Annotated in this window: 73 protein-coding genes, 2 pseudogenes and 1 riboswitch (1 of these 76 cut by a window edge); of the genes and pseudogenes, 52 read left to right on the top strand and 23 right to left on the bottom strand. The window is 50.4% G+C overall.

The window, feature by feature from the left end:
• Window positions 1-463: 463 nt before the first annotated feature.
• The 3 genes from hepT to KI362_RS20080 all read right to left on the bottom strand — a co-directional run bounded on the left by hepT (window position 464) and on the right by KI362_RS20080 (window position 2,043).
• Window positions 464-895: a type VII toxin-antitoxin system HepT family RNase toxin gene (gene hepT, locus KI362_RS20090; RefSeq protein ID WP_301629861.1), complete on the bottom strand. Its 432-nt coding sequence runs from the start codon at window positions 893-895 to the stop codon at window positions 464-466.
• A gap of 4 nt (window positions 896-899) precedes the next feature.
• On the bottom strand, window positions 900-1,304 hold the full coding sequence (mntA, locus tag KI362_RS20085; protein WP_301629859.1) for a type VII toxin-antitoxin system MntA family adenylyltransferase antitoxin: 405 nt from the start codon (window positions 1,302-1,304) through the stop codon (window positions 900-902).
• A gap of 127 nt (window positions 1,305-1,431) precedes the next feature.
• Window positions 1,432-2,043 carry a GbsR/MarR family transcriptional regulator gene (locus KI362_RS20080; protein WP_301629857.1) on the bottom strand — a complete coding sequence of 204 codons (612 nt, stop codon included), beginning with the start codon at window positions 2,041-2,043 and terminating at the stop codon, window positions 1,432-1,434.
• A gap of 177 nt (window positions 2,044-2,220) precedes the next feature.
• Here KI362_RS20080 and KI362_RS20075 point away from each other — a divergent pair, with 177 nt between their 5' ends.
• The 8 genes from KI362_RS20075 to KI362_RS20040 all read left to right on the top strand — a co-directional run bounded on the left by KI362_RS20075 (window position 2,221) and on the right by KI362_RS20040 (window position 11,341).
• The gene (locus KI362_RS20075; protein WP_044481377.1) at window positions 2,221-3,102 is read left to right on the top strand and encodes a carbohydrate ABC transporter permease; all 882 of its coding nucleotides are present in this window, start codon (window positions 2,221-2,223) and stop codon (window positions 3,100-3,102) included.
• 24 nt (window positions 3,103-3,126) lie between these two features.
• Window positions 3,127-3,969 carry a carbohydrate ABC transporter permease gene (locus KI362_RS20070; RefSeq protein ID WP_044481375.1) on the top strand — a complete coding sequence of 281 codons (843 nt, stop codon included), beginning with the start codon at window positions 3,127-3,129 and terminating at the stop codon, window positions 3,967-3,969.
• A gap of 43 nt (window positions 3,970-4,012) precedes the next feature.
• Window positions 4,013-5,368 (top strand): ABC transporter substrate-binding protein, encoded by a 1,356-nt coding sequence (locus tag KI362_RS20065; protein ID WP_301629855.1) that lies wholly within the window; start codon window positions 4,013-4,015, stop codon window positions 5,366-5,368.
• Window positions 5,343-6,155 carry an HAD family hydrolase gene (locus tag KI362_RS20060; RefSeq protein ID WP_301629852.1) on the top strand — a complete coding sequence of 271 codons (813 nt, stop codon included), beginning with the start codon at window positions 5,343-5,345 and terminating at the stop codon, window positions 6,153-6,155. Before KI362_RS20065 ends, KI362_RS20060 begins: the two co-directional genes overlap by 26 nt.
• A 25-nt stretch (window positions 6,156-6,180) precedes the next feature.
• Window positions 6,181-6,504 (top strand): DMT family transporter, encoded by a 324-nt coding sequence (locus KI362_RS20055; RefSeq protein ID WP_044481373.1) that lies wholly within the window; start codon window positions 6,181-6,183, stop codon window positions 6,502-6,504.
• 5 nt (window positions 6,505-6,509) lie between these two features.
• On the top strand, window positions 6,510-7,403 hold the full coding sequence (locus KI362_RS20050; protein ID WP_301629849.1) for a metallophosphoesterase family protein: 894 nt from the start codon (window positions 6,510-6,512) through the stop codon (window positions 7,401-7,403).
• A gap of 264 nt (window positions 7,404-7,667) precedes the next feature.
• Window positions 7,668-10,028 carry a glycoside hydrolase family 16 protein gene (locus KI362_RS20045; protein WP_301629847.1) on the top strand — a complete coding sequence of 787 codons (2,361 nt, stop codon included), beginning with the start codon at window positions 7,668-7,670 and terminating at the stop codon, window positions 10,026-10,028.
• Between the two features lie 554 nt (window positions 10,029-10,582).
• Complete coding sequence (locus KI362_RS20040) at window positions 10,583-11,341, top strand: AAC(3) family N-acetyltransferase (RefSeq protein WP_301629845.1); 759 nt, start codon at window positions 10,583-10,585, stop codon at window positions 11,339-11,341.
• A gap of 13 nt (window positions 11,342-11,354) precedes the next feature.
• Here KI362_RS20040 and KI362_RS20035 read toward each other — a convergent pair whose 3' ends face one another.
• Genes KI362_RS20035 through KI362_RS20025 form a run of 3 tightly spaced genes read right to left on the bottom strand, consistent with a single transcriptional unit; the run spans window position 11,355 to window position 15,306 of the window.
• Complete coding sequence (locus KI362_RS20035; RefSeq protein ID WP_044481367.1) at window positions 11,355-12,548, bottom strand: Ger(x)C family spore germination protein; 1,194 nt, start codon at window positions 12,546-12,548, stop codon at window positions 11,355-11,357.
• Window positions 12,541-13,644 carry a GerAB/ArcD/ProY family transporter gene (locus KI362_RS20030; RefSeq protein WP_301629842.1) on the bottom strand — a complete coding sequence of 368 codons (1,104 nt, stop codon included), beginning with the start codon at window positions 13,642-13,644 and terminating at the stop codon, window positions 12,541-12,543. The genes KI362_RS20035 and KI362_RS20030 overlap by 8 nt, the downstream gene beginning before the upstream one ends.
• 21 nt (window positions 13,645-13,665) lie before the next feature.
• On the bottom strand, window positions 13,666-15,306 hold the full coding sequence (locus KI362_RS20025; RefSeq protein WP_301629840.1) for a spore germination protein: 1,641 nt from the start codon (window positions 15,304-15,306) through the stop codon (window positions 13,666-13,668).
• A 92-nt stretch (window positions 15,307-15,398) separates the two neighbouring features.
• Between KI362_RS20025 and KI362_RS25490 the strand changes: the two are divergent.
• Window positions 15,399-15,806: pseudogene (locus tag KI362_RS25490) on the top strand (helix-turn-helix transcriptional regulator); the annotation flags it as partial.
• An 81-nt stretch (window positions 15,807-15,887) separates the two neighbouring features.
• Window positions 15,888-16,697: a class I SAM-dependent methyltransferase gene (locus KI362_RS20015; protein ID WP_301629873.1), complete on the top strand. Its 810-nt coding sequence runs from the start codon at window positions 15,888-15,890 to the stop codon at window positions 16,695-16,697.
• 76 nt (window positions 16,698-16,773) lie between these two features.
• On the opposite strand, the gene KI362_RS20010 is transcribed toward KI362_RS20015, so the two are convergent.
• Window positions 16,774-18,543 (bottom strand): flavocytochrome c, encoded by a 1,770-nt coding sequence (locus KI362_RS20010; protein WP_301629838.1) that lies wholly within the window; start codon window positions 18,541-18,543, stop codon window positions 16,774-16,776.
• A gap of 326 nt (window positions 18,544-18,869) precedes the next feature.
• Here KI362_RS20010 and KI362_RS20005 point away from each other — a divergent pair, with 326 nt between their 5' ends.
• Window positions 18,870-19,310: an Hsp20/alpha crystallin family protein gene (locus KI362_RS20005; RefSeq protein ID WP_301629836.1), complete on the top strand. Its 441-nt coding sequence runs from the start codon at window positions 18,870-18,872 to the stop codon at window positions 19,308-19,310.
• Between the two features lie 121 nt (window positions 19,311-19,431).
• On the opposite strand, the gene KI362_RS20000 is transcribed toward KI362_RS20005, so the two are convergent.
• Entirely contained in the window at window positions 19,432-20,406 is a 975-nt protein-coding gene (locus KI362_RS20000) for an aldo/keto reductase (protein WP_301629834.1), read from the bottom strand.
• Between the two features lie 194 nt (window positions 20,407-20,600).
• On the opposite strand from KI362_RS20000, the gene KI362_RS19995 reads away from it, so the two are divergent.
• The 4 genes from KI362_RS19995 to KI362_RS19980 are packed head-to-tail and all read left to right on the top strand — an operon-like array spanning window position 20,601 to window position 24,131.
• A complete protein-coding gene (locus tag KI362_RS19995) occupies window positions 20,601-21,194 on the top strand; it encodes an RNA polymerase sigma factor (RefSeq protein WP_301629832.1) in 594 nt (197 codons plus the stop codon).
• Window positions 21,133-21,942 (top strand): hypothetical protein, encoded by an 810-nt coding sequence (locus KI362_RS19990; RefSeq protein WP_301629830.1) that lies wholly within the window; start codon window positions 21,133-21,135, stop codon window positions 21,940-21,942. The genes KI362_RS19995 and KI362_RS19990 overlap by 62 nt, the downstream gene beginning before the upstream one ends.
• Before the next feature lie 30 nt (window positions 21,943-21,972).
• Window positions 21,973-22,875: an ABC transporter ATP-binding protein gene (locus tag KI362_RS19985; RefSeq protein ID WP_301629828.1), complete on the top strand. Its 903-nt coding sequence runs from the start codon at window positions 21,973-21,975 to the stop codon at window positions 22,873-22,875.
• Window positions 22,872-24,131: an ABC transporter permease subunit gene (locus KI362_RS19980; RefSeq protein ID WP_301629802.1), complete on the top strand. Its 1,260-nt coding sequence runs from the start codon at window positions 22,872-22,874 to the stop codon at window positions 24,129-24,131. The genes KI362_RS19985 and KI362_RS19980 overlap by 4 nt, the downstream gene beginning before the upstream one ends.
• Before the next feature lie 192 nt (window positions 24,132-24,323).
• Here KI362_RS19980 and KI362_RS19975 read toward each other — a convergent pair whose 3' ends face one another.
• Window positions 24,324-25,160 (bottom strand): leucine-rich repeat domain-containing protein, encoded by an 837-nt coding sequence (locus KI362_RS19975; RefSeq protein WP_301629800.1) that lies wholly within the window; start codon window positions 25,158-25,160, stop codon window positions 24,324-24,326.
• Window positions 25,161-25,524: 364 nt separating this feature from the next.
• On the opposite strand from KI362_RS19975, the gene KI362_RS25585 reads away from it, so the two are divergent.
• Entirely contained in the window at window positions 25,525-25,656 is a 132-nt protein-coding gene (locus KI362_RS25585; protein ID WP_374705690.1) for a LuxR C-terminal-related transcriptional regulator, read from the top strand.
• Between the two features lie 62 nt (window positions 25,657-25,718).
• On the opposite strand, the gene KI362_RS19970 is transcribed toward KI362_RS25585, so the two are convergent.
• Complete coding sequence (locus tag KI362_RS19970) at window positions 25,719-26,009, bottom strand: hypothetical protein (protein ID WP_301629798.1); 291 nt, start codon at window positions 26,007-26,009, stop codon at window positions 25,719-25,721.
• A 229-nt stretch (window positions 26,010-26,238) separates the two neighbouring features.
• Between KI362_RS19970 and KI362_RS19965 the strand changes: the two genes are divergently transcribed.
• From KI362_RS19965 to KI362_RS19915, 11 genes are all read left to right on the top strand, one after another.
• Window positions 26,239-27,114 carry a MerR family transcriptional regulator gene (locus tag KI362_RS19965; RefSeq protein ID WP_301629796.1) on the top strand — a complete coding sequence of 292 codons (876 nt, stop codon included), beginning with the start codon at window positions 26,239-26,241 and terminating at the stop codon, window positions 27,112-27,114.
• Window positions 27,115-27,514: 400 nt separating this feature from the next.
• A complete protein-coding gene (locus KI362_RS19960) occupies window positions 27,515-28,699 on the top strand; it encodes a glycerate kinase (RefSeq protein ID WP_301629794.1) in 1,185 nt (394 codons plus the stop codon).
• Between the two features lie 42 nt (window positions 28,700-28,741).
• Window positions 28,742-30,109 (top strand): glucarate dehydratase, encoded by a 1,368-nt coding sequence (gene gudD, locus KI362_RS19955; protein WP_374705687.1) that lies wholly within the window; start codon window positions 28,742-28,744, stop codon window positions 30,107-30,109.
• A gap of 43 nt (window positions 30,110-30,152) precedes the next feature.
• Window positions 30,153-31,091: a 2-hydroxy-3-oxopropionate reductase gene (gene garR, locus KI362_RS19950; protein ID WP_212937910.1), complete on the top strand. Its 939-nt coding sequence runs from the start codon at window positions 30,153-30,155 to the stop codon at window positions 31,089-31,091.
• Between the two features lie 18 nt (window positions 31,092-31,109).
• Window positions 31,110-32,000 carry a dihydrodipicolinate synthase family protein gene (locus KI362_RS19945; RefSeq protein WP_301629790.1) on the top strand — a complete coding sequence of 297 codons (891 nt, stop codon included), beginning with the start codon at window positions 31,110-31,112 and terminating at the stop codon, window positions 31,998-32,000.
• 113 nt (window positions 32,001-32,113) lie between these two features.
• Complete coding sequence (locus tag KI362_RS19940) at window positions 32,114-33,262, top strand: CdaR family transcriptional regulator (protein ID WP_301629788.1); 1,149 nt, start codon at window positions 32,114-32,116, stop codon at window positions 33,260-33,262.
• A 310-nt stretch (window positions 33,263-33,572) separates the two neighbouring features.
• Window positions 33,573-35,000, top strand: coding sequence for an extracellular solute-binding protein (locus KI362_RS19935; protein WP_301629786.1), 1,428 nt, complete (start codon window positions 33,573-33,575; stop codon window positions 34,998-35,000).
• Window positions 35,001-35,019: 19 nt separating this feature from the next.
• On the top strand, window positions 35,020-35,937 hold the full coding sequence (locus tag KI362_RS19930; RefSeq protein ID WP_044481349.1) for a carbohydrate ABC transporter permease: 918 nt from the start codon (window positions 35,020-35,022) through the stop codon (window positions 35,935-35,937).
• Between the two features lie 70 nt (window positions 35,938-36,007).
• Complete coding sequence (locus KI362_RS19925) at window positions 36,008-36,850, top strand: carbohydrate ABC transporter permease (RefSeq protein ID WP_212937906.1); 843 nt, start codon at window positions 36,008-36,010, stop codon at window positions 36,848-36,850.
• 36 nt (window positions 36,851-36,886) lie between these two features.
• Complete coding sequence (locus KI362_RS19920) at window positions 36,887-37,138, top strand: NifU family protein (RefSeq protein ID WP_044481346.1); 252 nt, start codon at window positions 36,887-36,889, stop codon at window positions 37,136-37,138.
• Window positions 37,139-37,154: 16 nt separating this feature from the next.
• Window positions 37,155-40,268, top strand: coding sequence for an alpha-mannosidase (locus KI362_RS19915; protein ID WP_301629781.1), 3,114 nt, complete (start codon window positions 37,155-37,157; stop codon window positions 40,266-40,268).
• Window positions 40,269-40,427: 159 nt separating this feature from the next.
• On the opposite strand, the gene KI362_RS19910 is transcribed toward KI362_RS19915, so the two are convergent.
• On the bottom strand, window positions 40,428-44,417 hold the full coding sequence (locus KI362_RS19910; protein WP_374705689.1) for a carbohydrate-binding protein: 3,990 nt from the start codon (window positions 44,415-44,417) through the stop codon (window positions 40,428-40,430).
• A gap of 293 nt (window positions 44,418-44,710) precedes the next feature.
• Here KI362_RS19910 and hprK point away from each other — a divergent pair, with 293 nt between their 5' ends.
• The 4 genes from hprK (at window position 44,711) to sfsA (ending at window position 48,608) form a co-directional block, all read left to right on the top strand.
• On the top strand, window positions 44,711-45,625 hold the full coding sequence (gene hprK / locus KI362_RS19905; RefSeq protein WP_044481336.1) for an HPr(Ser) kinase/phosphatase: 915 nt from the start codon (window positions 44,711-44,713) through the stop codon (window positions 45,623-45,625).
• Window positions 45,626-45,764: 139 nt separating this feature from the next.
• The gene (locus KI362_RS19900; RefSeq protein ID WP_301629777.1) at window positions 45,765-46,376 is read left to right on the top strand and encodes a hypothetical protein; all 612 of its coding nucleotides are present in this window, start codon (window positions 45,765-45,767) and stop codon (window positions 46,374-46,376) included.
• A gap of 218 nt (window positions 46,377-46,594) precedes the next feature.
• Complete coding sequence (locus tag KI362_RS19895; RefSeq protein WP_301629775.1) at window positions 46,595-47,764, top strand: oxalate decarboxylase family bicupin; 1,170 nt, start codon at window positions 46,595-46,597, stop codon at window positions 47,762-47,764.
• 139 nt (window positions 47,765-47,903) lie between these two features.
• Complete coding sequence (sfsA, locus tag KI362_RS19890; RefSeq protein WP_301629773.1) at window positions 47,904-48,608, top strand: DNA/RNA nuclease SfsA; 705 nt, start codon at window positions 47,904-47,906, stop codon at window positions 48,606-48,608.
• Window positions 48,609-49,054: 446 nt separating this feature from the next.
• On the opposite strand, the gene KI362_RS19885 is transcribed toward sfsA, so the two are convergent.
• From KI362_RS19885 to KI362_RS19875, 3 genes and pseudogenes are all read right to left on the bottom strand, one after another.
• Window positions 49,055-49,438: a type II toxin-antitoxin system PemK/MazF family toxin gene (locus tag KI362_RS19885; RefSeq protein WP_301629771.1), complete on the bottom strand. Its 384-nt coding sequence runs from the start codon at window positions 49,436-49,438 to the stop codon at window positions 49,055-49,057.
• Complete coding sequence (locus KI362_RS19880) at window positions 49,438-49,764, bottom strand: AbrB/MazE/SpoVT family DNA-binding domain-containing protein (RefSeq protein WP_301629769.1); 327 nt, start codon at window positions 49,762-49,764, stop codon at window positions 49,438-49,440. The genes KI362_RS19885 and KI362_RS19880 overlap by 1 nt, the downstream gene beginning before the upstream one ends.
• Window positions 49,765-49,963: 199 nt before the next feature.
• Window positions 49,964-50,297 (bottom strand): annotated as a pseudogene (locus tag KI362_RS19875) (transposase); the annotation flags it as partial.
• Between the two features lie 369 nt (window positions 50,298-50,666).
• Between KI362_RS19875 and KI362_RS19870 the strand changes: the two are divergent.
• Window positions 50,667-50,825, top strand: coding sequence for a hypothetical protein (locus KI362_RS19870; RefSeq protein WP_301629765.1), 159 nt, complete (start codon window positions 50,667-50,669; stop codon window positions 50,823-50,825).
• A gap of 223 nt (window positions 50,826-51,048) precedes the next feature.
• Here KI362_RS19870 and KI362_RS19865 read toward each other — a convergent pair whose 3' ends face one another.
• Complete coding sequence (locus KI362_RS19865) at window positions 51,049-51,921, bottom strand: alpha/beta fold hydrolase (protein WP_301629763.1); 873 nt, start codon at window positions 51,919-51,921, stop codon at window positions 51,049-51,051.
• A 150-nt stretch (window positions 51,922-52,071) separates the two neighbouring features.
• On the opposite strand from KI362_RS19865, the gene KI362_RS19860 reads away from it, so the two are divergent.
• The 4 genes from KI362_RS19860 to KI362_RS19845 all read left to right on the top strand — a co-directional run bounded on the left by KI362_RS19860 (window position 52,072) and on the right by KI362_RS19845 (window position 56,251).
• The gene (locus KI362_RS19860) at window positions 52,072-52,797 is read left to right on the top strand and encodes a MerR family DNA-binding transcriptional regulator (RefSeq protein ID WP_301629761.1); all 726 of its coding nucleotides are present in this window, start codon (window positions 52,072-52,074) and stop codon (window positions 52,795-52,797) included.
• 496 nt (window positions 52,798-53,293) lie between these two features.
• On the top strand, window positions 53,294-54,181 hold the full coding sequence (locus tag KI362_RS19855; RefSeq protein ID WP_301629760.1) for a putative RNA methyltransferase: 888 nt from the start codon (window positions 53,294-53,296) through the stop codon (window positions 54,179-54,181).
• 172 nt (window positions 54,182-54,353) lie between these two features.
• A complete protein-coding gene (locus KI362_RS19850; RefSeq protein ID WP_301629757.1) occupies window positions 54,354-55,211 on the top strand; it encodes an EAL domain-containing protein in 858 nt (285 codons plus the stop codon).
• A 71-nt stretch (window positions 55,212-55,282) separates the two neighbouring features.
• Complete coding sequence (locus KI362_RS19845) at window positions 55,283-56,251, top strand: GGDEF domain-containing protein (RefSeq protein ID WP_301629755.1); 969 nt, start codon at window positions 55,283-55,285, stop codon at window positions 56,249-56,251.
• A gap of 72 nt (window positions 56,252-56,323) precedes the next feature.
• Here the strand turns inward: KI362_RS19845 and KI362_RS19840 are convergent, their stop codons facing one another.
• The 3 genes from KI362_RS19840 to KI362_RS19830 form a co-directional block, all read right to left on the bottom strand.
• The gene (locus KI362_RS19840) at window positions 56,324-58,321 is read right to left on the bottom strand and encodes a flavocytochrome c (RefSeq protein WP_301629753.1); all 1,998 of its coding nucleotides are present in this window, start codon (window positions 58,319-58,321) and stop codon (window positions 56,324-56,326) included.
• Window positions 58,322-58,471: 150 nt separating this feature from the next.
• Window positions 58,472-59,785, bottom strand: a complete 1,314-nt coding sequence (locus KI362_RS19835; RefSeq protein ID WP_301629751.1) for an alkaline phosphatase family protein — start codon at window positions 59,783-59,785, stop codon at window positions 58,472-58,474.
• Window positions 59,782-61,014, bottom strand: coding sequence for an MFS transporter (locus tag KI362_RS19830; RefSeq protein ID WP_044481325.1), 1,233 nt, complete (start codon window positions 61,012-61,014; stop codon window positions 59,782-59,784). Before KI362_RS19830 ends, KI362_RS19835 begins: the two co-directional genes overlap by 4 nt.
• Window positions 61,015-61,194: 180 nt before the next feature.
• On the opposite strand from KI362_RS19830, the gene KI362_RS19825 reads away from it, so the two are divergent.
• Entirely contained in the window at window positions 61,195-61,680 is a 486-nt protein-coding gene (locus tag KI362_RS19825; RefSeq protein ID WP_301629748.1) for a pyridoxamine 5'-phosphate oxidase family protein, read from the top strand.
• A gap of 36 nt (window positions 61,681-61,716) precedes the next feature.
• The gene (locus KI362_RS19820) at window positions 61,717-63,195 is read left to right on the top strand and encodes a protein adenylyltransferase SelO (protein WP_301629746.1); all 1,479 of its coding nucleotides are present in this window, start codon (window positions 61,717-61,719) and stop codon (window positions 63,193-63,195) included.
• Between the two features lie 133 nt (window positions 63,196-63,328).
• On the opposite strand, the gene KI362_RS19815 is transcribed toward KI362_RS19820, so the two are convergent.
• Window positions 63,329-65,233, bottom strand: a complete 1,905-nt coding sequence (locus tag KI362_RS19815; protein WP_301629744.1) for a hypothetical protein — start codon at window positions 65,231-65,233, stop codon at window positions 63,329-63,331.
• Between the two features lie 299 nt (window positions 65,234-65,532).
• Between KI362_RS19815 and KI362_RS19810 the strand changes: the two genes are divergently transcribed.
• The 6 genes from KI362_RS19810 to KI362_RS19785 all read left to right on the top strand — a co-directional run bounded on the left by KI362_RS19810 (window position 65,533) and on the right by KI362_RS19785 (window position 70,273).
• Window positions 65,533-65,904: a MerR family transcriptional regulator gene (locus tag KI362_RS19810; protein ID WP_044481311.1), complete on the top strand. Its 372-nt coding sequence runs from the start codon at window positions 65,533-65,535 to the stop codon at window positions 65,902-65,904.
• Window positions 65,905-65,906: 2 nt separating this feature from the next.
• The gene (gene trxA, locus KI362_RS19805) at window positions 65,907-66,233 is read left to right on the top strand and encodes a thioredoxin (protein ID WP_301629741.1); all 327 of its coding nucleotides are present in this window, start codon (window positions 65,907-65,909) and stop codon (window positions 66,231-66,233) included.
• Window positions 66,234-66,463: 230 nt separating this feature from the next.
• Window positions 66,464-67,003 carry an NADPH-dependent FMN reductase gene (locus tag KI362_RS19800; RefSeq protein WP_044481309.1) on the top strand — a complete coding sequence of 180 codons (540 nt, stop codon included), beginning with the start codon at window positions 66,464-66,466 and terminating at the stop codon, window positions 67,001-67,003.
• A gap of 162 nt (window positions 67,004-67,165) precedes the next feature.
• A riboswitch (Lysine riboswitch) is annotated at window positions 67,166-67,349 on the top strand.
• A 614-nt stretch (window positions 67,350-67,963) separates the two neighbouring features.
• The gene (locus KI362_RS19795) at window positions 67,964-68,788 is read left to right on the top strand and encodes a transporter substrate-binding domain-containing protein (protein WP_044481308.1); all 825 of its coding nucleotides are present in this window, start codon (window positions 67,964-67,966) and stop codon (window positions 68,786-68,788) included.
• 18 nt (window positions 68,789-68,806) lie between these two features.
• The gene (locus tag KI362_RS19790; protein WP_044481307.1) at window positions 68,807-69,520 is read left to right on the top strand and encodes an amino acid ABC transporter permease; all 714 of its coding nucleotides are present in this window, start codon (window positions 68,807-68,809) and stop codon (window positions 69,518-69,520) included.
• A gap of 18 nt (window positions 69,521-69,538) precedes the next feature.
• The gene (locus KI362_RS19785) at window positions 69,539-70,273 is read left to right on the top strand and encodes an amino acid ABC transporter ATP-binding protein (RefSeq protein ID WP_301629737.1); all 735 of its coding nucleotides are present in this window, start codon (window positions 69,539-69,541) and stop codon (window positions 70,271-70,273) included.
• A gap of 49 nt (window positions 70,274-70,322) precedes the next feature.
• On the opposite strand, the gene KI362_RS19780 is transcribed toward KI362_RS19785, so the two are convergent.
• Window positions 70,323-70,898, bottom strand: a complete 576-nt coding sequence (locus KI362_RS19780; protein ID WP_301629735.1) for a DUF421 domain-containing protein — start codon at window positions 70,896-70,898, stop codon at window positions 70,323-70,325.
• Between the two features lie 196 nt (window positions 70,899-71,094).
• On the opposite strand from KI362_RS19780, the gene KI362_RS19775 reads away from it, so the two are divergent.
• Window positions 71,095-72,237, top strand: a complete 1,143-nt coding sequence (locus KI362_RS19775) for a glycerate kinase (RefSeq protein WP_301629733.1) — start codon at window positions 71,095-71,097, stop codon at window positions 72,235-72,237.
• Between the two features lie 56 nt (window positions 72,238-72,293).
• On the opposite strand, the gene KI362_RS19770 is transcribed toward KI362_RS19775, so the two are convergent.
• Window positions 72,294-73,325, bottom strand: coding sequence for a CdaR family transcriptional regulator (locus KI362_RS19770; RefSeq protein WP_301629731.1), 1,032 nt, complete (start codon window positions 73,323-73,325; stop codon window positions 72,294-72,296).
• On the bottom strand, window positions 73,313-74,176 hold the full coding sequence (locus KI362_RS19765) for an AraC family transcriptional regulator (RefSeq protein WP_301629729.1): 864 nt from the start codon (window positions 74,174-74,176) through the stop codon (window positions 73,313-73,315). Before KI362_RS19765 ends, KI362_RS19770 begins: the two co-directional genes overlap by 13 nt.
• Window positions 74,177-74,605: 429 nt before the next feature.
• Between KI362_RS19765 and KI362_RS19760 the strand changes: the two genes are divergently transcribed.
• The 3 genes from KI362_RS19760 (at window position 74,606) to KI362_RS19750 (ending at window position 77,787) form a co-directional block, all read left to right on the top strand.
• Complete coding sequence (locus KI362_RS19760; RefSeq protein ID WP_301629726.1) at window positions 74,606-75,904, top strand: alpha-glucosidase/alpha-galactosidase; 1,299 nt, start codon at window positions 74,606-74,608, stop codon at window positions 75,902-75,904.
• A 160-nt stretch (window positions 75,905-76,064) separates the two neighbouring features.
• On the top strand, window positions 76,065-76,571 hold the full coding sequence (locus KI362_RS19755; RefSeq protein ID WP_301629724.1) for an SRPBCC domain-containing protein: 507 nt from the start codon (window positions 76,065-76,067) through the stop codon (window positions 76,569-76,571).
• Between the two features lie 154 nt (window positions 76,572-76,725).
• Window positions 76,726-77,787 (top strand): LLM class flavin-dependent oxidoreductase, encoded by a 1,062-nt coding sequence (locus tag KI362_RS19750; protein WP_301629722.1) that lies wholly within the window; start codon window positions 76,726-76,728, stop codon window positions 77,785-77,787.
• Window positions 77,788-77,844: 57 nt separating this feature from the next.
• Here the strand turns inward: KI362_RS19750 and serS are convergent, their stop codons facing one another.
• Window positions 77,845-79,131, bottom strand: coding sequence for a serine--tRNA ligase (gene serS / locus KI362_RS19745; protein WP_301629720.1), 1,287 nt, complete (start codon window positions 79,129-79,131; stop codon window positions 77,845-77,847).
• 294 nt (window positions 79,132-79,425) lie between these two features.
• Here serS and KI362_RS19740 point away from each other — a divergent pair, with 294 nt between their 5' ends.
• The 4 genes from KI362_RS19740 to KI362_RS19725 form a co-directional block, all read left to right on the top strand.
• Entirely contained in the window at window positions 79,426-80,304 is an 879-nt protein-coding gene (locus tag KI362_RS19740; RefSeq protein ID WP_301629718.1) for a TolB family protein, read from the top strand.
• Window positions 80,305-80,488: 184 nt separating this feature from the next.
• Entirely contained in the window at window positions 80,489-81,526 is a 1,038-nt protein-coding gene (locus tag KI362_RS19735) for an agmatine deiminase family protein (protein WP_301629869.1), read from the top strand.
• Window positions 81,527-81,544: 18 nt separating this feature from the next.
• Window positions 81,545-82,423 carry an N-carbamoylputrescine amidase gene (gene aguB, locus KI362_RS19730; RefSeq protein ID WP_301629716.1) on the top strand — a complete coding sequence of 293 codons (879 nt, stop codon included), beginning with the start codon at window positions 81,545-81,547 and terminating at the stop codon, window positions 82,421-82,423.
• A 153-nt stretch (window positions 82,424-82,576) separates the two neighbouring features.
• Window positions 82,577-83,376, top strand: partial view of an Rpn family recombination-promoting nuclease/putative transposase gene (locus KI362_RS19725; RefSeq protein WP_301629714.1) — the 5' portion only. It continues 205 nt past the right edge of the window; only the first 800 of its 1,005 coding nucleotides appear in the window; the start codon lies at window positions 82,577-82,579; its stop codon lies beyond the right edge, outside the window.

Genomic DNA, 83,376 nt, shown 5'->3' with positions numbered 1-83,376 from the left:
ACGACCATTATACCACGGAATACGTAGATAATGGACGAATTCGGGAGAAAACCAATCATTCTAGTACTAAAAAACGGAATATGAATTGCTGAAGTTAGTGAGTTGTAAACAGTTAATAGACAGTCTCATTTCGGACGCTTAGGGCGCTCAAACGACTCTGGTTCACTCGATTCTACTCTCTAAGCAGCCCAAATGTCCGTTACAATTCTGGCTCATCCAAAGGCGGACCGTAAGCAGCCAAAATGTCCGTTAGACCAAGGACTTCCTTCCCTTAGATCAAATGCACCGCATTGCCTATATTGGTAAACAGAGTTGATCCCTGCGATATCGAATGTACAAAGAAACCGTCTCCTTGGTTTATGGTTGGGTGGTGCCTCCATTTTCCAGAGAGGTTTCTTTTTGTTTGACGTAATGAAAAAAGGTGCCCCTCAGTCATCTTATGATGACTTTTGGAACACCCTTTTCAAATACTTGTTTCAGAGGAGCGATCGTCCGAATGTTTGATTCTTTCTGCAAAGGAAATGAAATCCACCAAATGCTTCTCAATGATTGTCCGGATAATCTCAACTTGTATACTTTGATAATCATTTACTGCAATATTGCGGAAACCGACCATAGCCTTCAGATTGTGGGAGAGGGCTTCGTCAATAACTCCATTCTTAAAGAGTAGATCGAAAGCATCACGACTGCTTTGCGGAATTCCCCATTTATTTTCCGATACAAGATGCATTGCCAAATCGATGCACGCCTCGCAGGCACGTTGCAGATTTAGAATAATGGAGTCCTGCTTGGTAAAGTTCAAGAGATTCTCCAAATTTCCCTCATATTCCTCTTCTATTCGTTTTATACAACGGTTAATGGTTTCTGACTTGTTTGCCAGGATATCTTGGTTCATGTTCTCACCCTCTCCGGTAGCTCTCCATAATCTCAAACCGTTCTTCATTAAGCAGAGCATACTCCTTCAAAGCGTACATAAATGCAGTTTGGCGGATCAAAGGTTCTGAATCAAGTAATACCTCTCCTGTGGCAATGATCTGAGCTTTGAATACGGGGCTGGCTTGAGGAAAATAAATCAGATCTACTTCTCGATGAACAAGATCAGCCAATTCGGATGAAGCCATAAAAAGCTCGTAAGCAGAAAGAGCAGAGACTTGTGATATGAATGCAATATCTACATCGCTATCTGGACGCATTTCTTCCTTCGCAGCCGATCCAAATAAGATCACTGTATGAGCCTGGAACCGCTCAATTAAATAATCACAGAGGGCTGATTTTTGCTGTGGTTTCAGTCTAGGATTAGGCATAGCACACCATCCACTCCCTTTCGATACGGCTCTTCTCAGTGACACCTTATCATGAGCGTATCCAAAAACCTTCAAAAATACAAGTTCTTATCCAACCATCAATCTCATTACCAGGCTAATTCAAGACTTACCGAGAGGCACCCTGCTTCGAATCACCCTCCCCCGAGGCCACCTCCTTCGAAGCTCCTCCCTCACTTACCTCAAAAAAATCATGCTCCTCCATCCGATGGACGAATTGCTGGAGCCATTCATAGTAGCTGGCCGCATGCTTCAGCTTATGCAGATCCTCCAGGCATAGTAGCCGCTCTTCCTCCGCCGTATCCTTATCCAGAATCATCTCCGACAGCATCGGGATAGCGACATCCAGCGCACTGCACATGACATCAATCTCCCGCTGCAGCTTGGTGGCGAAGAATGCCTGAAAGGCTTTGAAGAAATCAACCTCGGCGAGATACAGATCCTTGCGGGCATCCTTCTCCTCCAGCTTCGTGACCATCCGGGAGCCGATCAGGGAACGGACGGCGTAGCTCATGTTGCTCTTGCTCATATTCATCTTCTGCTGCATTTCCTCCAGCGTCATCGGCCGATCCTCAAAGAACATAATCCCGTACAGCTGCCCGTAGGAATAGTTCACACCGTACAAATCCATGGTCTGCGCAATCGCATCGATCACCCGCGCCCGCATTTCCTCCCGGAAATTAAGAGGAGCATTCATTTTACCCGAAGTTGGATGCTTCATCCTTTTACACCTGCCTTGAAAATTTTACACAGATTTAATCGTAGTTTCACGCAGAGATAACCCTTTATATCAAACTTGAACGTACAATAAAAATTGAACGAAGCACAGAAAGGCATTGATATTAAGTAGATTATACCAAACATTCAAATATTGTTGAATGGAATATAAGGAGGATTTATGAAGCGTCTGAAATGGGGGGAAGATCTGCGGGCTCTGCTATTTACGCTCCCTGCGATGCTCCCGTTGTCATTATTCTGGTTCTATCCGCTGGGCTACATTATTTACCTCAGCTTTGTGGAGTGGGACTTTATGAGCCCGGACAAGCTGTTTGTCGGACTGAGCAACTATCGCGCTCTTTTGGATAATCCGGCATTCTATCAATCTCTTCGGGTGTCGCTTCTGTTTTGTCTCGGGAGTGTCATCCCTGTGATCGTTATCGGCTTGGCCTTCGCCTTATTGCTGAACCGGAACATGAAGGGCGGAGCGATTTACCGCCTGCTCATGTTCTCGCCATGGGTCACGCCAACTGTAGCGGTGTCCATTGTCTGGTCCTGGATTTACGAGCCGGAGGTAGGTTTGGCTAACACGCTGCTGAGAACCTTCGGTCTGGAAGGAGTCCGATGGCTGGAGGATCCGGCATGGGCGCTTGTCGCTATCCTGATCGTGACGGTCTGGAAGTCGGCCGGCTGGGGGATGGTCTTCTATCTGGTGGCTTTGCGGAACGTGCCCTCCGAGCTGCTGGAGGCTGCCGAGCTGGATGGTGCCGGCTCCTGGCGTAAATTCACGAGTGTCACACTGCCGTTGATATCACCGACAACGTTCTTCCTGGTCATTGTTCAGGTGATTTCGGCACTGCAGGCTTACGATCAAATCAATGTGCTGACGCAAGGAGGCCCGGCTGGCTCTACGCGAACCTTGCTGTACCTGTATTATCAAGCGGCATTTGACTCGTTTCAGATCGGGGAGGCTTCAGCCGTAGCTATTACCCTTGTGATCTCTTGCATGGCGCTATCGCTGCTCTCCTTCGGGTTAGGACGCAAGACGGTCCATTATCATTGATGCTTTTAGACAGGAGGATAAATGATGCGCAGGATGAATGGTCTGGCTGCTGTATGCCGTCATGTACTGCTCGCGGCTGCGGCGCTGACGATGGCGTTTCCCTTCTACTGGATGGTGACTAACGCCCTGAAAAGCAATGACGAGATTTGGCAAACACCGCCCACCTTATGGGCTCAGAGCCCGAATTGGGGACAGTTTGCAGAGGCCTGGATGGCAGCTCCGTTCGGACGCTACATGTTCAATAGTATCTTCGTGGCTGCGTTCATTGTGCTGCTTCAATGTATTAATTCCGGCATGATGGCCTATGCCCTTACCCATATGAAGTTTCGTTTGAAGGGGGCATTCACAGGACTGATTCTGCTGGGATACATGGTGCCCAGTACAGCCGTCTATTTGCCGGGGTACATTGTGTTAAGCCGGTTAGGGCTGCTCGATTCCTATGCGGGACTAATCATATCCAACTGTGTTAGCGTGTTTTCGATTTTCCTCGTCAGGCAGGCCTTTCTGCAGGTGTCCCATGAGATGGTGGAGGCCGGACAGATCGACGGAGCATCCCACTTCCGGATTCTGTGGACGATTTTGCTGCCGCTGACGCGATCCTCATTCGCGGTATTAGGATTGATCACCTTTATTGATCACTACAATAACTACTTCTGGCCGATGCTGATCACGAAGAGCCAGCACTTGCAGCTGGTCTCTGCCGGGCTGCGCAGTTTCTTTGTGGAAGGAGGGGCTTATGGCTTGAAATGGCCGCTGATCATGGCTGCCAGTGCATTTACGATTGCGCCGCTGCTGATTTTATTCGGACTGACACAGAAGACCATCATGAGAAGCTTCAATATGTATGCAGGGGCAAGTAAAGGATAGGAAGCTGAAGTACACCAATATAAAGACGATGGAGGGAAATTCAATGCCTAAAGTTAAAAAGAGATTTGTTGCCATGCTGATGACTTGCATATTCCTGCTTCTGAGCGGCTGCGGCGGGGCGAATACCGCTGGAGTGAATACATCCGATTCGGCTGCGGCCGCAGGGGATGGAGGCTCAAAGAATAACACGCAGTCAACAGAGCCGGTGACGATTGAATTCTGGTATGGCCTGGGCGGGAAGCTTGGGGAGAATATGCAGGCGTTGATCGACAAGTTCAATAGCTCCCAGAGCGAGGTTATTGTGAAGCCGATTGTGCAAGCCGATTACAGTGAGACCGAGAAGAAGCTTCAGGCGGCTATCGCAGCCGGTACGGTGCCGGGTGCCGTTCTGTCCTCTAATGTGGACTGGGCCCGCAAGGGATATTACGCATCCCTGGATGAGCTGATTGCAGCCACCCCGGATTTTAATCCGGAGGATGTGGTACAAACCTTCCTGGAGCAAGGCCAGGTGGATGGCAAGCAATACTTCCTCCCGATGTATGGCACGACACAAGTCATGTATTACCGCAAGGATGCGCTTGAACAGCATGGTCTCAAGGCAGAGGATCTGAACACTTGGGAAGCATTAGCTGCTGCAGCGGAGAAAATGACGGTCAAGGAAGGCGATAAGACGGTATTCTATGGCTGGGAGCCGATGTGGGGCTCCGGCAACATGATAGATGCGGTCTATGGGAAGGGCGGCAAAATCCTGAGTGAGGACGGCAAGACGGTGCTGATCGATTCGCCGGAATGGGTGGAAACCTGGGATCTGTTCCGCAAATGGATTCATGAAGACAAGATCATGCGTATTCATTCCGGCGGGCAGGGCTGGGAGTATTGGTACAAGACGATTGATGATGTCATGAAGGGACAAGCGGCAGGGTACACGGGCTCCAGCGGAGATCAGGGAGATCTGGATTTCGGCATCGTCGGCGCGATGGAGCAACCGGGCTGGGAGGGCTATGGCGAAGGCAAGCCGGCCGCTGAAGCGATTATGGCGGGAATTCCGGCAGCAGCAAGTCCTGAGCAGCAGCAGGCTGCGATGAAATGGTATGCCTTCTTTATGAGCGCGGAAAACACAGCCTTCTGGTCGATGAATACCGGTTATATCGCCGTGCGTCAGTCCGCGTTGGAGAATCCGGAGTTTATCGCGTTCAGCGAGCAGAATCCGCAGGCTACAGTTCCGCTGAAGCAGGCCACACACGGCTCCAAGCCGTTCCAGGATCCTACGGGCGGGAAGATCAGTGATGCGTTGAAGATCGCTGCGGATAAGGTTCAGATCAGTAATGTATCTGCTGCGGAGGCATTGAAAGAAGCGAAGGAGACAGCTCAACGTGAACTCGATCGCATCCAGAAGTAATCTATCCTCATTGCCTGTCGCGAAACTATGTGTACAGGACCAAGCCTATGCTGTGCAGGCAATCTTGTTCGATAAGGACGGCACATTGCTGGACTTTACTTACACCTGGGGAAGCTGGGGCGAGCAGCTGCTCGCTTCCTTCTCCGACGAATTAGCAAAGAAGGGTCTCCCGGTGCTAAGGCCGGAGCTGCTGAGCACTTGGGGGATGATTTACAACGAGAACGGCGAGGTCTCCGGCTATGACCGGAACAGCCCGATATCGATGGGAACCATCAGCGATTTAATGAGTCTTCTTGCCCAAGAGGGTTATCAGGCCGGATTGTCTTGGGCCGAGGCCAAGGTGCTGGCGGAGCAGTGCCGTCGATCGGCGGACGAGCAATTGGAAGCCTCCCGCACGGCGCGTCTATTGCCTGGTGCTCGAGCCTTTCTGGAGCAATGCCGTCTCTGCGGAATCCGTCTGGGCATTGTTACTTCTGACGAGACCGATGCGGCTCTTAAACATCTGGAGTGGCTGGGGATTCAAGCCTATTTTGACGCATGTGTAGGGGCTGACCTTGTAAATCAGGGCAAGCCGTATCCGGATATGGTTGAGCTGGCCTGCTTGCAATTAGGGGTAATGGCTGAGAGAACCGCCGTGATCGGAGATACCAATGGAGATATGCAAATGGCCCGGGCGGCAGGGACAGCAGCGGCGATAGGAATAGATGAGGGCGGCATGACCGGCAGGAGGGGATATCCGGCGGCAGACGCGGTCATTGCGGGTTATCTTGAGCTGCGGATTAGCTAGCGAATTCGCATGGAAGGTGAAATAGATGGGATGGTTACTCCTGGTACTGGCGATCGTGCTGGAGCTGTCCGGCACGGTGTCGATGAAGCTGTCGGATAGCTTTTCCCGATTGGGTCCGTCAATTTTGATGTTTGTATTTTACGCGGCAAGCTTTACGTGTTTGAATTATACTTTAGGATATATGAAGGTAAGTACGGTATACGCAATCTGGTCGGGGGTCGGCATTGTTCTGATCTCATTGGCAGGCGGATTGATCTTTCAGGAGAAGTTGACCCTGACCTCCATTCTGTGGATCGGTATTATTGTGATTGGTGTGGTCGGTCTGAATATAAGCGGCAAGGAAGGGTGAGCGGAATGGTTCAAGAGGATTGGACAGATCAGGAGGAGCAGGGAAGGGTGCTGCGGAAGCCTTTACTTTCCTTTCAAGTGATTACAGATACGCATATCAGAGCGGATGCCTCGCATATCTATAACCTGAATCTGGTGCGAGCTTTGGAGGATATTGCTGCGAATGGCCGAGGAAGTGCCGGCATTATGCATATCGGCGACATTACGGATCATGGCCTTCCTGAGGAATATGCGGAGTGGAAGCGAATCTGGAACTCTGCTTCGGGTACGCTGCCGCCGCTGTATCTGACCATGGGGAACCATGATGTCGGCTTTGGTGAATGGGAAGCGAATCTGGGGCGCTATTTCGAGGAGACCGGGACAGCATCGCCCTATCATGACCATTGGATCGATGGCTATCATTTTATCTTCATGGGTACCGAGGAAGGCATGGAAATCTTCTGCTCGCTGTCGGATGAACAGCTGAATTGGCTGGATGTCAAGCTGGGGGAAGATGCTTCTCCTGACCGTCCTGTCTTTCTATTCCTGCATCAACCCTTAAAGGACACAGTTGCCGGTTCGTTGGAGGAGCAAAAATGGTATGGTGTAGTCCAGGATACGGAGCTGAAGGCAATATTAGCACGACATCCGCAGGCCGTCCTGTTCACCGGTCATACCCATTGGGAGATGGAAGCGCCGCGCAATTATTTTGACGGCGAGAAGCGGCTTCCAGCCATGTTCAATGCGGCTTCTATTGCCTATCTGTGGACTGATGAGGATGAGGCGAAGGCGGGGAGTCAGGGCTATTATGTAGAGGTCTATCCGGACTATGTGCAGGTGCGAGGAAGAGACTTCACAAGCGGAAAATGGATTGACGCAGCCCGGTACAAGGTTTCGTATTCAAAGGAATCACAGGTATAAATAGAACTTTGAGAGTAAAAGGCTGCCCCTCCGAGGCAGTCTTTTATCATATTTCAGCTTAATCTTCTGCAAAACCCAAAAAAATGGGCTGTTATAAAAAACATTGTCCCTTTATCTGCATCTGGGGGTTGGTTAGAATGAAGGTGACTACAATTTAGGAATAAATTGGAGTAATAGAGAAAAAGAGGAGGTGAAATTTGTAAGCGTTATCAAATGCAAGCGCGTTGCGATATTTCATTTGAGATTAACTAAGGGAGGGTAATTATGAGACGTTATCAACAAAGGATGCTGAGTTTGATTCTGGCAGTTGTCATGGTAGCCGGGATAGGCCTGCTACCGGGTGGAAAGGCACAAGCAGCAGACGCGGGGACCATCACGTCAATGGCTTACTTTTCGGCGGCAGACGGCCCTGTGATCTCCAAGTCAGGCGTTGGACAGGCCAGTTACGGATTTGTCATGCCGGTGTTCAACGGCGGAGCGGCAACCTGGAATCAGGTGTCCGGCGATCTGGGCGTGAAGGTGAAGGTTGCGGGCAACTGGGTGGATATTGATAGTGCTGCGGGCTACGTGTATAACCAAAACTGGGGACACTGGAGCGACGGCGGTTTCAACGGCTTCTGGTTTACCCTTTCCGCTACGACCGAGATTCAGTTGTATTCCAAAGCAAATGGAGTAACGCTTGATTATACACTGGTGTTCCAGAACATGAATACCACGACGATCACCTCCATGACACCGACCCAAGGGCCTGGAATTACCGCAGGCTTCACCGGCGGCGCAGGATTCACTTATCCGATTTTCAATAACGATCCCGCTATCACTTACGAGGCTGTGGCTGACGATTTAAAGGTGTATGTGAAGCCGGTCAACAGCAATACATGGATTGATATCGACAATAATGCCGCCAGCGGCTGGATTTATGACAGTAATTTTGGTCAATTCACCGAAGGCGGAGGAGGCTACTGGTTTACGGTAACCGAATCGATTCATGTCAAGCTGGAGTCCAAGACATCTTCTGCAGATCTCATCTATACAATTACATTTAACGAGCCGGTCAGAAATTCTTATACCCTTACCCCATATGAAGGAACCACCTTCACGGCCAACGAAAGCGGATCCATCGGGTTGCCGCTGCCCAAGATAGACGGCAGTGCGCCGATTGCCTCTGAGCTGGGGAAATTCGTCTATGAAATAAATATCAATGGTCAATGGGTGGAGCTGAGCAATTCTGCCCTAAGCGGATTCATCTACTCAGGCAACGGCTACAACAACATGTCGGATGCCAACCAGTGGGGATATTGGGCGGATTATGTATACGGGCTGTGGTTCCAGCCGATTCAAGTGGATATGCAAATTCGGATCGGCTACCCTCAAAATGGACAAGCCGGAGGAAGTGTTGGCAATAACTTTGTCTACTATACGTTCATTGGCAATCCGAATGCGCCTCGTCCGGATGTGACGGATCAGGAGGACATTGAAATTGGTACGCCAAGCAACCCGGCTATTGACGGCATGACGCTCGTCTGGCAGGATGAGTTCAATGGAACTCAGCTTGATACGAGCAAATGGAGCTATGAAACCGGCTATTATATCAGTGATGATCCGAATAGCTGGGGCTGGGGGAATGCGGAGCTGGAGCACTACACGAACAGCGAGCAGAACGTATTTGTCCAGAACGGGGTATTAAACATCCGTGCACTCAATGAGCCGAAGTCCTTCCCGCAGGACCCAAGCCGGTATGCACAATACTCTTCAGGTAAAATCAACACGAAGGATCACTTTACCTTCCAATACGGCCGGGTAGACTTCCGGGCCAAGCTGCCAACGGGCAATGGCATTTGGCCGGCACTGTGGATGCTGCCGGAGGATTCGGTCTATGGCGCATGGGCGGCTTCCGGTGAGATCGACGTCATGGAAGCGAAGGGCAGATTGCCGGGAACGACCAGCGGCGCCGTTCATTTTGGCGGCCAATGGCCGGTGAACCGTTATCTGGCGGGAGAATACTACTTCCCGGAAGGACAGACGTTTGCGAATGATTACCATGTATACACGCTGATTTGGGAAGAGGATAATTTCAAATGGTACGTGGACGGCAAGTTCTTCTTCAAGGTGACTCGGGATCAATGGTATTCGGTAGCGGCTCCGAACAATCCGAATGCGCCGTTTGATCAGCCTTTCTATATCATTATGAATCTGGCGATCGGAGGACACTTTGACGGCGGACTGGCGCCAAGCCCATCGGATATTCCAGCTACTATGCAGGTGGATTATGTTCGTGTATATAATGCGGGCAGCACGGGAGGCGGCGGAGAAAACCCCGGTCCGGGCCAAGGTACGGTGATTATCGGCGATGCGGTGCGCGGTCTGAAGAAGACGGATGACAACCTGTTGTTCTATGTAAATGGGGCGACCTTCGCTGATTTGCATTACAAGATCAATAACGGGGGCCAGATGAATGTGGCTATGATTTCAGATGGCAACGGGAATTATACGTATCCGGTCAACAACCTGCAAGCCGGGGATACGGTGGAGTATTTCTTCACCTACAATCCGGGTCAAGGGGCGTTGGACACGCCTTGGCAGACCTATATTCACGGGGTTACCCAGGGGGTTCCTGCGGAATAAAGGGCCGAGGGTGGCATTCCTTCCGGCAATAGACTAAGATCAATATAGGCGAGGGAGAAGGTGACGGACTTCTCTCCGCCTATTTACTATATGAATGCACTTAAAATGCGAGGTCAGAAAGTCAACTTTTCAGCAGCGAGAAGGTTGCGAGAAGCCCAAGAAGGAGGAACAGAATGCAGGCGATTTTACGGACATTACGTCTTCTTAGAACTAATATTTGAGGAGAATGGAAATGTAACGGACATTTTGTATACTTAGCTAGTAGATTTGAAGGGGAAAGAGTGGATTGAGCGTTCTAAGTGGCGAAAATGTCCGTTAGCGATCAAAATAGTCTGAAATGGCTTGCTAACAATCCAAAATGTCCGTTAGAGTACCGAAAGTCGAGGTAAGCCGCTGAGACCTGCCAGCAACCGTTTCAAACTCCTAATCCCCTAGCTTTGGACACTTTCGTCCGTTTCACGAGGGAGGTCCTTCGATGGGCGGAGGGTGTTAAGCAGGCGTTTCGTGATCAAAAGGTGACTTTTTGAACAACCTCTTAAAAAGGAGAGAAGGAATTGCACACCCAAGAAAGCTTGATGAAGCAATTAGAGCAGTCAGGTATCCAGTCCAATGGAACGTTGCTGGTTCATTCTTCTATGAAGAGTATCGGTGAGGTAGCCGGCGGCGCAGATACCGTACTAGATGCGCTTGCTTCCCATATGGCGGACGGCCTGCTTGTGCTGCCGACCCACACCTGGTCTACGATTAATGCAGACAATCCGCGGTTTTATGTGGATCGTTCGCCATGCTGTGTCGGGATCTTGCCAGAGCTGTTCCGACAGCGCCCGGGCGTAATTCGCTCATGGCATCCGACGCATTCTGTGGCAGCTTTAGGACGGGATGCCGAGGAATTTACCAGCGGAGACCACCGGTTCGATACCCCTTGTGCCCGGGGATCTGCATGGGGCAAGCTGTTGGACCGCAAGGCTGCCATTATGCTTGTCGGGGTTGATCTTAGGCGTAACACCTTTATTCATGGCGTGGAGGAATGGGTCGACATTCCCGGCAGAATGACGGATGATCATGAAATGCTGATCACGGTCTTGCCTGACGGAACAGAAATCTCGGTGCCTTCCCGCAGACATTCCGGACTGTCCTGGTCCGAGCATTTCTTGAAGGTGGAGGATGTTCTGTTGGAGCGCGGGGCCATGAAGATAGGACAGCTTGGTGATGCAGTCACGCGAATCTGCGATGCTGAAGCTGTGACCAAGGTAATTACTGAGATGCTTCTGGATAACCCGGATTTGTTCTCCGACAACGAGCCATTAGCTTAAAGAATAACACAGGTTACTTTTTCTCGGAAAAAGACCCAAAGTCTGTAATGCTCAGTTTGTAGGATATCGAAATTTTGGACTGGCTGAATCTTTCATCCCAGTCGTCCTTTACCTTTTTCCAGACCGAGGGGTACTTGATGGCTAGCTGATCTCCAAAGCCCGCAACATCCGCAGCGTAAGTATCCTGCAGCTTGTGGATCAGCTGTGTCATCATTCGAATAAGCTCTTCCTCAAAAATTTTGCTTGCCTCGTCTGCGTACTCCTGGGTGGTTGAGGTATCCCCTTTGCTCCACGTCTCAATGATTCTTCCTGTCGTTGTAATTTTTACATCAAAGGATATTTCTTCCCCTTCTACATGGGGTGTAATTTTGCTCTTTAATGATTTCATTTCAAAGACCAGCGGCTCGCCTTTTGAGTCGTTCACTTTAATGACTCCTCTATCCCCTTCGCCTCGGAGCCAAGTCAGGCACATGGTATCATCTTCTCCCAATGACCCAATGGATTGTCCTATGGAGCCTTTAATGATTTCCGCACCCGAGAAGAGTGTCTCCTTGCCGGCTGTGATCAGCCTTTGCAGAACAAAGCTCTTTCTCGAATGAATCATCGCATCCAGCCTGGCCAGCGTAACAGGGCGCATGACTTTACTCGTTCGGGAACGGTTGCGCGACATGCCGATAAGAGAGACTGCAGGAATCTCTTTGTTTGGAGTGCCGACCAATACATCCATGGCCTCTCCTTCACTGACAAGTACAATGCAGCTGGGACGAATATCGTTGTCCCGAAGAAGGAAATCGGTCAATTGCTCGGCACTTTGCTTCTTCAAAAGATCCGCCGATATAACGATTACTTTGAGGTGATGCCCAATAATAGGGCGGTCCAGACGAATTGAGAACTGGCGGAATATTTGCAGAATCGAATCCCCGCTCCCGGAGATGTTGAAGAAGGGGGAACTCTTCTCCAGAGACTTGTCCTCATTAGAAGCTACGCCCACAGCAGGAACAACTTGAATCGTTACCAAGAGTTTATCCTGCTTGGGGTACCTGGCTCCTTTACGTTCCAAATCTTTTTCCTTAGGCGCCGGCTTACCCGCATCCAGTGATAATCCAAGATAAAGAGCCAGGTCCTCAATCTCCGTGCTGCTCCAGCAGCCTGACAGCAACAAGAGCACACAGAGAATACCTGTAAGCTTGCGGAGACTTTTAAGCATGACCTTTCGTTCCTTTCTTGCGTATCATCCAGATTAAAGTGAGCAGCAGCGGCAACAGGAAGAACATTCCCAGTCCGATATAGCCGATGCTATCTCCAAGTGTAAATACATCCTGCAAGCTTCTCGGGAGCATAGTAGCAATAAAGATAGCAGGGGCCAGTAAGAAAATGACAGGCTTCAACCGAACATTAAAAATCTGGGATATTCCGAGCGAGGCTTGAAAGAAAAAACTGCTAAAATTACAGAACATCTGCATCAGCCAGATAACCATGAAAGGGAATTCCAGCCGCTCGATGAAAAAACCGGTGATCTCAAAGCTGCGGACAAGATCAATGGTGGGCCAAGTGCTGGTTACCACGCTATCCACGCTGAGGCAGCCGATGACAAACACCACAGTCAGCAGATACAGGAAGATGGGAATAGCGATGCCCCCCAGCATAGCCTTGACCGCCTGCTTAGGCTCCTGAAGAAAAGCTGTCAGTGTCAAAATGACTTCACATCCGGCATAGATGAGAATGGCCGTCTTCATTCCGCGCAGAATAGGCAGAAATCCCGAACCGAGAACCGGGCGAAGATGGTTAATGTCAAACAGACGAAGACTCACACCAAATGACACGAGCAAGACGAGAATCGAGATCGGAAGAACAATCTGGAACACTCTTGCAATGGAATTGATCCCTCCCAATACGAGGTAAACCCCAGCCCAAATAAAGGGAAGCACAATGGCCTCAGAGGGGGTTCCCTCAAGGAGGAAGAACGTCGTCACCTCTGCCAGCGTCCGGATCTCAAACCCGGCAACGACGATGAAATACAGAATCAGGAGCATCCCCACCAGCTTGCCGGGGAACTTGCCAATGATTTTGCCAGCATATTGAAAGACCGTCTGCCCGGGGAATTGCAGGCATAGCTTCACCATAAGAAGAACAATGCCCAGCATTGCAGCTCCCCCCAGCAGAATGGTTATCCAGGCATCCGGGGTTTGCATCGCCTGGGTGACATTTCGGGGAAGGGTGAGAATCCCTGCCCCCAGGAGCGTATTGGTCAGGAATACAGCAGCTTGGGAAGACGTTATTTTATCGTCTGTGCGATTGAACACGTTAATGGCCTCCTGACACAATTAGGTTTGGCGACGCTCCTGCCGCGTTTTCATCATAGCGGGTCGTTTCTTCATTAAAGAGATCGGAGCACGAATAAACAGATCCTTCCAATCCTGCAGCCGGTAAGGAGAGACTGGAGTCAGATAGGAGACACCGAAGCTCTTGAGCCGGGAGAGATGACTGCACAACAGCAGAAAGAACAAGATGGTTCCGAACATGCCCAGGATGGCGGCGAAGACCATCCCGAAAAAGCGTAATAGCCGCAAGGTAATCCCGGCGCTGTAAGACGGCATCGAGAAGGAGGAGATTGCGGTCACTGCCACCACGATGACAAGGATCGGACTGACAATGCCAGCTTGGACGGCTGCGTCTCCAACAATAATACCTCCTACGATCCCCATCGCCGGTCCGATCGGCTTCGGCAGTCGAATCCCTGCTTCGCGCAGGATTTCGATAGACAGTTCCAGGACCAGCACTTCAATTAATGACGGAAAAGGCACTCCCTGCCTTGTCTCGATAATGGATAGCACCAGTTCTGTCGGAATTAGTCCGGGGTGGAAGGAGATAAATGAAATATAGATGGAAGGTGCCAATAAGGATAAAAAAGCAGCGAAAAAGCGGAGTATCCGCAGAAACGAACTGGGAATCCAACGCTCATAATAGTCCTCCGGGGATTGAAGCAGCATGCTGAAGGTGGCCGGAGCAATCAGCGCAAAGGGGCTTCCGTCCTGCAGAATCGCTACCCTTCCCTCCAAAAGCCCATTGATAACACGGTCAGGCCGTTCGGTATTTTGGAGCTGTTGAAAAGGGCTTAAGTAGTTATCCTCAATAAGCTGCTCAATGTATCCTGAATCTGCGAGAAAATCGATATTGATATTGCTTATACGTGCTTCGACCTCCTTCAGAAGATCAGCGTTTACAATGTCTTTAAAGTAGGCGATAACCACCTCTTTGGGCAGCGTATTGCCGATGATGTAGCTCTTCATCTCCAGCTGATCGCTAAAGCCTTGGCGGCGAAGCATCGAAGTGTTTTCGCTGAGCACCTCCGTAAAACCAATACGCGGGCCGCGCAGCAGGGCCTCGGACAAAGGCTCGACGATAGCGCGATTACTCGTGTTGGGGCTCTGAATCAATAAGCCGCAGGGGACCCCTTCAATGATGAGTCCGGCATATCCGAACAGGACGAGCCGGCTGAACTCTCTTACATCCGCTGATTCTTTAAGGTTGTAGAAAGGGAGAAGTCCCTTGACATTGGGCGGACTGGCGAGCATTTCGCGCGTGGCTTCAAACATGAAGAACTCAAGGGTGCGCATATTGAGCTCCCTTTCCCGCTGCATCCCGTTTACATAGAACAGGGTGCCCTTGGCGTCAAACCTGGACAACGGAAATTCCCTGACAGTTAAGTCGCTATTCTTGCCTATGACATCCATAACGGAACGTACATCTGCGGCATAATCCCCGGCAAAAGGTGTTGTTGCGACGGAAGACGAGTCAGGAGATGGAACGGAAGCGCGGGCTGAAGCAGACTTGAAAGTACCGCCGCTTTTAACATAGGCATGTATGCGGGCGAGTATTTTACTAAGAAGAAATGGGACCAGGAAGGCCACAACCGCAAGAACCCAGATATGCCAGCTGGGTATAAACGACTTCAGTGATGACATCAAGGAATATTCACCCCATAATGGAATTAAAGTCTTGCAATTAAGCTTTCCTAAGCGGTCTGATTTTAGTCACCGTCAAAGTAGATGGGCGAATGAAGAAGGGGATATTGAGCTTCATTTTGCATTTAAATGCACCGAATGCAAAGCTTGTCCTCGAACGAGCAGATATAATTACAGCGAAGGTAACCGTAGGAGGTGACGTTATGGATTGGCAGAAGTGCATGAACCAGGCCGTTGAATATATAGAGAACAACCTGTCCTCCGAGATTGATTATTCTACTGCTGCACAAATTATGAACTGCTCTGACTGGGAGTTTCGGAGAGTTTTTTCTTTTATAGCCCAGATCCCTTTATCCGAATATATTCGTCGCAGGAGATTAACCATGGCAGCGGCTGATGTTCGAAACGGCGACAAAATCATGGATATTGCTCTGCGTTACGGTTATGAATCGCAAGCTGCTTTTTCCAGGGCCTTTAGACAATTTCACGGAATCTCGCCATCCTTGGCTCGTGACAAGAAGCTGATTCTTAAGTCGTTTCCGCGTCTAACCTTCAAGCTTATATTAATGGAGGGCTTAGGCATGGACAAAAAACTAGGGAATCGCACAAGCATTATCGGCGGCGGGGAGGTCGGCTTCGCCATTTCGGTGGATTTGGACCAGAAAGAAATTCATAAAGTCAACAGCTTCTTTTGGGACACTAAAGGAAATGAGGTTATAGGAACAACAGCGCTACCGCTATATGGAGCTTATATTTCGGAAGAAAAATGTCAGCTATTCGGTGATATATCAGGAAAGCGGGTGCTGGAGATCGGCTGCGGGACAGGCCATTCCTTGCAGTATCTCGGTGATCGGAAGGCGGCGGAGCTGTGGGGGATTGACATCTCGGAACAGCAGCTGCAAAAAGCTAGGCAGCATCTGGAGGCATCAGGTCACTCAGCGGCATTGTTCTGTGCGGCTATGGAAGAAGAATGCGGCATACCGACCGATTATTTCGATGTGGTGTATTCCGTATACGGCATAGGCTGGACCACCGACCTTGAGGGAACTTTTCGACGGATCGCTTCCTACCTTAAGGAGGGAGGAGCTTTCATCTTCAGCTGGTCTCATCCCATACACAAATGCGTTACGGCGGAGGATGACATCCTTGTCTTTAAAAAATGTTATTTCGATGAATCCTGGTATTCGGTATCGCTGGATGGAGGCTCACTGTCATTATCAGACCGAAAACTATCAACCTATGTAAATGCATTGGCGAAAGCAGGCTTTGCTATTGAGGAAATGATCGAGGAATCGGATGAGGAAATCATACAGGCGCAAGGCGAGAACGAGTTCTCAAAAAAGGCGAAGATGCTTCCCGTTACATTTGTGATTAAGGCTAGGAAACTATAAATGAGGGGCGGAGAGGCCCGCCCCACAAAATGGAAGCAACCATTTTGTGAAGCGGGCCTCTGTTATATCCTCTGTGCTATTTCAATTCTGCCGCTGCAGTTTGACCTGCGATACGTCCGAAGACGATGATGTCGGCTACGGCATTACCGCCGATGCGGTTGCCGCCATGTACGCCGCCAGTGATTTCACCGGCTGCATACAGACCGGCAATCGCGTGTCCATCCGGTTTCAGGACGTGAGTTTTCGTATCGATCTTCACGCCACCCATCGTATGGTGAATGCCTGGGGTGACAGGGATGGCGTAGTAAGGGCCTGCTTCAAGGGATTGAGTCAAGTGGACACGCTCGAATTCGGTATCCTTCCCGTCTTTAACATATTGGGTGTAGGTCTTCAATGTGGCTTCCAGGGAAGCTGCATCGATTCCCAACTCGCTTGCCAGCAGGGAAAGGTCATCTCCCTTGGTTGCGTAGCCTTCTTTGATATATTTGGCCAAGGAAGCATTTTCGTCAACCATCTCCTGGTTTGTGATCAGGTAGGCCATTTTATCTGTTTGCTTCAGAATATTTTGCGATACAACGTCACGCGTAAGCAGTTCATTTGTAAACCGCTTGCCTTCTTTATTCACGAGGATAGCGCCATCACCGCGAAGACCTTCTGTAAACATATAGCCTGATTCAGGATCGGTGGTCGGGTGAATTTGAATTTGCTCGATTTGCATCAAATCTGCGCCAACCTCTTGAGCCATGACGATCCCTGAGCCGGTTGCTCCGGCATGGTTCGTTGTAGAGAAGCCTTCCAACTCAGGACGATATTGCACTACCATTTCGCTGTTGGCTCCAAAGCCGCCCGTAGCAAGAATAACCGCTTTGGCATTTACCTTGAAGGGATTTTCATTTTTATCGATAGCCTCAACGCCTACGACAGCGCCGTCTTGTTCAATAAGCTTCACAGCTTTCGAGTTGAGCAGAATATCAACCTCAAGCTCTTTTAATTTCTGTGACAGAACATTAACCACGACCGGACCAATCGCAGATCCGTCAGCCGGAGTATGAATTCTTGGATTCGTTGCCCCGCCTGATAAGGAAACTCTGGAAATGCCTGCGCCCATATCATTCAGCCAATAAATTGCATCAGGCGCATGATCGACCAGGGTGCGAAGCAATTCCGGATCATTAATGTCATGCCCGCCTTTCAATGTGTCTTCATAGAATGTCTGTTTAGAATCCTTAATGCCGTTCTCTTCCTGGATCGTTGTTTCGGCTGCGTTAAGACCGCCGGTAGCACGGTTGGTATTGCCTCCGATGATCGGCATTTGTTCAAGGATAACGACCGATTTGCCTGCTTCCTTGGCTTCAATGGCAGCGGAGAGACCTGCTCCTCCCGAGCCAACAATGACGATATCGACATTAAGATCCTCTTGCTTCGTTTGCTCAACGATCAGCTTATTAGCCGGATCCTTCAGGTCGGCAATATTTGCGCCGGCTTTTTCCAAGGCAAGGGAGACTGCCTCAATAATACCGGCACTGGATTCGCTGGCGCCCGATACTGCATCGACGGCCAAGCTTTGGGTGTTGATAATGTCAGCCGTCAGCTGTGCAACGGCTCCGTCTCCAATGCTGCCGGTTTCGCCATCGGCTGTAATTTCAATGGATTCGATCTTGTCTGCGGATACGGTTACCATGGCTTTAATTTCCCCGCCGTGTCCCTTTGAGACGCCCTCGTAAGTACCAGGTGTAAATTTGCCTGCTGCGGCAGCCCCTTCTGTGGCCGGCTTCTCTTGGTTGCAACCAACGACGAGCAGCATGATAAGTCCAACCATTAGAATCGTGAATAAACTCTTCTTCACTATATAACGCCCCCATTTGTGTTTTATTTCACAATGTTGTGCTGACTTATGTTAGCATGATTTATTGGATAGGCATTATAAGAATTGTCACAATGTCTATTAGAAAGGTCATAATATGGGGTGCTCACCTATTGAATATTCTCGCGTTCTCGATAAAAGGTCAGAAAAGGTCAAACAAACAGAAAAACCGTTCCCGATGAAGGAAAACCACCAAAGACGGCAGATAATGGCTTTATGTGGTCCTAGATGCTTTTTGTCAAGATTAATGGCAGAGTCCTATAATAAAAGCGTAAGGTCAAATAAAGTCAAAGAAAGGGGAATGTGTGATGTTTGATTTGGTTCCATTCGGAAGACGCAGAGAGGATGCATGGGGTCCGTTGGCGAAGGCATTTAACGATGTCTTTAACGATGATTTCTTCACCTCGATGAGACCTCAGATGCTGTCCTTCAAGACGGATGTGCGCGAGACGGATCAGGCCTATCTGCTGGAGGCCGAGCTGCCCGGTTTTCGGAAAGAGGATATCGATATCGACTATGCAGCTCCTTACTTGACAATTCGAGCGGTTCACCAGGAAGATGGCAGCGTAGAGGATAACCATCAACAATTGGTCCATAAGGAACGGCGCTATGTCGAGTATGTTCGCAGATTCTACGTGCAGGACATCGATGAAGATAGCATTCGCGCATCCCTGAAGGATGGATTACTGAAGCTGGAGGTACCGAAGCGGCAGTCGACAAAGTCGAAGCGTATTAAGATTCAGGATTAAAAATAAATATTTCATCAAGGGACTGTCCAGAAAGTCAGCAAAAAACAGACTTCTGGCAGTCCCTTCTTGTTAAATGCGAAAAATGTACCATCAGGGGCGGGATGAACGTTTTCGATTGTCCTTAGCTCAAGCGAAAATAACCGAACGGCTCCCCATTTCGGAAGGCGCGGCTGGCTCCATCCAGCTGCGCCATTGTTGTACTATCCAGCGCAAGCTCCACGCTCTTGAGATTATCCTCCACCTGCTCCACGCGGGTAGCGCCCACGATCACACTGGACACAACGGGCTGCTCCATTAGCCAGGCCAAGGATAAGGAGCTGGCTGAGCAACCGGCTTCGGCGGCAATCCGCCCGACTTCTCTGCCTAAGGCCAAGCTGTCTTCGCTGATGCGCTGGGCGAAGGAGGGGTTCTTCTCCAGTCTGGAACCGGAGGGCCCCTCCTTTGCCGAGGTGTATTTTCCTGTCAAAATCCCGCCGGCCAGTGGGAAGTAAGGAATGATCCCGAGGCCCTGATCGATACACAACGGGATCACCTCGCGCTCCGGCGTCCGATCCGCCAAGGAGTAGCTGGTCTGCATCGAGACAAAGCGGTTCAGCCCCAGGTGATCACTGATCCCGAGCGCCTTCATCAGCTCCCAGGCTGCATAATTCGATGCCCCGATATATCTTACTTTTCCCGAACGAATCATATCATCCAGCACACGCAGCGTTTCTTCCAATGGTGTATTTGGATCAAAGGTGTGGATCTGGTACAGGTCCACATAGTCTGTTCTGAGACGCTTCAAGCTCTTCTCCAGCTCAAGCATCAAGTGGCGGCGGGACGAGCCCTGCTCGTTAGGCCCTTTTCCTGTGGGCAGGCCGGCTTTGGTAGCCAGAATAACTTGATCGCGCCGGTTCTGGATGGCTTGTCCGATAATGCTCTCGCTGGCCGTGTCGGAGTAAATGTTGGCCGTGTCCAAAAAATTAATACCTCGATCCAGTGCTGCATGGATAATTTGCTCCGAAGTTCTAGCATCCGCACGCGAGCCGAAGGAATTTGTCCCGAGCCCCAGTGCCGATACCTCGAGTCCGCTGCGTCCCAATCGTTTATAGTCCATGATGAATCCTCCTATCCTATTGAGAATGTTACTTTTAGTATAGCTAATCCGGATCAACAAAAGCCATAGTGGTCACATAACAGGTATGTTCTTCAAAGCAGCACTCACTTGCTTATTTTTTCACAAATTCGCCACATTAGGTCTGCAAAATATCAGCATTTACCCTGTTAATCCATATGAAAGGAGAGGGAGCCGTGGACGACGCAGAACTGTTTGAACGAATCGCTCGCGGGGATGCAGAAGCATTGAACCGATTGATAGAGCGCCATTATGACTTCATCAAGCGCTACTGTTATTGGAAGACCGGACAAGCCGAATTGGCCGAGGATCTCACTCAAGATACGTTTTACCGCTTCTGCCGTTCACTTTCCAGTTATAAGGACAAGGGGAAATGCAGGGCCTACTTATATACAATTGCCCGCAGATTGTGTGCGGATGCCTTCCGTGAAAGGCCTCCCGAACCGATTGAACAGGTTCCGGAGGCCAAGCTTGGCTCCGCTCTCTCGGCAGAGGATGAAGCCGGGGCGCATCTCCAATCGAAGGAACTGCTTGAGGTGCTCCAAGAGCTGCCGTCAGAGCTGCAGGAGGCCATCATTCTCCGCTACAGCTACGGGTTCCGGTATCGGGAGATTGCCGCGATCACTTCCGTTCCTCTGTACAAAGCCCGCATCCGGGTTGAACGGGGACTTGCCGCCATGAAGAAGAGAATGAGAGAGGAGGACCTAAATGAAAAGGAAACTGGACGAGCTCATAACCATGCTGGAGCTTCCCCCTGTTCCGATGTCTGACGGGCAGAAGCAGCAGCAGACCTTCGAACACGCACTTCTTATTCTCGAAAGAACACGGAAGGAGGAGATGGTCAAACGCTCCCCGATGCTTAATTTCTTCTTTCGGCAGATGATGTACATCGGCTGGAAGGTATGGCTCTGCCATGCAGGACTTCTTCTTACGGCACTAATGTTTGCCCTGCAAATTCCGACGGATTCGTTCTTGGGGAATGGGCAGGTGCTTGCGGTCATTTCCACGGTCTCCCCGCTGCTTGTGCTAATCGGTATGCGGCTGCTTGCCCGTTCTTATGCTTATCGAATGGTTGAGCTGGAAATGAGTACTTATTATTCCCTGGAGCATCTTTTGCTTTCCCGGCTGTGCCTTTTCGCGATCACGGATTTTATGGGCCTTGCAGGCTTGGCAGGATGTCTGAGTCTGGCATGGGGAGAACAACTGGGCTACGTGCTGCTTTATCTCTTCACCCCGTTTACCGTCTCGGCAGCAGGCTGCTTATGGCTGTTTAACCAGCCCCGTGTTCGTGACAAATCGTCTGCCTGCTCCATCTTTACCCTGCTTCTGCTTGCAGTTCAAATGGCAGGTGTGTTCCGTACTCCGACAGGAGGGAGCCACCTTTATGAAATTCAGGATGAAGGGACGGCGTTTGCGGTACTGATGCTCATACTTGCATTGTCCCTGATCGCTGCCGCAGTCCAATTGCGACGCCTGCTCCGTACTTTCCGCCATCTGGGGAGTAGTGAGACTTTGTAACATGAAATACAGGAAGGAAGTGTCATTACGATGGAACTGACTATCGAATCGATTAGCAAGCGTTATGGGAGATCGGTTGCCGTGGACAATGTAAACGTACGTCTTCAGCCGGGCGTTTATGGTCTGCTTGGCGCAAATGGAGCTGGCAAAACGACGTTGATGCGCATGATCTGCGGCATTCTTTCGCCCAGCTCCGGACATATTGCATTGGATGCGCAACCCATAGTGTCCATGGGGGAAGCATACCGGAATCTGCTCGGCTATTTGCCGCAGGATTTTGGCTATTATCCGGATTTCACAGCCCGTCAATTTATGCACTATACCGCTGCGTTAAAAGGCCTGAGTACAAGCGCCGCAAATCAACGTTCAGAAGAATTGCTGGAACTAGTCTCGCTTAAAGAAGCTGCGCGAAAAAAAATACGCACTTTTTCCGGCGGCATGAAGCAGCGGCTTGGTATTGCCCAGGCACTGCTGAATGATCCCGCTATTCTTGTCCTCGACGAGCCTACTGCCGGACTGGACCCGAAGGAACGAGTCCGGTTCCGCAATATGATTGCGGCGCTTGCCAAGAATAAAATCGTCTTGCTGTCCACTCATATTGTGCCTGATGTGGAGCATATCGCCCATCAAATCCTCATCATGAAGAAAGGTCAAATCATTATGAGCGGAACCGCTCAGGACCTTACCCGGAGTATGGAGGGGCGGGTCTGGATGTGCCGAATTGCTGAACGGGAGGTGGAGGCCTTCAGTCAACTGTTCCTAATCAGCAATCTGAAGCACGGCTCGGATCAAGTGGAGCTGCGCGTCATCTCGGCTTCTCCGCCGTTACCTGGTGCCGTACAGACGGCGCCGACTCTGGAGGATCTGTATCTGTATCACTTCCATGATGAATCCGATCCCAAGGCCTCAGACAGAAAGGAGAGAGTACTTTGAACACCTTAACCGGTTTCGAGCTGCGCAAGCTCATTAGCCGCAAATCCACTCTCATCGGGTTGATCGGCTTTCTCGTTGTATCGCTGCTAAGTACGGTAGTACCTGCATTTCAGGAGGACTCTTATGAAGCAAGCGGAACCGTAAAAGGGTTCGCAGCGATTGCCCTCGAGAAGAGCTATGCCCGCAGCTTTCAGGGCGAACTGACACCGGCTGTCTTTTCCCAAACCGCGTCAACATATCAGAAGATATTGAATGAATTGGTTCATCCGAACGAAGAGACTGGGATGGGAGCCGGCTCCGGGATTTCGAATGAAGACTTCTATAAGGTCTATTCCCTCTCTCCGGTCCTGAACTACCTCCGCAAAGGCTTTTCACCTGCGGGAGAATATAATTATGATGTAGTTGATACGCTTACTCCCGAGAAAGCGGCCACTTTCTATGATCAGCGAACGGGGACTATTCAACAGGTTCTGAATCATCCCCCTGACGGCGTTTCGTATTCGGAGGACGCAAAGGCAACCTTCCTGCGGATGAACGATCAAATTACCATTCCTATGAAATTCGATTATGCAAGAGGTTGGAGCTTGCTTCTCCAAAATTCAGGATTCTTTTTTCTCACGGTCTGCTTTATTCTCAGTGTCTGCACAGCCCCGGTCTTCTCCGGTGAATACCAGAGTGGAGCGGACGCCATCATCCTGGCGACCCGATATGGAAGAAGCAAGCTGATCCGGGCAAAAATCAATGCATCACTCCTGTTCACAAGCGGCATGTTCCTGCTGGCCTGGCTTATGGCACTCGCTTTGTCTATGATCGTCTATGGAGCTTCGGGGTGGAACTCGCCTCTTCAAACGATAGACACGCGATATTTATTCTCGCCTTATCCTGTTACGGTGCTCGGAGCCTTCCTTCTGACCACGTTGATCGGCTGGCTCGCATGTCTTGCTATTGTAAGCTTTACTTTGCTGCTCTCCTCCCGAATGCGCACTCCATTTTCGGTTATGATCTGGAGCATCGTGCTTCTCTTTGTCCCTCTTTTCATTCCGGAGAGCGGAGAGAATCGTCTGTTCAATCATCTGCTGGCTCTCCTGCCTGGCCGACAGACTGAAGTTTACAGCAGGTTCCGCGGCTATGAATTGATCGAGGTCGTCGGCTTGAACGTACCGCTGCCCTATGCAGTTGGGTGGACCGCTTTTCTTATCACCATCGTGCTTCTTCCCTTTGCATGGCGGGGCTTCCGGAAGCATGAGGTCGCCTAAGCTTGTAATATGCGATGATAGACCAGTTACGGAGGCTATAGAAGGTATCCATGCGATGTAGGAGATACTTCATCTTCTTATGCATGAAACCCAGTAGCTCGAGACAGGTAAGTAAAATTATCGATATTATAGTCCAACTAAAACAACAAACTCCTTGGTTCTCAAATGAACTTAGGAGTTTGTATGCTTCTACTAATATGCTAGAATATTGGTCTCCGATACTTGTACAGAGTCCCCAATATGGTCCAAGTCTTTAATGTTATCCTTAGTTACAAGCAGGATTTTTAGTTCTGGTAAATTGGCTAAAAAAGAAACAGTATCGACCGATGTATCGCGAATATCCAAAAGTTTCAAGTTCTGCTGTTCTTGTAGTATAGTAATATCTTGTACTTGAGTACTTTTTAGTTCAATTCGCTCTAAATTGATAAGTTCTTTAATCTGACTAATGTCACTAACAGGATTATAGGAAATAAGCAAATTTTTTAACTTTTTAGCATTTTGAATACCTTCTAGAGTTGTTAGTTGACTAGAAGACAGTTCTAAGGTAACAAGGGAGTCCCAATTGCTAATAAAATCTAGAGTCTCAATATCACTATCAGTTATGGTTAACGATTGGAGATGAATTTTACTAAAATCAGGTAGTTCTTTTAGAGAAACTCCCTCTAAGTGTAGTGAGCTCAGGTGTTGCATATTATAAATAAAGTCGTAGCTCATAACTTTTACATGAGATAGATGAATACTTTCTAGATTTTCCAGCCTGGTTAATGAAGATAGATCTATCGGATCACTAATTCCTTCTAAGTTAATACTTTCAATTTTTTTTAGATCTTCATCACTTAATGGACTTTCTGTATCAGCTAAAGCCTCCCTAATTTTGATTTCGATAATTGGCGGAAAATCAGATGTTTTTTTTTCTATTTCACTACTACGAAGGAACTCAGACCCATTTCTCTCGGTACAGCCTATGACAAATATTAATAATAACATGGATAAAATAATTGCACTTTGTTTAATAAGTTCTTTAACCACAAATCCCCCTCCTACTCCCTTTATTAAATATAATCTCATTTTATTCAAAATAATTCCATGGTTATTTTTCTAATTATATACAAGGGTGTTTTATACTCCTCCGCCAACCAGTATGTGCAGTTTTCTCTCATAGCACCATCAACTACTGATCGAGGATTGGATTTGTAAAGATACCTCTTGAGAGAAAGTTCTAGCTTTAAATGAAGCACACGTAAGCACTTCTAGGGAGTAGAAGCATGATTAAAAGAAAAGGTACTTTAGCTTTTTTATCGTTTAAAAATAAGACAAACTCCTTGGCTCTAGATGGACCTAGAAATTTGTCTGCAATCTGAAAGGTACTAATTAAACTTCCTATTATGTAAAAATTTCTCAAAAATATGCGAATGTAAAAATTGCCAACAAATTGAATAGTAGTGAAAGTTCTGTTGAAAATTATTTGAAGAAGCTATACAGTAAGCTAGTTGTTACTTCAAAAACTGAAGCTTTGAAAAGATAACTCATGAAAATAGAATACTAGCTTTCTATGAGATAGTTAAAGGGTTAAATAACTGAAAAAATTCATTCTTCGACTTTCAAAAACTTCTTCTCTCCTATAATGACCATCTTGGTATCCTTTCTGATATCGCCTAAGTCGTAGACGACACCTTCTGATGGTATGGAGGCATCGGGTGTATACTCAAAGCTCCCGAACTTTGTTGTTATTCCGTCAACATATTTTGCTGTTCGGGCATTCTCTATCTCCTCTGGCGTAGCTTTTCTAATATTCATATTGTCTTTAGCTGTATTATCCTGATCTGTGAAGTTCAGAATTGCTAGGAATCCGATAGCGCACAACAGTATAATTGCCATGGTGATCCATACCGCTTTATTCCGATTTTTCATTGACTGATTTAATCCTCCCTAAGTATTTTCTAACTCAATTATATCTTATCTTGATTGTGGGCAAATAACCATTTTTTATATGGTTTTCCGTAACCATCTTTGGGGGCACTTTTTTTGGGGCATCTTAGAGTTGACGGCGAAATTGATTTGACCGCCCTCCAAGGGGCTGGCTTATGATGGTCATGAGGTGATCTTCATGTTGATCCATGAGGTATGCGAGAGATGCTTCATCACTAAAAAGGCGGTTGAGTACTATATAAGGCAAGGTCTGGTCCATCCGGAGATTGACGCTAACGGGTATAGGAACTTTAGCGGGCAGGATCTATCCCGTTTAAAGGAGATAGCGGTGCTAAGAGGCTTGGGCCTGGGCATTTCGGAGATCAGAAATGTGCTTGCAAGCAAGAATAAGTCCGCAGCGGTATCCAAATACAGCTATTTGGCTCATCTCAAGCATCAGCAACAGCTCGAACAAGAGAAGCGTCTTGAACGATTGGCGGAAGACTATGATATTGATCGGGAGCTGCAAGAGATGCATGATCATCGGAACCGGATATTTTCCCTCAGGGAGAGATTAGTCCTATCTTTTCCCGGCGCCTTCGGGATGTATTTGTCGATTCATTTTGGTCCCTTTTTAGATATAGCTGTAGACAGTGATGACAAAGAGCAAGCCTGCATGAACATCATCCATTTTCTAGACCACCTAGAGATCCCGGAAGAGATGGATGCATTGCTGGAACAGCATGTTCCACTCATGCGAATGGAAGACATGGCCGAAGTCAGCGGTACGCTGCAACAGACCATCCTGCATGATCCGGAGGCTTACATAGAGGAGCATCGGGAGAAGATTCAGGCCTATAACGAGTATCGCAACTCGGAGCATTACAAGACGACATCCGCCTATAAGCTGCAGCAAGCTCTGTTGGAATTTCAGCGGGACAGTGGCTACACCGATATCTTCATTGCCAATTTGAAAATCTTGAGTCCTGCTTACCGGGATTATGCTGACAAGCTGCAAGCGGCGAATCGCATCTTTGTGGAGAAATTCCCGATTTCCGTGAAAAGAAAGGAATAAATCACGATTTGAGAAAGGGGCGCATACGCGCTCTTTTCTCTTTTTTTGCGTGCCAAGAGTTTGACCGGCGCCTGGAACTGGACGTTGTGCCACCGTCCAATTTTTGAACGTAAAATGCTCCCAACATTGTGGATGGGTAACAATGTCCGGCAGCAGCCGGAAGTGTATAGTTAAGCCATAGAGGTTATTCAAATCGTCATCTTTTGATTACGAAGCTTGTGCAGGAGTGAGAATTCGACGTTCTTCTTGTCGGGTTCCGGCGGTTACCATTAGCTTCAGTGCCTAACAAGAAGAGGCCGTTATGTCTGCACTATATATGAAAGCGCAATCAGAAAATTTCACGTCAAGAAAATAGTGCAGGCTGTTTTTCAGGTAAAGAGCATCGGTGGGAGTGATAGAATTGAAGATTTTAGTCGTGCCCGACTCTTATAAAGGGAGTCTCAGCTCCAAAGAAGTGGCTGAGTGCATGGAGCAAGGCATATTGGAGGTGCTGCCCGAAGCGCAGGTGTGCAAAATTCCAATCGCCGATGGTGGGGAAGGAACTGTCGATGCCATCCTTAGCGTAACTCGCGGGGAGGCAAGACAATTAGAGGTGGTTGGTCCGCAGGGCGGGACCGTGACCGCTGTATACGGCATTTTTGATGAAGGACGCTCCGCTGTGATCGAAATGGCCTCGGCCTCGGGCCTAATGCTGGTGCCGCCGGATCAGCTGAATCCGATGACTGCCACGACTTATGGAACGGGACAGGTGATTAAGGAGGTGCTGGAGTCAGGCGTTCGAAAGCTTGTGGTCGGTATAGGTGGAAGTGCTACGAACGATGGCGGTGTGGGCATGGCTCAAGCATTGGGCGTACGGTTCCTCGATGCTTCGGGAGAAGAGATCGGCTATGGCGGCAGAGAACTCCATCGGATTTGCACGATTGACACAAGCAGGCTTCATCCTGCCATTGCAGAATGTGAAATCACGATTGCCAGTGATGTCACAAATCCACTGTGCGGACCTGACGGGGCTTCCCATATTTTTGGCCCGCAAAAAGGGGCGACACCCGAGATGATCCTTAAGCTGGATGAGGGACTCAAGCATCTTGCAGCGGTGATTCAGGAGCAGCTTGGCATCGACATTGCAAATGCGGCAGGCGCCGGGGCTGCCGGGGGGCTCGGGGCAGGCTTGATGGCTTTCTTGAATGCCAAGATGGCCCGAGGGATCGATATTGTGCTGGAAGCGGCACACTTTGATGAAGAGGTTCGCGATGCGGACCTGGTCTTTACGGGAGAAGGGCGGACAGATGCCCAGACCGTATTCGGCAAGACACCGGCCGGAGTGGCGAAGATTTCGAAGAAATACAACAAGCCGGTCGTCTGTATCTCCGGGGGGGTTACCGCAGATGCTTTCGAGATTTACAGCATTGGCATTGATGTCATTGTCGGCGCGACACAGGTGCCGATGTCACTGGAGGAAGCGATCGGGAAGGCACCGGCCAACATCCGTCACGCCGCCTCGTCCGTATTGCGGTCTATTCTGATTCCTGAGAAGTATGGATTCGGAAGTCATTCGAAGCTGCACAATGTCGAAGCGAACGGCTAAGGTCCATTTATTTTACGAACATAAATTACGGAGGCTCTAACCATGATGAATCAGACAACATTACAGGACCCGTCGGCATACACCGGGACACCTGTTATTACGAATATGAAGGTGATCCCGGTAGCCGGACGGGATAGCATGCTTCTGAATCTCAGCGGTGCGCATGGTCCCTATTTCACACGCAATATCGTGATTCTGGAGGACAGCTCAGGCAGAACCGGCGTTGGCGAGGTGCCGGGCGGAGAGAATATCCGCAAGACGCTTGAGGATGCCCGCACCTTGGTGATCGGACAATCCATCGGGATGTACAACGGCATTCTGAACCGGATGCGCATTGCCTTTGCGGATCGTGATTCGGGTGGACGCGGACTGCAAACCTTTGATCTGCGTATTGCCATTCATGCTGTCACCGCGGTGGAAGCAGCGTTGCTGGATCTGCTCGGACAATATCTGGGCGTTCCTGTAGCCGCATTGCTGGGCGAAGGCCAGCAGCGTAAAAAAGTAGAAATGCTAGGCTATCTGTTCTATATCGGGGATCGCAACAAGACGGATCTCCCGTATGCCCCTGCGCCGGATTCAGACGATGCCTGGTACCGCATCCGCCGTGAGGAAGCGATGACCCCGGAAGCTATTGTGCGTCTGGCGGAAGCGGCCTATGAGAAATACGGCTTCAATGACTTCAAGCTTAAAGGCGGCGTGCTTCGCGGAGAAGAGGAGATCGAGGCCGTAACCGCGCTTGCCGAGCGCTTCCCGCAAGCACGAATCACGCTGGATCCTAACGGGGGATGGCTCTTGAAGGATGCAGTACGTCTGTGCCGGGACAAGCATCATGTTCTGGCCTATGCCGAAGACCCTTGCGGAGCGGAGGACGGATTTTCCGGGCGCGAGATTATGGCGGAGTTCAAGAAACAAACAGGCTTGCCGACAGCTACGAACATGATCGCTACCGATTGGCGGCAAATGGGGCATACAATCGCGTTGCAATCGGTGGATATTCCGCTGGCAGACCCGCACTTCTGGACGATGCAAGGCTCTGTTCGTGTAGCGCAGCTCTGTCATGAGTGGGGATTAACCTGGGGGTCCCATTCCAATAACCATTTTGATATTTCGTTGGCGATGTTTACGCATGTTGCTGCGGCGGCGCCCGGTAATATTACAGCGATCGATACTCACTGGATCTGGCAGGAAGGTGAAGACCGGCTAACGAAAGAACCGCTGCAAATTGTCGAAGGCATGGTAGAGGTTCCTGAAAAGCCGGGGTTGGGGATTGAGCTGGATATGGAACAGGTGATGAAAGCCCACCAACTGTATCTGAACATGGGACTGGGTTCCCGTGACGATGCGGTGGGAATGCAATATCTGATTCCGGGCTGGGCATTCGATAACAAGCGCCCTTGCATGGTGCGTTAAGAGGCTGAAGAAAGCCGGCTTTTTGGACACGCACGTTAAGAGAATGTCTTCGTACTCTAAGCTGCTTCAAACAAAAATAGAGGAGGAAATATACATGAAAAAGGTTGGATTTATTGGTCTTGGAATTATGGGAAAGCCGATGAGCTTGAACTTGATCAAAGCGGGCTACAGCTTGGTGGTGATGGATCGGAATCCGGTGGTTCTGGAGGAGCTTCAAAAAGCGGGAGCCGCTGTCGCTAACACACCTGCAGAGGTGGCAAGACAGGCAGAGGTTATTATTACGATGCTGCCGAACTCCCCTCATGTGCAAGAGGTTGTGCTCGGTGAGAACGGGGTAGCGGAAGGCGCAAAAGCCGGAACGGTAGTTATTGATATGAGCTCGATCGCTCCGCTAGTGAGCCGGGAGATCGCTGTCGCGCTGGAACAACGCGGGATTGCTTTCCTTGACGCCCCGGTCAGCGGCGGAGAGCCAAAGGCGATTGACGGCACTATGTCCGTCATGGTCGGTGGAGACAAGCAGCTGTTCGACGAGCATTATCATCTTCTGAAAGCTATGGCGGGCTCGGTTGTTCATACCGGAGACGTTGGCGCAGGGAACATTACCAAGTTGGCGAATCAGGTCGTCGTAGCCTTGAATATTGCGGCCTTGTCCGAAGCTCTGGTGTTGGCTAACAAAGCGGGTGTACAGCCTGAACTGGTATTTGAAGCCATCCGCGGCGGTCTGGCGGGTAGTACGGTAATGGAAGCTAAAGCGCCTATGATGCTGGACCGTAAGATTGATCCGGGCTTCCGTATTGACTTGCATATCAAGGATTTGACCAATGCGCTGGATACTTCACACGGCATTGGCGTACCGCTTCCGCTTACTGCGGCTGTCCTGGAAATGATGCATGCCCTAAAAGTGGATGGCTTGGGAACCGCGGACCACAGCGCGCTTATTCGCTATTATGAGAAGCTGGCACAGACAGAAGTCCAACGTTAATCGGTAAGGAGTGACCTGATGGATACTACATTTATTCGAGGCGTCGTTCCCCCGATTGTAACCCCGGTTGATGAGAACGAACGGCTGGACGAACAAAGCTTCCGTCGCATTGTGGATCATGTCATTGATGGCGGGGTTCATGGCATCCTGGCGTTGGGCAGTAACGGAGAATTCTTCGGACTGGATCCGGAGGATCTCGGGCGGGTCGTTGCCGTCGCGGTAGAGCAAAGTGCGGGGAGAGTGCCGGTCTATGCAGGCATCGCCTCCATTACGACCAGAGAAGGGATCAAGCAAGCCCGTCTTTATGAGGAACTGGGGGCACAAGCCATTTCTATCCTGCCGCCGATGTTTCTGACACCTACTGAGAATGAGCTGTATCACCATTTCAAGAAAATTGCGGAATCAACCCGTCTGCCGGTTCTGCTCTATAACAATCCCGACAAGGTCGGCAATAACATCTCGGCAGGGCTGCTTGAGCGACTGACTGAAATCCCGAATATCGTCGGTATGAAGGATAGCAGCGGCGATCAGACCTTAACGGCTGAGTTCATCCGGCGTACGAGACACCAGGATTTCAAGGTGCTTGCGGGTAGAGATATTATGATCCTGAGCACACTGGTCTACGGTGGAGCAGGCTGTGTAGCTTCTACGGCCAATGTCGTGCCGCGGCTGGTTGTAGAAATTTACGATAAATTCATGGCCGGAGATATTCCGGGCGCGTTGGAGGCACAGTACAAGCTGGCTCCGCTGCGAACGGCATGGAATTTGGGAAGCTTCCCGGTAGCGACGAAGGATGCTGTGAACCTCATTGGCCTGCAGGCTGGAAAGCCCATTCTTCCCAATACCTGTTGCTCCGAAGAAAACCTGGAAAAGCTCAAGAAAATACTTCAGGATATGGGAGAAATTTAAGCTGAATTGTAAACTGAAAATCTGGTATCCTTGTATAAAATTCTGCGCTATGATAAGCGAAGGCGACCGGCTATGTGATCTGTAGCCGGTTATTTTGTCAGGGGGAATGCTCGATGAAAATTACTGCCGAGCTGGCATTGCCGATTGCAAGTCAACTGATGTCTGTTATGGATTTCAACATTAACATCATGGATGAGCAGGGAATCATTGTTGCCAGTGGTCAAGCAGGACGGATAGGACAACAGCATGAAGGCGCACTGCAGGTGCTTGCATCACGGACGCAGCAGATTATTCGTGAAGAGGACAGCCACAACTTGCCGGGCTCCAAGCCTGGGGTCAACCTACCCATTGAATTTCAGGACAATATCGTGGGTGTAGTAGGGATCACAGGGGATCCGGCGGAGGTTTACAAATTCGGCACCATCATCAAAATGAACGTAGAAATTTTGCTGGAGCAAATTCATATGAACAAGCAGCTTCATTTTCGCAAAATGGCGTTGGAAGGCTTCATTATGGAGCTGATCGCTCCGCATGAGCTGAGGGAGAAGAAGCTGAAGATGACGGCGCGTTCGCTTCAAATTGATCTTAGCGTAGAACGGATCATCATGGTCGTGGAGATCGAGGAGATGAAGTGGTCGGAGGAGCTGTCAGGAGGAGATTCGCTGCAGCGAATCAATGATCGGAAAGAGCAATTTTCAAATGGGTTGAAAACGCTTATAAGCTTTCATTCCTTCTATGCCTATATTGAGGACGGTTCATTTTTCATCGCATTACCTGCGGAGGAGCAGCTGCATAAGCCAGTCTATGCCAAGGTGGAGCAATACCTGAAGAAGTATGGCTACCATTACTACATCGGCGTTGGACAAGCACGCTCAGGGCTTGCTGGGTATAAGGCCTCCTACAATGAAGCGCGCAACTGTATCCGCTTGAGCAAACGGTTCGAACGGGAGCCTCGGGCTAGCAGTATTGAGGAGTGGGGAATCGTCCCTTATCTGGATACAATCCCGCAGCACATGCAGAAGGAATTTATGCAGCAGTACAAATGGTCGGGCCAACTGAACGAGGACTACAAGCAGACACTGCGAACCTTCATGGATTGCGATCTCGACGTGAAGGAGACGGCAGCGATCCTTCATGTGCATCGAAACACGCTATTTTACAGGCTGGACAAGATTTCTCAGCTGCTGCAAATGGATTACCGGAAATTTAATGATCTGATCAAAATCAAACTGCTGCTGACCTTCGAGCAATTACAGAAATAGAAACAAAAATCAGGCTTGTGCTGCAGTACAATTTTCCCGCTAAAAATGCCCTTGATTTTGGATGGGCAAACGATGTGGGGGCAAGAGCCCGGTGATATATTTGAACTATCGGGGGGCACGCTTATCAACCGAGGCACTCGATGGCACTCTCACCAAGGCACATGAAGGCGTTAAGGAGAATGCGCACCAGGACACAGCCAACTTGAGCCTCCTTTTTGCCAGTGCTTATAGATAAGCTTGAAAGTGCTTTCACTCCGGCGGGGGTTATGCTAGCGTCCCATATTATTACAACGAAAACGGAGGGACTACTTTGAAAAAGACATTCTCATACGCACTTGCAGCAGTGATGACACTAACCTTGCTGCTGAGCGGATGCGGGTCCAGCAACAAGGACAACGCGGCTCAAAACAATTCGCCGGCCAATACTTCGGGCAGCGGAGCGAATGCAAGCAACGAAGACATTATCAAGAAGCATCCTGGCGGACAAATGATCATCAGCCCGCAATTGATCGGTTATCAGGAGGCCGAAATCGAAATAACCTGGCAGCCGAACCCGAGCCAATCCTTGGAAGCGACTTCACCGGCACGGGTAGACTACTTGACGAAGAAAATGAAGGCTTGGATCGAAGAGCATCCAAATGTAAAAATCAAGCCGATCAGCACAAGCAATAATTCGACAGATAACATGGCGAAGCTGCAGCTCAAGCTTGCAGAAGGGACCGCTCCGGATGTGGCTGCAGTCGACTCCTTCATGATGCCGTCCGTTGCCGAATATGCACAGCCTTTGAACGATGCGATGGCTGCTAAAGGCATCTCGATCGACGACTACTTCCCGTTCATGCTCAGCACCATGCAGCCTGACGGAGAAGGCGGAGACATCCTAAGTGACTGGTACACAACTGATGTCCGGGCTCTTTATTACAGAAAAGACCTGATTTCTGCGCCTCCAGCAACGGTGGACGAATTGATCAGCACTGCGAAGAAACTGCAAGAAGATAATCCTGGGATGACCGGACTTATTTATGTCGCTGGGCGCAACGAGGGCGCTGTCAACAATCACCTCGGCATTTACTGGAGCCAAGGCTTCCCGTTGTTGAATGATGATAACAGCATTGCATTCCAGGATGGAGAAGCCAAGACGGCAATGCTGAATTTCCTCTCTTTCTTCGAGAACACCGTGAAGGAAGGCGTAACACCGCAACGCGTAGTAGAGTTCGACAAGGAATCCAATATGTTCGGTGATTTGACTACCGACAAGTATGGCATGTTTATTGCTTCCAGCTCCGCAGTTCCTCAAATCAAGGAAATTGTCGGTGCGGATACCTTTGAAAAGAAGTGGGGCATTGCTGAATTGCCAGTCATTCATGCCGGAGATACCGCCAGCTCTTCCGCAGGCGGATGGACAAACGTCGTGTTCGCAACGGACAAGCAAAAGGCTGAACTGGCTGCAGACTTCGTACTTAGTCTGTATTCCGATGATGCGGCTGCAGGCGAATGGTGTGAGATCGGAGGCTTCCTCCCGACCAGACGTTCTGTTTATGACAACACTCCTGCGTTTGCAGAAGATGCCTATGCCAAGCAATTTGCATCCTACCTGGATCAGGCGCAAAGTCGTCCGCCGGTATCTGAATATACTGCGCTCTCCAGTGAGCTGCAAGTCGCTATCGGAGAAATTGTTACGGGTACTTCAACTGCCGAGAAAGCTTTAGAGAACATTATAAAAAAAGTAGGCAAGTAATTTTCAGGGAGTGAAACGCATGCTTCAAACCGCACCGAATCCTAAAAAGGGAGTTGTAAGCCGTCTGGCTCAGGGGCCGGTCTACTGGATTGCTCCACTGATCCTTGTCCTGTTGGTCACCTTCGTGTATCCGACCTTTGAAGTCATACGCTACAGCTTCACCGATGCATCGCTGACAGGAAAGGATTATTCCTATACGTTCAGCTCATTTATCAATATTCTCAGTGACAGCCAAGTCTATCAAACGTTGTGGACAACCTTTGTCTTCGTCTTCTTCAGCGTCGTCGGTCAGACGGTTTTGGGGCTTGCGATTGCACTTGCTATCGTGAAGGGGGAGGAGCTCAAGCTTCGCGGAACTGTCTTCGTACGGGTAGTTACGCTGCTTGCTTGGGCCATCCCGGGCGTTATTATCGGGGTCATCTGGAAGATCTTCTTGAATGAATCCGAATCAGGTATTCTGACCTCGATGCTGCATGCCGTTGGCATCACCAATGTAACTTTCTTGACCTCTGCTGGTTCGGCGCTGGTCTGCACGATCATCGCCAACATCTGGAGAGGTACTGCCCAGAGTATGATTTTGTCTTACTCCGGTTTAAAGACGATCTCCAGAGATGTTCTGGAAGCAGCGGATATCGATGGGGCCTCTTCCTGGCAGCGTCTGATACATGTTACGCTTCCATCGATCAGTTCGGTCCTTTCCATCAATGTCATTCTCAACATCATCAACACCTTCAATACCTTTGATATGGTGATGTCGCTGACTTCCGGCGGTCCCGGCAACTCTACAGAGGTTCTGGCGCTCACTGCCTACAACCAAATTTTCGTTCATATGAATTTGGGCTCGGGCTCGGCATACGCTACGATTCTTCTGTTGATCAACGGATTGATGGCGGCTCTCTACTTCTGGTTCCTGAGACGCAGCGGCGAGGACGCATAATAATTATCCGTGACGCATGTATCCGGGAGGTCCTCCCGGATACATGCGGTCTATGTTAGGAGACTGCATAATGATAAGCAAAAGCGCAAAAATAAGAGCCTCCATTGGCTTATACCTGGTGTATATTTTGATTTCTTTGTTCTTTCTACTGCCCTTTTTGTGGCTGGTATCCCTGTCCTTCAAGACGGTGCCGGAGCTATTCCAGTCGCCGCCGAAGCTGTTGCCGAATCAATTCAATTTCGACAACTACAGATACGTTCTATGGAAGACAGATATTTTCGGTTACTTGAAAAACTCGCTAATTATTGTTCTGGTAACGGTCATCGGCAGCTTGATCTTCTGTCTGCCTGCAGCCTATGCCTTCTCCAGATTTAACTTTAAAGGCAAAAAAATGACGATGCTGGCCATCTTGTTCTTCCAGATGATCTCACCTCTGATCGTCGTAATTCCGCTCTACAAATACTTGAGTCGTCTCGGTATGCTGAACAATTACGGCAGCTTGATCTTCGTCTACATTGCTGTTGTGCTTCCTTTTGCGGTATGGTCCATCAAAGGATACATCGACACGGTACCTAAAGAACTGGATGAAGCCGCGGCAATCGATGGCTGTAACAAGTTCCAGACGATGTGTATGGCCGTTCTTCCTCTGGTCGTTCCAGGGATCGTCTCGGTCGTCATTCTGGTGGTAGTCAAGAGCTGGGCCCAATTTATCGTGCCGTTCATCTTGTTGAACGACTCTACATTGTACCCGATTTCGGTAGGTCTGGTTAACCTTCAATCCACAGCGGATTCCATTACTACGCACTACTTGGCGGCCGCTGCTGTCATCGGTATTTTCCCGACCTTGCTTATTTTCGTCATTCTGCAAAGATTCATCGTGTCCGCTATGACGGCAGGTGCGGTCAAGGGTTAACGAATACAGGTTTCAACATCATGAGGAGGGTTGGATATGGAGCTTGCTAGACAGATAGAAGACATTATTATGAATGAAATCCGTCCTATGACCCGTGTGGACGGCGGAGATATTGTATTTGAAGGATTCGAAGATAACACGATTATTCTGGGTGCTCACGGGGATTGCGCAGCATGTCAATGCTGTGATCCTGAGTTGAACCATTGGATCAAGGAACGGGTATCCAAGCGTTTTGGCACAGAATTCAAAGTAAAGATCAACAAACATATTCCTTACTACGCAAGATAGAACGGAGGATACGAGAGTGGCACACATCGCGGTAGAACGCAGAAGCGTCAGCATGCAAAAATGGTCCAAGCTTGTATTTGAGCAGATCGACCAACGTATTTTTAAAGAAATGTACCCTTTGGACAACTGGCTGGTGCGCAACGGCCGTTATGAACCGGATGCTTATGTATGGGAGGATGACTTCCATCCGATTCAGGAAGGGGATAAGTGGGGCGGACCGGATATCACTTGTATGTTCAAGTGTGATTTCACGATTCCCAAGGAGCTGGAAGGTAAGAAGGTCTACCTCTATATGTACACAGCAACAGAGGTGATTATCTCTGATAACGGCCGCTATGTAGATGGATTGGACCCGAACCGCAGCTGGTGTGCCTTTATAGACAATGCCAAGGCCGGGGAGCAGCATCAGATGATTCTGGAATGCTACACCCGCTCCAAACCGGATGATGACCGAGGTACCGCCCGCAACCTGAAGGGCTGTATTCAGACATTCAAGCGTCCCTGCCTGGTTGTCATTGACGATGTCATGCTTGGCTTGAAATATGACCTGGATATGCTGTATCAAAGTGCTTATGCCGATTATATGGAAGAGGGCGCAAAAGCGTACTATACGAGCCATGTAGAAAAGATCCTCAAGCTGTTCCCGTTCTTCGAAAGCGACGATGATGAGGAGTTCAGACAAGCAGCTCCAGCGATTCGGGAATACATTCAACGAAATGTATTTGAACCGAGCGGCCGCTTCGGCAAGAACGGCAAGCTGGCTTGTGTGGCCCATTCCCACCTGGATCTGGCTTACCATTGGACGATGGGACAGACGATTCAGAAGAACGCCCGGACGGTTCTGATTCAGCTTCGCCTGATGGACCGTTATCCGGAGTTCAAATACTCCCATACTCAGGCCTGGGCCTATGAGATGCTGCAAAAGTATTATCCGCCGCTATTTGAAGAGGTGAAACGCCGTGTAGCGGAAGGACGCTGGGAGATCGTCGGCGCCATGTATGTGGAGCCGGATTGCAACTTGGTCAACGCGGAGAGCCTGGCACGGCAAATCATGTATGGCAAGCAGTACTTCTTGAAGGAGTTCGGCGTGGATGTCGATATCGCCTGGCTTCCGGATGTATTCGGCAACAGCCCCATTATGCCGCAAATTTTGAAGCAGGGCGGCGTTGATTACTTTGTCTCCAACAAAATGTCTACCTGGAACGATACGAATACCTTCCCGCATAACAACTTCCTCTGGAAGGGGCTGGACGGTTCCATCGTCAATGCTTGCGTACCTCCCGTGCATTTCAATAGCTGGATGGACCCCAATCAGCTGATCGGCAGCTGGGAAGCGTTCCAGGACAAGTCGTACTGCGATGAGTCCTTGCAAATGTTCGGCTACGGTGACGGCGGCAGCGGGATCACCAATGAAATGATGGAATACTACTATCGTGAGCAGCAAATGGGCGGCATTCCGCAAATGCGCCTGACCACCGGCAAGGAATATCTGCATGGCGTGTTCGCGGATACCTCCGAGTTCCCGGAATGGGACGGCGATTTATATCTGGAGATGCACCGCGGAACCTTTACGACCAAGGGGGAACTGAAACGCTTCAACCGCAAGGGTGAGTTCCTGGCCCAGCAGACAGAGGCGACCGCGGCGATTGCGGCGCTGTTGGCTAACCGCGTCATCGTGACCCAAGAAGAAATCTCGGTACCTTGGAAGAAGCTGTTGTTCAACCAGTTCCACGACATTCTTCCAGGCAGCCATACCCATCCGGTAGGCATCGATGCCGTTCGTACTTATGAAGAGATGAATGCCGAGTTCCATAATCTGAATGTCAAAGCAATGGATACCTTTACGGCAGCCCAGGAAGGCAGCTTCGTTGCGGTAAATGCCTTCTCCGGCAAGCAAACCTTGTCTGTCTTCGACGAGCCGGTAACCGCACCGTCCATCGTGGACAAGAACAACCGGATCTATCCGGTTCAGAAGCAAGTGACGCCTGACGGCGATGAAAGATATTGCACCGAGCTGGAGCTGGATGGATTCAGTCTGGGCGAGTTCAGAGCCTCCAATGTTGTTATGGAGAAGCCGGCAGGCCTTCGAGTGTCGACCTCGAGCCTGGAGAATGCATTCGTATCCGTTCATCTGGATGCGGAAGGCAACATCGTGCAGATGATCGATAAGGTTCGCAGACAGCAGGTCAATGCTCCTGGAGAGCTGCTTAACCAGTGGCAATTGTTCGAGGATTGCCCAGGGATTTACAACGCTTGGGACATCGTAAAAACCTACAAAAATCATCAGCTTAACTTTGACGGATGGACCAATATTACCGTCGTGGAGGATGGCCCGATTTCCGTAGCGATTCGCATGGAGAAATCCTTCAGCAACAGCCGTGCGGTTCAGGTTGTCCGCCTGCATGCCAACAGCCCTCGCGTCGATTTCGAGACCTGGGTCGACTGGCATGAGAAGGAGAGACTGCTGAAGGTAGCCTTCCCGGTTAATGTCAAAGCCAGAACGTACACCACCGATACTTCGGCAGGGGTCATGGAGCGCATGAATAATAAGAACACCACCTGGGAGCAGGCTCGCTTTGAAGTGCCTTGTCATAAGTGGGTTGATCTGTCCGAGGGCATGTTCGGGGTGTCCATTCTGAATGATTGCAAATACGGCTGCGACGTCGAGGAGAACGTGATTCGGCTTAGCTTGCTGAAGGCCCCGATCCGTCCTGACCGGACAAGCGATCAGGGAACGCACTACTTCACGTACTCCATCTATCCGCACGGACCAAGCGGTATCGCGGAAGGCTTGGTAGAAAGTGCATACCAACTGAACCAGCCTGCACCGGTATATGTCGGACGGAAGTTGGCTGTGGAGGAACGGGCGGTGCTGAAGAACTCCTCCTCCGCCCTAAAGGTACAAGCCTTCAAGCTCGCAGAGGATGGCAGCAATGATGTGGTTCTTCGCTTGACCGAAGTTTACGGCTCGCACGGAACCGCCAAGATTCAACTGCCATTTGCAATTAAATCGGCCACGGCGTGTGATTTGATGGAGAGCCCGGGAGAAGCGGTGCCTTTCGCACTGGATACCCTTGAGCTAGCCTATGCGCCGAATCAGATTATCAGTGTGCGGATAAAGCAGAAGTAGTAAAAGCTTGTATTAACTGAACAGGATCATCAGTTTGGAACAAATAGAAGAAGCACCAAGGAGACCCTGGTATCAGCAAGGTCTCCTTGGTGTTTTTCTCTCTCCCAATTCACTGTAAATGGAAGGAGATGCCGGGATTGCATCACTCTTATTCAGCCGTCACCAGTTATTGCCCGATCCTCGAATTACGGTGAAGCCGGGGCTTTTGTTCTCCCCGTAGATGGCGGCTACGCCAGGATTATGAATGATTACATTCGAAAAGCTTGCCGATCCGACAACCGGACCTTGTCCGTCCTCTGCCTTGGCAACCAGCTTGATGCCGTAACGGGGAGGATTATTGATCGTGATGTTCTCCAGGCGAATGTTCTGCATCTGTACATTTTCCGGAGATTTGGATTGGAACATAATTCCGAAGTAGACCGGCTGATTAATATCTACGTTTTTGATCAGGATATTTTTGAAATCCCGGTCTCCACCATGCAGCCAGATAGCGCCGAAGTTTTGATATTCATTGATTTTGTCATCGGCCCCCACACTGGTCCAGAAGTCTCCTCCGGTTCTGTCCAAGGTTACGCCGTCGATAACCGTATCCTGATCGCCGAAGCCCAGTGTGTTATAGCCGAAGCTCAAGCTGCTGACCGTCAAGCCCGGATAGGTGAGGGTATCGGCGCCATATAGATTCTGAAACAGATTGTCCTTCCCGCCATAGATGGCGAAGGCGGCAGCCCGACGAACATTCACAGCGGTCAAGTTGGTGTATTTGTTACCTACGTTGTAGGATCCGCCTGCGTCAATTGCACTGAACAGGGCAAAGGCATCGTCGCCTGTCCCGCGGGCATAGTTATTATCGATAATATTATAGGAAGAACCGTTAGTCATATTGATTCCGTCGGCAAATACGTTCTTGATCCGGTTATTCTTGAATGTATTGTGGGAGGAGTTCACACCCCAATACAGACAGATGAAGTGCTCCGCCCAAATATTCTCGATGGTGACGTTTTGCATTCCGTTGCCATCTATGAATTTTCCGGGGCCATCCTGGCGATATACGTAATTGCCCCAGGCGGACAAGTCTTTAATCGTGGAGCCATTAGCCTGAGAGCTGATATTGAAGCCGATATCCGTGTTGGTCTGATTCTGGGGAGCGACCAGCTTGGTATGCCATGGGCCAGCTCCAATGATCTCGGTTGCCCGCCCGTACAGATAGATTTTGGACGTCAAAGTCCACTCTCCGGCAGGAATGAAGATCCCCTTCTTGGAAGGATCCTGCCGGAACTCATTAAGAGCCTGTTCAATCGATTTGGTACTGGAAACCTCAACATACTTGCTCGGATCAGGGTTAGAGGCAGGAGGAGCCACGTTCTCCGTCTCAATCATGTCCACATAGATCCAAGGCGCATCTCCGGCATCCTTTTGAATTTTAATTTTGGTTCCGGCTGGGTAAACCTGGTCCAGCATAAGCTGGGCATCTTCATAGAGCCAGTATGCCTTAGAGCCGGAATTGTCGTAACCCAGACGCCCTAAGGTCGAAGGGGTAGCATATACGTAGGAGAACTTGGAGGTCACGGTGAAATTGCCCTTATCCACGCCATCGGCATAAATACTGATCGTTCCTGTCGTATTTTCATCGACCGCATTCCGCAGGACGAAGGCATTCGCTGGCGAGGTTAATGTGAATTCCACATATTCTCCCGTCGCATCCAGGTAGACAGCAGAACGACCGGAGGCTTCACCGGCAAAATCGCCCGGCGTAAAGTTCGGAGCCAGCTTTGTCCCATTGGTACTGTTCCCCGGGGCTTCGGCCTCCAGGATCGTAAACGGCATATTTGCTCCCCGGCCGGAATACAGGCTGGATGTGCCGACATTGTTGGATTGCTTGGCAGGCACCTCATTCGCATCTGTTGCGACGGTGACCGTCACCGTGTAGCTGCCGTTGACAGCTGTCCATGTTCCTACTGTTAAGTTCGCCGATGCTCCTGCAGCGAGTGAACCGTTGTATGAACCGTTGAAGGTCTGGACGGTGGAGCCTGCAGCATTTTTCAACACTAATGTAACCCCATGAGCGCCGTCTGCCGAGGCAATCGTTCCCTGGTTCTTGAGATTGACGGTGAAGGTTACCGTGTTGCCTGCGCTAGGATTGCTTGGCGTCCAGGATACCGTGCCAATCAGGTCGGAGCTTTGCACCTGACCTACTACCAACTGGGTAGGATGCGTGTAGTTGTTGTTTGCATTATTCGTTTCAATGACCGTATTGCTCTCGTCCACCTTGGCGGTGACGCTGTAAGAGCCAGCCTCCTTAACCCCAATATTCGCGGAGACATTGGCTGAGGCACCGGGCGCAAGCGCACCGACAGGGGCTGTTCCGGCCAACGTGCTGCCGAGGTAGAAGTTTACGCTCGTTGCGGGAGAAGCTGCATCTCCGATATTTTGTACGGTTGCGCTAAGCGTAATGTCCTGACTCTCGTTCGGAGATCCGGGCGACCAGGTCATGCCTGTTACCGTCAGGTCCGGATTCGGGGCCGCCGTACCAAGGATTTGGAACTCGGCGATTTGTCCGCCCGGCGCTCCTGAGTTCGCTGTAATGCGCAACTGCAAGCTGCTTGCGATCGCGTTAACGGGAATCGTTACCGTATTTTGCGAAGCCGGGTTAAACGTATAAGAAGCTGCGGAGACCAGGTTGGTGAAGGTTGCGGAATTCTGGTCGTGTCCCAGCACTTGAATCGTCTGCGTACGCGTTGCCCATGCGCTGGCAGGGTTCAGCTTGAGTACGACAGATGTGACGTTGGCGTTGGCGCCAAGGTCTACAGTGAGCGTACTCGGGTGGGCGCCGCCCTCCCAATACGTATTCACATCGTTATCGTTAGCATTGGCGGCTACAAAGGTGAAGGCGGAAGAGGAGGCCGAGATCGCCTTGCCGATGGCCAGGTTTGTCTCATTGCCGCCGCTCGAGCCGTTCCGCGTCACGGAATTGCTTGGGGCGGATGCGTTGCCCGCGGCATCCTTGGCAATGACGTGATATGTCACGGTCAAGCTTGCGGGCTGGCTGTCTGTATAGGTCAGAGTCGATCCGTTGACACTGCCCCGAAGCTGGTTGTTGGCATAAATGTCGTACCCGCTCACGCCAACATTGTCGGTGGAGGCATTCCAGGTGAGCCGGATCGTACCCGAGCTAGGTTGCGTAAGGGCCAAATTGGCCGGCGCTGTAGGGGCTTGGGTATCGGATGCGTTGCCCGGTGCAAATTGGAGCCAGTTCAAATTGAAATCATATCCGCTGGCGAAGACGCGTAGCGTCTGCGCTCCTGCGTTGAGCGTTACGGTTGCAGATACGGTCTGCCAATTCTGCCATCCGCCGGTGTTCGGTACCTCTGTGGTAGCCAATGTGGTTCCACCGGACTGAAGCTGGATTTCACCGGTGGCAGAGTTGCTGGCTACCCGGTATTCTACGGTATAGGTACCGGCGCTTTGCACGTTCACACTATAGTCCAGCCAGTCGCCGGCGTGAATCCACCCTACGTTCAGACCGCCTCCGGTGTCCGATGCAGGTTCAGTTTGAATCCCGTTCATCCCGCTGTAGCTCTCCGCTTCAATTTTCCCCGGAATCGGAGAAGGCCCGGGTTGAGCGGCAGCGCCGTAGATTTCGACTTCGGACAGCTGAGCTGCCGGCCAGCCGGTATTGGCGGTGACATGGATTCGCACATAACGTGCGGCGGTTGCCGGGAAGTCAACCGTCACTGTGTTTCCAAGGCTTGGATCAAAGGTATAGTTGGCTGAAGCCTTGAGCTCAGAGAAGCCGGTTCCCGTTGTGCTTCCCTGCACGGATAGGGTTTGTGTACGGCTCTCCCATCCTTCAGGCAGCTTCAGGACAACCTGATCGACAGAAGCTGTGTTGCCGAGGTCAACCTGTACCCATTGCGGGAAGGCGTTGTTGGTGCTCTCCCAATACGTGCCTGCATTTCCGTCCGCTGCATTCGTTGCGACATACACATCGGCATGCCCGGATGCGGATACAGCTTTGCCTGCGGCCAGATTGGGTCCTTCCGCCGCACGGGCGGAGTCCGTCCAGCCAACAGAGGTCAGGAATGTTCCGGCGAATAAGGCTACAATGCACACCCAAGCGACAAATCGTTTTTGGCTGTTCACGAATTCGATTCTCCCTTCAGAGTAAAATTCCTTCGAGATTCTGCCATCCTGTGCATTTGGTTACAATGTAAGCGGTACCAAAAAAAGAAATAATTGCCTCCTTCCGCTATTAATATAATAAGGAGATTACAAGAAGATCATAAATTAGGATCGATTTACAAATAAAGGAGTGATTCTATCGAAATGATGCGCAGGACTATGGAATGAAGGAAAATCCCTATCGTTCGTGGAATATATCGAAAACTGCCGATTTGCATATCGGAGCGTATTTAAAGTACGCTTAGTTTCAGGAGGGGAGCCCAATGAAGTCGATTACGGTTCAAAAACTTAAGGATACTTTTCAATTGGAAGTGCTGGCGGGAGCGGACCGCATGGACCGCATGATTACCCGTCCTCGGACGCATAGACCGGGCTTGGAGTTCGTCGGGTATTTTGATTTCTTCCCGATGGAACGCATCCAGATTCTCGGTCGCAAGGAAATTAACTACTTACTGACATTAAGCGTGGAAGAACGCAAGCTGCATATCGGCAACATCGTCAAGTACCATCCGCCGTGCTTCATCGTGACGTCAGGCCAACAGGAGATTCCGTACTTGACCCTGTTCTGCGATCAAGAGGGAATCCCGCTGCTTAGAACGCAGGAGACGACCAACGAATTCATCGCCAAGCTGGATCGCTTCTTGCTGAAGACGCTGGCTCCGGAAATTTCAATTCACGGCGTATGCGTGAATGTATCGGGCATCGGCGTCCTGCTTCGGGGCAAGTCAGGCATCGGCAAGAGCGAGACGGCCCATACGCTGATCCGGCGGGGGCACCGGTTCGTGGCCGATGATATCGTAGTCCTGAAGAAGCTGGGTCCAGCGACGCTGCTTGGAACCCATAACGAGACCACGCGCGAATTTCTGGCGCTGCGCAGCATCGGGCTGATCAATGTGGTCCGCCAATACGGGCGCAAGGCCTTTCAGGACGAGACGCGCATCGTGCTCGACATTGAACTGGCTCCTTGGCAGGAGAACTCCCTGAACAATGAACTGGAAGTCGTTCCACAGTTCACGGAATATCTTGGCGTGAAGATCCCGCACATTGAAGTCCAGCTTCAGCCGGGGCGAGATGTGGCGGGACTGATCGAGGCCGCCGCCAACAACTGGTACCTCAAGCAATTGGGCTATAGCGCGGCGGAAGAGTTCATGCAGCGTATCGAGAACGAAATGCAGTGATGAAATCCCTAATGCCCTGCCGGCTGGGGCAGATCCCTTATCGTAGACATCGAAGATGGATGAGACGATAGGGGATTTCTTACATAGGGCGATGTGACGATTGCATATTTGGGGCGAATGCTCGGGAGGTTGAGTAAGTATGATTAAATCTAAAGCGCTCGTTTTCTTCATGATTTCGCTTCTTAGCGTACTGCTTATTTCGAGCGGTTGTAGTTCTAATAAGCAGCCTGCTCAAGAAAGTTCCTCCTTTGAAGGAGACCTGGGCCAACTTTTAGAAAAGACGAGTAAGGATGGAGCCTTCATTTTCGAAGGACTGCCTTGGTTAGTAGCCAAGCAGGAAATCATCGGCCAACAGAAAGAGGATGCTATTCAGTCTGAGGAGACGGATAGAATTCTTGTTGAAGGGGGCCTCTCCTTGGATACCAAGGTAAAGCAAACGGTCATTTATAATTTTCAAGACGATCAATTAGTGTCAGGTGAGTATCTGTTTATTACCTCTGACGATCAATATTTTGCTGAAATGGGCAAAGAACTGAAAGCTCTTTTTACTGAGGGGTTTTCTGAGCCTCTAACAATGAACTTAGCGGTATTGGATCAAGCTGATGCCTCCTCACGGCAGGAAGAACATATTATCTGGGAAGGTTCGGACCGCAGCAGCCTGCGTTTGAACCTGTTAACGACTGAACAAGGCGATTTTTTGCTGCAAATTCATGTAACATCGCCTCAGCCTGAGCGGGAAGGATTACAGTAAAGATACCAACATGTCTGGAAAAGACGCTGCTCGGAACGTCCTAAAAAACCGCGCGCGAATTTCTGACACTGCGCAGCATTGGGCTGATCAATCTGGTCCGCCAACCGGATACTGCTCTAAGAGGGACAAAGTTCCAAATCCTGAGTCTGTTCATAACTTATATTAGGCATTTACCTAGTGACGAGTACAAAGTGGATAGAACGAGGGGTGTATATAATTTGAAAAACGAAACCCGGAATGGAGATATACCACAACCGATTAGAAATGATGGTGCCGGTTGGTGGGATCTAGGACCGCGGGATGTCATGCGAGACCTTGAGAACCCTGATATGCTGGTTCCGCCTGTCACCGATGCAGGATCACTTCCGAACCTGAAGTTTTCTTTCTCCGATACCCATATGCAGTTGAATCACGGTGGTTGGTCACGGGAAGTGACAGTTAGACAGCTTCCGATCGCGACCACGATTGCCGGGGTGAATATGGCTCTGACTCCAGGCGGCGTACGAGAGTTACATTGGCATCAGCAAGCGGAATGGGCGATTATGCTTGTGGGGCGAGCGCGCATTACATCAGTTGATCAGAACGGGAGGAACTTCATTGCAGACGTAGGCGTAGGCGACTTGTGGTACTTCCCGCCGGGAATTCCACATTCCATTCAAGGGCTGGAAGGAGGCTGCGAGTTTTTGCTTGTCTTTCCTGACGGCAGCTTCTCTGACCTCAATACTTTAGCTATCTCTGATTGGTTCGCACATACGCCAAAGGACGTACTGGCGGTGAACTTTGGTGTCCCAACAAGCGCCTTTGCCCATATCCCGAACCATCAGTTATATATTTTTCAATCCCATGTTCCCGGTCCGCTTGAAAGTCAGCAGGTGCCTGATCCATACGGCTTCGTACCGAAAACCTTCACACATCGACTGCTCGCCCAAGAGCCGATTGTAACTCCGGGAGGGAGTACGGTGCGTATAGTCGATTCTGCCAACTTTCCTATTTCCACTCAAATTGCCGCATCGTTGTTGGAAATTAAACCTGGCGCAATGAGAGAGATGCATTGGCATCCTAATCAGGACGAATGGCAATATTATATCTCCGGTACAGCGCGCATGACGGTTATGGCACCTAATGGTACGGCTCGTACCTTCGATTATCGTGCTGGGGATGTAGGATATGTGCCGCGGGCCTTCGGACACTACATCCAAAACACCGGGAAGCAAAGCGTGTGGGCTTTGGAGATGTTTGCGAGTGACCGTTTTGAGGACATTTCACTGAATCAGTGGATGGCGCTCACACCTCACCAACTTGTACAACAGAACCTAAATGCAGGACCAGAACTAATGAACGCATTGCGAAAGGAAAAGCAATTTATAGTACAGGGTTCGATAGGTTAACCATGCAAAATGCTGTCACTACCTGAGGGGCAGCATTTCTTATTTGCTCTTGTTAGTAACAATAGGAAACCGATCACTATACGGAAAGTGCGGGACACCGTCCGTCTCGGCTGTATCGGAGAAATTGGGAGGGAATCCGTTGAAGTACAGGAATTTGGTGCAAGGCCTTTTGGAGCGAAAAGTGAACCGCTTCATCGCAGAGGTCTTTGTCCATGGGGTCAAGGAACAGGTGCATATTAAAAATACCGGCAGACTGACCGAGCTGCTGCAGCCAGGTGCGGAGGTTCTGTTGGAGCCCGGTGATCAGCCGGGAAGGAAGACCCGCTTCTCGCTTGTAGCGGCAGCCAAGAGCGGGGAATGGGTGAATATCGACTCCCAGGCACCGAATAAGCTTGCTTATGAGGCAATTGCCGCAGGACGGCTGAAAGAGTTCGGGGCGGTCTCTGCCCTGAAGCGAGAGGTTACCTTTGGCGGCTCGCGGTTTGATCTCTATGTGGAGGCTGATGGGCAAGCGGGGTTCATCGAAGTGAAGGGGGTCACGTTGGAGAAGGATGGGGTGGCCCTATTCCCGGACGCGCCAACCGCGCGGGGAACGAAGCATGTACTGGAGATGATTCAGGCTGTACAGGCGGGATATCTTGGCACAATTCTGTTTGTGGTACAGATGAAGGGCTGCCGCGGATTTGCCCCGTATCGGGAAATGGATCCAGCCTTTTCCGAGGCGCTGGAGCAGGCAGCACTTAAAGGAGTGCAAATTCTAGCTTACGACTCGTATATGGAAGGCGAGCATTTTATATTCGGCCGTCCGGTCCCCGTGCAGCTTTATCCCTTGTCATCGGCTTAATGTTTGGGCTGCAGCAGCTTGGCAATGCCGCCAATCAGCAGCCCCCATACCGCATTGGTGGTGAAGACGCTGACCAAGGCGAGCGGATTCGTCAGGGGACCTTGCAGTTTTCCGTCGAGCAGAGGAGATACGATACCGCTAACCAGTATGGCGAATAAGGCATAGCATAGACCGGCGCCGACCAGAACGGTGACCGGCGAGGATACTTTTTACTTATGACGATCTCTTGAAGAAGCGATGAAATCGATTTTCAGCATTTGTCCAACCGTATATAGACATGAGAGGATTGCATGAGGAGCTTTTGCAGTAGAACGGAGTTTACGCTGGAATGTACCAGAATCAGTTTGTGCAGGGCAACCCTGCATGATCTGCAACAAGAAAAAGGCCTCTACAGTCTTTACGCTGTAGAGGTGCCTTGTTTACATGGCTATGTATTGCCTTCATCACTAGGCTAAAATAGCTCTGACGTAGGTTACTACCGTCCTGTAAAAGTCTGAATCCGGATCAACTTGACCTATTACACTAGCGTTTCGTGCGTTTAGATCCAATGGCTTCGCATGATCGGTTAAAGCTACACCCTCTAACATGGTATAACTATTGTGTACTTTTGATCCATCAATATCAATTCCAACTGGGACAGGCACCTCGAATGCATATCCTTTTACCTGACTGGTGATCGGAACAATAAAGGCCAAGTCTGATATTAATGGATCGATGAATCCATCTGATATAACGAGTGCGGGGCGGTATCCGGCTTGTTCGTGTCCTGCTTTGGGATAGAGATTAAGCCAAATAATGCTCCCGCGAACAACCTTGCCCGTAACAGTCATTAAATGCTTTCATCTCCCATCGGTTCATAAAGTTCCTCATGACTGCGTACTCCCGATTTAGACGATCCACGCAAAGAAAGAAACAGCTTTCTTAAAGAATCTTGATCATTCGCTTCCGGATAAGCTGCTACTGGACGTAAGACAACCTCTCCATCATCGGAAATATGAAAGCCTATCTCTACACCTTCCGTGAACTTTGCCATCTTGATAACCTCCGAAGGAATGCGAAGTGCAAGACTATTCCCCCAGCTTCTGACTGTACTCTTTGCAATAGGCTCAGTAGCTACCGTCACCTCAACCATTCCCTTACTGTTTTTATAATTCAATAGTATCACGCCTTCTCATTAGTGAGGGTGTCCCAAAAGTACACTTTGGAACATTCCTACCAACAAAATAGGATGATATTCAAAAAGAAACCAAGAGGTTAAGCGGTCTATCTTCGCTTATCTCTTTGATTTTTATCGTCTATGGCTGCTTTCTTAAGCAGATTGTGAGCAAGGGGAAACAGATCCTTGCGGAACACTCGACCCCCTTCCTCCAAACAAATGTATATCGGTTGGCATTCGCTTTAATCTTCGTGCCATCCACAAAGTAATGCTCGAGCTGGATGTATTTCTCTTCAAGGCAGAAACTGATGAACAACGGTAAACACCGTCTCCAATACGGTTTTCATTCGCTCAGAGCGAAAACGGTTGGTGGTGCGGAAATCGGGTCTTTGTCTGCCTGCAATCCACATGAACATAATGTCTCGTCCACCTCCAGGGGAAGCTACGTCAAAGATGGCGTCGTCGAGACGATTGACGGCAGTGTCTACTACGCGAACGAGGTGATTTGCGGGAATGTCTTCTTCTAAATCCATTGTGATGCTTGACTCCTCTTATCAGACTCCTCTTTGGGTGCAACCGATTCTCTGATTAGCCATCTGCTGCCCGCTGCCGGACATTTTAATCTCTAACGGATATTCTAGACTCTTAGCGGACTTGTTCTCATGATTCGAAGGGGTAATGGACATTTCGGGCGCTTAGGACGCTCAAACAACTCTGGTTCACTCGATTCTACTCTCTTAGCAGCCAAAATGTCCGTTACAATTCTGGCTCATCCAAAGGCGGACCGTAAGGAGATATAATGTCCGTTGGACCCTCATTTAAAACTGTTGGGACTGAATGTTGAAGGTAATATATAGTAGATAGAAAGGAGACGGAGCGTAAATTTGTTTAGGAGGTTTTTTATGAAGAACACAAAATACATGATTGCGGCGGTAGTTATCATTTTATTAGGTATTTCATTATTCATCGTTTATGAAGATTCAAAGAAAACCACATTTAATGAAGCTGTTCTCAAGAATCTAAATGTAAAGACGACGATTTGGAATCACCCTCTACGATAATAGCTATATAAGTATTTATAAATATACCGACAACCAATCAAACTCAACATCTTCATATAAGATAACTAATGAGAATGAAATTGATTTAATGGCAATTCAATCATTGATAAAATAATAACTTTTAAGTTAGCTGTACACTTATGCATGGATCTACAACGCGAACAAGGCACTTCCGCAGCCAAAACACGCTGTGGAGGCGCCTTGTTTTATACGGCCAAATGGGTCAACCCGAAAGCTTGGCCGTCAGCCAAGGCTTAATTAAAGGCAGCACAACATCCGGTTGCATGGCTCGGGTGTGATCCATATGCTCACCTTGCACGAGCTGCACGTCCCAACCGAGCTGCCGTAAAGTTTCCTCGTGTCTGCTCAACCGCCCGGAGATATCGACGGTGACCCCGCCGAAGTTCTCGCCGTACACAATCGTATCCTTCTCCCCGGCAAAGGCCAGCTTGGGAAAGCAGAGCTTACCCTGAATCGCTGTATCCTCAAAGTCTGTTAAGTGGTTATATAGGGTGAGAAATTGCTTGGTTCGATCCGGATCGATCGTGACCTCAAGATGATCCCAATCTACCTCGTCCACAGGAACCGGATCTTTAGAAGCAACTTTTGGTTTCTCGGTATTTTGGATAGCCTGCTCATGCGTTTTGGCAGTGACGGTTCTCATTTCAGCATAAGGCCCCTCATAAGGAGGGAATCCGCCCATGAGAAGCGCCTCCAAACGATCGGTCCTTATAGCGAGCTGTAAGCCGGCGAGTGCCAGCCAGGAGTATCCATAATAGCAGAAGGTGCTGACACCCATCTCATCGGCGATCTGTAGGAAATCTCTGGCGATGGCTTCCGGCGTAAGCGAATTCGGGCGTGGATGCTGAAACAAATGACCTTCATAGTCAAAATGGATGACCCCGAACTCATCGGCAAGTCCGTCCACCAGTTTCCTTCCCAGCTCCGGATCTACGCCCCATAGCTTTAGTGCTTCCGCCTCTTTTCCCGTCACACTTTCTTTTGTCCCCGGGAGCATAATAAACCTGCCATTACGGTTACCCTCAAGTCTCACCTCCAGCGCAGAGCCATCGTTCAAAGTGATCGTTCTCTTCATGTTCATCCCTCCAAACCTGATATACTACAAACATACAACATAGATGCAATCTTCAGGTTTGTGTACATAAAGCATGGATAGATCGGCAATCTCCTCGATCAATACTTAACGCAGCACTTTAAGGTATTACTTTAATATAGGAGTGGGCAAATGGTACGCTTTTATACACCGGCAGAGTTAGCCTTGGAATTCAACGTGAGTACAACGACCCTGAGGCGGTATGAAGAGCAGGGGCTGCTTCCTCATGTAGCTAGATCGACAGGGGGACACCGCCAGTATACTTCCATACACCGTCTGGCCTTTGCCGCAATCCGATCCATGCTGGCCGGCTTTGATATTCCTGTTGTCTATGAGGTCATGCGCAGCATAAAGGATGGAGAAGTGACCGGGGCGCTTTGGCAGATTAACCAGCAGCTCCACCGGACCCAGGAGGAAAAAATCCGCGTCGGAAATGTGCTCGGAATGATCCAGCAGGCACAGCTCGGTTCTTATCAGAAGATGAAGACACCCGGCGGGCCGCTGCCGATTGGCAAGACCGCAGAATTAGCAGGGGTGAATACGTCTGCTATCAGGCATTGGGAGAAGGAGGGACTGATCACTTCGATCCGGGATAAGGAGAATGGATATCGGCTGTACGATTTGACCGAGCTGCGTAAGATAATGGTCATTAGCAGTCTGCGGCGGACAGTGTATTATGTAGATCATTTGAGGGAGCTTCTAAGAGAACTGGAGGCCCATCAATTTGAACGGATTGACAGGTCATTCCAGCTTGCTCTTGCGAAGTTAAGTGAACGGCTGCAGGCCCAACTCGAAGGCGTCAGGCATCTGATGGTCTACATCGAGGCTTACAGGGAGCACATACACAAAGAACATTAACGTTTTACGTAGTTACCAAAAATAAATCTTACAAGGGGTCCCATCACGATCATCTGCAAAGGCAGACTCGGCTTATTATAGCGGCCTGCCGTTGGGACACATAAGTGAACACTATGTGAACAAGAAGAAAACAGAGTAGCTGCGTCTGCTTTACATCCCCCGACGCATGTTTTATACTGGACACAATTGTTGAGACAGGAGGATAGACGATGATCCACTATATCAGATTGCGCTCCCTGACTTTGAACCCGTAATTAAATACGTTCAAAGGCTCTGCTTGCATTAGGCAGGGTACACGGGATCAGTCTGCCCTTTTGGGGTCATCTCATCTTCATATAGAGGTTGTTTAAATCGTGAAGAGAGGCGGATTTGTCGCGCCTTTCTTTTTTGTTGTCTTCCCGGCCATTGCCTTTTGGTCGTGAATCGTGAGATCCCGTTACCTTGCCGTGCAGGCCGAATGCCTGTGATTTTCTATGGCAAAGGAAGGGATATTTTTATGAGCAGAAAAATGCATAGCGCAAATCTGGTAGATACATGGTCATCCTGCTTCAAATGTCCGCTCTGCGGAAGTCCGGTGAGGGTTGATGGGCACGCCAGCCTGGTCTGCTCGAAGCATCACGCGTTTGACTTTTCCAAGCACGGCTATCTGAACCTGTTAACCCGGCCTGTGGTCGGCAAATACGGCAAATCCTTATTTGAAGCAAGGCACCATCTGATTACGGAAAGCTCTCTGTATAGGCCCTTGCACAAGGCTCTTCGAGATGTCATCCTCAAGGATGCTCCCGAACCGGCAAGCCCATGGATGATGGCCGACCTGGGCTGTGGTGAAGGCTCCCACCTGCAGAGCGTGCTGAAGGCATGCGGTTTGCCCCAGGTGACCGGGCTTGGCCTCGATATCTCAAAGGAAGGCATCACCCTGGCCGCGAAAAGATACGAGGGCTCCATTTGGCTGGTGGGCGACCTGGCCGGCTTGCCGCTTGCGGATCAGTCTTGCCGGGTGCTGCTGAACATACTTTCACCGGCTAACTATAAGGAATTCACGCGGATATTGAAGCAGGACGGCAGCATCGTGAAGGTCGTACCTGGTCCTGGCTACCTGAAGGAATTGAGACAGGCACTCCATGGGGATAACGAAAAAAGAAACTATAGCAACGAACATACAATAGACCTATTTTGCCGGCATTTTGATCGATTGGACACGATTCAGCTGAACTACAGACAACGTCTGAGCGGTGCGGAGCTGCAGCTTCTGGCGAGCATGACACCGCTGGCCTGGTCTGCAGATCCTGAGCGTCTGTGGGACTATGTTCGCCAGGAGTCGGCATGGGTGACCGTGGAGTTGGATATTTTAGTGGGGAAAAGCAGGAGGACAGGCAGGAAATAGCAGGACTTGCAGGAATTTTCGACAGAATTCGGCGGTCGGAGGGGTGCATTTTACCTCTCGTTAACACTAAGTTGATGCTCTCTGGGGATCGGAGGCGTACAATAGCACTATAGAGACGGGCATTTCATTTTTCCAGTCTCGATTTTATAGGCACAAAGGATGAGATGGGAAAATGAAACCACCGCTCGCTCCCTCTGGAGATAGAAGCGGTCTGTTAAACCACATGACCTACTTCTATCAAGCAACCCGAACGTACTATCAATCCTGCAGAAGATATGCCGAGCTGCAAAAAATTATGAAAGGACAGGCCCTGACCACCTTTTTTCAGCCTATTTATAATTTGCAGGATAAAGGGCATCTGGGCTACGAGGTGCTGAATCGCCCTCCGGTATCGGCGCAGTTTCCGAGCACTGATTTTTTTTATGATTTTATCGGGCATACCGATCAAGTCTTTTCTTTTGAATTGTTTTGCCGGGATTTGTCTTTGAACCGTTTTAGCTCGGCACTGGAGCGGGCAGGCCATCCCAGGAATACGATTTTGTTCATCAATATCCATCCGCAGGTGCTTTCTGATCCAGGCTATCGGAGCGGACAGACGATTCAACTTCTATCCCGTTATAACCTCTCTCCACAGCAGGTAGTGTTTGAATTGACGGAGAAGCAGGCGGTTCAGGACTATGTAGAGTTTGAGCGCATTCTTTCGCATTACCGCGCCCAGGGGTTTCGTATTGCCATTGATGACGCGGGTTCCGGCTATAACAGCTTGAAAGCCATTGTGAGCCTGAAGCCGGAGTTTATTAAGCTGGACAAGTCGCTAGTTCACAACATTCACCTTTGCCCGAATCAACAGCGCATTGTGACCTTGCTTCAAGAATTTGCTGCTGATTCGGGCACCCACATTATCGCCGAAGGTATTGAAGCCTCGGAAGAAATCTCATTTTTGCGTCAGGAAGGCATTCAATACGGACAAGGCTATGCATTGGGCAGGCCAGCCAGAGAGCTAACATACCCTTATCTGCAGCCCTTCTAACCATCGGTTGAACGAAAGACGCTGCGAAGGCAGGAAAGGAAAATGCGCGAAGTGTTCACGGAGGGGATAACTTGTTCACGAAAATTGGTGAAATGGCCGAGATGATTCCTATCGTCGAGCCGGATGCGAAATGCCGGGTTGTAAATAACCTGTTCGTACATAACCCTAAACTGGAAGGTATAGCTGTAGCCGGGGCAGGCATTCCTCCTGCACTTGTGATGCGCTCCCGATTCTATCAGCTGCTGGGCACACAATATGGATACAATCTGTACATGGGCAGGCCGGTCAGCCTGGTCATGAATAGTCATCCGCTTGTTGTCCAATATGAGGAGCCTATTACAGAAGTAAGCATCCAGGCGATGAATCGGGCCGAAGAGGAGCTATATGACGGGGTGCTGGTAGCCCAGAAAGAAATGCTGTACGGCTTTGTCAGCATTCGCCGTCTGCTGCTGGAGGTAGCCGACATTCGGGCGGAGATGGCAGTCTTCATGAACGCCCTGACCGGCTTGCCCGGGAACCGGATTATCGATGACCGGCTTCAGCAATCCGCAAACCAGAAGCACTTCAGTGTACTCTACATCGATCTGGATCACTTCAAGTCCTATAATGACAGCTATGGCTTCAAAATGGGGGATTCCCTGATTCAGGCAACCGCCGCCCTGCTTCGGGAGCAGTTCTCGGGGCAAGGCTCGTTCCTGGGACATATCGGAGGGGATGACTTTATCGCGATCCTGAATCATCATGATTATCAAGGCCCTTGCAGCAAAGTGATTGAGGGCTTTGAACAAATCAAGCAATCCTTTTACAACACCGAGGATCTCAAGAACAATTTTGTGAAGGGGGAGAGTCGTTCCGGTGGGTATGGTGCGATTCCGCTTGTCTCCATTTCCATCGCTGTAGTGACGAATCAGAAGGGCGATTTTCAAAGCATGGATCAGATCGTTGATGAAGCTACCCGAATGAAGAGAATTTGCAAATCCCATCCGGGCAGCATCTGTTATGCCAATAATGAGCCGGATTATCAGAACTTGGGATTATGATAGAATAAAAGGACGCTCTCTGCTATTGCACGATGACAATAGCAGAGAGCGTCTTGAGTTTAGTAGGAGGAATTACTTGCCTGCCGCACTTGCTCCGGCAATCCGTCCGAAGGTAAAGATATCTGTAATCGCATTGCCGCCAAGACGATTGCCGGCATGTAGTCCTCCGGCAACCTCACCAGCTGCAAACAATCCGTCAATCGGGTTGCCTGCTGTATCCAGCACTTGTGCCTTCTCGTTGATCTCAAGTCCGCCCATGGTGTGGTGAACCGAAGGCGTTCTTGGCGTAGCAAAGAAGGGGGCCGTCTCCAGCTTTGCTCCAAAGTTTTTCTTACCGAACTCCGGATCAAATTGCTTCTCTACGTAAGTATTATACTTTTCCATCTCGGCTACAAAGGTGTCCGCAGGTACACCCATTTGCTTCGCCAGATCTTCAAGCGTATCGGCCATAAAGATATTCTTGTTCTTGATCAGATCCTGGTAGTTGTCGCCCCAGACGCTCTTGCCGTTCAAGTCCGGGTTGCCGAGCGAAGTCATGTCACTGATAATAAAGAAGGTCTCGTCTGTTTGCTCCAGGGCAGCGGCAGCCAACACATCCCGCTCTGCGTATTCGTTCACATACCGCTTGCCTTCCTTATTAACAAAGATTTGTGTTTCCGCGCTGCCCCATACGCCGCCGGATAATGCACCTGTTCCAGGCTGGCCGCTCGGCATCAACTGAATGAAGCCCATGCCCCACAGATTTGCTCCTACCTCCTCACCCATAGTAATCCCTTCACCAGTGGCATTGGAAGTATTGGTCGTCTTGATATTTTTGTTCATATAAGGCCAGTAGTTGTTGTATTTCACAACCATTTCCGAATTTGCCCCGAAGCCGCCGGTTGCCATAACTACGCCCTTGGAAGCCTTCAGCGTAACAGGCGTGCCATCCGCTTGCTCAGCCGTTACACCCGTTATCTTTCCATCCTCAACGATCAGCTTGGTTGCCTTGGTGTTCAGCATGATCTCCGCCCCAAGATCTGTTGCGCTTTTTTTCATCGCATTGATATAGCCCGTCCCCAGCGGCTCGACATTGTGATGTGTTCTAGGCCACAGAGCGCCAAGCACAGTCCCGATCCCGTCCTGAAACTCGGCTCCATGGCCTTCCAGCCATTCAATCGTACCGTAGCTGTTTTGAGTGAGTGTGTTCACCAGCTCGAATTTACCCGAAATCTCCTTGCCGTCCAGATCCGTTCTCTTCCCGCCAATATAAGTATGAATAGCATGCAGCTCCGGGGAATCAAACAGCTTCGTAGTATTCCCATTGCTCAAATACTCCTTGATTTGTGCCTTAAGTGTCTTCAGCGTTTCAGCATAATCGCCAAACTCTGCCTCATTGTATTTCAAAATCTCATTCAGCTCATCGATCAGCGCCTTTGTCATTTCTATATTAGGCTGTCTTACCGGATCATAGGAGTTGAACTCTCCTCCCGAGCGGATCGTATTACCACCGAGCGAAGGTGATTTTTCAATGAGAATAACCTTTGCGCCGTTCTCGGCAGCTGATACTGCTGCGGCAAGACCTGCTCCGCCTCCCCCAACGACTACAACGTCCGTTTCCTTCGTGATCGCTTCTTTTGCAGCCACGGCAAGCGGCTCCTTATTTCTCAGCGCCTCCACGTCAGCGCCTGCCTTGGCCAGTGCATCCGCGATGGCGTCAATCAGGCCGTTACTGGATACAGATGCTCCGGATACAACATCTATCTTCAAGCTCTGTCCTTCTATTACTTTTTGAGGAATTGTCTCGAATACTGCATCACTGACTCCCTCAGTGTCTTGCTGCTCCAGTACCTTTACCGACTGAATTGTATTGGCGTCGACCGTAACCTCGACTTTGATCTTACTATGCAGGCCCTCGGCTTCACCGGTATACGTTCCTGGCGTAAACAGTCCTTCTGCAGCTGTTTCAGGAGCATTCGAAGCTTCATTTTTATTCTTGCCTCCGCTGCAACCGATAACTCCCATGACCAGAATGATTACCATTGCAACTAAAAACCCAGTCCTTACTCCCTTGAACCCAAAGCTCTTCATGTGAAAGTCTCCCTTTTCTTGAGGTATATTTTTTTCACACTTAAGTGAAAAAAATCACATAAGTCGTTACTAACAACTTATTGTTCATTAAAGATTATAATCTTCCACAAATTCACCTTATGTGAAAACGGTCACAAGAGAGATGTCCGGTTAGTCGGAATGACTGGTGAAAATTTCGTCCAAGGCTCTTCCGTCACAAGGGCCAAACGGAATTCCCAATATTCTGGCCAGCGTAGGAGCGATGTCCACCATATGGATATCTCCGAGCCTGTAGCCGGATTTCACCGAATTGCCCGAGAAGACCGCATTACAGCGGTATCCTTCCTTGTCCGGAGCGTAGCCGTGCGTTGCGTACTTGACGCCGTGCTGCTGCAGGTCGACAATCGTTGGCCGATCCAGAGCCTCGTCGAAGGTATAATTGCGCTTGGCCTCCAATATTGCGCTTGCTGCTCGACTTGCATGCATCCGGGTTAATTCCTCCCCCGTATAGAGGTGCTCAATTCCGAAGGAGGGGTTCCGCATAACCACCCTGACCGTGTCCAGAGCCAAGGCTGCGGCCTCTTCATCTCCCGGCTGAATATGCAGGTAGGCGGATCCGCCGCCGCACTGGAAATAAGCTCTCCACATCATTTTCCCATTCTGCTCGTAGATCAGGCCTCGCTCCTGCAAAAGATTGTTTAGATGCACCTTGTATCTGACATTAAATTGTCCATGATCACCAAGGACGGCTATCACAGTATCCTGCTGAATGCCTGCTTCTTCGACGGCCTGCATGATCTGCCCGATTCTGTGATCCATTCGGAGAATGACCTGCTCAACCTCTTCGCTGTCCGTTCCATGGGCATGCTTGGCATCATCCAGATCAATCAAATGCAGCATAAGCAGGTTAGGCTTCTTCCGCTTGATCGTATCCACCGCGCATCGGGTCGTGAAATCATCCAGATAAGGCTGTTCAATTCCCTGTCTGATCCGGCCGTGCTTCATTTCCATCTCAAGGCAGAAGAGCGGACTTCCGCTCTTCAGCACCTTCAGCGCCTGGTTCTCCTTCCCGATCGCTCTGATCTCGGGGATATTGTACTGGAAAGAGGATTTGCCGGACACCGGCCATAAAAGGCCTGCTGTGCTTAGGGAATGCTCCCGCGCGGCATCATAAATGGTAGGGACCTGAATCGCATCCCGGAACCAGAACCAGCTCTGCTCCTCCTCCTTGACAAAGGGCTGAAAAGGATTGTTGTGATGGATGCCGTGCTTGTCCGGATATACGCCGGTAGCGGTAGTGCTGTGCACCACATAGGTGAGCGTAGGATAGACACTTTGCAACTGGTTCGTAGATGCACCCTGTTCAATTAATTTAGATAAGTTTGGCAGTCGGCGGGCCGTCTCCCAGTTATCCTCCGAGAAGGCGTCATAGGAAATAACAATCAGGTGCTTCGCAATGGCCGGTGAAGTCGATACAGAGCTCATAGATTTTCCCCTTTAGGCAAAGTTAAAAAGATGAAGAACCCGATGACGAACAATGGAATAATCGCCAGCACACTGACATTTGCATTGCCGGTCAAGGTCGTTGCCAGCGACATCAGAGCCGGACCGATAATGGCTGCGAATTTGCCGAAGATATTGTAAAAACCGAAAAATTCATTGGAATTCTCTTTAGGAATGATTTTAGCAAAATAGGATCTGCTCAGCGCCTGGATACCGCCCTGGGCGGACCCGATTAATGCCCCTAGCGCGAATACATGCCAGATCGAGGAAATGAAGAAAGCGGCGATACAGGACACGATATAGGTGAATATTCCGATGATAATCATCGTTCGGGCGGAATAGACCTTAGCCAGATTGCCGTAAAGAATAGCGCAAGGAAAGGCAATGATCTGAATAATTAACAGAATGCCGAGTAAAGAGAAGGTATCCAGCGCATCGGAGCCCAATACGGAGGTAGCATAAGGCACGACCATTTTTATGATGGTGTCTACGCCGTCAATATAGAAGAAGTAAGCCAGCAAAAATACAAATACGACCCGGTGCTGACGAATATTACGGAAGGTGCCTGCCAAGCGCCGGAAGCTGTTGATAACAGGCTTTGGTTCGGGATCAATGTAATGTCTTTGCCGTACATCCCGGATCAGCGGCATCGTCAGCAAGCCCCACCATAGGGCGGTAATCATGAAGCCAATCTGATAGCCGATGGCTTGATCCATGCCCAGCATCAGAATCAGGAGCAGGCTAATGCCAAAGGGAATCACACTGGAGATATATCCGTAGGCAAACCCTCGGCTGGAGACCTTGTCCATGCGTTCGTCCTTCGTCACGTCGACGAGAAAGGAATCATAGAACACATTTGCCCCGGCGAAGCCAACGGCTGATAAGATATAGAACAAGATGAGAATCTGCCACTGTCCGCTTTCCGGCGCAATGAAGGCGAGGGAGGCGGTTGCAAGAACACCGATAGCCGCAAAGAAGATAAAGAAACGCTTCTTCATATCCTTGTAATCGGCGATTGTGCCTAGAATCGGACTCAGTACGGCAATCAGAATGCTGGCAATTGAATTGAAATACCCCAAATCCATACTGCTGCTTACATTGTCGAACATACCGAAGACGATCGGCAGAAGTGCGGTTGTAACGGCCATCGAATAGGCTGAATTACCGCAGTCGTACAAAATCCAGGATTTCTCCTCTTTGGTCAGCTTCATAACCCGCCAATCCTCCTATAGTCTCATTGTTCCAGTTATACCATACGTAAGTACGCCTTGTATTAAATGAATGTAAAAAGAGCTGCGGAAGATTAGGGGAGCCGGATTTTGTTTACAATACCGGGTGTAACGAGATTAAAGTGTGAGACTTCTTTATAATAACGGTATGAGGTGAATTTAATGACAACTTCAGCAGCGGAGCATCAGGAAGCAATCGAGACAGTACGCAGACTAATCAAGGGAATCGACACCGCCATGCTGACGACGGTAACCAGCGAGGGCCTGGTATCCCGTCCGATGAAGACGCAAGAGGTGGAATTTGACGGAGACTTGTGGTTTCTCACGATGAAGGACACCAGCAAATTTGATGAGCTTAAGGATCATCCCGATGTGAACGTGGCTTACGCAGGCAAATCCTATGTGTCCATCCGCGGGAAGGCGGAGCTGGTGAATGACCGGGCCAAAATCAAGGAACTATGGAACACTGCTTACGAGAAGCTGCTTGATACGACCAGTGATGATCCCAACCTGGTTCTCATTAAGATTCAGGCGGAGACAGCCGAATATTGGGAGACAGGGAACCTGATTAAAGTTGTTAAGCGATTGTTCGCCAAGGTGACGGGGCAAAAGAGCGATACGGAATTGAACCGCATTGTGGACCTGTAAGCTGTCTGATTCATATGGCAAAGGAGGTCGGTGGAGATGAATGATCAGATTGGCGAACCGGATTTTGCGGGCTGGCGGCTGGAGCATAGCTATGCCGAGCTGCCGTCAATCTTCTTTACTCGGCAGGAGCCGCAGCCTGTCCGCGCGCCCGGGCTTGTTCTATTGAATGCTGAGCTGGCAGAAGAGCTGGGGCTGCGGACCGACGAGCTGCGCAGCCCTGCAGGAGTCGGGCTGCTGTCCGGATGCCGGACGCTGCCCGGCTCCAAGCCGCTGGCACAGGCGTATGCCGGCCATCAGTTCGGGTATTTTACCATGCTGGGGGACGGCCGGGCATTGCTGCTTGGAGAGCAGCGAACACCTGACGGCAAGCTGGTTGATATCCAGCTAAAAGGCTCGGGGAGAACGCCGTATTCCCGTTCCGGCGACGGACGCGCTGCACTTGGTCCGATGCTGCGGGAATACGTGATCAGCGAGGCGATGCATGGTCTGGGCATTCCGACGACCCGGAGTCTGGCGGTAGTCACTACAGGTCAGCCGATTCAGCGGGAGCGGGAGCTGCCGGGTGCGGTGCTGACCCGGGTGGCTGCCAGCCACCTTCGAGTCGGCACCTTCCAGTTCGCCGCCGCCAAAGGCTCGAAGGAGGAGCTGCAGGTGCTGGCCGACTATGCGATCGGGCGTCATGATCCCGAGTTGCAGAAGGCGGACCAGCCTTATCTCGCCCTGCTGAACCGGGTCATCTCCCGCCAGGCCAGCCTGATTGCAAGCTGGCAGCTAGTCGGATTCGTGCATGGTGTCATGAATACGGACAACATGACGATCAGCGGGGAGACGATTGACTATGGTCCATGCGCCTTTATGGACACTTACGACCCGGCGACCGTCTTTAGCTCGATTGATTCCCAAGGGCGCTACGCTTACGGCAATCAGCCTGCGATTGCCGTCTGGAATCTGGCCCGGTTGGCTGAGGCGCTGCTGCCGCTGCTGCATGAGGAGCAGGAACGTGCCGTGGCGCTCGCCGAGCAGGCACTCGCTGCCTTCTCAGACCTGTATCGGCAGCACTGGCTTGCGGGCATGACACGCAAGCTGGGACTGTTCCAGCCCGTGCCGGAGGATGAGCAGCTGGTGAGCGGGTTGCTTCGGATCATGGAGACAGCGCGGGCGGACTACACCCATACCTTCCGGTTGCTGACGCTGGGCGATCTGGAGTCTTCCCGGCTCCAGATTGCCGATGCGGAAGGGTATGGGGAGTGGCGAAGCCGCTGGCAGGAACGGCTTGGCCAGCAGCCGGAATCGGCGGAGCAAGCCCGCGAGCTGATGAAGCGCAGCAATCCGGCAGTCATTCCGCGCAACCACCGGGTGGAGGAAGCGCTGGAAGCAGCAGAGCAGGGCGAGCTTGCCCCGCTGCATCGGCTGCTCGCCGCCCTGCGCGATCCGTATGCGTATTCGGCTGAGCAAGAGTCGTATACGGAGCTGCCGCCGCAGGATTGCGCCTATCGCACGTACTGCGGAACCTGAGGCGCGGAGTTGTGCTCCACGGGAGGAAGCGAAGGAGGAGAACAAGAACAAATGTAACAGGATAAATCATACAGAATCAGCTCCAACGGTTGTTTGACCGGAGGAGCTGATTTTTATTTTGCTGGGAATTTTGTTAAGAGCCTGTGCTTGTTAGATAAGTCCCTTTATTGCCTACTACAATATAGCGTTGACCGTCCCAAACAATCCCATTCAGGTATTCGGAGGTTCCGGATTTCACTCTGGTCCAGGTCTTGCCATCCAATGAACGCAGGATCGTTCCGCCTGCCCCCACAGCCATAAATTCTTTGTTTCCATAGATAATTGTACTTAAAGTATCCCCACGCTTTGAATTGCTTTCTGCATCCTTGAAAACATGCCGCTCATAATCCGACCAAGCAGGAGCCTTGGCCTTCAGCCACTTTCCATTCTCAAGATAATACAACGCCATTCCGTTATCTTTGGAATACTCATACTTGACGGTCATTCCATCGCCCTTGACGATGGTCGGCTCATGTTCAAGCTCTTGAGGGTTAGCCGGGCTAATATCCTGCCACTCCGATGCCCCGCTATTCCATTTATACTTGCTGCCAAAGCTTGTCCGGCCTACGAATGCCTGTCCATCCCACTTCATGTCAACAGGAGTATCGAAGGAGGATAACGTCTTACTCCGCACCGCTTCGTCTTCTCCGGATATGAAGATAAACTTGTAATTGTTTCGCAACGATTTCCAATACCAGTCCTCTTCCAAGGTAACCAGCCCGAAGTCCTCTCCATTATAGTCAGCACTCATCACATTTTCTTCTTTGGAAATTCCAGCGGTCTGCTTCCAGTTGCGTGCATCCTCCGAGGTCAGGAATCTCCCGTTGGAGCCATATAAATAGTAAGTTCCTTCCGCAAACCCTGCGCCATACAAATCGGCGCCAATAGGAGAAGCCCCTTGTACAGTCTGCTTTTCAAATTGCACCAGATCGGGGGAAGTATAAATTCCGCCAAAGGAACTGACGGAGACATACTGTTTGCCGTCCCATATCGTCTTGTAGAAGGTTATTCGCTCTGGATGGATCTCGTCAAGCGCCCTGCCTTGCTCGAACACATTCACTGTTTTCCATGTACTGGCATCAGCAGATACCGCCAAATAGCCGCTATCCGCATTTACAACATAATGATCATGCACATAGTCAAGGGAATTCGCTCCGGATGAATCCGTCCAGTCCAGCAAATCCTGAGGCTGCGCCGATTTGATGGCCTGAAAGGTAGCCGCCTTCAGCACTGCAGGACGCGGCCTGGACGTCTCCACTCGTTCTTGTAATACTGCGAAGCCCTGAGGACTGTAGGCGGCGTCAATATATGTCTTGTCAACCGACGTCCACTTGACTAAATTAGTGCTGGTCATGACTTGATAGTCGGAGAAAAGATAATACGCTCCATTTAAGTATTTCAGTTGATTGGTATGATATAAATAAGGCGCTACCTGCGCCGTCTTCCAGCTTGATCCATCCTTGGAGGTGGATACAAAGGCATAGCCCGTACTGCTCATCCCCTTATTGGCTTTGAACACATAAGCATCCATCTGAGTCAGCACAACAAACTGCTTGCCATCCCAGAGGACACTGGTATTGAATTGCGCGCGGTTTCGGGCAAAATCACCCTTGTTCGCTTCCTTCATGCCGGGAACATTTTTCTGGGTCAAAGCAATGCTTTGCTTCTTCCAACTGAGTCCATCACTGGAAGTCATAATCGTATTATTGTTCCCCACAGCCACAAAGATACCGTTGCCAAATGCAATCGAACGAAGCCTGACAGAGGTGCCGGAGGCAACCACCTTCCAGTTCACTGCGTCCTCTGATCTGACAATAGCTCCGTCTCCGCCTACCGCTATGTATATATTTTTGCCATAGGCCACATCGTACAAATCGCTGGCAAAAAAGTCGAGCTTCTTCTCAAATACGGGTAATTGCCCTGCGGATGCCGGAGCGGGTAGAAAGGGAATCAACAGAGCAAAACATAATAGCATCGTGGCAGCTCTCAATATCTTCATCTTTTCGATCTCCTCTTCACTATAATTCAAACCTTATTACAGACCTATTTATGATACACCTTCCTCTTATTTCCTGCACTTGTCCTGTTCATTAATAGTTGATAAATGTGTGACTAAGTAAACTCGAATTGCATCCCGGAGAACACTCGAATAGTGAAAACGAATATTGCCCTCGGAAAAAGCATGGCGAAATTCAAAGAACGAGTGAGGGAGCTTACTTGCCAAATGCCGTCTTGACCTTCACACTAATGTCAGGGTCTATAATGATATCGAATCGATTCATTCCAGGAGGCATAGGCATGAAAATCGGAGAATTATCAGCTCGCACCGGAGTCAGTGTCCGTTCGCTCCGTTACTATGAACAGCAAGGATTGCTCTCGCCAACCCGGCTTGAGAACGGGTACCGGGACTATTCACCCTTTGCGGAGGAGCAGGTCCATACCATCCAGCTGTATTTGAATCTGGGGTTGTCTACGGAGGAGATCGCCGGCTTTCTGCAGTGTGTCATGAAGAATAAAGAAGCCTTCTGTCAGGAGATTATGCCGATCTACCGCCATAAGCTGGAGGAGCTCGATAAGCAAATCAGCCTGCTGCAAGGGATTAGGTCTAATCTTGAAGAACGAATGCAATCGATTCTGGAGGAACAACAATCGTTCGAAAAGGAGAAATGAGCATGAGTTCATTGCGAAAGGTAGATCCAGCGGCCTTTGATACAGCGGTTCGGGAGAAAGAAGTGGTGTTGGTTGATTTTGGCGCGGAGTGGTGTCCGCCCTGCAAGGTGCTGTCTCCCATTCTGGAGGAGCTGCAGACCGAGGAAGGGGAGCGCCTTTCGATTCTGAAGGTAGACTGTGACGAATCGCCTGAACTTGCAGGACGATTCGGTGTCATGTCTATGCCGACAGTCATTTTGTTTCAGAACGGTGAGCCGGTAGATAAGCTGGTAGGCTTGCGGTCGAAGGATGTATACCGCGCAGCATACGGGAGATATATGGTCAAATAACTTCATTGGAATCATAAGCATGAAAGGAGGGCTGTTTGAGCAAATTATGCTCTGACAGCTTTCTTTACTATAAGGCAGAAAAAAAGGCAGATAAATAATTCACAAACATAAAGTAAGTTACTTGACAAAAGTATATCGGTGGATTATGATTATCTCAGCTTCAAGATACTTAGGATTTAGGCAGCGATGAAGGAACAAATAAACAACATACATTTAAGGAGGAAGTTAACATGTCTAAGCTGAATATCGGTATTATCCTGGGAAGCACCCGTGAAGGTCGCGTAAGCCCGCAAGTCGGAGAATGGGTGAAGAGCATTGGCGACGGACGCGGCGATGCCAATTATGAAATTGTAGATATCGCGGATTACAAATTGCCGCTGCTCGGTGAAGCAGACGCTACAGAGCAAGCAACAGCATGGAATACCAAGCTGGCTGAGCTTGACGGCTTCGTATTCGTCGTACAGGAATATAACCACAGCATCACTGCTGCTCTGAAGAATGCACTTGATTATGCCCGTGATGCCTGGAATAACAAAGCTGCCGGGATCGTCAGCTATGGCTCGGTAGGCGGCGCTCGTGCAGCAGAGCATCTTCGCGGAATTCTCGGCGAATTGTCCGTAGCGGACGTTCGCGTGCACCCAGCCCTGTCCCTGTTCACCGATTTCGAGAATGGTTCGGTATTCAAGCCTGCGGATCTGCACTTGACCAATGTGAACGGCATGTTGGACCAAGTATTGGCTTGGAGCGGCGCATTGAAGACGCTTCGCTAATTTAGTAATTATAGGAACAGCCCGTCTGGAGAAATTCAGGCAGGCTGTTCTTTTTTTGCCTGCGAACCGCATCAGGACAGGCATTTACAGAGGTTGTCAGTTTGACAGAATGGCCCTGGTATTGTATCCTACAAACAAATTGAATATAACCTCACTTCTACAAGGTGAGGTAGAGGCGCGGTATTTAACAGTCTTTGACAGAGCTTGAGCAGCTATGACGTCAGGGAGAAGGAAATATCGCCGAAGCGAAGGATCAGGCTCTATGCTCCTTTGCTGGGTCTGCAGTGAATAACTGCAGGACTGTCTTGACAGACTTCCCGGTTTGCCAAGTTGTGCTATCTCGTCAAGGGAAAGAGGGCTTTTAGGACACGATGATTAAATCATACGACCTCGGGCTGACACTCGGGGTCGTTTTTTTGTCCCTATTAGAGGTTGTTCAAAAAGTCTCCTTTTGATCACGAAATGCCTGCTTCGACAACCTTCGCGCGTCGAAGGGCCTCTCTCGTGAAACTGCTTCGTTCCTAGCAGGTCTCAGCGGTTTACATCGTCTTTCGGTGCTTTAACGGACATTTTGGATTGTTAGCAAGCCATTTCAGACTATTTTGATCGCTAACGGACATTTTCGCCACTTAGAACGCTCAAACCATACTTTCCCCTTCAAATCTACTAGCTAAGTGTACAAAATGTCCGTTACATTTCCATCATCATCAATAATTAGTTCTAAGAAGACGTGATGTCCGTAAAATTCGTAAGATCGACGCCGAATCTTGCGTTCACCCTAGAAGTCTGAGCGGATGCTTACGAAGTATGCTTTCTTTGGAAGCATTTCGTTCCTGTAGGGTCTGCCTATATCCGTTCCTCCTTCTTCGGATTCTCGCAACCTTCTCGGTGCTGAAAAGTTGACTTTTTGAACTCGATTATTATTCATTTACTACTATTATTTTGGAGCGTGAAAAAAGAATGAGAAAGACATTATCCCTATCCTTATTGCTGCTGATGTCAGCCATGATTATTCTTGCCGGGTGCAGCTCAAGCTCGGCGAATGAAGACAGTGATACGTTCAAGGTTGGACTTGAAGCAGGCTACGCGCCATTCAACTGGACCCAGAACGGAGACGCAGACGGAGGCGTGAAGATCGACGGAAGTGCCGAATATGCAGGTGGTTATGACGTGGAAATCGCCAAGAAGATCGCTGACGGGCTGGGTAAGAAGCTGGTCATCGTGAAGACGGAATGGGACGGCCTGGTTCCTTCCCTGACCTCCGGACAGATCGATGCGATTGTGGCAGGCATGTCTCCAACGGCAGAACGTAAAGAAGCGATTGATTTCACGGACAACTACTATAAATCAAACCTGATCATGGTAGTTAAAAAGGGCGGTGCCTATGAAGGCGCAACCTCCATTCAGGACTTTAGCGGAGCCAAAATTACAGCTCAATTGAACACCTTCCACTACTCCGTTATTGATCAGATTCAGGGTGTTAACAAGCAGCCTGCCATGGATAACTTCCCGGCCATGCGCGTAGCTCTGCAGGCTGGAACCATCGACGGCTATGTCTCGGAGCTGCCGGAAGGAATCAGTGCGGCGGCGGCCAACGATAACTATGCCTATATCGAGTTTGCGGACGGCTTCACGACATCGGATGATGACACGGCCGTTGCTGTTGGATTGAAGAAGGGTAGCGAGCTAACGGAGAAGATTAATGAAATTCTGGCAGGCATTTCCGAGGAAGAGCGGGCTCAGATCATGGAAGACGCGATCAAGAATCAGCCGGCAGCGGAATAACTAAAGTGAGGAATTAAAATGACTTACGAATGGATCATTCGAATCATAACGGAAAACTGGCCTATGTTTTTGCGCGGTGCCGCCGTTACGTTATATATTTCACTAATCGGTACGGTCATTGGGGCGGCGATCGGTCTGTTTGCAGGCGTCGTCCGCACCATTCCTGTTCCGGAACGAGGGTTCAAGCGCATTTTTCTGAAAATCGTAAACGGGATTCTTACGATCTATATTGAATGCTTCCGTGGAACACCGATGATTGTGCAGGCCATGGCTATTTTCTATGGCTCATCTCTGTTGTTTAATCTGGATATGAACCGGACCTTCGCGGCAATCTTCATTGTATCGATTAATACGGGAGCCTACATGGCCGAGATCGTCCGGGGCGGCGTGATCTCCGTGGATAAAGGACAATTTGAAGCGGCTCAAGCGATCGGCATGACTCACTGGCAGACGATGCGCAATGTGGTGCTTCCGCAGGTCATTCGCAATATTTTACCGGCAACAGGCAATCAATTTGTGATCAATATCAAGGACACGTCAGTGCTGAACGTAATCTCGGTATCGGAGCTGTACTTCATGACCAAGTCCATTGCAGGAAACAACTTCCACTACTTTGAATCGTTCTTTGTCGCAAGTATTCTGTATTTGATCATGACCTTGACCGTCACGAAAATATTGCATCGTCTTGAAAAGCGGATGGATGGCCCGGAAAGCTATTCGCTGCAGCGTTAGCAGAAAGCAGGAGTGAAGATGGAGAAGGTAATTGAGATACGTCATTTAAGCAAGTTTTTTGGAGCCAATGAGGTTCTTAAGGATATCAATCTGTCGGTAGGCAAAGGAGAAGTTGTCAGCATTATCGGCTCCTCCGGCTCGGGGAAATCCACGCTGCTTCGTTGCATTAATCTGCTGGAGAAGCCCAGTGGCGGAGAGATCATTTATAACGGTCAAAATATATTGGCGGAGAAGCACAACGTCTCGCTCTATCGCAGACATCTCGGCATGGTGTTCCAGCAGTTTAACCTGTTCAATAATCATAATGCGTTGAGCAACTGTGTTGTGGGACAGGTTGAGGTGCTGAAGCGCTCCAAGGATGAGGCGACGGAGACGGCGATGAAATACCTGCGTAATGTAGGAATGGAGCAATACATTCATGCCAAGCCGAAGCAGCTGTCCGGGGGGCAGAAGCAGCGGGTTGCGATTGCCCGGGCACTGTCGATGGATCCGGATGTTCTGCTGTTCGATGAGCCCACGTCCGCGCTCGATCCCGAGATGGTGGGCGAGGTGCTCAAGGTGATGAAGGATCTTGCAGGCTCCGGCCTTACGATGATTATCGTAACACATGAGATGGAGTTTGCGAGAGAGGTTTCCGACCGAGTGGTATTTATGGATCAGGGAGTTATTGCGGAAGAAGGAACTCCGGAGCAGATTTTCAATAATCCGAAGCAGGAGCGGACTCGTGAGTTCCTGAAGCGCACCTTGAAATAAGAAAATAAACCCTGCGAAGCGTCGGACACGGGTCCGGCGCTTCTTTCTATTACTGCAGGTCCGGGAAATCCGGCTTGGCATGTCTGCCGATCCGCACTTCCTGGAACAGCGGGTCCTGATCGGCTTGCGGAGGCAGATGCTTCGCCAGCAGCAGTTCCAGGTCCCCCAGCGTAGCTGGCCGCGCGTGGGGAACCAGCTCGCAAGCAAGCTGGCCATTGGGTTCCAGCGTGCCGAGCTGCACGTCGCTGAGGCTGCGGATCCCTTGCTGCCGGAGCTGCATCTCCAGCTTATCGGCTGTAACCCGCATCTTTCGCAGACTTTCCGGCAGAAATTGTCCATTCTCGATGACCACCTGAGCTCTGCCGTTCAGCAGGCGCTCGAGCCAGTCAAACTTCATCTCCAAATATTCAATGACGAGGAGCGTCACGATAAATACCGAAGCAGAACCGACGGCGATGGTCAGATGATGATTCGCAATCGGCTGTACGATCGTAGTTCCGATAGAGATCATAATGACGGTGGTGACGACGCTCATTTGCGAGATTGATTTCCGGCCGGCCGCCCGAAGCAGAATCATTCCAATGACCACCAGCAGCGCCGACTTCCAGATCCATTGCAGGTCCATAAATATTCCTCCCATCAACTTCGTTACCAGATAGGATGCTAAATCCAGGATCAGGCTATTCTAAAAATTAACAAGCTCACTTCTTACGAGAAATTTCTCGTGCATTTGCACAATACATTTCGTCCCGATATCAATATAATTTTTTGCCTGAAGCTTATATAATGAGAGCGCGTTCATCAAGACATGGGGTGAGAAGATGAGCAAACAGGTTTTTGTACTGGCGCCAGATTCCTTTAAAGAGAGCATGACAGCGAAAGAAGTATGCAATGCCATGGAAAAGGGGCTTCGCAAAGTGTTCCCGGAAGCAGAATATGTTCATGTTCCGATGGCGGACGGAGGGGAAGGCACCGTTCAATCCCTGGTGGATGCTTCAGGCGGGCAAATGCTTGAAAAGGTAGTTACGGGCCCGCTTGGCCAGCCTGTTACTGCGGAATTCGGCATCTTGGGCGATGGGGTAACCGGAGCGATCGAGATGGCCGCGGCCAGTGGCATTCATCATGTGACGCCGGAGACGAAGAACCCGTTGATTACGACTACCTACGGGACGGGAGAATTGATTCGGGAATGCCTGGATCGCGGTATCAAGAGAATCATTATCGGCACCGGCGGCAGCGCAACCAATGATGGAGGGACAGGAATGGCCGCGGCCTTGGGCGCTAAATTCCTGGATGAAGCGGGGCAAGAGCTCCCGCGTGGCGGCGGCAGCCTGGATAAGCTGTCCCGGATCGACGTATCTGCATTGGACCCGCGCCTTGGAGAATTGGAATTGATCGTCGCTTGCGACGTCGCCAATCCGCTGTGCGGTGAGCATGGAGCCTCCCGTGTATTTGGGCCTCAAAAGGGGGCCACCCCGCAAATGGTAGAGCAGCTTGATAGCAATCTGGCCCATTATGCGGAAGTCGTGAAGCAGCAGCTTGGCAAGGATGTGCGCGATGTACCTGGAGCAGGAGCGGCCGGTGGCTTGGGAGCGGGGCTTCTGATCTTCACCCAAGCGAAGCTGCAGAAAGGAATCGAGATCGTCATCGAATACACGGAATTGAAGCGGCAAATCGACCGTGCCGATTATGTGTTCACCGGCGAAGGAGGTATTGATTTTCAGACCAAATTCGGCAAGACGCCTTATGGCGTGGCACGCACGGCGAAGGAAGCCGGGAAGAAGGTCATTGCGGTAGCCGGATATATCGGCGAGGGCATTGATACGCTGTATGACATCGGTATCGACGCCGTATTCGGCATCGTGCCCGGCGCGCAGGAACTAAAGAAAGTGCTGGAGGAAGGACCTCAGAACGTAGAGCGGACCTGCGAGAATATTGCAAGAATACTGAAGTTCAACCGATAGGTGAATATGAGAAAGGCCCTGAAGACGCTATTCTTCGGGGCCTTTTGCTGGTCCTATTATCCTTTGTACAGAGACAGCAAAGCATGGGTCAGCTCGAACAGCTGAAGCAGATCCCTCGGATCTTTACCGGTCAGGGTCTGGATTCGCTTGAGTCTGTACTGAAGCGTGTTCCGATGGATATTGAGCTCTGCAGCCGTCAGGGAAATGCTGCAATTGTTACGAATGAAGCTTCGGAGCGTCTCCAGTAAATCGTTCGTGTCCTCGAGCCTGGCAACGACATTGGGCTGGCCAGCGTTATTCATGTGACTTAACCGGATCAGAAAGGTCACATCCACATATCTGATCATTTGCACTGGAGGCTTCAAAGCCATTAAGATACCGAGGGCCTGTCTGGCTTGGAGGTAGCTGTCGGCAACATTGCTCTCGGGCTTGCCGATCCCGATCAGCACGTCCGGGTGCTGCTTGATGATTTGATGAACCAGGTTATCGAGGTCCTCCGGCTTTTGAATCAGCAGCAGGAGATCCTCCTCCTTCATCGGGAAGCTGGAGTAGGGAAGCAGCAGCTTCGCCAGGCTCTCATCCCATGTCAGATGCTTGAGGTAGAGCACGGCTGTTTTCAGATTCAGATCAATGCTGTAAGCGGAAGCTTCCTTTTTGAATTTTTGAGTATAAGCCCCTTGATGGCTAAGGAGGAGCTCAAGGAATGCCATCTTGCGGTTGGCTGCGTTAGCCAGGCTTTCCAAGGCTGTTTTTTGCTCGATCAGCAGGGACACGGTGGTTCTCACAATATTGCAGAAGGGGCGTACCTCATCCGGATAACCGGTGATTCCAATCACGCCTACAAGTTCATTGTTGATGACGATCGGCTCATTAGTACCCTTTTTTTCGTAGCGGCCATCCTCCCATGCCTCCACCATCTTTCCGGTAGCCAGAGCCTTTACGGCGCCGGGATGGACCGTTCCGATCCGTTCTTTTTTTCCGCTGCCGACGATGACTCCCTCATCATTCATGATATTGATGTTGTAAGGAATGTCTTCCATCATTTTATCTACGATCTCTTGAGCTTGCTGGTTGGTTAATCGGAACAATCGAGGTCTCTCCTTTCGGTTACGAGTGAACTTTTTTCTCGGAACAAGGTCGGAGCCTGGCCAATGATCCTTTTGAACATTTTTGAGAAGAGGAACGGGTCGGTATAGCCGACAGAGCGGGAGACGTCGCTAACAGAGAGCTCCGGGTTCTGGAGCAGCTCGGCAGCCCGGTTCATGCGGTACTCGAGGAGATAGGCCTGCAGAGACACGCCGAAACGTTCCTTGAACAACCCGGACAAATAGGTACGGTCCAGGCCGACGAAGCGGGCGATCTCAAGAACGGATATTTTTTGGCTATAGCTGCTCTCTATGAACGCAATGGATTTGCGAATGTACCCCTCGCGGGACGCAGAAGGTCTTCGCTCCTCCCGGGTCTCAGGCGAGAAGCGGATCAGGTCGGCCAGAACACGATAGAGGACGCTTTGGCTATGCACATCGCTGCCCCGGGTCTCGTAAGTTGCTTTCAATTCTTCGTAGAAATCTCCCAGATAACTCTCCGCGGGCGCTTCGAATACAGGCCGCTCCGCATCGATTTGGGCGCGCTGCAGCAGCGAACGGGCATTTACCCCGCTGAAGCCGATCCAGGAGTAGAGCCATGGCTCGGTGTCGTGGGCGCTGTAGTGGACAAGCGTCTCCGGCATGATCACGAAGCCTTGGCCTGCCTCAAGCTCGAAGGCCGATTCTTTGGTCCGGAATATGCCGCGTCCGGCATGGATGTAGTGAAGAATGTACGCATCCCGCAGCCCTGGCCCCCATGTATGCCTTGGCTCGCATTTTTCCAGGCCGAAGAAGAGTAAATTCAGATCGATCTTTCTCTGCAAAGAAGAGACAGTATAATTAAAAAGCTCCATCAGATGGATGATCTCCTTTATATAGCTAACTTTTCAGTGAGATATGTACGATTCTTCGTACAAACCGCGCCTAAAACTAGCAGAATCAGCTGATTTGTACGAAAAAACACACAAATTCTCCCGCTAATCACTCATATCCATCAGTATTGTACGAAAAAACATACAATTGCCCCCAGTATTTCGCCGGATGCTTGATGCTTGTACGAAATTCCGTATAAAGTTCTCGCTCTGGCTCACCCATGGATAGATCTTAGGCGAATCAACTTTATAGTATCCATCTTATCATAACCATGACTCATAGCCACGACGAAAAAATGGGATTATGACATGCGAAACATGCTTTTCTCCATGTCCGGGCAGGGGAAGGGAAGGTATAGTTAGGGTGAAGCTCAAGCCATTCCATCACTAGGAGAAGAGAGGGAATTAATTATGCCAAAAGTGACGTTTATTGGTGCGGGAAGTACGGTCTTTGTAAAAAATGTGCTCGGCGATGTGATGACGACACCGGCCTTGCAGGGATTCGAGCTGGCTTTGTTCGACATTGATCAGGAGCGGCTCCGCGATTCCGAACGCCTCTTGAACAGTATAAAAGCCACGCTGGGCAGCACTTGCGTCGTGAAAGCCTATACCGACCGGAAGGAAGCGCTGAGAGGGGCCAAGTACGTGATCAACGCCATCCAAGTAGGAGGCTACGATCCTTGTACGATTACGGACTTCGAGGTTCCGAAAAAGTACGGACTGCGGCAGACCATTGCCGACACGCTGGGAATCGGCGGCATTTTCCGCAACCTGCGCACGATACCTGTCATGCTGGATTTCGCCAAGGATATGCAGGAGGTATGTCCGGATGCTCTATTCCTCAACTATACGAACCCGATGGCCGTCCTGACAAACGTCATGAATACGGTGGGAGGCATTAAGACGGTCGGGCTGTGTCATAGCGTGCAGGTGTGCGTGGCCGACCTGTTCAAGTCATTGGATATGGATGCTGCCGGCGTCGAATCGAAAATTGCGGGCATAAACCATATGGCCTGGCTGCTTGAGGTGAAAAAGGACGGGGTTGACCTGTATCCGGAGATCAAGCGCCGCGCCGCCGAGAAGCAAAAGGAGAAGCACCATGACATGGTACGTTTCGAACTGATGCTGCGGTTCGGTTATTACGTAACGGAGTCGTCCGAGCATAATGCGGAATACCACCCCTATTTCATCAAGAAGAGCTATCCGGAACTCATTGAGAAATACAACATCCCGCTGGATGAATACCCGCGCCGCTGCATTAACCAGATTAACGGATGGAAGGAAATGCGAGAGAAGATCTTTGCAAGCGAGAGCATCGAGCATCAACGTTCGAAGGAGTATGCCTCATATATTATGGAAGCGATCGAGACGAACATTCCTTACAAAATCGGCGGCAATGTCATGAATACCTGCCTGATCACCAACCTGCCGAAGGAAGCCTGCGTCGAGGTTCCTTGCCTCGTCGATCGTTCCGGGATTACGCCGACCTATGTCGGGGATCTGCCGCCGCAGCTGGCTGCGCTGAACCGGACCAATATCAACACCCAGCTGCTTACGATCGAAGCGGCCGTGACGGGCAAAAAAGAGCATATTTATCATGCGGCCATGCTCGATCCGCATACCTCGGCAGAGCTGTCGCTGGACGATATCACGGCGCTCTGCGACGATCTGATTGAAGCGCACGGCAACTGGCTTCCGAAGTTTATATAAAAAATCAACAGCGTTAAGATGTTAAAATTTTATAATAGCAGGAAAATTATCGGTCATTCTAGAAAGAGTAAGTTTCTCCCGTCTTGTGCAATGTATTATCACGCTGCTACTCAGCGGGGGGAAGTCATCCTTACCAGACCAATGACCAGGAGGAATTTCAATGAGCAGCAAGCCAATTGTCCATGTAGAGGGCCGGGACTTTGTGATGGAACAAATCTTTGATGCACCGAAGGAGCTGGTATTTCAGGCATTTACGGAGGCGGAGCGGCTGAAGCACTGGTGGGGCCCGCGGGGGTGGAACCTCAGCACATGTAAAGTCGATCTGCGTGAAGGCGGCATTTGGCATTACTGTATGAAGTGCGAGGATCAGGCGCAGGGTGAATTTTATGGCATGGAATCGTGGGGAAAGGGAGTTTACCGGGAAATCATTCCGGGTGAGCGTCTGGTATACACCGATTATTTCTCCGATGCTGAAGGGAATGAGGCGGAAGAGATGCCGGCTACGGAGGTTATTCTGGAGTTTGCAGAGCAGGATGGAAAGACCAAAGTGACCAGCCGCTCCGTATTTGAATCCGAGGAGGGCCTGAATTCTTCGCTGCAGATGGGCATGGAGCAGGGCATCGTCGAAACCTGGGAGCGTCTCGGGGAATATGTGGAGCAGCAATAATAGGATCGCATCAGAGCCTGGTTCCGAGCCATTCGGACAGGCTTTTTTTAATTCCCTGACGAAGGCTTGTAAATCCCGAGGAAAAACTTCAAAATGAAGATATCACATCGTATGTATAAAATGGATTGATTATAGATCCCGGGAGGAATACGTTATGGAAATCGGACTCAGTACCTTTGTTGAAACTACGCCGGACGTCACCACGGGTGAGACCATCAGTCATGCAGAGCGTCTGCGTGAGATCGTGGAGGAGATTGTTCTCGCTGATAAGGTGGGGCTGGATGTCTTCGGCGTAGGGGAGCATCACCGCAAGGACTATGCGGCCTCCAATCCGGCTGTCGTATTGGCTGCAGCAGCTACACAGACCCGCTGGATTCGCTTAACCAGTGCAGTAACGGTGCTATCCTCGGCCGATCCGGTTCGGGTATTTCAGGATTTTGCAACCTTGGACGGACTCTCGAACGGACGGGCGGAAATTATGGCTGGACGCGGCTCGTTCATTGAGTCCTTCCCCTTGTTCGGATATGCGCTGGATGACTATGATGAGCTGTTCGAAGAGAAGCTGGACCTGCTGCTGAAGCTCCGTGAATCCGAGAAAGTTACCTGGAGCGGCAAGCACCGTGCTTCAATCAACAATTTGGGCGTGTACCCGCGGCCTGTGCAAAATCCGCTTCCTGTGTGGATCGGCAGTGGCGGTAACACTGAATCGGTCATTCGTGCGGGCTTGCTCGGCTTGCCGCTTGTGCTGGCTATCATCGGAGGAAGACCTGACCAGTTTGCTCCATTGGTTCAACTCTACAAGAAGGCAGCCAAGCAGGCCGGTCATGATGTGTCCAAGCTGACCGTGGCTTCTCACTCGCATGGCTTCGTTGGGGAGCAGCAGGAGGATGCCGTCGAGCGCTTCTTCCCATCCACCCAGGCGAGCATGAACATCATCGGGCGGGAGCGGGGATGGGGCCATTACGGCCGGGCTTCTTACGATGCCGCACGCAGTCTGGAAGGTGCGCTTTATGTGGGCGATGTAGAGACCGTTGCGAATAAAATTATCTACCTGCGGAAAAAGGTTGGCATCACGCGCTTTATGCTGCACTGTCCGCTGGGCACGATGCCGCATGCTGACGTTATGCGTTCCATCGAGCTGCTGGGTGCAGAGGTAGCGCCGCGGGTGCGTGAGGAGATTGTCCGTTGGGAAGCAGCGGGGGAACCTGAAGAATAAAAGGAACGCCGGAGGGACCTGGGTCAGGTCTGCTCCGGCGTTTTCATATCTGACGATTTATTCTGTTGCCGCGGTCAACCGCTCCATACCATTCATATACTTGCGCAGTGCAGCCGGGATGCGGATGCTGCCGTCTGCTTCCTGATGATTCTCCAGCAGCGGAATCAGAATCCGCGGCGAGGCGACAGCAGTGTTGTTCATCGTGTAGCAATAGTGCAGCTTGCCCTCTCCATCCCTGAACCGGATATTGGACCGGCGGGCCTGAAAATCAAGCAATTGGGACGACGAATGCGTCTCCCCGTAAGCCTGCCTGCCGGGCATCCAGGTTTCGATATCAACCTGCTTGTAGGTCTTCTGCGACATGTCGCCGGTACAGACCGCCATGACCCGGTAAGGGAGCTCCAGCAGCTGAAGAATGCGCTCGGCGTTTGCGGTGACTTCCTGAAAGAGCTGCTCCGACTCCTCCGGATCATTTCGGCAGAGAACAACCTGCTCTACCTTGGCAAATTGATGCACCCGGTACAAGCCGTGCACATCCCGGCCAGCCGAGCCGACCTCGCTCCGGAAGCAAAGCGAGGCAGCAGCCAGCTTGACCGGTGAAGAAACGTCAATGATCTCCTGATCATAGTAGGAGACAAGCGGCACTTCCGAGGTTCCTGCGAGCCAGCGGTCTCGTTCAGTCATTTGGAAGGACTGATCTTGACCAAGCGGAAAAAAGCCGGTATTCATCATGGCTTCCGTACGCACCATCAAAGGAACATCCATCAAGGTAAAGCCATCCTCCAGCAATACATCAACAGCCAATTGCTGAACGGCGCGATGCAGCAGTGCTCCCGTCCCGGTCAAATAGTAATTACGGCTTCCCGCCGTCTTCACACCCCGAGGGATGTCGATCAACTGGTGGAGCTCGCCCAGAGCTACATGATCCTTAGGCTTGAAGTCGAATGCAGGCGGCTCTCCGACCCGTTTCAGCTCGAGATTGTCACGATCCGACCGGCCTTTGGGGGTGTCTGGCGAGACGATATTCGGGACGCAGGCCATCCGCCGCCGATACTCTTCTTCTGCCTCATGAAGCAGTTCTTCCGCTCGGGACAGCTTCTCATTCAGCTCCTTAACGTCCTGTCTAAGCGCTTCGGCCGAGGCGGCCTCCCCCTGCTGCAGCAGCTTATGGATGCGCGGGGTCAACTGGTTGCGCTCCTGCCGGAGCAGCTCTGTCTCCTGGAGCAATGTGAGACGCTTATCATCCCAGCTCAGCAGCTCGGCAATGGATACCTCGATTCCTTTCGCTTCAGCAATTTCCTGGACTTGCTCCGGGTGTTGTCTGATCCACCGGATGTCTAACATGGCAATCCGCTCCTTTTCGTGAAAATACAAAAAGCGCCCTCAGTCCGTTGGGACGAGGAGCGCTTGTATTCTCGCGGTGCCACCCAAATTGATTGAACGGGATATTCGTTCAACCCACTTTGACTCCGCGATAACGGGCGGAAGACCGGTAAGCTTAGGAGGAGACTCGCCAGATTTCCCGCGAACCCTCTTGACGAAAACGCCTCCGAGTTGGATGCTCTTCATAGGCATGATTTCAATATTTTTAATAGTATAGCTTGAGCAACCTAATTTATTCAAGGGGGAATTTGCGGAATGGATGAATTAAGAAGCAACGAACCGGAGAAGGCTCATCAATTGACGAGTGTATTGGAGACGATAGATGTCCTAACGGGCGAGCGCAGGGTATTGGCGGAGTTCAATCATCGGATTGAGGCGCCGAACTGGACCAGCGATGGCAAGCGCCTGATTTATAATAGCGGCGGAGACATCTATGCCTTTGATATCGACGCTCGTACAAGCACCCGGATCGACTCCGGCTTTGTGCGAAGCTGCAACAACGATCATGTGCTGTCTCCGGACAATACGCAGCTGGCGGTAAGCCACCATACCAAGGAGGACGGACAGTCGCGCATTTATATTTTCCCCCTGGAGGGCGGGCAGCCCGCATTAATTACCCCGATGGCGCCGAGCTATCTGCACGGCTGGTCGCCGAACGGCACAACGCTTGCCTATTGTGCTGAGCGGAACGGACAGTATGATATTTACACGATTCCCGCGGCAGGAGGGGTGGAGACGCAACTGACGAATACCCCGGGACTGGATGACGGGCCGGAGTATTCACCGGATGGGCAGCATATCTGGTTCAATTCAGTACGCACAGGTCTAATGCAGGTCTGGCGCATGAACACTGATGGCAGTGAACCCGTACAAATGACGTTTGACGAGAGCAATAACTGGTTTCCGCATGTATCGCCGGACGGACAGACGGTGGCCTATTTGTCTTACCGCAAGGGAGATGTAGAACCAGGGGATCATCCGGCCAACAAGCAGGTGGAGATTCGTCTCATGTCAAGTAGAGGCGGGGCCTTCCGCACACTAGTGCAGCTGTTTGGAGGTCAAGGAACGATTAACGTCAACTCCTGGTCGCCGGACAGCACCCGGCTGGCATTTGTAAGCTACCGTCTGGCATAGAATTGCAGGCGAAAGAACAGATTGTTCCATGGAGCTGAATAATTCTATAATCGCAAGAAAAACTACCGCTAAACGCGGTCTGGCTTCAAGATAGTGCTTCGATAGACGTTTTTCTTATAAGATATCCATGGTAAAATGGGTACTTAATGATGGACCCTACTATATTTCCTGCATGGAGGAACAGATGTATCCAAGAGAACTGAACTATACCATGCCTGCCGAATGGGCGGAGCATGAAAGAACCTTTATATCCTGGCCGGTACAGGCCTCAATGTGCTATCCCGAGCATTATGACACGGTATGCCAGCAAGGCTATGCCGAATTTATCCGTGCCATGGCTGAGTTTGAACCGGTGACGGTCATCGTCAATCCGGACGATCTGGAGAAGGTAAGCGGGCTGTTCGAAGGCAATGAACGCGTAAGCTTCCTGCCGATTGAGCATAATGATGCCTGGCTCCGGGACAACGGGCCGACCTTTCTATTGAATGAACAAGGGGAATTGGCAGGCGTCAATTGGATTTTTAACGCTTGGGGCGGCAAGTACTCCCCTTGGGATCTGGATGATGCCGTTGCCCCTCAGATTCTGGATGCATTTGGCATCAAGCGGTTTGACGCACCTCTGGTGCTGGAGGGCGGTTCGATTCACACCGATGGCGAGGGTACGCTGCTGACAACAGAGGAATGCCTGCTCCATCCGAACCGGAATCCGCGGCTCAGCCGTGAGGAGATTGAAGCATTGGTTCAAAATCATCTGGATGTGCAAGAGATCATTTGGCTGAAGCGGGGACTCAGCGGCGACGAGACCGACGGGCATGTCGATAACGTAGCCTGCTTCGCCGCACCGGGCAAGGTGATTCTGCAGGTCTGCGACGACCCGGCGGATGAGAACTATGAGATTACCCGAGAGAACCGCGCCACGCTGGCGAAGGCGGTTGATGCTAAGGGGAGGAAGCTTGAAGTCATCGAGATTCCGCAGCCGCCAAAGACATTCCATGAGGGACAACGGCTAACCTTGAGCTACCTGAACTTTTACTTCGTCAATGGCGGCATTATTTTGCCGGTGTTCGGCGGGGCAGCTGAAGAGACCGATCGGAAAGCCGCAGACATTTTGGCTGCAGCCTTCCCGGATCGCAAGATTCGCACGGTAGACGGCATGGCGATCATCCGCGAGGGCGGCAATGTCCACTGCACAACCCAGCAAATGCCCGCCGGACGCCGATAATTTCTAAGGAGGATGGATATGAGAAACGTCAAAGTAGCGGCTACACAGATGAGCTGCTCTTGCCATAAAGATGAAAATATCGCAAAGGCGGACAAGCTGGTCCGTGAAGCGGCCAAGCAAGGCGCACAGATCATTCTGCTGCAGGAGCTGTTCGAGACGCCTTACTTCTGCCAGAAGGAAAAAGCCGATTACTATGTGTACGCAAGAGAGATGGAAGAGAACGAAGCGATCCTCCATTTCCAGAAGGTCGCCAAGGAGCTGCAAGTGGTGCTTCCGATCAGCTTCTATGAGAAGAAGAACAACGCCCGCTACAACTCGCTGGCTGTAATTGATGCGGACGGGGAAATTCTCGGGCGTTACCGCAAAAGTCACATTCCGGACGGTCCCGGCTACGAAGAGAAGTTTTACTTCAATCCGGGAGATACCGGGTTCAAGGTATGGAAGACCCGTTATGCCAAGATCGGGATCGGCATCTGCTGGGATCAGTGGTACCCGGAAGCCGCACGCTGCATGACCTTGATGGGAGCGGAGCTCCTGTTCTACCCGACTGCCATCGGTTCGGAGCCGCAGGACGGCTCGATTGATTCCAAGGATCATTGGCAGGCGTGCATGCTGGGACATGCCGCATCGAATCTGGTGCCGGTCATTGCTTCCAACCGGATCGGTCTGGAGGAGGATGAAGATTCCAGCATCACCTTCTACGGCTCCTCCTTTATCGCCGGGCCGCAGGGCAACAAGATCGTTGAAGCGGGACGTGATGAGGAAGCCGTACTGGTTGCTGAATTCGACCTCGACCAGTTAGAGGTGCAGCGCATCGAGTGGGGCATTTTCCGGGATCGCCGTCCGGATCTCTACAAGATTATTACCTCGTATGATGGGGAACTGCTTATCGACTAATGGCTTTGCTTTTCCATCCTGAACGGTGGTATGGTTGACATATAAATATGGAACGAAAAAGTGAAGCACACTTGCTGGCGCCTCTGGGGCGCTGTGACGGTGTGCTTTTTTTGTTGCGGAATTGCCACATTACTAGGAAAGGAAGGATTACACATGAGTGCTTATGAACTGGCGGTAAAAGAAGAGAAAGCGAGATGGCCGGAAGGCAGACAATTCACCTCGCATGACGAAGCGTTCAAGAAACTGCTGCAAACCTTTTTTGCAGAGTTCATTGAACTGTTCTTTCCTGAGTTCGACAAGCTGCTCGATCATCATCATACCCGTTTTTTGATGCAGGAACTGCTTGTGGATATCGTTGGCGGGGAGAAGCGGACGCTGGATCTGCTGCTGGAGACGAGATATTTGGAGCTGGATGCGTACATACTAATTCACATCGAGCCGCAATCCTACCGGGAGAACGACTTCCATGAGCGGATGTTCATTTACTTCAGCCGTTTGTTTGAGCGGCATCGGAAGGAGTATAAACTCATTATTCCTATTGCCGTTTTTACGGCAGACGAAGCCAAGGAGGAGAAAAATACGCTGGAGATGGGCATACCGCAGCAGTCAATTTTGCGGTTTGAATTTATGAAAGTGGAACTGCGGATGCAACCCTGGCGGCAATTTATCGATTCCGGCAATCCGGTGGCTGCTGCACTGCTGGCGAAAATGGGCTATACTAAGGGAGAAGAGCGAGAAATACGCCTCGCGTATTTACGGATGATTTTACGGCTGCAAGGAACGTTGGATGATGCGCGAATGGCCTTGATCATGTCGGTGGCGGATCAGTATTTTAATGCCGACCCCGAGCTAGACAAGCGGTTGTTGGAAGAGTTGAAAGAACAATATCCGGAGGAAGGTGGGGCCCTTATGAAACTGATGCCTGTGTGGAGTCGTTTGGGTTATGAGGAAGG

This window comes from Paenibacillus apis (genome assembly GCF_018333295.1).
GTDB lineage: Bacteria > Bacillota > Bacilli > Paenibacillales > Paenibacillaceae > Fontibacillus > Fontibacillus antibioticophila.
This window is presented reverse-complemented; position numbering and strand designations above follow the sequence as displayed.

Bases quoted from the DNA above. Each gene is read 5' to 3' on its own strand.
- hprK (WP_044481336.1), top strand. From the start codon at position 44,711: ATGAAGTCGATTACGGTTCAAAAACTTAAGGATACTTTTCAATTGGAA.
- KI362_RS20075 (WP_044481377.1), top strand. From the start codon at position 2,221: ATGAAGCGTCTGAAATGGGGGGAAGATCTGCGGGCTCTGCTATTTACG.
- KI362_RS19740 (WP_301629718.1), top strand. From the start codon at position 79,426: ATGGATGAATTAAGAAGCAACGAACCGGAGAAGGCTCATCAATTGACG.
- KI362_RS19900 (WP_301629777.1), top strand. From the start codon at position 45,765: ATGATTAAATCTAAAGCGCTCGTTTTCTTCATGATTTCGCTTCTTAGC.
- KI362_RS20035 (WP_044481367.1), bottom strand. From the start codon at position 12,548: ATGCTTAAAAGTCTCCGCAAGCTTACAGGTATTCTCTGTGTGCTCTTG.
- KI362_RS19790 (WP_044481307.1), top strand. From the start codon at position 68,807: ATGACTTACGAATGGATCATTCGAATCATAACGGAAAACTGGCCTATG.
- KI362_RS20025 (WP_301629840.1), bottom strand. From the start codon at position 15,306: ATGTCATCACTGAAGTCGTTTATACCCAGCTGGCATATCTGGGTTCTT.
- KI362_RS19850 (WP_301629757.1), top strand. From the start codon at position 54,354: ATGAAACCACCGCTCGCTCCCTCTGGAGATAGAAGCGGTCTGTTAAAC.
- KI362_RS19860 (WP_301629761.1), top strand. From the start codon at position 52,072: ATGGTACGCTTTTATACACCGGCAGAGTTAGCCTTGGAATTCAACGTG.
- KI362_RS19735 (WP_301629869.1), top strand. From the start codon at position 80,489: ATGTATCCAAGAGAACTGAACTATACCATGCCTGCCGAATGGGCGGAG.
- KI362_RS19760 (WP_301629726.1), top strand. From the start codon at position 74,606: ATGCCAAAAGTGACGTTTATTGGTGCGGGAAGTACGGTCTTTGTAAAA.
- trxA (WP_301629741.1), top strand. From the start codon at position 65,907: ATGAGTTCATTGCGAAAGGTAGATCCAGCGGCCTTTGATACAGCGGTT.
- KI362_RS20055 (WP_044481373.1), top strand. From the start codon at position 6,181: ATGGGATGGTTACTCCTGGTACTGGCGATCGTGCTGGAGCTGTCCGGC.
- KI362_RS19885 (WP_301629771.1), bottom strand. From the start codon at position 49,438: ATGACTGTTACGGGCAAGGTTGTTCGCGGGAGCATTATTTGGCTTAAT.
- KI362_RS20005 (WP_301629836.1), top strand. From the start codon at position 18,870: ATGTTTGATTTGGTTCCATTCGGAAGACGCAGAGAGGATGCATGGGGT.
- KI362_RS20050 (WP_301629849.1), top strand. From the start codon at position 6,510: ATGGTTCAAGAGGATTGGACAGATCAGGAGGAGCAGGGAAGGGTGCTG.
- KI362_RS19945 (WP_301629790.1), top strand. From the start codon at position 31,110: ATGGATACTACATTTATTCGAGGCGTCGTTCCCCCGATTGTAACCCCG.
- KI362_RS20070 (WP_044481375.1), top strand. From the start codon at position 3,127: ATGCGCAGGATGAATGGTCTGGCTGCTGTATGCCGTCATGTACTGCTC.
- KI362_RS19820 (WP_301629746.1), top strand. From the start codon at position 61,717: ATGAATGATCAGATTGGCGAACCGGATTTTGCGGGCTGGCGGCTGGAG.
- KI362_RS19940 (WP_301629788.1), top strand. From the start codon at position 32,114: ATGAAAATTACTGCCGAGCTGGCATTGCCGATTGCAAGTCAACTGATG.
- KI362_RS19780 (WP_301629735.1), bottom strand. From the start codon at position 70,898: ATGGACCTGCAATGGATCTGGAAGTCGGCGCTGCTGGTGGTCATTGGA.
- KI362_RS20045 (WP_301629847.1), top strand. From the start codon at position 7,668: ATGAGACGTTATCAACAAAGGATGCTGAGTTTGATTCTGGCAGTTGTC.
- KI362_RS19785 (WP_301629737.1), top strand. From the start codon at position 69,539: ATGGAGAAGGTAATTGAGATACGTCATTTAAGCAAGTTTTTTGGAGCC.
- KI362_RS19800 (WP_044481309.1), top strand. From the start codon at position 66,464: ATGTCTAAGCTGAATATCGGTATTATCCTGGGAAGCACCCGTGAAGGT.
- hepT (WP_301629861.1), bottom strand. From the start codon at position 895: ATGAACCAAGATATCCTGGCAAACAAGTCAGAAACCATTAACCGTTGT.
- gudD (WP_374705687.1), top strand. From the start codon at position 28,742: ATGATGAATCAGACAACATTACAGGACCCGTCGGCATACACCGGGACA.
- garR (WP_212937910.1), top strand. From the start codon at position 30,153: ATGTCTTCGTACTCTAAGCTGCTTCAAACAAAAATAGAGGAGGAAATA.
- KI362_RS19920 (WP_044481346.1), top strand. From the start codon at position 36,887: ATGGAGCTTGCTAGACAGATAGAAGACATTATTATGAATGAAATCCGT.
- KI362_RS19825 (WP_301629748.1), top strand. From the start codon at position 61,195: ATGACAACTTCAGCAGCGGAGCATCAGGAAGCAATCGAGACAGTACGC.
- KI362_RS19835 (WP_301629751.1), bottom strand. From the start codon at position 59,785: ATGAGCTCTGTATCGACTTCACCGGCCATTGCGAAGCACCTGATTGTT.
- KI362_RS20065 (WP_301629855.1), top strand. From the start codon at position 4,013: ATGCCTAAAGTTAAAAAGAGATTTGTTGCCATGCTGATGACTTGCATA.
- KI362_RS19870 (WP_301629765.1), top strand. From the start codon at position 50,667: ATGAAGAACACAAAATACATGATTGCGGCGGTAGTTATCATTTTATTA.
- KI362_RS19755 (WP_301629724.1), top strand. From the start codon at position 76,065: ATGAGCAGCAAGCCAATTGTCCATGTAGAGGGCCGGGACTTTGTGATG.
- KI362_RS19795 (WP_044481308.1), top strand. From the start codon at position 67,964: ATGAGAAAGACATTATCCCTATCCTTATTGCTGCTGATGTCAGCCATG.
- aguB (WP_301629716.1), top strand. From the start codon at position 81,545: ATGAGAAACGTCAAAGTAGCGGCTACACAGATGAGCTGCTCTTGCCAT.
- mntA (WP_301629859.1), bottom strand. From the start codon at position 1,304: ATGCCTAATCCTAGACTGAAACCACAGCAAAAATCAGCCCTCTGTGAT.
- KI362_RS19985 (WP_301629828.1), top strand. From the start codon at position 21,973: ATGGAACTGACTATCGAATCGATTAGCAAGCGTTATGGGAGATCGGTT.
- KI362_RS20080 (WP_301629857.1), bottom strand. From the start codon at position 2,043: ATGAAGCATCCAACTTCGGGTAAAATGAATGCTCCTCTTAATTTCCGG.
- KI362_RS19815 (WP_301629744.1), bottom strand. From the start codon at position 65,233: ATGAAGATATTGAGAGCTGCCACGATGCTATTATGTTTTGCTCTGTTG.
- KI362_RS19855 (WP_301629760.1), top strand. From the start codon at position 53,294: ATGAGCAGAAAAATGCATAGCGCAAATCTGGTAGATACATGGTCATCC.
- KI362_RS19925 (WP_212937906.1), top strand. From the start codon at position 36,008: ATGATAAGCAAAAGCGCAAAAATAAGAGCCTCCATTGGCTTATACCTG.
- KI362_RS19750 (WP_301629722.1), top strand. From the start codon at position 76,726: ATGGAAATCGGACTCAGTACCTTTGTTGAAACTACGCCGGACGTCACC.
- KI362_RS19865 (WP_301629763.1), bottom strand. From the start codon at position 51,921: ATGAAGAGAACGATCACTTTGAACGATGGCTCTGCGCTGGAGGTGAGA.
- KI362_RS19965 (WP_301629796.1), top strand. From the start codon at position 26,239: ATGTTGATCCATGAGGTATGCGAGAGATGCTTCATCACTAAAAAGGCG.
- KI362_RS19810 (WP_044481311.1), top strand. From the start codon at position 65,533: ATGAAAATCGGAGAATTATCAGCTCGCACCGGAGTCAGTGTCCGTTCG.
- KI362_RS19970 (WP_301629798.1), bottom strand. From the start codon at position 26,009: ATGGCAATTATACTGTTGTGCGCTATCGGATTCCTAGCAATTCTGAAC.
- serS (WP_301629720.1), bottom strand. From the start codon at position 79,131: ATGTTAGACATCCGGTGGATCAGACAACACCCGGAGCAAGTCCAGGAA.
- KI362_RS20000 (WP_301629834.1), bottom strand. From the start codon at position 20,406: ATGGACTATAAACGATTGGGACGCAGCGGACTCGAGGTATCGGCACTG.
- KI362_RS19830 (WP_044481325.1), bottom strand. From the start codon at position 61,014: ATGAAGCTGACCAAAGAGGAGAAATCCTGGATTTTGTACGACTGCGGT.
- KI362_RS19765 (WP_301629729.1), bottom strand. From the start codon at position 74,176: ATGGAGCTTTTTAATTATACTGTCTCTTCTTTGCAGAGAAAGATCGAT.
- KI362_RS19990 (WP_301629830.1), top strand. From the start codon at position 21,133: ATGAAAAGGAAACTGGACGAGCTCATAACCATGCTGGAGCTTCCCCCT.
- KI362_RS19775 (WP_301629733.1), top strand. From the start codon at position 71,095: ATGAGCAAACAGGTTTTTGTACTGGCGCCAGATTCCTTTAAAGAGAGC.
- KI362_RS19840 (WP_301629753.1), bottom strand. From the start codon at position 58,321: ATGAAGAGCTTTGGGTTCAAGGGAGTAAGGACTGGGTTTTTAGTTGCA.
- KI362_RS20015 (WP_301629873.1), top strand. From the start codon at position 15,888: ATGGACAAAAAACTAGGGAATCGCACAAGCATTATCGGCGGCGGGGAG.
- KI362_RS19930 (WP_044481349.1), top strand. From the start codon at position 35,020: ATGCTTCAAACCGCACCGAATCCTAAAAAGGGAGTTGTAAGCCGTCTG.